The sequence below is a fragment of the Polaribacter pacificus genome (assembly GCF_038024035.1).
Taxonomy (GTDB): Bacteria; Bacteroidota; Bacteroidia; order Flavobacteriales; family Flavobacteriaceae; genus Polaribacter; species Polaribacter pacificus.
In genome coordinates this window covers 1,038,083-1,153,425 of record NZ_CP150664.1, presented here as the reverse complement: position 1 = coordinate 1,153,425, position 115,343 = coordinate 1,038,083, and the positions used below count along the sequence as shown (strand labels likewise).

The window sequence follows — 115,343 nt, the reverse complement described above, 5'->3', positions numbered from 1 at the left end:
CTGTTGGCAAGAAATGAAGAAAAGTTAAAAGCAGTGCTTAAAGAGTTGCCAAACAATGGACAACAGTGTCATGGCTATTTAGTGGCTGATTTTTCTAATCCAACAGCTTTAAAAGAAATGCTCGAAAACTCGAGTTTGGATTTTCATATCTTAGTTAATAATACAGGAGGCCCGGCGGGAGGCCCTATTTTTACAGCTACACTTGATGCTTTTGAAAGTGCTTTTACTCAGCATTTAAAGTGTAATCATGTGTTGGTTCAGGCTCTGGTCCCTTTTATGAAGACTCAGGGTTTTGGTCGGATTGTAAACATTATTTCTACCTCTGTAAAGCAACCTTTAGATGGTTTGGGTGTTTCCAATACCATTCGAGGCGCTGTTGCAAGCTGGTCTAAAACATTGGCTAATGAAGTAGGTGAGTTTGGGATTACAGTAAACAATATATTGCCAGGTGCCACAGGGACTGAGCGATTGAATGAAATTATAAAGAACAAAGCCAACAAGACAGGTAAATCTTTTGATGAGGTTGCAGAAACGATGAAAAATGCAGCACCGGCAAAGCGCTTTGCTAAGCCAGAAGAGGTGGCAAATGCCGTGGTGTTTTTGGCCAGCGAAAAGGCAAGTTTTATCAACGGAATTAATGTGCCTGTAGATGGCGGAAGAACAAAAAGTTTGTAAATTAATTTGAATCTTGCGTTAGGGATAGTAGCGGCATCCTTTTATCGCTGTTTGAGTATTTTTATAAATTGATGTAAATTTATAATAGAACAGCGAAAAAGATACAGCGAAAAGCCCGACCTTTAGGGAACGCCAAAAAAATAATACGACTATGAGTACACTAGTACAACCTTTGAATTTTAAAAAATGGATTGATGAACATCGTCATTTGTTAAAACCACCTGTTGGGAATAAATGTGTGTGGGATAACGGCGAGTATATTGTAATGGTTGTTGGAGGCCCTAATGCTAGAAAGGATTACCACTACAATGAAACTCCTGAATTCTTTTATCAGGTAGAAGGCGATATGATCTTAAAAATCATTGTTGATGGCAAATCACAAGATGTCGAAATTAATGAGGGTGATATTTACCTGTTGCCAGCTAAGGTGCCGCATTCACCTCAAAGAAAGGCAGATACTGTAGGATTGGTTATAGAATATCCAAGAGCCGAAGGCATGTTAGATGCATTAGAGTGGTATTGTGAAAATTGTTCAAACCAATTGTATAGAGAAGAGTTTGCCTTAGACAATATAGAGACAGATATGCCTATTATTTTTGATGCTTACTATTCTGATAAGGAGAAATGTACCTGTTCTAATTGCGGAACAGTAATGGATGCACCAAAGAAGATTAAATAACTTCCTTAAAGACAACAAGTTTTATGCGTTTTACGAATAAGAAAAGAAAATGTTTAAAATTGGTGTTTGCTGTATCCTTTGTTGGGATTTTTGTTTTGATGAATTCTTGTTTAACAATGAGAACTAGTACTAAGTCAATTGTCAAAGACTTTGAGAAAAATGGAATGACTCCAATTGTTAAAACGATTGCATTTGAAGGAAATACTTTGCGGTATTTGATAAGTGATGTATTTGATGAAGAAAAACCTACAATTCTTTTTGTTCATGGAGCACCAGGTTCATTAAGTGATTTTAATAGTTATTTACAAGACACGGTGTTAAGAGAACAAGCCAATTTAATAGCTATTGACAGGTTGGGTTATGGGTTTTCTAGTTTTGGAAAAGCAGAGGTGCTTGTTTCTAAACAAGCAAAGAGTATAGAAAAACTAACAGATTTGTTTGATAAGAAAACAACAATTTTAGTAGGATGGTCTTTTGGAGGAACTATTGTGGGTGAAATTGGAATCAGAAATAAGTATTATCACACTATCATGGTTGCTCCTGCGGTTTCACCAGAAGCTGAAAAGCATTTTTGGTTAGGGAACTTTGCTCACTGGAGACTAACAAAATGGATGGTGCCTAAAGCATTTGTAGTTGCAGAAGCCGAAAAAAGGATGCATGTCGAAGAATTGCAACGACTTGATCCATTATGGCAACAAACAAAAACGCCAATAACCTATTATCACGGAACAGATGATTGGATTGTTCCTTTTGAGAATCAGGCATATTTAAAATCAAAAATGCCAAAAAAGATGTTAGAAACAGTAACGATTGAAGGTGGAAGTCATTTTATATTGTTTAAAAACTTTACGATGGTGCAAGAAAAATTACTGTCTTTAATAGCTTTAATAAACGCAGAAAAAAACGAACTTTAGCAAAAAATAACTCATGAAAAAAAGAAAACTACGTATTAACGGACATTCGCATTTATTGCCGTATCCAGAAGAGATTCCACAGTTTATGAAAGACAAGGAAATCTTTTGGGTGGATGAAGATCGAAAATTTATGCTTCAAAAAGATTGGAGTAGACCCGTAACAGACTCTAGCTTTTTTTTAGATGAAAAACTAGAGTGGATGGAGCGTTTTAAAATTGATCACGCTGTGGTATTAAACCTGTCTCAGTTGTATGGTAATGGACTTCGTGTTGAAGAAATGAAACAGGCATTGCGTTTTCAGAATGATTTTAATGCGCGGATTCAACATGAGAATCCTTCTAAGTTTACCTGTGGATTTGTTGTGCATCCTGGTTTTGTAAGAGGAGCTTGCTGGGAAATTGAACGCTGTGTAGAAGAGTTAGGAATGCGCTTGCTGTGTTTACCAACACACTATATGGATACAATCGGAACTTGGCGTTGTATTTTTGATGAAGAAAATGAACCTATTTTTGAGCTGGCAAGCAAGTATAATTTGGCGGTAGAAATTCATCCTTATGATGGAGAAAAATTTATAAAATTAGAAAATACCTCATGGCGTTTTCACTTGATTTGGATGTTGGCGCAATGTGCTGATGCCTATCATTTTTTAACCTTAAATGGTTATCAAGATAAGTTTCCTGGAATGCGAGTTTGTTTTGCGCATGGTGGACAACTTGCTCAAATTAACTTAGGTAGAAGAATTCAAGGTTTTGACGGAAGACCAGATCTCTTTGAAGGAAAAACCCACCCTAGAAAAGCAGTAGGACATAAAAACATCTTTTTTGATACGTTGGTACACGATACAGGATCATTGGGTTTATTACTTGATAATCAGGGGTCAAAGCAGGTCTTAATGGGCTTGGATGATCCATATCCTTTAGGAGAAATGGAGAGTGAAATTCAATCTTCGTATCCTGGTAAGATTTTAGATTTGGCTAAAGAACGCGGTCTGTTAAATCAAGATGAGTGTGATGCTATCTGGGAAGACAATGTATTGCAATGGTTGTATGGGGATGATGAAAAAGGCAAACAAGAGTTGATTTCAAAAATACTTTCATAAAAAAAAAGCTTCACGTCAGTGAAGCTTTTTTTTATCCTTTAATTGTCATTTAAAATGAAGAGCTAATATTAATGGCTACTTCTGACCAAGTTTTAGTGATTCCATCACTTCCTTTATGTAGTTCTTTACAAGCTTCGTTAATAGCTTCTATGGCCTTTTGAGCATTCCATTTGTTAAGATCCATAATTGCATCTAACTGAAAAGTTTTACCGCTAATGCTGTAATCAAAGTCCAATCTTTCTGTAGTGCCGTTCATGGTAATCATTGCATGTCCTTTTTTGTCATCGTCTAAATGCAAGGTTCCAGATAAAAGACTGGTATTGTCCATGGCTCCAAAAAAGAATTTTCTAAGTTTAAAATCTCTGTCTGATAAGTTGGTAAAAATACTGCTTACTGGTATCGAAAATTCTGCAGCTTCAATGGCTTCTTTAATTGAGTTTCCGTCTCCATTTTTAGTGATATTTACTTTTTTAAACTCACCTTTTACACCAATTTTTTCAGTGGTCTTATAAGCTGTCCAACCGATGGTGTTTTTAGCAGTTTTTAAAGAAAATGCTGCTGCTTTTTCTTTTGATTGTATTGGTTCTTTTTTTGTTTCTGATTTGCACGATACAAATAGTGTGCTTGCACTAATACACAGTGCAAATAAAATTAATTTTCTCATAATTAAGGGTGTTATAAAGTGTTCACTAATTCTATGTACTCTTTTTTTGCCATAGTGGTTGTCATCCCTCTTAGTTGAATCCAGGCATTTAGTTTAAAACCGCTTCTTACATCGGTTTCATTGTTTTTAAAGGGATTGTCTCCTAAAGTGGCTTGCTTATATAAAGCATATAGTTTTAACATTACGTCTGGCGCTAATTCTTCTTGAGATACGCGAGATGCTTGGATATAGGCTTCTTTAAATTGAATGTCTAAATCATTTCTCATATAAGGATACTATTTGCTAGCGACAATTTGCTCTCCGCCTTTAACAGAATCGCCAATTTTTACGTTAATTTTGGTTCCTAAAGGTAAATATAAATCTACTCTTGAGCCAAATTTTATAAAACCAGCATCAGTTCCTTGGGTAACTTTTTGGCCTACTTCTGCATAATTAACAATTCGTTTGGCCATCGCTCCAGCAATCTGCCTGTATAGAACTTCTCCAAAAACAGTGTTTTCTACTACAATAGTTGTGCGTTCATTCTCTGTTGAAGCTTTTGGGTGCCATGCAACCAAATATTTACCAGGATGGTATTTACTGTACTTAACAAGTCCGCTAAGCGCGTATCTTGTAACGTGTACGTTTAAGGGTGACATAAAAATAGACACCTGTATGCGTTTGTCTTTAAAGTATTCTGGTTCTTCAACTTCTTCAATCACGACAACCTTTCCATCAACGGGAGCAATGATATGCTCATCATTAATCAACGTAGTTCTTTTAGGGTTTCTAAAAAATTGAAGTATTAAGATAAAGAAAACTAAGAATGTAATTTGGATTACTTTCACTAGCCAATCAATATCGACAAATTTATCTGCCCCTAAAATACCAAGAACAACTACGATAGCAGCTATGGTAATAATTTTAAATCCTTCTTTATGAAACATAACTGATTTTCTATTAAATAATATAATGCAAATACAAAAACAAAAATGGAATGGCAAAAATTAAGCTATCCAATCGATCTAAGATACCACCATGCCCAGGCATGATGCTTCCACTGTCTTTGACATTTGCTTGCCTTTTAAACTTAGACTCTACAAGATCACCAATAGTCCCAGTAACCGATGTGATTAAAGCGACAATAATCCAATCTAAAGTGTCAAAAAAGTTTGTATTGTATGAGATGATGATTCCTGCTACTACAGCAAAAAACAAACCACCTAAGAATCCTTCTATGGTTTTTTTAGGCGATACACTTTCGAATAATTTGTGTTTTCCAATGTTTTTACCAACTAAAAATGCAAAGCTGTCATTCACCCAAATTAACAATAAAATATTGATTAAAATATAAGGGTTGTAAACGCCATTCTCATAAGGGAGTAGCATTAAAAAACAAAAAGAAAAAACGATATATCGTATAGAAATATCTAGTTTTTCTAAATACTCAGATGATTGCAATTGAGTTTTTGAATACAGGCGATATATAAGTTGTATTGAGGCAACTAAAGTAAGTGCTAATACAGGTACAACGATGTTGTTATTTGGCATGTATAAAGAAAAACCAACCAAGGCTAAGTATAGCAAATAAGGGATGATGCTTTTAAACAAAATTAATTTGTTAAACTCATAGATTGCTAAAATACCAAAGAAAATAATTAAGCTTATAAATGTGATTTCTGAAAATAATAGTGCTCCTAAAAAAAGAGCGACATAGACTAATCCAGAAAGAATTCGAGTGGTTAGGGTGCTCATTTTATAAATCTTCATACAAGAGCAAATATAAGTCTTTTGAGCTATTGTTGCCGTAATTTAAGAAATTATCCTCGTTTTTATTCAGAGTGTAATTTTTTACAGAACTAATGTTCGTAGGAATGTTCTTTTTGCAGTTTGTCTTGATACCTGTTAGTCCTTCTCCTGTGTTTTTAACCAATTGACTGGTGGTTGCATAGACAATGAAATGGTCAGAAAGGCTTGCTATTCTCTCACTTTGTAGCTGATTTGACGAGAATAAGATGTCGCCATTGTCTGCAATTAGATGCTCACAAGTTGTGAAAAATGGAGCATCTTGTTTTAAGTTTCCGTTGGTCTTAATAGCTACAGATTTTGATAAAGCAATCAACTCTGGGTTGGTGCAGATCAATTCATCCCACTGGTTTTCAGAAATGATGTTTTTTAAGTGTATAAGGATCTCTTCCTTTTTTGTGCAGTATAAAAACTTTCCTCCTTTTTCAAGAAAATTGTGCACAAAAGCATCATCCAAAGACAAGTGGACTTCTTGCTTTTTAGCCTCTTTCTCTTGAGGTTTTTCTGAAGATAGGTTAAATACTTTTTTAAAAAAACTCATATTGCTAAAATAAGATTAATCTTCTTTTTTTTCTGAATCTTCAGTAGCAATTTTTATTTCTTTCTTAACGGGAGCTTCTTCGATAAAAGGTCTTTTACCAAAAATCTTCTCCAAATCATCTTTAAAAATAACTTCTTTTTCGAGTAATAACTCTGCTAATGTCGTTAATTTTTCTTTATTATTCTCTAGTAATTCGATGGCTCTAATGTATTGAGCTTCGATCATTTTTGAGATTTCTTTATCTATTTTACTAGCCGTTTCTTCACTATAAGGTTTTACAAAAGCATCGTTTCCAGATGAATCGTAATAGGTAATATTACCAACTTCCTCATTTAGACCATACACGGTAACCATAGCTCTTGCTTGTTTGGTTACTTTTTCTAGATCACTCAAAGCTCCAGTTGAAATTTTATTGAAAATGATTTTCTCAGCAGCTCTTCCTCCTAAAGTAGCACACATTTCATCCAACATTTGCTCAGTCTGGACGATCATTCGCTCTGCAGGCAAATACCAAGCAGCACCTAAAGATTGTCCTCTCGGTACGATGGTTACTTTTACTAAAGGAGCAGCGTGTTCTAACATCCAGCTAACAGTTGCATGACCAGCCTCGTGATAGGCGATGGTTTTTTTCTCCTTTGGAGTAATTACCTTGTTTTTCTTTTCTAGTCCTCCTACGATTCTATCAACTGCATCTAAGAAGTCTTGATGCTCTATTGATTTTTTATTCTTTCTAGCAGCAATTAAAGCAGCTTCATTACACATGTTTGCAATATCTGCTCCAGAAAAACCAGGAGTTTGTTGAGCTAAAAATTCTATATTAACATCATCTCCTAACTTTAACGATTTGATGTGTACTTCAAATATTGCTTGACGCTCATTAATGTCTGGAAGATCTACAAAGATTTGTCTATCAAAACGACCAGCTCTCATCAATGCTTTGTCTAAAACATCAGCTCTGTTGGTTGCAGCCAATACGATTACGTTGGTGTCTGTTCCAAAACCGTCCATCTCTGTTAGAAGTTGGTTAAGGGTGTTTTCACGCTCGTCGTTTCCTCCAGTCATACTGTTTTTACCACGGGCTCTACCAATTGCATCAATCTCATCAATAAAAATAATTGATGGAGATTTTTGTGCAGCTTGTTTAAACAAATCTCTTACACGTGAAGCTCCTACACCAACAAACATCTCTACAAAATCAGATCCTGATAAAGAGAAAAATGGCACACCTGCTTCACCAGCAACAGCTTTTGCTAATAAGGTTTTACCAGTTCCTGGAGAACCAACCAATAATGCTCCTTTTGGGATTTTACCTCCTAAAGAAGTATATTTTTCTGGGCTTTTTAAGAAGTCTACAATTTCTTGCACCTCTTCCTTTGCGCCTTCTAATCCAGCAACATCTTTAAAAGTAGTTTTTACTTTTGTGTCATTGTCAAATAATTTTGCTTTTGATTTACCAATATTAAATATTTGACCTCCGCCACCAGCTCCAGCACCACCGCCAGACATTCTTCGCATAAAGAACAACCAGATAGCGATTAGTAAAATAAAAGGTAAAAAGGCAAAAAACTGATCCAGCAAGCTGGTTTGTTCTATGTTTTTAATATCAAAAGTTAAATCTGAGGCTAGTTTCGCTTCTGCTAACTGCTTTTCAAAATTTTGAAGATCTCCAAAATTATATTCGTAAGCAGGTGAGTTTTTGTTAAAAAAGGCAGACTTTGTTAAGTCTTTGTAACTGTCTTTTTTATAGGCGTCGTCATTTAAGTAAACTTGAGCAACTCCTTTGTTTACGATAACTATTTTTGAAACATCATTGGTGTTTAAGACTTCAAAAAACTTATTTTTTGTAATCTCTTTAGATGTTAAGTTGCTAGAGTTAAAAAACTGAAACCCTATCAGTAACAAAAAAATGGCACCGTACACCCAATAAAAGTTAAACTTAAACTTAGGCATGTTTGTTTTATTATTTTTCTTTGAATCGTTCATATATAAAAATGAAATAAATTGTTTTAATTGTTAGCGCTTATCGAAGTAATGGTAGCATCGCCCCAAAGACTTTCGATGTCATAAAACTCTCTAACTTGTTTTTGGAAAATATGGACAACAACATTTACATAGTCCATTAATACCCACTCAGCATTGATCTCTCCTTCAATATGCCAAGGTTTATCTTTTAAGCTTTTGCTAACAATTTTTTGAACAGAACCAGATATGGCTTTAACCTGTGTATTAGAGCTACCAGAACAAATTATAAAATAATCACATACAGTGTTTTCTATTTCTCTTAAATCTAGTAGTTGAATATCTTCTCCTTTGACATCTTCAATTCCTCTTATAATTTCGGCAATTAATTCGTCTGTGTTTACCTTTTTTGTGGTCATTAAAAATCTTTATATTTAGCGCAAAGTTATTATTTTTTTATGAGTATTTTGTACTATATTCGACATGTTTGCAGAATATTTACCAAATGAACTTAATCAAACTTGATGCCATCGATTCTACCAATTCTTTTTTGAAAGAATTGGCACAAAAAAGCAACTTAACAAATTACACTGTTGTTGTTGCAAATTACCAAAAAAAAGGAAAAGGACAGATGGGGTCTCAATGGGATTCTAAGCCCGGTGAGAACCTCTTATGTAGTGTCTATGTTGAGTTTAATGACTTTTTAGCAACTGAACAGGTTTTGTTAAACTATGCAGTTTCTATAGCGGTGTACAATGTTTTAATAGACTATGAGGTTCCTAAATTAAGTATAAAATGGCCAAACGACATTTTGTCATTAAATCATAAGATTTCGGGAATATTAATAGAGCCTGTCATGCAGCAAGGTAGAATAATTTCTGCGGTAATAGGCATTGGCATCAACGTAAATCAAATGGATTTTTCTACATCCAAAAAGCAAATTACCTCTTTAAAATTTCTAAAAGGGATTGATTTTAATCTAGATGAGCTTCTCCAGAGTTTAATTGAAGAGTTGAAAATTCAGATAGCGTATATCACCAACACCAAATCAAATGTCTTAAAGAAAAGATACTTAGATGTTCTTTATAAGCATAATGTTCCTTCTATGTTTATGGACCAACAGCTCCAAACCCGATTTATGGGTAAAATTGTTGGCGTTGCATCAACGGGCAAGATTCAAATTCAGTTAGAAGATGAAACTATTAAAGAATTTGGAGTCAAAGAAGTTGCTTTCGTTTAGATTTTAGCAATATTACTTGACAATGTTTCAATAAATTTTGTCAATGGTTTTTTAACCATCATAGCCATCATCGGGTTAAAATCACCGTCAAAAAGTAATTGTACATCACTGTTAGCTTCATCTTTCTCTGAGATTTTAGCAGTAAGAGTAAAGGGTAGCTTACTACTAGCTGCACCTAGAACAATTGATGAAAATTCAGTTTTTTCTTTTAATACCAAACGGATTTCAGGCATGCCTTTTAAACCGAAAAGAAATGAGTCACCATCAACTTCAAACTTTTGAGTATTTTCTGGCATCAGTTGTTCGAAATTTTTAAGATCTGATAAAAATTTAAAAACTTCTTGGGTTGATTTTTGAGTTGTAACACTCGGGCTTTCTATAGTCATAGTATAGTTTTTATTGATTCCACTCGCTTGGATTTTTTCTCCAATCTTGTAAGGTTTCTAATTCTTTTACTGAGATGTATTGGTTTTCTAGGGCTTGTTCTAGTAAAAATTCATAACTACTAAGGGTCGTCAGTTCTATATTGCTGTTTGTGAAATTTGTTTTTGCTAGATCAAATCCATAGGTAAATATAGCAATCATTCCTTTTACATTTACATCAGCTTCTTTTAAAGCTTCTACGGCTTGTAAGCTGCTTTTACCTGTGCTAATCAAGTCTTCGATAACGACCACATTTTGACCTTTTTCTATATAGCCTTCAATTTGGTTTTTACGACCGTGCTTTTTTGCTTCAGGCCTTACATATACAAATGGCACTCCCAATTCTTGGGCAACCAAAACACCAATTGCTATAGCACCAGTGGCAACTCCCGCTATCACATCAGGCTTACCGTGTTTCTCTTCGACAATTTTAGCAATCTCTGTTTTAAGAAAATTGCGAACTGGAGGAAAAGACAAGGTAATCCTATTGTCACAGTAGATAGGAGATTTCCAACCTGAGGCCCATGTAAATGGGTCTGAAGGGCTTAGTTTTATTGCTTTTATTTGCAATAAAAGCTCAGCTGTTTTTTTTGCTGTATCTTTGTTTAAAATCATGTCGCAAATGTATAAAGTTTTTGTAAATGATAGACCAATAATTTTAACAGATTCTTTAAAAGTTAACAATAATTATCCCGTTTATATTTTTAAAGAAATAGTCGTAGATGAAATTATTCACAAATTGCAAACTAGCAAGGAAGATGGAATAAATGTATTTACAGAAGCACTTGAAAAAGATTGGATTCGGTTTCAAGATTCATTCAAGGTTGTTAAAGCAGCAGGAGGGTTGGTCTTAAATGAGTTAAACGAGTTCTTATTTATCTACCGAGGTCAACGCTGGGATTTACCCAAAGGAGGTATCGAAAAAGGAGAGTCTATAGAGCAAACAGCCGTTCGAGAAGTCGAGGAAGAATGCGGTATCCATGGTTTGCATATTGAAAGACCACTTCTTACAACCTACCATGTTTTTTTTCAAAATGATCTTCAGTTGTTAAAAGTAACCGATTGGTTTTTGATGCAAACACAGTATAAAGGAGAACTTCAGCCGCAACTCGAAGAAGGAATAACCATCGTTCAATTTGTTTCAGAGTCCCAACTTGCTACAATAACTAAGAACACCTATGCTAATATTCTATTAGTGCTAGAGGCCTATCAGAAGAACGATTAAGGACTCATAATAATTCAAAATAAAGTCTATCTTTGCCGACTTTAAAAAGCAGCTAAACATGACCGAATTTATTAGAAAACGAGTAAAGAATGTTAAAAATGACGTGTTCTCCGGAATCACAGTTGCTTTAGCTTTAGTTCCAGAAGCAGTTGCTTTTGCTTTTGTTGCTGGTGTTGATCCATTAGTTGGGTTGTATGCCGCTTTTATGGTTGGTTTGGTCACCTCTATCTTTGGAGGAAGACCCGGAATGATTTCTGGTGCTACAGGAGCTTTGGCTGTTGTAATGGTGAGTTTGGTTTCTAAAGGAAACGCCATGGGTAACCCAGATGAAAACTTAGGTTTGTATTACTTGTTTACAACCGTAATTTTAATGGGTTTTATCCAGATTTGTGCAGGTGTATTTAAGTTGGGGAAATTTGTAAGACTCATCCCACATCCAGTAATGATGGGCTTCGTAAATGGTTTGGCCATCGTTATCTTTTTATCCCAATTAGGGATGTTTAAAACAACCGTAGCTGGAGAAAAAGTTTGGTTGTCAGGAAATAGTTTATGGTATATGATTGGGCTTGTTTTATTAACTATGCTCATTATGTGGGGATTGCCAAAAATAAAAGCAACCAAGAAATTACCAGAAGCTCTAATCGGAATTTTAGTAGTTACAGGAATCGTTATTTTTTCTAATTTGGATGTGGCAACAGTTGGTTCGTTTATTAAAGACGGAGGAGGAGATGGTTTAAAAGGTGGCTTGCCTAGCCTTCACTTAGAAACTTTTTCTAAGATACCTATGAACTTAGAAACCCTAAAATTTATTTTTCCTTATGCATTAATCTTGGCAGCTATCGGATTGATTGAGTCACTAATGACTTTAAATTTGATTGATGATCTAACTGAGACAAGAGGAAACTCTAATAAGGAGTGTGTTGCTCAAGGAAGTGCAAATATTCTTACCGGATTGTTTGGAGGAATGGGAGGTTGTGCCATGATTGGACAATCAATTATTAATATAAAAGGAGGAGGAAGAGGAAGACTTTCTGGAATTACAGCAGCAGTTATGTTGCTAATTTTCATCGTTTTTGCTTCGTCGTATATAGAGCAGGTTCCTATCGCAGCATTGGTTGGAGTTATGTTTATGGTGGTTATCGGAACCTTTGCTTGGTCTAGTTTTAGAATCTTAAATAAAATACCAAGAACTGATGTTTTTGTTTTGATCTTGGTTTCTGGGTTAACCGTCATCTTTGATTTAGCGATTGCTGTTTTAGCAGGAGTTGTGGTGAGTGCCTTGGTTTTTTCTTGGGAAAACGCAAAGAGAATTAGAGCAAGAAAGCGTTTTAAAGCTGATGGTACTAAAATTTATGAAATCTGGGGCCCTTTATTCTTTGGAAGCATCTCTGCTTTTAATGAAAAATTTGATATAAAAAATGATCCACAACAAGTTGAGATAGATTTTGTTGAAGCGCGTATTAGTGATCACTCAGCAATCGAAGCTATTTTTGCATTGGTAGAAAAATATCAGGCAGAAGGAAAATCAATTGTACTTAAGCATCTTAGTGAAGATTGTAAAGTGCTGTTGTACAAATCAAGTCCAATATTTTCTAAGGTAATAGAAGAATCAATTGAGGATCCTCGATATCATTTGGCTGCAAATCCAGAAGATTTTCCAAAGCCCTTATCAGAGTATAAGTTTTAAGAATTTAGGTAATTTTGCCAATCTTTAGGACTGTTTAAATTTTTTAAAATAGATGCATCGTTAATTTCTACATAGGAAATTTCTGATGCATTTCTTTTTTTGATTTGTACGTCCAATCTGGCCTCAGGGTCTTTTACGTCAATATTTAAAAGCGAACACCAAAACTCAGGAGCTAATTTAACAGGGTGTCCATTTTTGCCTTTGTATTTTGGGATTACAAGCAGGTTGTCTTTTTCAAAAATTTTTTTTTGGTTTTTTGTGTTTGGTAAAGGAACATCTATGGGTGTTATCAAGACAGTTTTGTCTGCTCTCTGCATTTGATGATCTATTAATATAGTTTGCAAGGTAGAGAATAATCCAAACTGAGGTGTTTTATTGATGACAACCCTTACTTTTTTTTGTTGATGCAATTGAGGTTTCTCTACCGCTTGTTGTAGCCACGGAATTGCATCAAAATAACGTTGATGATCATAGCCTAAGCCGATGTAGATAGTCTCACCAATAAACCCCTCTACTTGAGAAAGAATCCAAAAGCTATCCTTGTGTTTTAGCAATCCTTTTGGCAATCCCATCCGTGAAGATTTTCCTCCGGCTAGAATAATGAGTGTCGTGTCTCTTTCCATGATTGCCTTTTAGCTGTTCTTTTTTAGCCTTAGCAATCGCTTAGACCAAACCATGGTCAGAAAGTGGTAGTGTTCTGTATCGTTTTCCTGTGGCGTTAAAAATGGCATTGGTAATTGCAGGAGCGACGGGTGGTACACCAGGTTCTCCAACTCCAGTAGGTGCTTCATCACTTTCGATTAGCGTAATGTCAATCGGAGGAGCGTCGTTCATTCTCGTCATTTTATAGTCATGAAAATTACTTTGTTCTATGGCGCCATCTTTGGCAGTAATCTTCCCGTGTAGAGCAATAGACATTCCAAAAATAGCAGCGCCTTCCATCTGATTTAATACATTGTCTTTGTTAACGACCATTCCACAATCTAGGACAGACCAAATATTGTGAACTTTTACTTTGTCGTTAATAACAGAGACTTCAACCACTGTGGCTACATAACTAAAAAAGCTATAATAAAAAGCGATTCCAAGTCCGTGACCTTCTGGTAATTTTTTACCCCAACCTGCTTTTTTTGCCGCGATGTTCATCACGTTTTTTAAGCGTTTGGTGTTTAAAGGATGTGGAACGTTTTCTTTGCCAATTCTATCTGATCCAATCAAGTCTAATTTAAAAGCCAGAGGGTCTTTTTGTGCTTTGTCTGCTAACTCATCAATAAACGAATTGATTCCAAAACTGTGAAAAATAGCACAGACAGATCGCAGCCATCCAATTCTAACAAAAGGCTCTGCTTTGGCATTTTCATACCGTACATTTTCTATTTCAAAAGGAATGTTGTTCATTCCTTGCCCGATCTCCCAATCTGCTGCATAGTTTGTCCCTGGTGCAAAAGTTGAATTAATAGAAGGAAAAGCAGTTCTGTGTAGCCAACCAGTCACTTTGCCATTTGCATCTAAAGAGGCTTTTAGGTATTGTGCATTGGTGGTGTGATAATAGCTGTGTTGTATATCATCTTCACGAGTCCATACCACTTGGACAGGCGCTTTTATTTTTTGAGAAACAGCGATGGCTTCTATAACAAAGTCAGGCTTTGATTTTCTACCAAAACCACCTCCTAAAAAAGTGACATTGATTGTGACTTTTTCTAGCTCGATGCCTAAGTAGGCAGCCGCTTCTGCTCTGGCAGTTTGTGGGTCTTGTAAGGGAGCCCAAACTTCACAGATACCATCATGTACCCATGCCAATGCATTTGGTACCTCCATCGGAGCATGTGCCAAGTGAGGCAGCTGATAAGTTGCTTCTACGGTTTGATGAGCCTTGGAAAAAGCGTTGGTTGTATTTCCGACAGTAGGTGCAATTAGTTTCGCCTTATTATGCACCCTGTTGGTAAGTGTTTGCATGTATTTTTTACTGTCATAATTGCCGTTGGTACCTTTATTCCAGAGAACGTCTAACTGTTTTCTTCCTTGAATTGCAGCCCAGGTGTTGGTTGCAATTACAGCAACACCTCCGAGCATTCCAAAAGGTCTTTTAACACGGTCTAAGGCGATGACATCAGTAACCCCAGATACTTCAAGAGCTTTTTTACTTTCAAAAGATTTTAAGGTTCCAAAGGTAGACGGACACCTTGCGATAGTTGCAAATTTCATTCCTGGCAATCGAGCATCTAATCCGTAAATGGCAGATCCGTGAGTAAAATCTTTAATGTCTATACTTTTTAAACTTTTTCCAATATAGGTAAAGTCTTTTTTGTCTTTTAAAACAACCTCTTTGGGAGCCTCTATCTGCATGGCAGCTTCTACCAAATCACCAAAGAACAATTTGTCATTGGATTTCTTATTAATAACATAATGCATTGCTGCGGTACAGTCTGCTTCTGAAACTTCCCATTTTTTTGCTGCAGCACTAATTAACATTGCTTTTGCTGTAGCGCCTAATCTACGCATAGGTTCTAAAATGGTTCTTACACTTCTTGAGCCGTCGGTGTTTTGATTACCAAATTTACGGTCACCAGTTGCCTGCTCTACGCTTACAAAACTCCAATCCGCATCCATTTCATCAGCAATGGCAGAAGTTAACGAAGTTCTGATCCCTTGGCCCATTTCTGATCGAGAGCTCAAAAGGATTAGTTTACCATCTTTTTTTAATTGAATAAATAAATTTGGAGCAAAGGTAGTTCCGTCATCAATGCGGACAATTTCATTATTTGAAAACTGACAACCAATGATCAATCCTCCAGATGCTAGGCCGAAAACTTTCACAAAATTTCTACGGCTCATGTTTTGTATTCCTTCCATAGCTATTTGTTTTTAAGTTTAACGGCTGCATGAATAGCCTTTCTGATTCTTGGGTAGGTGCCACATCTGCAAATATTGCCACTCATAGCCATGTCTATATCCTCATCGCTTGGGTTTGGATTGTTGTCTAGTAATGCGCTTGCAGCGATTAATTGACCAGATTGGCAATAACCACATTGAGGGACATTAATTTCTGTCCAAGCTTCTCTCAAGATTGTTAAGTTTTCACTTTGACCTTCTATGGTAGTGATTTTTTTACCGACCCCGTAACTTACAGGAAGACTGCATGAGCGTACTAGGTCTTCATCAATAATAATAGAGCAAGCTCCACATTGACTAACTCCGCAACCGTATTTGGTGCCGGTTAATCCCGCGAGATCTCTTATGGCCCATAATAAAGGCATATCGTCTTGAGCATCAATGCTGTACTCTTTTCCGTTGATGTTTAGTGTTTTCAAATGAAAGATTTTTAGTGCTTACTAAGTTACTGTTTTTTTAAAATAAATAAAGTGTTTGATAAAATTTAACTTTTTTATAAATAACGATCTGTTGGTTTTTGAAAATAAGAAAAAATTAGATTCTTTTGGCTTAATTTAAGCTTATTTCGCCTTGTTTTTTGCTTAAAAGCAGCAAAAATGGTATATTAGCGATAATCGGTAAAAATATCCTTTTTTACTTTTTTTATTTAACGCGCAAAAGAGTTACCAATTTTGAATTCTACAAAAATACCTCAAGACCCAGTACAAACTTTATCAGAATTGATCTCAGTTCTCGACGAAGAGGAGAGGGCAAATTACACTACTATTTTAAAATCACTGAATTTACCAATTACTGAGTTTGAAAAATATGCAACTTGGTCCAATACTTGTTACACCCGTAATTGTATTGTGGAAAATGAAAACTTCGAATTAATTCTAATCTGCTGGGAAAATGAACAATCCACACCTGTTCACGATCATGGAGGAGAAGAATGTTGGGTTCGTTTTCTTAAAGGTGAGTTTAAAGAGAATATCTACAAAGAAAATGATGAAGGGCAGTTAGATATTGTCAAAACGACAAGAACACAATCAGGTGATATTTCATATATGGTTGATTTTATGGGCTACCACAATTTAGAAAATCTTTCAAACAAAAGAAGTATGTCTTTACACTTGTATGCAAAACCTATTAAGGATTGCAATGTATACGACGTAAAAAGAAATAAATTTGTTAGAAAGGAATTATCGTATGATACCCTAGAAGGTATTCAACAAACAAAAACAAAAAAAACAAAAAAAAGTATATGTCTGAATTAAGTAATGATTTAATCCTGTTTAATGAACTGGTAGCGGTTTTATTAAAAGAAGAAGAAAATCATCCAGTTGCAAAACGCATAGATTCAAATGTTCTGTATGATACCATCGATTTATCGCTTCAAAAAGCAGCTATTGTTGATGATGTTTTTAAAAAAACACTGAAAGATGTTCTTATTTCGACACCCAAAACAGCTACTAATTTGTTTTTTAACCAATTGTTTGGAGGAAGACAAAGCAAAGCGATTTTAGGCGATCTATTGGCTGTTTTATTAAATAACAGCATGTATACTTATAAGGTGGCAGGTCCTCAAGTGGGGATTGAGCAAGAAATTATAAGACAGTCTTGTAAGTTGGTTGGCTATGGAGCTCAAAGTAATGGAACTTTCCCTACGGGTGGTTCTATGAGTAACTATATGGCCTTGATTATGGCTAGAGATGCTAAGGATCCTAGTTGTAGAACTAAAGGAATGACTAAGCCTTTGGTTATGTATACCTCTAAAGAATCACATTATTCAAATGCTAAAAACGCTAGTTTTGCAGGGATGGGGAGAGGTCAGGTTCGATATATAGAATCAGATGATAGAGGGCGAATGCTGCCAGGGAAATTAGAAGAACAAATAAAGAGAGATCTTGAAAATGGTTTGGTCCCAGCTTATGTAAACGCAACCGCAGGAACCACCGTGTTAGGTGCTTTTGATCCAATAGATAAAATTGCCAACCTAACAGAAAAGTATAATATTTGGTTGCATGTTGATGGAGCCTATTGCGGTTCTGTTATTTTTAGTGATGAAAAAAGACATTTGTTAAAAGGAGTAGAGCGCTCTGATTCTTTTAGTTATAATGCACATAAAATGCTTGGTACACCATTAACCTGTTCTATTATTTTAGTAAATGATAAGAAGCACTTGCACGATTCTTTTAGCAATGATGCTGAATATTTATATCAAACTGATGGAGATGATTTTAACCTAGGTAAAACATCTTTTCAATGTGGACGAAGAAATGATGCCTTAAAATTTTGGACTTTATGGAAGTCGATGGGGACAGATGGTCTTGAGAATATTGTTGATCAGCAATTCTATTTGGCTGACATTGCAAGAAATTATGTAGCAAACAATCCAGATTACACCTTGTATAGTTTTGAGGATTCTATATCTGTGTGTTTTAACTACAAAAATATTGATCCAAAAACACTGTGTACTTTGCTGTATGAACATCAAATTACTGTGGTAGGGTTTGGAGATTTTAAGGGAGAGTCATTTATCCGTTTTGTGACGATTAATGCCACAAATACCGAAGCTGACATTTTAAATTTCTTTAAAGTATTAGAGGCTTTTGTAAAAGAAAATGAATCTGCTTTATTACTTGCTCCTGAAAAGGTTAAATAGCTTTTAGAGGCTAAAAAAAACATTTATTTTTTACTGAGGAAATCAGAAACCGCTTCTGGGAGCAAACCAGAGGCGTCTCCTTTGTTTTTAACGACATCTCTAACGATAGAAGAAGAAATATAACTTTTTCCAGAAGAGGTGAGTAAAAAAACTGTTTCTATTTCTGATAGTTTACGATTGGTGTGCGCAATGGCTTTTTCAAATTCAAAATCGCCAGGATTTCTAAGGCCTCTTAAAATAAACTCGGCATTCACTTCATTACAGAAGTTTACTGTGAGTCCTTCATAAGTCATTACTTTGATTTTAGGCTCGTTTTTGTACGTCTCTTCAATAAACTGCTTGCGTTCTTCTAAAGAAAACATATAATTCTTATCGGCATTAACTCCAATGGCTATAATCAGTTCATCAAAAAGAGTAAGTCCTCTATTAATAATGTCTACATGTCCTAAGGTAATTGGGTCAAATGATCCTGGGAATACTGCTCTTTTCATGACTTGTTTAGGTGTTAAGTGAACTGGGTTTGGCCAAGGCCATTTCTATGGCATTGTCAAACAATTGAAACAAACTAATGCCTGCTGCTGAAGCTTGCTGAGGTAAAATACTTTCTTCTGTTAAGCCCGGAACCGTATTGATTTCTAAAAAATGAGGTTCTCCATTTACCAGAATATATTCTGCTCTGGTAAAACCGCTCATATTTAAAATAGCATAGACTCTTTTTGCTGTGTCTTTAACTTTAATTTCTTCTTTTTCGCTAATCCTAGCAGGAGTTATTTCTTGTGATTTTCCTTCGTACTTTGCTTCGTAGTCAAAGAAATCATTTTCTGAAACGATTTCTGTGATTGGCAATACTTTGAGTGCACCATGGTATTGAATAACACCCACAGAAACTTCTGTACCCGATAAAAAACTTTCAATCAGGATTTCTGTATCTTCTAGGTAGGCTTTCTCAATTGCAGGAATCAAGGCTTCTCTGGTGTAGACTTTAGAAATCCCATAACTAGACCCAGCATTGTTAGGCTTTACAAAACAAGGAAGCCCTACTTTGTCAAGAATCAGGTCAGGGGCAATTTTTTCGCCTTTGTTTAGATAGACAGATTTTGCAACAGAAATGCCATAGGTTTTTATAACACTTAACGTATCTCTTTTGTTAAAAGTCAAGGCCATTTGGTAAAAAGGAGCAGAGGTGTGTTTGATTCCCAGCATTTCGAAATAAGCTAAGATGATTCCATTTTCTCCTGGGTTGCCGTGTATGGCATTAAAAACGCAATCAAAAGTGATATGATTTGCATTGATATTGATAGAGAAATCATTTTTGTTTACAGGAAACTCATTATTCTCTTCATCAATATATACCCATTTGTCTTTTAAAATATGAATTTTATAAGGTTGGTATTTTTCTCCGATTAAATGTTTGTACACAACGGTACCACTCTTGATAGATATTGCAGCTTCTGAGGAAAATCCTCCCATTATAATTGCAATGTTTTTTTTCATCCGAAATAAAGCTTAAAAAGGTATAAACAAATTTATCAAAATATAAATAGAAAGACTAACGTTTGGTTTTATATCTTTGCTCTTATTAAAAATAATAACCATGAGTTTAATTCAATTTCTAAAAAGTAAGGCTTTTTTTAAGCAAATAGGCATTGCAGTTGTATCTGTTTTGGCCTTTGTCTTTATCTTGAAATGGTGGTTTGGTTTTACAACCAATCACGATCAAAAGATTCAAGTACCCCAACTAGAAAGAATGGAACTCTCTGAGGTTGTAGAAACGCTTAAAGAACTTGATTTGGATTATATAGTGATTGATTCAGCAAGTTACAACCCAAGCTATCCAAGCAAATCGGTTATAGAACAGAATCCAGAAGGAGGCGCTTTTGTAAAGGAAAATAGAAAAATCTATTTGACTTTAAATCCATCAAAATATAGAAGTCAAGAAGTACCAGATTTAAATGGGAAAACAAAAAGACAAGCCATCACTCATTTACTCTCTATCGGGTTTAAAGTTGGAACATTTAGCTATGTACCTGATATCGGGAAAGATGTTGTTAGAGGGATGAAGCACGAAGGGAAAACAATTAGAACTGGAGATAAACTTCTTAAAAATTCTGTTATAGACCTAGTTTTAGGTGACGGAAAACAATAAACACACAAGCAGTACATAAGACCATGCAGGAAGAATCTTTAGATATAGAAAACGAAGAATTATACGAACATTTTCGCTTTACAGCTAGTAGTGGGCAAGAGCCTTTACGCGTTGATAAGTTTTTGATGAATTTTGTAGAAAACGCTACGCGAAACAAAGTGCAATTAGCTGCAAAAGCTGGCAATGTTTTGGTCAATGATGTTCCTGTAAAATCAAATCACAAAGTAAAACCTCATGATGTAGTTCGCGTGGTTTTAGCACATCCACCTCATGAAAATTTATTGGTTGCAGAAGATCTGCCTTTAGATATCGTTTATGAAGACGATACCGTAATTGTAGTGAACAAAGCCGCAGGAATGGTGGTGCATCCAGGTCATGGAAATTATTCTGGTACTTTGGTCAATGGACTCATCCATCATATAGAAAACCTACCGACCAACAGCAATGAAAGGCCAGGTTTGGTTCATAGAATAGACAAAGACACTAGTGGTTTATTGGTTGTAGCTAAGACGGAGTTTGCAATGGCAAATTTATCAAAACAGTTCTTTGATAGAACCACAGAACGTCTGTATTATGCATTAGTTTGGGGAAACATGGAAGAAGATGAAGGAACCATTGAAGGAAACATCGGAAGGAGTTTAAAAAACCGTTTGCAAATGGATGTTTTTCCTGAGGGAGATTTTGGTAAACACGCAGTTACTCACTATAAGGTGTTAGAGCGTTTAACCTATGTTACCTTGGTTCAATGTAAATTAGAAACAGGGAGAACTCACCAAATTAGAGCGCACTTTAAACATATTGGTCATACCTTATTTAACGATGAGCGTTATGGTGGTAACGAAGTTTTAAAAGGAACCACTTTTACCAAATACAAGCAATTTGTACAAAACTGTTTTAAAACTTTGCCAAGACAGGCATTGCATGCTAAAACACTTGGTTTTACTCATCCGACAACCGGAGAGTTTATGCGTTTTGATTCAGAAATCCCACAAGATATTGCAGATTGTTTAGAAAAGTGGAGAACGTATACCATTAACTCAAAAGATGAGGTCTAGGATTCTTTAGGGTACTGTACTTTTTTACTTCTTCTTTCTAAGAGGATATTGTCATGCCAAACTCCATTGCGCTGTGCTACTTTTTCTTTAAAGCCAACAATTCTAAAACCACAACTTCTGTGGATAGAAATGCTGGCTTCATTAGCTCTAAAAATGCTTGACTGTAAAGTCCAAATACCATTTTCTTCACTCAAGACAATTAATTTATTGAGAAGAATTTTGCCTAAACCACTACCTCTTGCTTCTTTAGCAATATAGATGCTAACCTCTGCCAAACCTTTGTATACTTCTCTGCTAGAAACAGGAGACAAACTAGCCCAGCCAAGAATAGTACCTTCTTTTTTAAGAGCGATTCTTCCAAAAGCTAAATGTTTTGCATTCCAAAGCTCAAAGTTGGGCACTTTAGTCTCAAATGACGCTATTTCAGAGTCAAGCCCTTCTTTGTAGATAGCAGCAGTACTGTTGTAATTGTCTTTATTTATTGCGATAAAACGCATTAGCAACAACCAGATTTTGGATCACAACAGCTTGTTTGGGCTGTTAACTCAGAGAGTGATTTCTTTTCTTTTTTCTCAGGGATACCACAAGCGTCCTTCGCTAGACAGTTGGTTAGTTTTGTAGTCAGTAAAAAATGCTTGCCATCAAAATCCAACCCGTATTTTCCAATGGTATCACCTTGGTATTCTACTTCTATTTCAAGATCTTCAAGATTTAAAACTTTTTCAGACAACTCAATAATATTGATCAGCTTTTCTGGGTGTAACCTATGATCGTAATCTTGTTCTTCCCAAAGTTGAAAATTAATAACCTCTTCTTTTCTGATGGTTCCACCACAGTCAATAAAATTTTTGGTTATTTTTCCAACCTCGGTTACATGAAAATGTCTAGGAACTAATGTGCCATCTGGCAATTCAAATGCAATCGTTTCTAAGCTGCTTAAAAGCTGTTTTATTTTTGATAGTTTCATGGATATTATTTTTTGTTAATTTATATATTGCAATATTACGATTAATATTCGATAGGCATTCTTTTTTTACTAATTTTTTTAATAAGAGTGTAAATATGTTTGGAGTATAACTCGCTATCAAAACTCTAAATAGTGCTATTGATAATTAAGATTCTTAAATATTGATTATTCTTATTTTCGGTTGTATTTTTACTTCTATCAAAAGCAGTTAGTCATGAAAATTATTATATCTCCTGCAAAATCTTTAGATTTTGAAACTCCGGTAGCAACAAGTTTATATACGCAGCCTCAATTTTTAGAAGCTTCTGAGAAGTTGGTACGTAAAATGAAAACGCTTTCACGAAAAAAGCTCGAAGATTTGATGTCTATTTCTAAAGATTTAGCGGCCTTAAATCACGATCGATTTCAAGAATGGCATCTGCCGTTTACGCCAGAGAATTCTAAACAAGCTGTTTATGCTTTTACTGGAGAGGTGTATCGTGGGATTGATATGGCGTCGCTAGCTGAAAATAAATTGCCAGTTTTGCAAGAGCGATTACGAATTTTATCTGGCTTGTATGGCTTGTTAAAGCCTTTAGATTTAATCCAAGCCTATCGTTTAGAAATGGGTACAAAAATTAAGGTAGGGCGCACAGATAATCTCTATAAATTTTGGGGAACCACTTTAGCGATTGCTTTAAATGAGGAATTAGATGATGATGGATTGCTGGTTAATTTGGCAAGTTCAGAGTACTTTAAAGCTGTGGACAAAAAGGTTTTAAAAGTGCCGATGATTACTCCTGTGTTTAAAGAGTTTAGAAATGGTCAGTACAAAATTGTAATGACCTTTGCAAAAAAAGCAAGAGGGCTTATGGTTCGATACCTTATAGATCACAACATCCAATCTATTGATGGGATTAAAAGCTTTGATGTTGATGGTTATGCTTTCTCAGAAGAATTATCTTCTGAACACGAGTTGGTTTTTACGCGTTAGGTTCAAAGAGACAAAGGTTCAGAGGTACAAAGGTACAAAGGTTTAGAGGTACAAAGGTTCAAAGGTACAAAGGTTCAAAGGTTCAAACCTGCCTGCCGCAGGCAGGGGTACAAAGGTTTAGAGTTGATTCTTTTTTAACAAATATCTGCGATACTAGTTGTCTAACAATCCGCTAATCGAACCGTAACAGCCAAGCCTCCTTCTGAGGTTTCTTTATAGTTTCTATTCATGTCTTTAGCTGTTTCCCACATGGTGGCAATCACAGAATCTAAAGGTACTTTGGTGTCTTTTGGATCACATTCTAATGCCAGTTCTGCAGCATTTATGGCTTTGATAGCTCCCATGGCATTTCTCTCGATACATGGTATTTGTACCAAACCTCCAATAGGGTCGCAGGTAAGTCCTAAGTGGTGTTCCATTGCAATTTCTGCTGCTACTAAACTCTGAGCCGGCGTACCTCCTAAAACTTCGGTAAGTGCTGCTGCAGCCATAGCCGATGAAACTCCTATTTCTGCTTGGCATCCACCCATTGCAGCAGAGATGGTTGCGTTTTTTTTGAAAATACTGCCAATTTCTCCAGCGGTTAGTAAAAACTTTTTAATGTCTTTAAAATCTGCCTCGTGATTCTCTATCACCAAGTAGTACATTAAAACAGCAGGGATTACACCAGCACTTCCATTGGTTGGCGCTGTAACAACTCTTCCTAAAGAAGCGTTTACTTCGTTGACCGAAAGTGCAAAACAGCTAACCCATTTTAAAATTTCACGGAATTTTACCTCGGTGCTTCTTATAGCCGGAATCCAATCGTGTTCATCTGTATAGCAAGCGTCTTTGATTAGTTTTTGATGCATGGTTAAAGCTCTTCGCTTAACTTGCAAACCTCCGGGTAAAATCCCATCGGTATGACAGCCAATGTACATACACTCTAACATGGTTTCCCACACGCGACGAAGTTCAAAATCAATTTCATCTTCAGATTTTAATTCCATTTCATTTTGCAAAACAATATCAGAAATTAACTTTTGTTCTTTTTCGCAGTAGGCTTCTAGTTGCGCTGCTAAATTTATAGGAAATGGGAAGTTTTGTTTGGAGATCTCTATCTCTTCTGAGAGTGAATCTTCTTCTTGGACGATAAATCCACCACCAATAGAGTAGTAGGTCTCAGAAGAGATCACTTTATCATTTTTGTATGCGGTAAAGGTGATTCCATTAGAGTGGAAGGGCAAAAAGTCTTTGTTAAAGCGAATGCTCTTTTCTGTAAACGGAACCTCCTTTAAGCTGTTTAATTTTAAAACTTGCGTCTCTTTAATTTCATTTATAATATGATCAATAGATACAATAGGTACATATTCAGGATCAGTTCCAGTTAGGCCTAACATCACGGCTAAATCGGTAGCATGTCCTTTACCTGTTAAGGAGAGTGATCCGTACAAATCTACCTGAATGCTGGTGACAGCATCGGTGATTATATCAAAATTTATTTTTTTAATCCATTGTTGAGCAGCACGCCAAGGCCCCAGTGTGTGTGAGCTTGAAGGCCCAACACCGATCTTTAGCATATCAAAAACGCTTATAAATTGAGACATAATTAAATTTTTGGCTAATGTATAAAATTACTTGTTCTGTTAAAGTTTTATTTGAAGTCTTTTGTGTAGACAATTTTTGAGTTTTTTTTTAAAAAAGATGCCAATGTGTCATTTATTTTAAAGGAAATCACAAGGAAACTGACATTTTATTTAGATTCAAGTGATGGCACACAAATTGACTATTAGAAATTGTAAAATTGAAATATACATTAATTATATAAATAACTATTATGAGTAAAATTATAGGAATTGACTTAGGAACAACCAACTCTTGTGTTTCTGTTATGGAAGGAAACGAACCCGTGGTAATTCCTAATGCAGAAGGAAAAAGAACAACCCCTTCAATTGTTGGGTTTGTAGAAGGAGGAGAGCGTAAAGTAGGGGATCCAGCAAAAAGACAAGCTGTAACCAACCCAGAAAAAACGATCTATTCTATTAAACGTTTTATGGGGAATAAATTCTCTGAATCTTCAAAAGAAGCAGCAAGAGTACCTTATAAAGTTGTAAAAGGAGATAACGATACCCCAAGAGTAGATATTGATGGTCGTTTGTATACGCCACAAGAAATCTCTGCAATGGTATTGCAAAAAATGAAAAAAACGGCCGAAGATTATTTAGGTCAAGATGTAACGGAAGCTGTAATTACAGTACCGGCATACTTTAATGATGCCCAAAGACAAGCTACTAAAGAAGCTGGTGAGATTGCAGGGTTGCAAGTTCGTAGAATTATCAACGAACCAACTGCAGCAGCATTGGCGTATGGAATGGATAAAAAAGGAACTGATCAAAAAATCGTAGTATTTGATTTTGGTGGAGGAACACATGATGTTTCTGTGTTAGAATTAGGTGATGGTGTTTTTGAGGTATTGTCTACTGATGGTGATACTCACCTAGGAGGAGATGATGTTGATGAAAAAATCATTAACTGGTTAGCAGAAGAGTTTAAAGCTGATGAAAACATGGACTTGCGTAAAGATCCAATGGCTTTACAACGTTTAAAAGAAGCTGCAGAAAAAGCAAAAATAGAATTATCTAGCTCTGCTTCAACAGAAATTAATTTACCTTATGTTACCGCTACTGCATCAGGACCTAAACACTTGGTAAGAACTTTAACGAAGGCAAAATTTGAGCAATTAATTGATGATTTAGTAAAAAGAACCATCGCTCCTTGTGAGTCTGCATTAAAATCTGCAGGATTAACGATCAATGATATTGATGAGGTGATTTTAGTAGGAGGATCTACACGTATCCCTGCTGTGCAAGAAGCTGTTCAGAAATTCTTTGGTAAAGCACCAAGCAAAGGAGTAAACCCTGATGAAGTTGTTGCTTTAGGAGCTGCAATTCAAGGTGGAGTTTTATCTGGAGATGTAAAAGATGTATTGTTATTAGACGTTACACCTTTATCTTTAGGAATCGAAACTATGGGGAATGTATTTACCAAGTTGATTGAAGCAAATACAACCATTCCAACCAAAAAATCACAAGTATTTTCTACAGCTGTTGATAATCAACCATCTGTTGAGATTCATGTGTTGCAAGGAGAAAGAGCAATGGCAGCGGATAACAACACCATTGGACGTTTTCACTTGGATGGTATTCCACCAGCAGGAAGAGGGATTCCTCAAATTGAAGTAACTTTTGATATCGATGCAAACGGAATCATTAAAGTTTCAGCTTTAGATAAAGGAACCAATAAGTCGCATGAGATTAGAATTGAGGCATCTTCTGGTTTATCTGAAGAGGATATCCAAAAAATGAGACAAGAAGCAGAAGCCAATGCAGACGCTGATAAAGCCGCCAAAGAAATGGCTGAAAAAATCAACGGTGCAGACGGTATGATTTTCCAAACAGAAAAGCAATTGAAAGAGTTTGGAGATAAGTTATCTGATGATAAAAAAGCTCCAATAGAAGCTGCTTTAGAAGAATTGAAAAAAGCCTACGAAGCTAAAGATATTGCACAAATTGATGCTGCAATGGAAAAAATCAATGAAGCTTGGAAAGCTGCATCAGAAGAGATGTACAAAGCAGAACAAGAAGCACAAGCTGGAGCTGGAGCACAACAAGGTGAGCCAGAAGCTAAGCAAGAAGGAGATAACGTAGAAGACGTAGACTTTGAGGAGGTAAAATAAGCAGGATATTGAGTTTACACAGTAAATTCTTATGAAACGCTTATCCCAAAAACTAGCTTTGGGGTCTCAAAACACAGATTTCTGAACTCGTTTCAGAAGCATATTAAAACAAAACGCAATCATTAAGTTGGTTGCGTTTTTTATTTTGGAAATAATATAACTACATTCGGAAATTAAATTAAACATGTCGGCATTTAAAAAATGAAATTTGAATTTGAAACTAAAAACCATTAATGTTTAAAAAAATAGCAAACCTAGCCAATGTTGGGATATATCCAACAACAGTAAAATCAGAAATCAAAAGAATAAAAGTTGTTAATTACTGTATCATAGTCGGACTAGCAAATCTATTCTTCTTCTTTCTTGTAGAAACAGTATTACAACAAATTACCTTCCAGTCTTTTTTGTCTTTTGTATCTCAGTCGGTGATGATTGTTTCTGCTCTTTATTTGCAGAAAAAGGAACGATATACATCTGCAAGGTTGCTTTTGTTGTTTTTTAGTTTTTCCATACTTTTTTACAATGCAAATTTTGCTTACACAGGCTTCTATGGAGAGTATATGTATATTTTGATACCCTTAGTTTCTTTGTTTTTCTTTGAAAGTAAACTGATTTATTTTTCTGCTCTAGTAATTTGTATTCTTTCTTTTTATGTTCCAAATAGTTACTTAAACATCTATCCTGATCTTTATTTTGGTTATCTAAATGCAGTCTTCCTATTTATCGGTTCATTTGCAATTGTGTATTATTTTAAAAAACAAAATAAAAAAAATGAAGATTATTTAGAAAAAGCATATTCTGAATTAGAAAAAAGACAAAAAGGTGAGTTGGCTCATTTGCAATTAAAATCATTAAAAGCACAAATGAATCCGCATTTTATGTTTAATGCTATGAATTCTATACAGAGCTTAGTGTTAAAGGGCGATAAATATGAAGCGTATAATTACCTCACAAAATTTGCTTCTCTTATTCGAGAAAACTTAAATATGAGCGAAAAAAGTTTTGTAGGCTTTGATGAAGAATTGTCGCTCCTAAAAAAATATTTGGAACTAGAGAAACTGCGCTTCCGTGATGATTTCGAGTATGAAATTGTCGATGAGCATGAAATAGAAGACATTAAAATTCCATCTATGATTATTCAGCCTTTTATAGAAAATGCGATTAAACATGGATTGTTGCATAAAATAAATGGAGTTAAAAAAGTGAAGATTCAATTTTATTTCGATGATGTTTTTACCTGCGTTATTACTGATAATGGAATAGGTCTTGAGGCTTCAAAAGCAATCAATGATAAAAACCTAAACAAAGAAACCTCTTTTTCTACAAAAGCAATTCAAGAAAGATTGGCCTTGTTAAAAAAGTACTACAATTCAGATATCGGTTTTACCTATCAAGATATTGAAGAAGGTACGCAGGTGGTTTTAAAAATCCCGTATACCAGATAATTATGAATACATTAAATGCAATTATCATTGATGATGAAATAAATGCACGTGAAAACCTAGTGTATTTGTTATCTAAATTTTGTCCAAATGTTACGGTAGTTTCTCAGGCACAAAATGTTGATGAGGCTGTCGTTGAAATAAAAAAACACCAACCACAACTAGTTTTTTTAGACATAGAAATGCCTCAAAAAAACGGATTCCAACTTTTAAATGAATTTTCAACTATTGATTTTCAAATAATATTTGTTACTGCATATGATAAATATGCTGTAAAAGCTTTTGAGGTTGCCGCATTGGATTATTTATTAAAACCGATAGCTATAGAGAAATTAGTAAAAGCGGTTAAAAAAGCAACCGTATTGATTGATAAAAGTGAACGGAATCTTAGGTTGGCTCTTCTTAACGAAAATAAAAATAAAATTAAAAAAATAGCCATTCCATATAAGAGTGATTATGTAATGCTTAACCTCGTTGATATCTTATATATAGAAGCCGATCGGATGTATTCTATTATTCATGTGAAGGAAAATAAAAAATATATCGCTTCAAAAAAATTGAGTTATTATGAAAACTTGCTTTCATTTGAAGAAGAATTTATAAGAGTGCATCGATCTTGGATTGTAAATACAAGCACTATAGATTTCTATTCTAAAAAAGATAAAAACATCCAATTAAAAAATCAATTTAAAATTCCTATTAGTAAAAGTTACAAAGAAGAGTTTGAAACTATTTTTTGTAGTTGATCTGTTAAGATAGCCCTGGAAACTAAACGAGTTCATTGGGAATAAATTTAAGCCTTTTGATAGGTAAATTCACTTTTTTTGCTTCATAATTAATTAAAATATACATTATGAAGATAAGATTACTTTTACTATTACTTTTTGTCAGTATTGGTTCTTTTGCGCAATATTCTACCAATGGATTAATCGCTCAATACGGCTTTGATTCTGGTACGGTTTTTATTGATGGAGCTAATGGGCAAAGTTTCACTCAAAATGGAACAGCTATGACGCAAATTTCAGATAGAATGGGCACTGCGTCTAAAGCTATTCGTTTAAATGGGGATTATTTAACAAGAGCCAACCTTACAGCTGGTAGTGATATAACCTATGCATTCTGGGTAAAGACAAGTACGGTTTCTAATGATTTAAAAACGATTATAGACGATAGCCAAAAAAATATTACGACTAATAGTTTTACAGGGTTCCAAACAGGGTATTCTATAATGCTTCAGCAGGGTAAAATAGTAGCAAATGTTCGAATGAATTATGAACATCGATTTACCGGAGGAAATACCGTAGCAACTAAAACATTAACTAGTGGGCTTATTGCTGATGGTAATTGGCATCATGTTGTTGTTCGTTTTAATTCAAGTTCAAGGTCTGGTAGTTATTCCTTTTTGGGTGAACTTTATATTGATGGTAGTTTATATCAAACAGAATCTTCTGGAATAACCGCGAGAACGTTGCCTGTATTTGATACTGCTGGAGATGTAGCGATTGGGAATAATAGAAACAACACTTTAGGTGCTAATTTTAGATATAACGATGCTATTGATGATATTTTAGTCTATAATAGAGCATTAACAGCTACTGAAATTTCATCAATTGCCAATTATAATTTTTGTACAGTTATCGAAAATGACAAATTAACGGCGTCTAATGTAACAGCCACTAATATTGATGTAAATGTAGCGGGTACACAGGCTGTAGATATTGCTTATCATGATATTTCTCAACCATTATCATCTGCAATTATTGTAACAAACGTAGCTGGAGGAAGTAGCACATCTATTTCTGGAACAACTGCCAAAGCCTATAAGGTTTATGTAAGAAAAAATTGTGGAAGTGGAAGCTTTTCTGCTTGGTCTCCTGCTGTTATTTTTAAGAACACTGGGATTCCGACCTATGTAAAATCAGATGCTACAGGGAACAATGACGGTAGTTCTTGGGCAAATGCATTTACAGATATAACGACTGCTATTAATGAGTCTTATGCTGGTGGAGTCATTTGGATCGCTTCAGGAACCTATAAGCCCCATGCATCTTCTAGAGATGTATATTATACAATTTCTAAAGAGAATTTAAAAATTTACGGTGGCTTTGCAGGAACAGAAACAGCCTTAAATGACCGTGTATTTGGTGCAAATGAAACTATTTTGTCTGGAGATTTAAACAATGACGATGTCAATGTATCTAGTTTTGTAGCTAGTTATGCCAATACGACTAGAAACGCTGATAATAGTTATCACATTATTCAGATTACAGCAACTGGAAATAATTTACTGTTAGACGGCTTAACAATTAGTGATGCACACAATAATGTAAGCGCTACAGAAAGAGGGGGAGCAATTGTAAAAGATAAAGCTGTTGCTAAATTAACCCTTAAAAATTGTATTATTAAAGACAATTTAAGTAGAAATGACAATGCAGGGCTACTTGCAGAGTTTGAGTTAAATAACACAACAGGAACAAGAGGCGCTTTGCTTGTAGAAAATTCTAAATTCATCAATAATATGTCGCGTTGGGGATCAGGTATTTACAGCTTTGTAAGAGCTAATTCAAATGTGGATATTACTGTAGCAAACACTTTGTTTGATGGCAATATAACTGCAGATTTATCTGCTTCTCTAAAAGGATTGGGTGGTAGTGCTTCTTGGTTTAGAGTTATTTCAAATGGCTCTGATTTAAACCTAACTTTAGTAAATAATACGTACGTAAATCATTCAGATATTGGTACGGGAGAAGGCTTAAATAATTTCACAAAAGCAGTTGTCGCAATTTCTAAAGGAGCTGGAATCACAAGTACCTTTAATGCAAGGGTTTCTAATTCTATTTTCTGGGACAACATAGCTGCTACGAATGGCTCTAAGAGTAGGTCGATAACAGATTTGTATAAATCTCCAATAAACTCTTTAACGGTTACGAATTCTTTAGATGAATTGAGTTTTAATGATGATAGTATTTCATCCAAAACAGGGAACATAAATTCAGATCCTTCTTTTAATGCTGATTATAGTTTAAAAGGTAACTCACCAGCCATAAATGTTGGGATTAATTCGGCTGTTATCGGGGCAACAGATTTATTAAACAACAAGCGTATTTTTGATACAACGGTGGATATGGGGGCTTTTGAGTTTGGCTCATCAGCAATTGTATATAGAAGTTTATCAACAGTAGCTAATAACGGTACGGTTGCTATAAACCCTAACTCAACAAGTGGAATTTATGCTGATGGAGCTTCTGTTGTACTTACCGCAACGCCAAGTGCAGGGTATGAGTTTGATGGTTTTGTCATCGCTTCAGGTAGTGGTTCGTTTGGACTCTTGTCTTCTAGCAATCCGCTTACTATTACTATGGATGCTGATAAAACGGTGACAGCAAAATTTAAATTAATTAGACATCAATTAACAATCACTGCGGCAAACGGAACCGTTACAACCAATCCAAATCCAGTTAACGGAACGTATGCAGATGGTGCATCTGTAACCTTAACGGCAACACCAGATGCAGGTTATGGATTTGTAAATTGGAGTGGAGATGCCTCTGGAACTACAAACTCAATAACAGTGACAATGAATGCAGATACAAATATTGTCGCTAATTTTAGTGCTACTGCAAGTATAAGTGATCTTGATAAATTAAGCTTTACGTCTTATCCAAACCCAACAAAAGGGGCTATCAAAATTATCACGGCAGAAAACATAAAAAGCATCATAATTTATAACCTAATCGGGAAAGAAGTAAAAGCTTTTAAGACAAAGGATATCGATATCAGTACATTGCCTTTAGGGGTTTATATACTGAAAGTAGAAACAGAAAACGGGAAAATTGGAATAAGAAAAATTATTAAAAAATAAAAGTTTGTTACGCTTTTGTATTAAAAACGCAATCATTAAGTTGGTTGCGTTTTTTTTATAGCCTACTTTTTATGAATTTAGAGTTGGCTTCATTACTTTCGCAATGACAAAAAACTATGAATTTGAAAGCTTATAACCCAGGCAATTTTTTTAAGCATACCTTTTGTGCTTTTCAGAAGCAAGAGCTTAATGATCTGGCAAGCTTAGAGGTTCATTTTAAAAGCAAAACAGGGAGTCAGTATGTGTATAACGCTCAAGGGGTATATCGCTACTCAAATCACTGGGGACGTGTGGCCAATTGTCGATGGAAGTTGCTCTCTAAAGAAAAGCTAAAGAGCCAAGATTATTACGTAGGTTATGCCAGATGGACTGATTTTTATCCCTTAAATGAAGCAGAAAAACAGTTTTATATTTCAGTTGATTTTAAACAAAAAACTACCGATTTTCATCATAAAGCAACCAATGATAGAGCTTTTTTGTTCTTTGCAGAAGCTGCGCAAAAAAAGGTTACTCAAATTAGAAAGCTGTTTTTAGATGACAAATGGGCAAACTATTTTGAAGAAGATGTAGATGTGCTCCGAGAAAAAATCATTACTGCATATATCAATTCTAATAAAACCTTACAGCAATTAAAATTAGAGCTTCAAGAATAATTTAACCTGTTTTTTTAGGCTTTTATTTGTTGATAATTTCGTAAATTTATAAGATCAAATTTTACGAGATTTAATCGTACTTTTTTACAATATAGTATATGAACATACCACAAACTAGTTTGCCAAGAGTTGTTATTGTTGGTGGAGGTTTTGCTGGATTAGCACTTGCAAAAGGATTAGAAAAAAAAGAAGTTCAAGTCGTTTTGTTAGACAAGCATAACTACCACACATTTCAACCTTTATTATATCAGGTAGCAACTGGTGGTTTAGAACCCGATTCTATTGCATTTCCTATCAGAAAATTATTCAATAATTTAAAATACTATCACTTTAGATTGGCAGAGGTATTAAAAATCCATTCAGAAAAGAATGAAATAGAAACCTCTATCGGCAATTTAGAGTATGATTATTTGGTTTTAGCAACCGGTTCCAAAACTAATTTTTTCGGTAATAAAAACATCGAAAAGCACGCCATGGAAATGAAGAGCATTCCACAGTCTTTAAATATTAGGAGCCTGGTCTTAGAAAACTTTGAAGAGGCTTTGCTAACTTCTGATTTTGAAGAAAGAAAAGCGCTGATGAACTTTATTATTGTGGGCGGTGGACCAACAGGAGTTGAGCTGGCTGGTGCTTTGGCAGAAATGAAAAAAGGAATTTTGCCCAAAGATTATCCAGATCTAGATATTAGAGAAATGCAAATCAATTTGGTTCAAGGTTCAAATCGGTTAATTGATGCTATGAGTGCGAAAGCTTCAGAAAAAGCTGAAGATTTTTTAGCTGATTTAGGGGTGAATATTTGGAAGAATTTACGAGTTACCAATTACGATGGCGATAGGGTGACAACCAATACAGACGAAACCTTTAAAGCGGCGACAGTTATTTGGGCTGCAGGAGTTCAAGGAGAAACGGTTGATGGTTTAGAAGCCCAGTGTATTGTAGAGAGAGCAAATAGACTAAAAGTAGATGCTTTTAATAAAATTATAGGTTATAAAAATATTTTTGCCATCGGAGATGTTGCCTCAATGACATCTGAGAACAATCCATACGGACATCCAATGATGGCGCAACCAGCCTTGCAGCAAGGGAAATTGCTAGCCAAGAACATTTTAGCAGAATTAAAGTCAAAACCCTTAGAACCTTTTGTGTATAATGACAAAGGATCTATGGCGACCATCGGTAGAAACAAAGCTGTTGTAGATTTGCCAAAATGGAAGTTTCAAGGAGTTTTTGCCTGGTTTGTATGGATGTTTGTACACCTGTTTTCTTTAATAGGATTTAGAAACAGAGTCATCGTGTTTTTAAATTGGGTGTATAATTATATCCGTTTTGATAGAGAATCAAGGTTAATAATAAGACCCTTTAAAATTAAAAATAACCAATCTTTTAAATAGCATCATTTGTCTACAACTTCACACATAAAATGTCCTAACTGTGGTGTGTTTAATACAAACAAAACGCATTGTGAATCTTGTGGTTTTTTAATTTCGCATCAAGAAAAAGAAACGGCAAGAGCTAAGACCGTTCAAGAAGAAGAATTGGTCAGCGCAGTAGAAAAAATAGAAAAAGTAAATTTTATAAAGAAACTTAAAAGGCATCCCTTTTTTTTAGTTCGATTTTTTGGATGGATTTTAAATTCAGTATGGATAGTCCTTAACATCATTGGAGCCTTTATTGCATGGTTTGTTGCCATGGTCGCTGCTGGATGAAAAATAGATTACTCATATACATTGGTAGCAGCTTCTTTTTAGGGAGTGCTATTTTTATCTGTGATAGGTTAGGTGTTTTATTGCCCAGATGGGTTCGGTTTTATGTTAATGACTTTTTAATCATCCCAATCGTACTTTTTGTGGGGCTAAAAGTTGTGCAATGGACAAGGAATGATTTGCAATTTAAATTAAACCTCTTTCATATTTTATGGATTTGCGCTCTGTATAGTTTGTTGTTTGAAGTTGTTTTACCGCCGATGCTGTTAAGATACACCTCTGATTGGGTGGATGTAATTTTATACTTTGCAAGTGGTCTGGTTTTTTACGGTCTCCAACAGACAGATAAAAAAAAGGAATTATAAGCGCTTAAAAAACGGCATTTACAGAGAGTACAAAATTTCTGCCTGCAGCAGACACTCCTGAGCTATAAGAGCGATATCGCTGATCTGTTAGGTTTTCTATCCCAAGGTTTGCCGTTAGGTTTTTTGTGAGTGTTAGGGAGCTCTTTAGGTTAAGAGTATACCAAGAAGGAGAATAATTATTGCCCTTACTGTCTTTTGCATAAATTTCATCCTTGCCTTGCTCATCTTTGGCTAAATCTTCAAAATCACGTCTGCCTTGATAATCTGAGTATAACTGTATTTCTAATCGATCTGTGTGGTAGCTAAATCTAGTTGAGCCAAAGAAAGGGGCTGCGTGCCTAGAAGCGCTAGAAGTTCCATCATCGAGCTCTTCTGAGCCAACCTGATAGTTAAAATCAGAACTTAGGTTAAAATTAGAATTTAGGGTAAGTTTAAAGCCAGTCTGAAAACCATAGACATTAGCTTCTGCTGCATTTTGTATGGCTTGAACTTTGCTTAGTTCACCATCATAAAGTATGGTACTTTGTCCGTTTAATAGAAAATCACGTCTGACCAAGGCATTTTTTAATTGGGTATAATAAATGGTCGCATCAATTTTAAGAAATTGATCAAAAACTTTAGCAGCACCAAAGTCTATGCTGTATGCGTATTCTGCTTTCAAATTAGGATTAGGAACTGTAAGAGCTCCAGGTTCTGAATCAAATATTTTTCCTATATCATCTACGTTTGGAGCTCTAAAGGCCGTTGCAAAATTAGTTCTAAACACCCAAGATTCAGATGGTCTATATACACCTCCAATGCTTCCTGTGATTGCACCATTTTGTAATTCTGCATCCTGAAAAGGTAGCGGAAAAAAAGCAGCATTGTTTTTAAAATCAGCATCCAACATAAAATAATTGTAGCGAAGCCCTATTTGACTAGTAAAGGTCTTAGAAAAAGTGTGTTCATTATTTACGTACATACCCATAGACTTCCACGTTGATTCTGGATACCGAGAAGGACCTACAGTAGTGGTATTGTTAGAAATATCTCTGATTTCACCGGTAGATGCTACTTTGTTGCTAACGTATTCTGCTCCGTAAAATAGGGTGTTTTTACTGTTGATTTCTTTAAGGAAATCTAGGTTTATAGAAAAGGCATTTACTTTTTCTACAGCTGTACTTCTGTCAGTTTTATGTAATGAGCGATCGATTCTACTTTCTTCAAACCATTGTTGAGCCAAACGAAGTTGGACTTCTTTATAGGCCCAGGTTTCGTTTGTGTATGTCGTATTTAATGAGCTCATCACCCATTTCTGTGGTCCATAATTCCATTCTGCATATCGTGCCGTGCCGTTTCTTGTTCTATTATGTCTATCATAACGACCGTAGTTAGACGTTTTTGAATAATGGAAACCATACTGAAGATCCCATTTTTCAGAAGGCTTAAATCGAACTTTCTGCATAAAATTAAATTGTGCATAGGCCGTAGGAATTTGTAACAACGGATTGCTTTGGTTAACAACCACATCCAAGCCGTTTTGGGTTTCTACATAATAAGGTTTAATATAATCATTAGGTCCGTTACTTCCTTGTCTTAAGTGATCAAAATCCCATGAAGTAATACTGCTGACCAGTGCCCACTTTTCCCAGCCTAGATTAATATCTAAATGAGCTGTTTTTTCATTGTTTGCAGAAGCTATTCTCGCTGTTGATTTGCCAGAAACAAGCAGCTTGTTGTTTTTAGATAACTGCGGGGTAAGCGTTGTAAAACTCATAACACCTCCAATGGCATCACTACCATAAATGACAGATCCAGGTCCAAAGAACACTTCAGTTTTTTCAATGGCAAAAGGGTCTAGATTAATCACATTTTGTATGTTTCCGCCTCTAAAGATGGCAGTGTTCATTCGAATACCATCTACGGTATAGAGCAATCTGTTAGTTGCAAAGCCTCTAATCATTGGGCTTCCGCCTCCTTGTTGACTTTTTTGAACGAAAACTTTACCAGAAATGGCTAACAAATCTGCTGCTGTTTGTGGATTTTGTAAAACAATATCTTTGGTAAGTATGCTGCTAATTTTAGAAGGAATGTTGTTAGAGCGTTGTTTCCAGCGAGTCCCAGAAACCACCACTTCATCTAGAAACAGTTCCGTATGCTCAAGTGAGATGATAAAGTTAAGCGCTTCTAATTGCTTGTAGCTTTTTATACGAGTTTTATATCCAACAAGTTGAATTTCTATTCGAGTAGCATTTTTTAGTTTTGAGATGTCTAACTGACCTTTGGTGTCGGTTGTTAAAAAAATATTTAAATTTTTGCTAATAACAGAAGCGTAAATTAAAGGTTCTTGCGTGGTCTTGTCTTTTACAGTCAAGATCTGAGAAGTTGCTATTTGACTAAGTAGCATAAAAAAAGTAAGGCAACCAAGTATCTGATTGGATTTTTTCTTTAACAATGGGTTTAGCTGTAGAAAAACAAAAGACTCCATAAAGCGGAGTTTATTTGCTTTTAAAAAAGAGAAAAAGAATGTGCTTTTTTGTTTCACAGAAAGTGTTTTTTGCTATCAAAATATAAAGATATCACATTTTTTATCACTAATTCAATTTTACGACAATTCATCTTTGTTTTTTAACGATTGGGTAAGACTCTTTCTGTGTAGCGAAAGTCTGTTTGCATCTTTGTACTATTAAAAATTAGAACAAACAGATGAAACGTATCGTATTATTAGCTATTATTTTATTTCAATTTAGCCTTACCGCACAAACCTTAATCACAGGGGTGGTAAAAGATTCTCAGGGTCAACCAATTTATGGAGCCAATGTGTATTTAAAAGGAGCTTATGACGGGACTTCTACCGATGAAAAAGGAGCCTTTAGTTTTTCAAGCACAGAAAAAGGAATTCAAACTTTAGTAGTTTCTTTTTTGTCTTTTGAAGAATATCAAAAAGTGGGAGATGTTTCAACTTTTACAAAGTTAAAAATCACCCTAAGAGAAGATGTCAATACCCTGGATGCCGTAACTATTAATGCTGGGACTTTTAAATCAGGTGATCAAGCAAAGGTAACCGCTTTAAAACCCTTAGATGTGGTCACTACTGCAGGAGCCATGGGTGATTTTGTCGGAGCCTTGCAAACCTTGCCAGGAACCTCAAATGTTTCTGAGGACGGTCGATTATTTGTGCGTGGAGGTGAAGCAGGAGAAACTCAGATGTTTATTGATGGAATTCGCGTTTTTACACCCTATGCGCCATCGGCTAGAAATATCCCTACTCGAGGTCGATTTTCACCATTCTTATTTAAAGGGATTAGTTTTTCTACCGGTGGATATTCTGCCGAGTATGGACAAGCACTTTCTAGTGTTTTGTTGCTAAACTCTATTGATGAACCTGAGCAAGAAAAAACGGATATATCTTTAATGACTGTTGGATTGGGCTTGGGACATACTAAAAAATGGAAAAAGAGTTCTTTTAGTGTTAATAGTTCTTATTTTAATCTAGCTCCTTATCAATCGGCATTTCCTGATAATAATGAGTGGACAAAACCGGTTCAATCTTTAAGTGGAGAGTTTATTTTTAGACATCGTTTTAAAGATGAAGCCTTATTAAAAATTTATGGAGCCTATAGCGGTACTCAATTTGATTTGATTCAAGAAGATATTAACGTATCAAATGGGTTTCGATTTGGATTGAAAAACAGAAACCTGTACTTTAATACTTCTTATAAAAATGCCTTAGCCAATGATTGGTCTATCTTAACAGGGGTGAGTTTTAACAGCGATCATTCTGATATTGATATTCAAAATGACTTTGTAACTAGTGCAGAAAATTCAATACATGCAAAATTAAAGCTTAAAAAAAGGTACAGCAATCGCTTTAAAGTTAGTTATGGTGCCGAGTATTTTTTAACCGATTTTGATGAAAAGTTTAAAGACAGTCAGGCATTTGAGTACAACAGTGGTTTTGTAAGTCATAGTGGAGCAATTTTTACAGAGTCTGAGGTGTTTTTTTCTAAGAAACTAGCTGCTACGGTTGGGCTAAGAGCAGATTATTCTAAACTCTCTGATGAGTTGGTTGTTTCGCCTAGAGTTTCTTTGGCTTATAAATCGGGTGCAAACTCGCAGTTTTCATTGGCTTATGGACAGTTTTACCAACAAGCTCAAAAGGAGTATTTAAAATACAATAGTCAACTAAAATCAGAAAACACCAATCATTTGATTGCCAATTTTCAATATGTAAAGAACAATCAAATTCTAAGAGTAGAAGCTTTTTATAAAGGCTATCAAGATTTGGTAAAATACAATACAGAATTTGCTTTGCCTACGTCTAACTTTATAAATAATGGAGATGGTTATGCCAAAGGAGTAGATGTTTTTTGGAGGGATAACAAATCAATAAACAATGTTGATTATTGGATCTCTTATTCTTATCTAGACACGCAAAGAGCCTATAAAAACTACCCTACAACTTCAACACCAAGCTTTGCATCTACTCATAATATGTCTGCGGTTGCTAAATACTGGGTAGGAAGCTTAAAGAGTCAATTAGGGTTAAGCTATAATTTTTCATCAGGTAGAACCTACACCAATCCAAATGAACAAGGTTTTTTAAATGCGGTTACTAAAAATTATCATGCAGTAAATGCCAATTGGGCCTATTTGATCAGTCAACAAAAAATCCTGTATTTTTCTGTGAGTAATGTTTTGGGTACTCAAAATGTCAATGGGTATCAATATGCAAATCAGCAAAATAATCAAGGAGTCTATGAAAGAAGAGCACTTGTTCCATCTGCAGATCGGTTCTTTTTTGTCGGTTTTTTCTGGACCTTAAGTGCCGATAAAAAACTAAATCAATTGGATAATTTATAAAAAATGACAGTTGGGCTATAAAAAACAACAATTCGGTTAGTTACCTTTAGCACTTTAAAAAAATCATTGGATATTTGACCTAACATTAAACAATGCATCATGAATAAAATTTACATCTATATTTTTTTAGCCTTTGTAAGTCTAAGTAATTTACAGGCTCAAAACAGCACAGCAAATATTACTGTAACTGTTTCGGGGATGAAATCTGATACTGGTAAGGTGTATATAGCACTCTATGATAAGGAAGCTAACTTTCTTAAAAAAGAAATGAAAGGCACCATCGTTAAAATTGAAGATGGAAAGGCTTCAGCAGTTTTTAAAGATATTAATTATGGGGTTTATGCCGTCTCTGTCTTTCACGATGCCAATGACAATAAAAAACTAGATACTAATTTTTTAGGCATCCCCAAAGAGCCAATTGGATGTTCTAATAAAGCAACAGGTTTTATGGGGCCGCCGAGGTTTAAAAAAGCAAAATTTGTTGTTGATAAAGACATCAAAATTCCTGTAATCGTTCAATAAAAACCCCAAACGCTAAAGTTAATTATAAGCAAGTCTTTTTACAAGGCCTGCACACCAAACACGCTTAAACATAATCCGTATATCACAAAAAATCTATTTAAAATAAAACCAATCATCATGAAAAAAATACTACTTATTTGCCTGTTATTTATCACTGCAAACAATTTTGGTCAATCAGCTTATGAAAAAGGGATGGGTAAAGCCTTTGAGCTTTGGCAAACACAGAAAACAACTGAGGCGGCTCAATTATTTGAACGTATTGCCACTGCCGAAAAAGACAATTGGCTGCCTCCGTATTATGCAGCTACCATACTTATTATTGAAGGATTTTCAATTAAAGATGAAACCTTGTTAACTGCAAAATTAACCAAGGCGCAAGAGTTTTTAGACGCGGCAACAATGATCTCAGAAAACAACCCAGAGTTGTTGATTACTCAAGCCATGCTCAATACAGCATATATTGCTTTTGATGGTCAGAAATATGGGATGACCTTGTCTGGAGAAAATGCACAGTTGTACGCAAGAGCGCTGAGCATTGCACCAAATAACCCAAGAGTTGTTTTAGCGAAAGCAGAATGGGATATGGGAGCAGCTCAATTTTTTGGTCAGTCTTTAGAGCCTTACTGTAAGGATGTTAAAAGAGCTGTAGAGTTGTTTAAAAAAGAAAAACCAGCTGGTAAATTTCATCCGCAAGGAGGTATAGAAAGAGCTTTAGAAGTATTAAAACAATGTGGAGAGTAAGCTACAAATTAGCATTCTTAATTTGAATAATCTGTGCCGCAATACTCACCGCTATTTCTTCTGGAGTTTGACTTTTAATAGCGATTCCAATTGGGGCGCTAACTTTAGCTAGTTCGGTTTTTGTAAAGCCTTCGTTTTGTAAAACTTCCCACATGGTTTTTAACTTTGCGACACTGCCAAGTACACCGATGAATTTAAATTGTTTTCTGAGTAATTTACTAAGGACCAATTTATCATCGGTGTATTTGTTGGTCATGATGACCACATAGCGATCATTTCCTTCTTTTAGATACTCAGAAACGCTTGCATAATCAATCACTTCTTTGTGCTGGGCATATCTGTTTTGCTCTAAGGTGTTTAGTTGGTCTCGATTGTCAAAAACGACTATATGGAAATTTAATTTTTGAAATAGTTCAGAGACGGCTAGTCCCACGTGACCACCGCCAATTATATATAAGGTGTTCTGAAAACCTATTTGCTCTTTAAATTGCCAATTTGTGTCATCTTGCCACTGACTAGAATACTGTGATGGTATTTCAGTCTCCGAAAAGCCAATATGTGTAGGGCTTAGTAAGATGGTTTTAGGTTTGTTCTTCTTAAGGCTGTCTAGGATCGTCTGCACCCAACTTAGATGGCTTTTGTCTAAAGGGTGTGCAATGACTGTCTGCTCGCCAGAGCAGATCATTCCAGAGCCAAAAGTGCCTCGACCTTGATGTATGAGTCTTCTGCTAAAGATACTTGTGGTGGTTTGTTGTAAGTGCTCTTTTAGCTCTTCTACCAGTTCATATTCCATAACGCCACCTCCAATAGAGCCGTAGATGTAACCACTGCTGCTAATGAGCATTTTAAAGCCTTTTCTCCCGGGAGAACTTCCTTGGTTTTGGATAACGGTTAGTAGGTAAACACGGTCATTTGTTTGCAGCTGCACTAAGAGTTCTTCCCAAAATTTCATCCTTTGAATTTGTTTGAGACCAAGATACAAAAATGCATAGATAGAAATGAGTCTGTTGTTAATTTTCCTATCTTTGAGTATCAAGTTGTTTAATAGATGAATCCAATTGTAGAAGAGAAAAAAGCCCTTCGGGCGGCCATGTATAAAGCACGGGCAAGAAACAAATCTAGCTTTAAAAAAAAATATGATTTAGAAATTTGCAAGCAATTAGAGGCAATTATCAAGGCTAAAAATGCTGGGGTTATTCATGCTTATTTGCCTATGGGTAAAGAGATTGATATTAGGCCGCTTTTACAAAATTTACTAGCTGCAAATGTTAAAGTGATTACGCCTAAAACCCTACCAAAGAGACAGTTATTAAACTTGGTTTTGCACTCGTTAGACGAGGTAGAACAGGGGGTGTTTGGAACCAGTCATCCAGCAAATTCATCAGAATATACAGGAACTTATGATTTGATTATTGTCCCGGGTTTGGCCTTTGATGAAAACAACTATCGCTTAGGTTATGGTGGTGGTTATTACGATACTTTCTTGGAACAACATCCAAATGCATTTAAAGTAGGAATTTTTTATCCTTTTCAAAAAGTCGCTAAAGTGCCAATTGAGCCGCATGATGTTTCTTTGGATCAAATTTTGTTTTTAGAATCCTAGTCTTTGTTTTTTAAAATATACTTAGTGTATTTAACAATAAATGAATAGGAGAAGCGTCCCTTTTTACCTATCTTTATACTTGTAAAAGTATAGCACAAAAACATGGGATTAGCGTTAAAAAAACCAATCGTATTTTTCGATTTAGAGACAACAGGAGTCAATATAGCAACCGATAAAATTGTTGAAATTTCAATTTTAAAAGTGTTTCCAAACGGAAACAAAGAAAGCAAAACTTGGTTGGTCAATCCAGAAATAGAGATTCCAAAGGAAGCTTCTGATATCCATGGAATTACCAATGAAAGAGTGGTTACTGAACCCACTTTTAAAGAGTTGGCAGCACAGATAAAAGAGCTTATTGGAGATGCAGATTTAGCGGGTTTTAACTCCAACCGTTTTGATATTCCATTGTTGGCAGAAGAGTTAATGCGTGCCGGTATTGACTTTGATATGGATAATAGAAAAGCCGTTGATGTGCAAGTTATTTATCACAAAAAAGAACAGCGAACTCTTAGTGCAGGATACCAATTTTATTGCGGAAAAGAATTAGAAGGAGCTCATGGTGCAGAAGCAGACACCAATGCAACTTATGAAATCTTACTTGCTCAAATTGAGAAATACGACGATATAGAAAATACTGTAGAAGCCTTAAGTGAGTTTTCAACCCATGGTCAAAGAGCTGATTTCGCAGGTTTTATATTATTTAACGAGCAAAAACAAGAGATATTTTCTTTTGGAAAATACAAAGGTAGAACCGTAGAAGAGGTATTCCTTGAGAATCCTGGTTATCACGCTTGGATTCAGAATGCAGATTTTCCGCTGTATACCAAAAAAGTATTAAAAGGGATCAAAGAGCGCATGACAAAAGGCAAAAAAGTCTTGACAGATGTTGAAAAACTTCAAGCCCTTCAACAAAAATTTAATTTAAGATAATTCTTATATTAGTATTATAAAAAGAGCATTATGTTTACAGAATACCGAAATTTACCACCCAATTCTAGAGTTTGGATGTATCAATCTGAACGACCATTTACAGCGCAAGAAGTAGCGTTGATTTCTAACGGTGCAAAAGATTTTATAGAGCAGTGGACACGTCACGGAGATAATTTAAAAGGTTCTTTTACTATAAAGTACAATCAGTTTTTAATCTTGGCTGTAGATGAGGGGTTTAACAATGTTTCTGGTTGTTCTATAGACGCCTCTGTGCGGTTTGTAAAACAGTTAGAAAATGAACTACAGGTAGATTTAATGAATAAGCTCAATATTTCTTTTAAAGAAGGTGAAGCAATTTCGGTATTGAAATTGAGTGAATTTCAACAACAGATTAAAGCAGGTAAAATTACTGCCGATACCATTGTTTTTAACAATATGGTGCAAACCAAAGAAGAAGTAGAAACAGGCTGGGAAGTTCCCGCGAATTTAAGTTGGCATCAACGATTTTTAGTGTAAAAAAATATGAAAAAATTTATCGCATTCTGTGTTGTTTTGTGTTCATTGTCAATGCAGTCACAAAACAACAATCCATTAAAAACCATAGATAGTCTCGCGCAAACTGTCTGGGTAGACAGCATCCTAAAAAACATGAGTGTCCAAGAGAAAATAGGGCAATTGTTTATGGTGCAAGCTTATTCAAATAAAGACGAAGCACATCAGAAGACTATCGAAGAAATGATTAACACCTACCATGTAGGGAATTTAATTTTCATGCAAGGAACTCCAGAAAAACAAGCTGTGCTGACCAATCGATATCAGTCGATATCAAAAGTACCTTTGTTAATTGGCTTTGATGGTGAATGGGGTTTGGACATGCGTTTAAAAAATGCCTTTCGCTATCCTTGGAACATGACACTGGGAGCCGTTCAAGACAATGAATTGTTGGAGCGATTTGGAGAGCAGATAGGAAAGCATTGCAAACGCTTGGGGATCCATATTAATTTTGCGCCCGTAGTCGATATAAATACCAATCCAGCGAATCCAATTATAGGTAATCGCTCTTTTGGTGAAAGTAAATTTAATGTTACTCAAAAGTCTTTGGCTTTTGTAAAAGGAATGCAAGCTCAAGGTGTTTTGGCCAATGCCAAACATTTTCCTGGACATGGTGATACAGCTACAGACTCACATCATACCTTGCCAGTAATCAATTTTGATATGGCTCGATTGGATAGTTTAGAGTTGTATCCATATAAAAAATTAATCAGCGCTGGTTTGGCCAGTGTGATGACTGCGCATTTGAGTATTCCAAAATTAGAATCGAATGAAAAATTGCCTTCATCGCTTTCTAAGAAAATTGTCAATGATTTATTAATTGAGCAAATGGGCTTTGAAGGACTTATCATTACTGATGGTTTAAATATGAAAGCTGCTGCTGATTATTCAAGTTCTTCTGAGATTGATTTGGCTGCTATCTTGGCGGGTAATGATATGCTTTTGATACCGCAAGATGTTCCGGCAACCATGGCTTTGTTTTTAAAAGCTATAGAAAATAAGACTATTAGCATAGAGCGCATAGAACGTTCTGTTCGCAAAATTTTACAAGCTAAATATTGGGCAGGTTTGGCACAGTGGAAGCCAATTTCGTTAGAAGGTTTGCATGAGGATTTAAATTCTAAGACAGATTTGGTTCTGCACAGAAAACTCGTTGAAGCATCGACCACTGTCCTTAAAAACGAGGGAGGAATTGTGCCTATTCAGCGTTTAGAGAAACAAAAAATTGCCTATGTAAAAATAGGAACAGAAGATGAAACTCCTTTTGTAACAACTTTAAAAAAGTATACCAAAGTAGACGTGATTAATGAAGCTAATTTGGCAAAGTTAATCCAGAAATTAGAGCCCTATACTTTGGTGATTATCGGTTATCATAGTTCTAATGAAAACCCTTGGAAGTCTTATAAAATGAAGAATCAAGACTTGGTAAAATTGCAAGAGATTGCGAGAAACAAAAAAGTGATTTTTACAGTTTTTGCCAATCCATATAGTTTGCTAGATTTAAAATCGTTTACAAATATTGAAGGTTTGGTTGTTGGCTATCAAAATAGTGCTATTGCACAAGAAATCACGGCTCAACAATTGTTTGGAGCAAAAGCAATCAAAGGGAAATTGCCTGTAAGTATCCATAAGATCTTTAAGGAGGGGTATGGAATCCAAACCAATAGTTTAAGCAGGCTTTCTTATGGGATTCCAGAAGAAGTAAAAATGTCAAGTAGTAAATTAGAAAAAATTGATTCCATCGCCAACGAGGTTTTGACAAAAAAGATGGCTCCGGGCATGCAAATTCTTGTTGCTAGAGCAGGTAAGGTTATTTACCAAAAGAGTTTTGGTTATCACACTGCAGATACCTTGCAGAAAGTTGTAGATTCTGATGTGTATGATATTGCTTCTTTAACAAAAATAGTAGCTACGCTTCCTTTGGTAATGCGTGCTGTAGAGGAAGGAGAAATGTCTTTAGATACCGATCTTAAACATTTAAATGCAGCCTTTGATAGTACTAATAAAGATACAGTTACTTTAAAGCAGATGCTTTCGCATACGGGCCGATTAAAAGCTTGGATTCCGTTTTATAAATATACCCAAGACAGTATTTCTGGTAAAAATTTAACGGATTATTATCAGCCTGCTAAGACTAGGAGTTATGGGATACAAGTTGCAAAGAACTTGTACTTAAGAAATACCTATAAAGATTCTATAATTCAGTATATAAAAAATGCTGAACAACGAGAAAAACCAGGATACAAATACAGTGATTTGGGCTATTATATTTTAAAAGAAACTTTAGAGGATGTTTATAAAACTCCTTTAAATGTCTTAGTACAAGATAATTTATACAGCTCTCTTGGAGCAGATAGAACCTCGTATTTGCCCTTAGAAAAGTATCCAGATTCTGATATAATTCCAACGGAGAATGATACCTATTATAGACATCAATTGTTGCATGGATATGTGCATGATATGGGTGCGGCCATGGAGGGTGGTGTAGGAGGTCATGCAGGAGTTTTTGCCAATGCTAATGATATTGCTAAGATTATGCAAATGTATTTGCAAAAAGGCTTCTATGGAGGTAAACGCTATCTTAAAACCAGCACCATTGACATCTTTAATAAACGGTATTTTGCCGATCAAAAAGTTAGAAGAGGCTTGGGTTTTGACAAGCCGCAATTAGATCCTGAAGTTGAGGCTACCTGTGGTTGTGTTTCTGATCAAAGTTTTGGGCATAGTGGTTTTACCGGTACCTTTACTTGGGCTGATCCCGAAAGTCAAATAGTCTATGTTTTTTTATCAAACAGAGTGTATCCAAATGCTGATAATAGAGGTCTTATCGTTAATGATATCCGAACTAAAATTCAGCAATTGATTCAAGATGCTATTCTGCTGGAGTAGGAGCTGTTTTGGTATAGATTAAACCGAGAACAAGGCTAATAAGCAAATAATAAATGGCTATTTCAGCGCTCCAAAACACCCAAACTAGAGATGTTTGTAGTAAATAGAATATCGGGAATATCGTCATCATTAGTGCAAACCGAAAGGTGTCAATAAACTCAATTTCATCAATTTTTTTTCGAATGATTCTCCACACTAGTAAAGGGAGTATGCTATTTGCTGCCAATAAATAATACAAAGGAAGTAGAAGGTTTTTTTCTTTTTTTAAAGCTGTAAATGTATTTTTTTCTAAAGCTTTGTTAAGCAGTTGAACCTGTGTAAAATCTACATGATGCTTATGTGCGGTTTGTAACGTTTTTTCGTAATTTTCATCTGCAGAAATATGTACGCTCAGTTTTTTAAGTTGTCCTCTCACCGCTTTTTTCAATAAATCGATTTGTTTAAGATCAAGTGGTGTTTTTTGATTAAAATAGTCGTTGGCGAGAATCGGTTTCCCAAAATGCAAGGCTATTTTACTTGGGTAGTCACCTGCTTTTTGATAGGTGAGGCCTACAGGTACTATCTGAATTTTAAGAGTTGGGTATTTTTCCAAAGCGCCAAAAACAATTCTTGTAAACCCTTTGCTGATGGGTCTAATAGTTCTTCTTTTGTCATGACTTCCTTCTGGGAAAATCATCAGAGCCTGTTTGTTTTTTAAAATTTCAAAACACTCATTAAAAACTGCCGTATTTTTAGAAAGCTCATTGCGTCCATCTCGAATTCTATAAATGGGCATTAAGTTTAATGTGGCTAGGAATTTTTTAACAAGAGGTTTTTTAAAAACAGCAGCCCGCACTAGAAAATGTGAGATTCTTGGAGAATGTGTTGCCACAACTAGTGGGTCAAGCAACCCGTTAGGATGGTTTACAGCAAATAGGACAGCTCCTTTTTTAGGTACGTTTTCACTCCCATGCACTCGAGTTTTTTTTGAATAAAAAAACAAGCCAAGTTTAATGTATGCTTTGACCAACAAGTACCAAATTGTTTTCACAAGAAACGTAAATTAAAAGCCTTTGGCTATTTTATTTAGCCCTGAAGCAGAAATAATATTGATCTTTTTTCCTTCAATGGCAATTAATCCAGCTTTTTTAAACTCTGACAAAAGTCTAATGGCAGATTCTGTTGCTGTACCAATTATATTGGCCATGTCTTCTCTAGAGAGTTGGATGTCAAGAAAACCGTCAGTATCTTTTCCGAATTTTTCATCAAGATGTACCAGCATTTCTGCTAAGCGCTGCTTAACTGTTTTTTGGCCCATATCTACAATGGTGTTGTCAGCGTTCTTTAACATCGACGCAAGATTTTTAAGAATTTCTTGAGTAAAATCTGGATTTTCTTGAAAATCTCTAACAATTTCTTCTCTAGGGATATAGCAAACGGACATGTCGCTGATGGCGGTAGCTTTTAAATTGGCAACTTCATCGCTAATTAAGCTTCGCTCTCCTAATATATCTCCTTTGTTAACCAAATGAATAATTTGTTCTCGTCCATTGGAGCTCATTTTTGAAACTTTACAAACGCCTTCTTTAATGCAGAAAACTCCATTGAGGTGTTCACCTTCTTTAAAAATGACTTCTCCTTTTTTAATGACTTTGGTAGTCTTGCATTCTGAAATACGGATTAACTCACTTTTGGTAAGGGTTTTAAAAGAATTTAATTGCCTGACAATACATTGGTCACATTTGCTCATAGTGATCGGTAGGTTGATTCTTTCAAATATAGTTAAAAACTGATAAATATCATATTTTAAAGCTAATTTTAAAGGGAACTTTGTGCTAGGCAATTTGAGTAAATAAGTATGGAAGATTTGTTGTGTTACCACTGTGGAAATCATTGTGATAATCAATCAATTACGATTGATGATAAGTATTTTTGTTGTAATGGTTGTAAAACAGTCTATGAAATCTTTTCGGAGAATGAACTTACTTGTTATTATGATCTAGAGCAGCGTCCTGGAGCAATCCCGCAAGAAATCCAAGGGAAGTATGATTATTTGGACAATGCAAAAATTCTAGAAAAACTTCTTGAATTTGATGCAGAGAACAAGCAAGTAGTCAATTTATACATACCACATATTCACTGTAGCTCTTGTATCTGGGTTTTAGAAAATTTAAACAAGCTTCAGAAAGATATTATTGCCTCTCAGGTAAACTTTCCTAAAAAGACTATCCGAATTACCTATGATTCTAAAGGTACTAGTCTTAAAGAGGTGGTGCTTTTGTTGAGTGCTATTGGCTATGAGCCTTATATTAGTTTAGAGGATTATGAATTGGGTAAAAACAAGGTGGATAGAACCTTGCTGTATCAGTTAGCGATTGCAGGTTTTGCATTTGGTAACGTTATGTTTTTGTCTTTTCCAGAATATTTTGAAGTCAATGAATTTTGGTTAGAGCAATACAAGTACATCTTTCGTTGGCTCATGTTTTCCTTTTCACTACCGGTGGTTTTTTATGCGGCTAAGGATTATTTTATTTCTGCCTATAAAGGACTCCGTTCTAAAATTTTAAATATTGACGTACCTATTGCTTTAGGTATAATGGTCTTGTTTTTAAGAAGTAGTGTAGAAATTATCTTTGATTTAGGAACAGGCTTTTTTGACAGCCTAACCGGTTTGGTCTTTTTCTTATTGATTGGTAAATTTTTCCAACAAAAAACCTATAACTTCTTGTCTTTTGAACGTGATTTTAAATCGTATTTTCCGATTGCTGTCACCAAAATATTGCCGGATGAGTCTGAGGAGATTGTCCAGATATACGAACTTGAAAAAGGAGATCGATTGATTATCAGAAACCAAGAACTCATACCTGTTGATGGAGTGTTGATAGAAGGTTCTGCAAAAATAGATTACAGTTTTGTTACTGGCGAGTCCATCGCTGTAAAAAAACAATCAGGAGACAAACTGTTTGCAGGAGGAAGGCAGCTCAATGGCTTTTTTATCATGGAGGTTTTAAATTCAGTTTCACAAAGCTATTTAACGCAGCTCTGGAGTAATGATGTTTTTGCAAAAGATAAAGATTCAAAATTTACAAGTCTTACCAATACCATTAGTAAGCAGTTTACCATTTTTGTGTTAAGTATCGCAAGTATTTCTACACTTATTTGGTTGTTTATAGATCCTAGCAAAGCGATGAATGTATTTACTGCGGTGTTGATTATTGCTTGTCCCTGTGCTATTGCACTTGCCGCTCCATTTACTTTAGGAAACTTATTGAGGATACTCGGTAAGAAGAAGTGCTATTTAAAAAATGCGGCTGTCATAGAAAAAATGGCTCAGATTGATACAGTAGTTTTTGATAAAACAGGAACGCTTACATCAACTAAAGAAAATAAGATTAGTTATGAAGGGATACCGCTTAGCAAAACTGAAAAAGTAGTACTTTCTAATGCCGTTCGTGTCTCTAACCACCCTCTAAGTAGAATGCTGTTTCTTTGGTTAGAAACTAATAAAAAACAAGCTGTTGACTCGTTTGAGGAGCAATTAGGTAAGGGTATTATTGCAAAATCTGGAGCGATAGAACTTAGAATAGGTTCTTTAGCTTTAGTAGATGCAGAAAATAAAACAAATCGCATTGAAACGGCTATTCACATAGCTGTTAATGATGAGTATAAGGGCAGGTTTATCTTTAAAAACGCTTACAGACCTCAAATGAAAATGTTGTTTTCTAAGCTAGCAACTCAATTTAATTTATCGGTGGTTTCTGGAGATAATGAAGGGGAGCAAGTCTACTTAGAATCTGTATTGCCTGAAAAAGTTCAGTATTTGTTTCATCAACAGCCAGAAGACAAGCTAAATTTTGTAAAATCCTTACAAGATAAAGGGCAAAAAGTTCTGATGATTGGGGATGGATTGAATGATGCTGGAGCTTTGGCTCAGAGTGATGTGGGGATCTCGCTATCAGAAAATATCAATGTTTTTTCTCCAGCCTGTGATGCAATCCTAGCTGCAGAAAATTTTAAAGATATTGAGACTTATTTACAGATTTCAAAAAAGGCAATTCGTATTATAAAATACAGTTTTATGTTGTCTTTATGTTATAATGTTATCGGCTTGTACTTTGCGGTTACCGGGCAATTACAGCCAGTGATTGCTGCAATTTTAATGCCTTTAAGTTCTATTAGCATCGTTGTGTTTACAACGGTTATGACCAATCAATTAGGAAAAAAGATTTAAGATGAGTTCACTGATTCAAAAATACAATGTACCAGGACCTAGATATACAAGCTATCCAACGGTTCCGTTTTGGGATGCCAATGGAATTTCTAAAGAAAACTGGATTGCGAGTTTTCAGAAATCATTTATAGAAAGCAATCAAACAGAAGGTATAAGCTTGTACATACATTTGCCTTTTTGTGAAAGTTTGTGCACCTTTTGTGCCTGTCATAAACATATTACAAAGAGACATGAAGTAGAGGAGGATTATATTGATACCGTTCTAAAAGAATGGAAATTATATGTTGATTTGGTTGATGAAAAACCACAGCTAAAAGAGATTCATTTAGGAGGCGGAACACCAACTTTCTTTTCTAGTTTTCAGCTTAAAAAATTGATAGATGGACTGTTTGTTTATGCTGATAGGCATCCTGATTATGAATTTAGTCTTGAAGGTCATCCAAACAATACCACCAAAGGCCAGTTGCAAACCTTATATGATTTAGGTTTTACTAGAATCAGTTTTGGGGTGCAGGATTACGACCCGAAAGTGCAAAAAGCCATCCATAGAGTTCAATCGTTTGAACAGGTTGCAAAAGTAACAGCTTGGTCAAGAGAAATTGGCTATACCTCTGTAAGTCATGATTTGATTTTTGGCTTGCCATTTCAGACCGTAGCATCGATTACAGAAAGCATCGAAAAGACAAAAAGCTTGGCGCCAGATCGAATTTCTTTTTATAGCTATGCGCATGTGCCATGGATAAAAGGAGTGGGTCAAAGAGGATTTAATGAAAAAGATCTGCCAAAGGATGATGAAAAAAGAGAGCTCTATGAAGTAGGGAAAGAATTGTTTGCTAATTTGGGATATGTTGAAATAGGCATGGATCATTTTGCCTTAAAAACAGATTCACTTTACAAAGCAACAGAAGAGAAAACCTTGCACAGAAATTTTATGGGATACACTGCAAGTAAAACTCAATTAATGATTGGTTTGGGAATGTCAGCAATTTCTGATTCTTGGTATTCATTTGCGCAAAATGTAAAAACCGTTAAAGAATATCAAGAACTAGTCAATTTAGGAGAGCTTCCTATTTTTAGAGGGCATCAATTAACCGAAGAAGATTTAGTGATTAGAAAGCATATTTTAAATTTAATGTGTCAATTAAAAACTTCTTGGAAAGCACCAGAGATGCAATTTGATAATCTAGAAGAAAGTTTGGCACTTTTGCGAGAGTTAATTGCTGATAATTTGGTTGTGAAAAATGAATTTTCTATTGAGATCCCAGAAAAAGCTAGGCCTTTTTTAAGAAATATCTGCATGGCTTTTGACATGTATTTACAGCGGAATACATTGAAAACACAGTTGTTTTCTAAGACAATTTAGAAAATTTTAAGAAAATTTTAAGAACATGATATTTGTCATGTTAATTATAAAAAGCGAAACGTAATTTTGAACTATAATCAGGCAGAACATGAGCGTAATATATTTACTACTTGCACTAAGTATCTTAGTTGCTATCATTTTTTTCGTAGCATTTATTTATTCGGTAAAAAGAGGTCAGTACGATGATTCGTATACGCCCTCTGTTCGTATGCTCTTTGATGATGAGTTGGTTAAACCCAACACCACTAGCAATAAAACTAACTAGATATTAAATACAATTAGATTATGGAAATTCAACAGTTTTATTACGATAATAAGATCGTAAAAAAATTCCTTTACGCCACATTATTATGGGGGATTGTAGGGTTCTCTGTAGGGCTTTTGTTGGCCTTTATGTTTTTGTTCCCAAACCTAACCGATGACATTTCGTGGTTGAGTTTTGGGCGATTAAGACCTTTACATACCAATGCTGTAATTTTTGCCTTTGTAGGAAATGCAATATTTGCTGGGGTGTATTATTCATTACAGCGATTGTTAAAGGCGAGAATGGCCAGTAACTTTTTAAGTAATTTTAATTTTTGGGGTTGGCAAGCAATCATTGTCGCAGCAGCAATAACACTCCCTTTAGGATACTCTACATCTAAAGAATATGCAGAACTTGAATGGCCAATAGATATTGCTATTGCCTTAGTTTGGGTTGCATTTGGAGCTAATATGATCTGGACTATCTTACAAAGAAGACAACGTCATTTGTATGTAGCCATTTGGTTTTATTTAGCAACTTTTGTTACTGTTGCAGTCTTGCATATCTTTAATAGTTTAGCAATCCCAGTAACTGCTTTTAAAAGTTATTCTGTTTATGCAGGTGTACAAGATGCTTTAGTTCAATGGTGGTATGGTCATAATGCGGTAGCATTCTTTTTGACCACTCCGTTTCTTGGATTGATGTATTACTTTGTGCCTAAAGCAGCCAATAGACCAGTGTACTCATATAAGTTGTCTATTGTACACTTTTGGTCGCTGATTTTTATTTATATCTGGGCAGGACCTCACCATCTATTGTATACATCATTGCCAAACTGGGCTCAAAACCTAGGGGTTGCTTTTTCTGTAATGCTATTAGCACCTTCTTGGGGAGGGATGATCAATGGATTATTAACCTTGAGGGGCGCTTGGGATAAAGTGCGTACAGATCCTGTTTTAAAATTTATGGTAGTAGCAATTACCGGTTATGGTATGGCTACTTTTGAAGGACCGATGTTGTCTTTAAAGAATGTAAATGCAATTGCCCACTTTAGTGATTGGATTATTGCTCACGTGCATGTTGGAGCTTTGGCTTGGAATGGATTTTTAGCCTTCGGTATGATTTACTGGATGGTGCCAAGGTTGTTTAAATCAGAATTGTATTCTAAGGCTTTAGCAAATGTGCATTTCTGGATCGGGACCTTAGGGATTATTCTATATGCCTTGCCAATGTATGTAGCAGGTTTTGTTCAAGCTTCTATGTGGAAACAATTTAACCCAGACGGAACTCTTACTTATGGTAACTTTTTAGAAACCGTTAAAGAAATTATCCCAATGTACTGGATGCGTGCAATTGGAGGAAGTTTATTTATTTTGGGAGCTCTAGTGATGCTTTATAATATTATTCAAACCATTAGAAAAGGAAGTGCGGTTGTTGATGAGTTGGCAGAAGCACCTGCCTTAGAAAAAGTATCTAAACACAGAACTAGTGGAGAAGGATGGCACACTTGGTTAGAGCGTAAGCCTGTTAAATTAACCATCTATGCTACTATTGCAATTTTAATAGGAGGTATCGTTCAGATTGTACCAACCTTGTTGGTAAAATCAAACATTCCTACGATTAGCAGTGTTAAGCCATATACGCCTTTAGAATTAGAAGGTAGAGATTTATACATCCGTGAAGGATGTGTGGGGTGTCACTCACAAATGGTACGACCTTTTAGAAGTGAGGTGGAGCGCTACGGTGAATACTCAAAAGCAGGTGAGTTTGTTTATGATCATCCATTTTTATGGGGTTCTAAACGTACTGGTCCTGATTTGCATAGAGTTGGAGGGAAATACTCTGATAACTGGCACTTAAACCATATGTATGATCCTCAAAGTACATCATCAGGTTCTATTATGCCAGGCTATAAATGGTTAATCCGTAATAAGCTTGATAAAAGTGATACTGAAGCTAAAATGAAAACCATGGTTACTCTAGGAGTACCTTATACAGAAGAAGATATCGCTAATGCGCAAGCAAATATGACAGAACAAGGAACTCAAATAGAGCAAAACCTTTATTCTGATCCAGATTTTGTTAAGAGTTACGAGTCTGATAAAAAATATGCTCAAGACAACGGCTTGCCTTTTGTTGAGATGAAAGATCGTGAGATTGTCGCTTTAATTGCTTACCTGCAACGTCTAGGTACAGATATTAAAGTAAAAGATTTAGAAGCGCTATTAATTAATAAAAAATAAGAAATCATGTTGAAATTTGTAAAAAACCACATGGAAAGTATTACAGGAATAGAGATCTATCCTTTAATTTCTCTACTGATTTTTTTTACTTTTTTTGTTGTCCTATTTTGGTGGGTCTTTAGTGCAAAAAAAGAATATATTAATGAGGTTAGTAAGATACCCTTAGATCAATAAAAAATAGAATAAGATGAAAAAATATAGTTTAGCAATTGTATTGGTACTCTTTGTCTTTTGTGTTCCTTTAGTCTTTACAGAGATAGCGAATAGTTACAAAGAACCATTTAATATTTTAGATAATCCATTACCGTCATTAGTACTTACTGTTTTTAGTTTGGTACTAATTACCTTAGCTTGGGTGTTGGTGATGGCTCTTAAAAAAGTAGAGCTACTCCAAAATGAAAAGGATGGAGTTACTCCAGAGGTCGCTAGTTCTAGTTTTATGACTTGGTGGAGACAGTTGATGCAGAAATGGACCAAATCAAAATCTATGGAACAAGAGTCTGAGATTGTTCTAGATCACAATTATGACGGTATTAGGGAGTTGGACAACACCTTACCGCCATGGTGGGTATATATGTTTTATGCAAGTATTCTTTTTGCGATTGTGTATCTAGTTAGATTTGAAGTTTTTGATGGAGATACTCCAGAAATGGAATACAAAAAAGCGGTTGCAGAAGCCCGCGCTTCCTTAGAAAAATATAAAGAAACTGCTACAGATCTTATTGATGCATCTACAGTTACCTTATTAACAGATGAAAAAGATTTGAAAAGAGGAAAAGCTGTTTTTAATTTAAACTGTGCAGCCTGTCACCTTGCCGATGGAGGTGGTTCAATCGGACCAAACCTTACAGATGAATATTGGATCCTTGGGGGAGGAATCAAAAACGTGTATACCACAATTTCTGAAGGAGGAAGAGATGGTAAAGGGATGATCTCTTGGAAAAACACATTAAAACCACAAGACATGGCTAAAGTTGCTAGTTATGTATTGTCTTTACAAGGTACAACGCCTGCTACTGCTAAAAAAGCAGAAGGTGATTTGTGGAAAGAAGAATAAGTATTAGTTTTTAATAGTTGAAAATGGAAACGCCTGATAATGAAACATTTAGAGATAGTATTGGTACTATAAATAAGGAGGGTAAACGTTCTTGGGTGTATCCTAAAAAACCAAGTGGGCGGTATTATAAATACCGAAGCTGGGTGAGTTATATCCTACTGATTTTTTTAGTTACAGCACCCTTTATAAAGATTAATGGTAACCAGTTTTTGCTTTTTAATGTTATAGAACGCAAGTTCAATATTTTTGGTTTCCCATTTTGGCCGCAAGATTTTTATTTGTTTGTAGTCTCAATGATTATTGGTGTTGTTTTTGTTATTCTTTTTACTGTAGTTTTTGGGCGTATTTTTTGTGGGTGGATTTGCCCGCAAACCATTTTTTTAGAAATGGTATTCCGAAAAATTGAGTATTGGATAGAAGGAGATAGAGGTAAACAAATACGCTTGCAAAAACAAGAATGGAATGCAGAAAAAATAAGAAAGCGACTTTTAAAATGGTTCTTGTTTTTTGTCATATCCTTTTTAATAGCCAATGTGTTTTTAGCCTATTTGATAGGTGGTGATGAAGTTATTAATTATGTAACCGGCGATCCTTTTGAAAACATTAGTACTCTTATTTCACTATTGATTTTTACCAGTGTTTTCTATTTTATTTTTGCTTGGTTTAGAGAGCAGGTTTGTATAATCGCCTGTCCTTATGGGCGTTTGCAAGGAGTACTATTAGATAATAAAACGATCAATGTTGCTTACGATTATGTTCGTGGAGAAAAAGAAGCAGGGAGAGCAAAATTTAAAAAGAACGAGGATAGAGAAGCTAGCGGAAAAGGAGACTGTATAGATTGTATGCAATGTGTACATGTCTGTCCAACGGGAATCGATATTAGAAACGGGACTCAGTTAGAATGTGTAAACTGTACTGCTTGTATTGACGAGTGTGATGATATGATGGAGAAGGTTGGTCTTCCAAAAGGCTTGATTCGATATGCGAGTGAAGAAAATATTGCTAAAAAAGCACCGTTTACCTTTACAGCTAGAATGAAAGGTTATACAGCAGTTTTAGCTATTTTAATTGGTTTTTTAATAGGGATGCTTTTCCTTAGAAATGATGTGGAAGCTACCATACTTAGATTGCCAGGTCAATTGTATCAGCATAAAGAAGGCAATATAATAAGCAATGTGTATACCTATAAAGTTATTAATAAGACTACAAGAAATATAGAGCACGTAACTTATAAATTGCTCTCACATAAAGGAACAATTAACGTTGTAACAAATTTAGATTTTACGGTGCCTAAGCAAGGCCTAGCAGAAGGAACCTTGTTTATAGAGATAAATGGGGCGCTCTTAGATACTGATAAAACTAAGCTCAAGATTGGAGTTTATAGTAATGGCGAGCTAATTGAAACAGCTACCACAAATTTTTTAGGACCACGAAGTTATAAATAAAAGAGGATATGAAAATTAAAATGAATTGGGGATTTGGAGTTGTTGCTGCCTTTGTGTTGTTTATTGGTTTTATTCTCTATTTTGTAATTAGTATGGGGACTAGTAAGAATCTTGAATATGATTTGGTTTCTAAAGACTATTATAAAGATGAGTTAAAGTTTCAAGATCAAATTAATGCCAATAAGAATTCGAAAAATCTAAAACAGGATTTAACTATTCTAAAAACCAAAGAAGGATTAAAGATTATGTTTCCAAAAGAGATGGAAACTAAAAAAATAGAAGGTAAAGTGTTCCTATACAGACCATCTAATAAACAATTGGATTTTGAAACACCTATAGTTGTTTCTGATTCATCTTATTTGCTCATGCCTGACAAACGTTTATTGGGTGGTCGTTGGAACATTACTGTTTCTTGGTCCTACAAAGATCAAAAATATTTATTTAAGAAAGAACTTTTTTATTAAATGCTTTTTTCAGCCATCATATTTGGGTTATTAGGAAGTTTTCATTGTATTGGAATGTGTGGGCCTATTGCTTTTATGCTTCCTGTTGATAGAAACAATCCAACCAAACGGTTTTTGCAAATAACCATGTATCACTTTGGAAGATTGCTAACCTATGCGCTTTTAGGCTTGCTTTTTGGTTTGCTAGGGAAAGGGTTTTACTTGTTTGGATTTCAACAGCAACTGTCAATTGTTATTGGAGTACTCATGATACTTATGGTGCTGCTGCCAAAAAAACTACTGAATAAATACAGTATTAGCACTCCTATTTACAAGGCTTTTTCTGGAGTAAAGAACGCTTTAGGAAAAGAGCTTAAGAAGAAGCGAGTTGATACCTTTTTTACCATTGGTTTTTTAAATGGCTTTTTACCATGTGGTTTGGTCTATATGGCCATCTTTGCATCTATTGCCACAGCGAATGCATTGCAAGGAAGTATTTATATGTTTCTTTTTGGTTTAGGGACCATTCCGCTGATGACTGCTTTTGTTTATTTAGGAAATTTTACCAGCGGTATGTTTCGAAAACGCATTCAGCAATTTATTCCGTTTGCGGTTTGTGTCATTGCGGTTCTTTTTATTTTAAGAGGCCTAGGTCTGGGTATTCCTTACGTTTCTCCGAAACCCGTTGTTGATTTGGTAGAAAATAACTTAGTCTGTCTCCTTTAAGCTTCTCATTGATTCTATAAATATTTTCTATCTTTCCTTTTTGAGTTTTGCTTCTTTAGGTTCCTGTTCTGGATTTGTGTTTTTTATTTCAATAAGTGTTTTATTTACACTTATTATTTTATAACTTGCAGAAGTAAACGATTAAAGCCAAAAAAGTATTTGTGTTAAGTATACGATTGCTTTTTGTCTTAATTTAAAAGAGATTCAAGATGACACGTACACACAAGTTTTTAATTTCCCTATTGCTTTGTTGCTTTGTATTTAGTTTTTCTAGAGCACAGACTCAAAATGGTGATCAAATTTTAGATGGGATTGGGGAAACTGGTTTGATTGCTCGATATTTATTTGATGGCAATGCTAAAGATTGGTCACGGAACAATTTACATGGTACCTTGCAAGGATCTAATATGAGTTTTGTTACCGATGCAAAATTTGGTCAAGTACTTTCTTTATCTGGAGCAGCTAAAGATTATGTGTTACTTCCAAGTGAAGCTATCGCTGCCGAAGAATCTCTTACGATAGTTGGTTGGGTTTATATGAGTTCAACGCAACCAGATCAGTATCTATTTGATGTTGGAAAAAATACAAAGTCGCATTTTTCTGTAGTACCTATTGGTACAAAGAAGAAAATAGGTTTTCAATCAAGGATTACAGCTAATGCTAATGAAGTATATAGTACACATTCAGCAAGTTTATTGCCTAATCAATGGAGTCATATTGCAGTGGTTTTAAACATTCCTACAAGTACAATGTCTACTTATATAAATGGGGTGCTTGTCGCAGAAAATAGAGAAGTTAGTTTAGATCTAAAACAAGTATTTTACAACAACAATAATAAAAACAAATTTTATATAGGCAAATCATTGATAGGAAAGGCTCCAAACCTAAAGGCAAAACTACACGATTTAAGAATCTATAGAATCCCACTAAATAGCAAGCAAATATTTAGAATTCATCGCAATGGATTAAATAGCGATGCTACTGTTGTAAATGAAAAAAAAGGCCCAGTTGATGATCTTCCAGTTTTTTCTGTTAACACGCCTCAACTTTACAATCAATATTTAATTGATATTCCAAATATTCATGTTGAGACTGAAGTTGGTTTCCTTCCAAGATTGCCCAGATATGTCGATGCTGTTTATGGAAATGGGATCAGAGATGTTCCTGCCAGAGTTATTTGGCCAGCACCAAAAGACAATCACGATGTGTTAAAAGCAGGTGATTATACTATTATTGGTTTTGTGCCAGGAACTAATCTAAGACCTAAAGCATTTGTAAAGGTCAAAGCAGTCAAAGCAGCTAAGACACCAAATCGCAGTTTGGAAGTTTTTAGTTTAGACGCAGTTTCATTAAATACAGATGTCTATGGACGTGAAACAAAATTTATAGAAAACCGAACCAAATTTATCACAACGCTATCTAAGACAAATCCTGATGATTTCTTGTACATGTTTAGAAATGCATTTGGTCAAGAGCAACCAAAAGGAGCAGTAGCCTTAGGTGTTTGGGATACACAAGAAACAAAGTTACGCGGTCATGCTACAGGGCATTATTTGACTGCCATCGCCCAGGCTTACGCAAGTACAGCCTATGACATTTCTTTACAGAATAATTTTGCAAAGAAAATGAACTATATGATCAACGTACTTTTTAAGCTTTCAAAATTATCTGGTCAACCGGTTAAAAAGGGAGGAACGTTTGTTGCTGACCCCAATGCTGTTCCGCCAGGATCAGGAAAATCTGATTTTGATTCTGATTTAAGTATTGAAGGGATCCGAACCGATTATTGGAATTGGGGTAAAGGGTTTATAAGTGCTTATCCACCAGATCAATTTATCATGCTAGAAAAGGGAGCTATCTACGGAACTCAAAAAACAAAAATATGGGCACCTTACTATACCCTACACAAAATTCTAGCTGGATTGCTAGATGTTTATGAAGTTAATGGTAACCCAAAAGCACTTGAGGTAGCAAAAGGTATGGGAGATTGGGTAGCTGCTCGTCTTGCCCAATTGCCAACTGAAACACTCATTAAGATGTGGAATACCTACATTGCAGGAGAGTTTGGTGGAATGAATGAAGTAATGGCTAGATTGTATAGAGTTACCAATGAGCAACGTTATCTAGATGGTGCAAAATTATTTGACAATATTAAAGTGTTTTACGGAGATGCTACACATTCGCATGGGCTTGCTAAAAATGTAGATACCTTTAGAGGTTTACATGCCAATCAACACATTCCTCAGATTCTAGGCGCTTTAGAGATGTATCGTGATTCTGGTGCTTCGGCATATTTTAGAATTGCAGATAATTTTTGGAACAAAGCCACCAATGATTATATGTACAGTATAGGAGGTGTTGCCGGTGCTAGAAACCCTGCAAATGCAGAATGCTTTATCAGTCAACCAGCAACGCTTTATGAAAACGGTTTGTCTTCAGGAGGGCAGAATGAAACCTGTGCAACCTACAACATGCTTAAATTAACAAAAAACCTTTTTCTATTTGATCAGCGAACGGAGTTAATGGATTATTATGAGCGTGGTTTGTACAATCACATTCTTGCCTCAGTAGCAGAAGATAGTCCGGCAAACACCTATCATGTGCCCTTAAGACCTGGGTCTGTTAAGCATTTTGGAAATCCAGAGATGAAAGGCTTTACCTGTTGTAATGGAACTGCACTAGAAAGTAGTACTAAGCTACAGAATTCTATTTATTTTAAAAGTATAGACAACAATGCTTTATATGTAAACCTATTCGTTCCTTCATCATTAACATGGAAAGCTAAAAACATAATTATTCATCAAACCACAGCCTTCCCAAAAGAAGATCACAGCAAGTTAACCATTGAAGGAAATGGTAAGTTTGATCTTAAGATACGGGTCCCGCAATGGGCAACCAAAGGCTTCTTTGTGACGATTAATGGAAAAAAACAGGAAACAAAAACAAGTCCAGGGAGCTATTTGTCTTTAAATCGCAGTTGGAAAAGCGGAGATACTGTTGAGTTGCGTATGCCTTTTGATTTTCATTTATCTCCTGTTATGGATCAACAAAATATTGCCAGCTTATTCTATGGACCTATTTTACTTGTAGCACAAGAACCAGCTCCTAGAACTACTTGGCGTAAAGTGAGTTTAGACGCCAACAATCTTGGTAAATCTATTAAGCCACAAGCAGAGAAATTAAATTTTAGTATTAATGGTGTGCTGTATAAACCTTTTTACGATACCTATGGACGTCATTCTGTATATCTTGATGTGCGTTTAAAATAAGGAGTTAAAAGTTTTAAGAGTGGAGTTTTAAGCAAGAATTAAGCAGGTTTTGTAGCTGCTTTTTTTGCTTTATAGCCCCAGTAAGTGGCCAAAACCATACCTGAGAACACATCCCAAACACCCCAAAAGGCGGCTAATAAAGCCATGCCTCCTAAGCCTTCGAAAAATCCAAAGATCAATAACAGGCCGAGTCCTCCGTTCTGGATCCCGGTTTCCATAGAGATTGTTTTTCTATCTCTAATGTTTAAACCAAATATCTTGGCTGTATAATAGCCAATTATAAAGGCGAAAATATTATGAAAAATCACTAAAAACAACACCAAGTGTATGTGGTTTGCAAAAACATCTAAATTTTGAGAAAACGCAATAAAAATAAGCGCTACAAAGACCAACATTGATAGTGGTTTTAGTATTTTTTCTATTTTCTTAGCCATTTCTGAATGGTAGTGTTTTACCAGCATTCCGCAGATTAATGGAATCCCTAGAATTAAAGAAACAAGTTTAAACAGGTCGTACGGATTGAGTTTTATGGTTTTTAAAATGGTGGCAGTTGGCTCATACATGCTTCCCCAGAATTCTAAATTTAAAGGAGTCATCACTATGCAAATTAAGGTAGCAAAGGCAGTTAAACTTACCGATAAGGCAGCATTCCCTCCAGCCATTTTACTGTAAAAATTTGACACGTTTCCACCAGGACAAGCTGCGATCATCATCATTCCTAAAGCAAAACTTGGATGAGGTTGGATAAGAATAATTACTAAAAAAGTAGCAGCAGGAAGTAGGATAAATTGAGATAATATTCCAACAAAAACAATTTTAGGGTTTTTAAAAAGTCGTTTAAAATCATCTATAGATATGCCCAGGGCAACACCAAACATGATAATGCCAATGGCAATGTTTAAAACCCATAGTTGACTAGAGTCAAAGTTTATTTTTATCTCATCAATATTGTTGGTGATCTCATTAATTTCTAAAAGCATAAAGAATTAGATTTGCTCCCATTTTTAGTGCCTTTTCTCTCACTTTTTTTGGGTTGTTATGTACAGTTTCATTTTCCCATCCATCACTTAGGTCAGATTCGTAGTCATAAAAACAAATGAGTCTTCCTTTGTAAAACAACCCGAATCCTTGAGCTATTTTCCCGTCGTGTTCATGAATTTTAGGCAATCCATTCGGGAATGAAAAGTTTTGATTGTAGATAGGGTGATTGTTAGGAATCTCTTGTAATGTTAATTCTGGGAATACTTTTTTTAGTTCTCTTCTAATGTACTGGTCCAATCCGTAATTGTCTGAAATATGTAAAAATCCTCCAGAAATTAAATAATCTCTTAAGTTTTTTGCTTCCTCATCAGAAAACAGCACATTGCCGTGTCCTGTCATAAAAACCATAGGATAATTAAAGAGATCTTCACTGTTTACAGAGACTGATTTTGTATTTTTGTCAATTTTTGTATTGCAGTTGCTGTTGGTAAAATCAATCAAATTTGGCAATGCGGTAGGATTTGCATACCAATCACCACCACCACTGTATTTTAACACAGCAAGCTCTTGAGCTTCTAGGTTAAAAAAAAGAAAACACAATAAGAAAAAAAATATGGATTTCATTAATGGCTAATATCGATTTGATAGCAAGATACTAAAAATTACGATGCTAGTTCATTTAGTAAGGCAACTGTTTGTGCTGCAACAACTCCAGCAGTTTCTGTACGCAATCGACTTTCTCCTAAGCTTACAGGGACAAAACCTTTGGCTAGAGCTAGTTCTATTTCTAAAGGATTAAAATCGCCTTCAGGGCCAATCATAATTAGAACTTTCTGATTGGGTTTTAGCTCTTTTGCTAATGATTTTTTTTTAGTCTCTTCACAATGAGCAATATAGAGGTCTTCTTTAAAATCTTGTTTAATAAAGTCTGTGAACTTTATAGGCTTATGAAGTTTAGGAATTACAAATTTTAATGATTGCTTTAGTGCAGACTGAATGATTTTTTCTTGCCTTTCTGTTTTTAAAATAGTTCGCTCAGAATTGGCACAGATAATCGGTGTAATTTCGTCGATGCCAATTTCTGTAGCTTTTTCTAAAAACCATTCTAATCGATCATTGTTTTTTGTTGGAGCAATAGCAATATGTAGATGATATTGCCAATGCTTTGGCTTTTTATGAGTTTCTACAAGTGAAACTAGACATTTTTTATCACTAGCCACCATAATTTTTACCTCAAATAAAAAGCCTTTACCATTGGTGATAAACAGCAAATCACCTTCTTTTTTTCGAAGGACTTTTACGATATGTCTACTCTCTGTTTTATCAAAGTTAAACGTAGTTGTTTCTTCTGTAATGTCTGGATTGTAAAATAATTGCATTAAAGTTGTTTTCTATAGGTTCTACGTCTCTTATGAGTAATTGGGTCAAAGTTTTTCCAAATCTGATGAATGGCTGTGTTTTCTTCTAGTTCTGGTGTTCGTATACAATTTTCTATCCCTTTTGTTTGAAAGGTTTTTGTGTATTGATCAAAAATGATGGCAGTTAAACCTTTGTTTTGATATTTTGGATGGACTCCAATTAAGTAAAAGGTAACATCTTTTGCGTGTTTTCTGGCTTGTATTAAATGGTATATACCAAAAGGAAATAATGAACCTCTCGCTTTTTGCAATGCTTTTGAAAAAGAGGGCATTACAATTCCGAAAGCAACCATTTTACCTTCTTCATCAAGAACAAATTTAATATATTCAGGATTGATAAAACTTAGGTATTTTTTCTTAAAATAGGCTTGTTGTTCTTTTGAAATGGGCACAAAGGTAGAGAGACTGCTATATGCTTCGTTAAACAACTCAAACATATTGTCTACATAAGGCATAAGCTCTTTGGTCTTGGTAAAATCAAGCGCTGTAAGTTTGTAGCGCCTTTTGATTAGCTTGCTCAATTTTCCATAATACGCACCATCGACCTTGGCAAAGGCAAACTTGTTCTCTAAGTATTCTTTTTCTTTGACAAAGCCAAGGCTTTCTAAATGTGTTTTATAATACGGGTGATTGTACCAAGTAATCATGGTTCCAATATGATCAAAACCTTCAGTAAGAACACCTGTTTTGTCTAAGTTGTTAAACCCGATCGGGCCTTCCATATACTCTAATTGATGTTGCTTCCCAATTTCTCCTACACGGTCTAGCAGTGCTTTAGAAACTTGTAGGTTATCAATAAAATCAAACCAACCAAAACGCATTTTTTTTATATGCTGCTTGTTTACTTCAGTCCAATTTACAATGGCGCAAACTCTACCAACAATTTTATTGTTTTGGATGGCAACAAAAAAATGGGCGTCCGCTTCTTTAAATACAGGGTTTTGGCTTTTGTCAAAGGTAGCCACCTCATCTTTAATAATCGGTGGTACCCAGTACGGATTTTCTTTGTATAACGAGAAAGGAAATTTCACAAACTGTGTCAACTCCTTTTTTGTATGCATTTCTTTTATGGTAATCATTTAACAAATGTAGCATATTTGAGAATTTATTGTATTTCAATGAAGAAAACTTTTTTTTGTGAAATCTTAGTGGTTTAGTTGGTTTCAAATTCTTATTTTTGAAGGAATTTTTTGAGAGAACTTATGCAAGAAGCAGGACCGATAAACGTTTTGAGAACCCTTTTAATCCTTGTGATTATTTATTATGTATTAAAATTACTTGCAAAGTATGTTGCACCTTTGTTGCTAAAGAGATACTTGCAAAAAATGCAAGATAGATCACAGCAATTTCAAGGAGGTCAGCAAGCTGAGCCTACTGTTAAAGAAGGCGAAACTGTTATCGATAAAAAACCACAGAAAACCAATCAGGGAAACAAGAATGTCGGTGAGTATGTTGATTACGAAGAAATAGACTAATATGAATTTTAAAAAAATCATCCCATATTTAATTGCCGTAGCAATTTTTATTACAGCGTCAATCGTATATTTTAATCCGGTCTTAAAAGGGCAGCAAATTAAACAGAGTGATATTACTCAGTTTAAAGGTCTATCAAAAGAGATTGCTGATTATAGAATGCAAAAAGGTGAAGAGCCTTATTGGACAGGGGCTGCATTTAGTGGGATGCCAGCCTATCAATTAAGTGCGTATTATCCAAATGATTTTATCAAAGAAGTTGACAGCTTATTGCGTTTTTTACCTAGACCAGCTGATTATTTGTTTTTGTATTTTTTAGGCTTTTTTATTTTATTACTCGCTTTAAAAGTAAAATGGAAACTCGCAATTGTTGGGGCGCTCTCGTTTGGGTTCTCTACTTACTTAATTATCATTTTCGGAGCTGGTCACAATGCCAAGGCGCATGCAATTGGGTATATGCCTCTGGTTCTGGCAGGAGTGGTGTTGGTTTTTCAGAAAAAATATTTATTTGGTTTCGTATTGTCAGCTTTGGCAATGGCTTTAGAAATTAATAGCAATCATCCACAAATGACTTACTATTTATTGTTTGTTATTCTAATTTTAGGGATTGTATGGCTGATGGAAGCCATTAAGGAGAAAGAGCTCAAAAACTTTGTCAAACAAGCTAGTTTGATTATCGTAGCCTTTGTGTTAGCTGTCGGTGTAAATGCAACGCGTTTAATGGCAATGAAAGAGTATGCAGATCAAAGCACCCGGAGTGCCACAGAGCTTACTTTAAATCCGGATGGTTCTAAAAAAATGGCTACGACAGGTTTGTCTAGAGAGTATATTACAGAATACAGCTATGGAATTGCAGAAACTTTTAATCTGTTTATTCCTCGTTTTATGGGAGGAGGAACCACAGAGAATTTAGGAACCGATTCTAATTTTTATGAAACCTTATCAACTCTAGATGGAATCGGACCTACTCGAGCAGCACAAATTTCTTCAGAGGCACTGAGTTATTGGGGAGAGCAGACTATTATAGAAGCACCAGCATATATAGGTGCGGTGGTCTTCTTCTTATTTTTTCTAGGGATCTTTTTAATCAAAGGAAAACTAAAACAGTGGTTGGTAGCAGCTACTATTTTTTCGATACTACTTAGCTGGGGTAAAAACTTTGATATTATTACCAATTTCTTTATTGATTATGTGCCTTTATACAACAAGTTTAGAGCGGTATCTTCTATACAGGTCATTGCAGAAATTTGCGTTCCTTTATTGGGTGTTTTAGCTTTAAAAGCTGTTTTTTCAGAGACTATTTCTGTAGAAGATAAAAAACAATCTCTTAAAAAAGCATTGTATGTGTTAGGAGGGGTCTGTTTGTTTTTTGCGCTTTTTGGGGGTAGTTTATTCGCTTTTGAAGGATTTAGAGATTCTAATTATGCAGAAATTCCAGGCTTAAAAGATGCGCTAATTCAAGATAGAAAGACTATGCTTGTTCAAGACAGTCTTCGATCATTAGTGTTGGTTGTTTTGTCTTTTGGATTGCTGTGGTTTTTTATAAAAAACAAAGTAAATCAAAGCAAGGTTTTAATTGTTTTTGCTGTATTAATCTTGTTTGATCAGGTGTCTGTTAATCTTGAGTATGTTAATAAAGATTCCTTTACCACCGCTAGAAATGTCGACCAGCCTTTTCAGCTTCAAGATTATGACAAAGAAATTTTAAAAGACCAAGGACACTACCGAGTTGGGAATTTTGCAGACAACCCAATGCAAGATGGTAGAACCTCATATTTTCACCAATCAATAGGTGGATATCACGCAGCAAAATTACGTCGTTATCAAGAGCTATTTGACTATCAGATAGCCTCGAAAGGGAATCGACAAACAATCAACATGTTAAATACAAAGTATTTTATTGTTCCAGATCAGAATGGAGCTAGAATAGCACAACAAAATCCTGATGCTAACGGAAATGTTTGGTTTGTTGATCAGCTTAAGGTTGTTAATTCTGCTCAAGAAGAAATGAATGCGCTGGATAGTTTAAATACCAAACATGCAGCAGTTATTAGAGCAGAAGATTTTAAAGAATTTTCGGCTCAATTTAAACAGGATACAGAAATAGATTCACTAGCTAGCATCCAATTAACAAACTATGATGTTACCAGTTTGACATATAAAAGCGTTGCAAGCAAAGCTCGTTTTGCTGTCTTTTCTGAGGTTTATTACAAGGCAGGATGGAATGCGTATATAGATGGTGAAAAAGTACCTCATTATCAGGTAAATTATGTCTTAAGAGGGTTGCTTGTTCCGGCTGGAGCCCATCAAATAGTGTTTAAATTTGAGCCAACTATAATACAGCAAGGAAACACCATCACTTTGAGTTCTTACTTTTTAATTTTAATGATTCCTTTAGGATGGTATTTTTACGATCGTAAAAAGAAAAAATAACGACTACTTATGAATATTGGAATGCTCTTAAACGGAAGTTACCCTTCTGATATTCGGGTTCGAAAAGAGGCAGAAACTCTTGCAACCAAACATTCTGTGTTTGTTTTGTGTACAAAAAAGCCTTCAGAAAAAGCCCTTGAAATAGTTAATGGTGTAACAGTAGTTAGAAGTATTTCTTATAAAAGTTTAGCTCATGAGGGGATTGTAGATGTTATTGCATCCATTAATTTTGTGCATCCATTTTTTAAAAAAGAATTACCGAAGTTTATCCAGAAGCATACTATTGAAGTTTTGCATGTACACGATTTGCCTTTGGCCAAAACGGCACTTATTGCGGCTAAAAAGTATCAGCTTAAAACCGTCATCGATTTACATGAAAACTATCCAGCGGCCTTATTAACTTGGTTTTCATGGCGTAAGAATCCAATTATCCGACTTAAAAACAAGCTCTTTTTTGGCTACCAACGATGGCGTGCTTATGAGGCAAAGGTTGTGCAGCAATTTGATTATGTTATTGCTGTCGTCGATGAAATGAAAGAACGCTTGATAGAGCAACACCAGTTGCCTGCCAATAAAATTGTGATTGTTTCAAACGCTGAGAAAAAAGAATTTGCCAAAAACTTTGAACAAGAGTCTGCCGATTATTTTTCGGACTATTCAAATAGATTTATCATTTCATACGTGGGAGGCTTTGGGCCTCATAGAGGTTTGCATATCGCCATAGAGGGAATGCGTATGATTGCAAAAGAGCAGCCGAGAGCGCTCTTGGTTTTAGTTGGGCCTGCAAACAATGATGTGAGAGCACATTTGCAACAATTAATAGCAAAATACCAATTAGAAAATTCAGTGCTTATTAAAGGATCGGAACCTTTTAAAAATGTGATCAATATTATGAAAAGCTCTGATCTTAATATTATTCCGCACACTTCAAATGAGCATACAGAAAGTGCAGTGCCTCATAAGTTTTTTCAGATTTTACTTTCTGGAAAACCCCTATTGGTTTCTGATTGTAAGCCGATGAAGCGCTTTGTTTTAGAACATCAGATTGGGAATTTTTTCGAAGCAGATAAGCCAGAGAGTTTTGCAAAAGAGGTATTACAGATTTACAATTCTTACGACGCTGCTCTAGAGAAAGCCAACCGAGGATTAGAACAATCCTTAGAAGGTAATTTAAATTGGGAGTATTTATCGAGTAATTTGGTGCATCTTTACGATAATCTTAAAAAGTGAAAGTACTAATCATTACATATTATTGGCCGCCCGCAGGAGGCCCCGGAGTTCAACGATGGCTAAAATTTGTGAAATATTTACAGCAGTTTGGGTTAGAGCCTGTTGTTTACACCGTTGAGAATCCTAGATATCCAATTACAGATTCATCATTAGAGAATGAAATCCCAAAAGGAGTTGAGGTTTTGCGCTTGCCCATTAGAGAGCCCAACAACTTATTTGTTTTTTTTACTAAAAAGAAAAGCAGTCAGAGTGCTGGTTTTTTAAACCCCAATCCAGGTTTGTTTGGACGTTTTACTCAATATATTAGAGCTAATTTTTTTATACCTGATGCACGTAAATTTTGGATTAAACCCTCTGTTAGGTATCTAAAGAAGTATTTAGAAAGTCATCCAGTAGATATGATTATCACTACTGGACCGCCACACAGTGTGCATCTTATCGGTCTTGCCTTAAAAGAAGACCTAGGAGTTCCTTGGATATCAGATTTTAGAGACCCATGGACTGCGATAGATTATTTTGATCAATTGCCTTTGACTAAAAAATCACTAGCAAAGCACCACACACTAGAAAAAAAGGTGCTGAAAAAATCAGATGCTGTTTTGGTCGTAGGTGAGACCATGAAGAAGAATTTCGACCCCTATGCTAAACAAGTGTATGTGTTGACCAATGGCTATGATACATCGCAAGATGAAAAAAAAGGAGCTCAATTTTTAGATTCCCGTTTTTCAATTACGCATGTCGGTGCTATGAATGCTGATAGAAATCCAATTATTTTATGGGAGGTGTTGGCTGCTATTTGTAAAGAAAATTCAGATTTTAAATCTGATCTTGAGATAAAATTAATAGGGCATATTGCACCTCAGGTACTAAATAGTATAACAGGTAGTGGGCTTGAAAATGTTGAGAGATTGGGTTACTTAAAGCATGCCGAGATTAAATCCTATCAAGAGCAATCACAGGTATTGCTTTTGGCTGTTAATCAAGTGGCAAGTGCCAAAGGTATCGTTACCGGCAAAATCTTTGAATACTTACAAGCAAAGAGACCTATTTTGGCAATTGGCCCCACAGATGGTGATTTGGCAACAATTTTACAAGAAACAAGCTCTGGTGAAATAGTTGATTTTAATGATGCGGTTAAATTAAAAGAAGTAGTCTTAGATTTATATCGTAATTTTAAGGAAGGAAACACAGTTTTTACTGTTCAAAATATTGAGCAGTTCCATAGAAAAAACTTGACAGAAGAACTGTCTAAAATTATTAAGAACACCCTTGAGAACCATTCTTTATGAAGAAAATAGTGACCATTTTAGGAGCCAGACCACAGTTTGTAAAAGCAGCTGTTTTAAGTAGGGTAATTAAAGAACACAAACAGATTGAAGAAGTAATTGTGCATACGGGTCAACATTTTGACAACAATATGAGTGCTGTTTTCTTTACCGAAATGAACATTCCAGAGCCCGCATATAATTTAAAGATTCACAGTCTAACTCACGGAGCAATGACGGGTCAGATGTTAGAGAAAATTGAAGAGGTTTTACTAAAAGAAAAGCCCGAAGCTGTGGTGGTTTATGGAGATACCAACTCTACATTAGCGGGTGCTTTAGCAGCTAAAAAGCTTCATATAAAAATAGTTCATATAGAGGCTGGCTTGCGATCTTTTAACATGAGTATGCCAGAAGAAGTGAATCGGATTTTAACAGACCGTATGGCTAATTTACTATGCTGTCCTACAGAGAATGCCATGCAAAACCTTAAAGACGAAGGCTATGATACATTGCCGATACAGTTGGTGAATTGCGGAGATATTATGAAGGATGCTGTGGCTTATTACAGTAAGTTTTCTGCAAAAAAATCGACACTAATATCTAAGCTTAGGTTGCAGGATAAAAAATTTATAGTAGCTACGCTTCACAGGCAAGAAAATACAGATGATGTACAAAAATTACAACAAATAATAAGTGGTTTGGAGGCTTTGCATACAACTCATGAAGTGATTTTGCCTTTGCACCCAAGAACCAAAAAGATTTTAGAAAAGCATCAAATTGTACCTAAGCTTACCTGTATAGAGCCCCTTGGGTATTTTGATATGTTAGAGCTGCTAAAGCATTGTCTTTTGGTGGTTACTGATAGTGGTGGTTTGCAAAAAGAAGCTTTTTTTAATCAAAAAAACTGTATTATTATTAGAGAAGAAACAGAATGGTTAGAGCTGGTTAACAATGGCTTTGCTACTATTGTAGGAGCAGATTCAAAAAAGATGCAAACAGCGTATCAGGAATTTCAAACAAAAAAATCTGATTTTTCAGTTCCTCTTTATGGAGATCAAGTAGGGGAGAAGATTCATCAATCTATCATTAATTTAATGAACAACTAAGTTGGGAATTGTACTAAAACAATCTTTTAAAAATACGGTAATCACCTTTGCAGCTTTTGGTATTGGTGGTATAAACGCCTTGTTTTTATATACTAACTTTTTGGAGGAAACCTATTATGGTTTGGTCACTTATCTTTTGTCTACTGCAAATCTTTTAATGCCTTTAACTGCCTTTGGGGTTCAGTATGCCATCGTAAAGTTTTACTCATCGTATTCTGTTAAAGAAGAAAAGGATAAGTTTCTTAGCTTTTCATTGATTTTACCCTTGTTTATAGCCTTGCCTTTTGGGTTTATTGGGGCTTATTTTTATGAGCTAATTGGTACTTATTTATCTAAAGAAAACTCAATTATTAAAGAATATACTTTTGTTATTTATTTGGTGGCTATTGCGACCGCTTATTTTGAAATATTTTACGCTTGGTCACGGGTACAACTACAATCTGTTTTTGGCAATTTGATGCGTGAGATGTTTACTAGAATCATCGTAATGATTTTGTTAGTTCTTGTTGCACTCAAATTAATTGATCAAGAGGGGTTTATTTATTTCTTAACGGTTGCCTATTTTTTGAGAACGCTAATCATGATGATTTATGCATTTGTCTTGTACCTACCTAAGTTTAGTTTTGGTTTACCAGCCAATTATAAGGAAGTGTTAAAATACAGTTTTTATATTATTTTGGCAGGCTCTGCTGGTGCTATTTTACTAGACATTGATAAGTTTATGATTCCTCAAAAAGAGGAGATTCAGTTGGCGGCATTTTATGCTGTAGGAGTCTATATCGCTTCTGTAATTGAGGCTCCAGGGAGAGCGATGTCTCAAATTGTTCAGCCCTTAACTTCAAAAGCACTTAATGAGCACGATTATCCAGCTGTTTCTAAATTGTACAAGAGCACTTCTATTAATTTGTTGCTTATCTGTGGCCTGTTTTTTTTGTTGATTAACTTAAATTTAGGCCAACTATATTTGTTGATAAAGCCCGAGTACTCTAAAGGAGTTTATGTGGTGCTATTGATTTCTTTTGCCAAATTGTACACCATGTCTCTTGGTAATAACGGTGCTATTATATCTAACTCTAAACATTATAAAATTTTACTGCCTTATTCAGTAGGGATGGCTTTAAGTGTGGTCTTGTTAAATTATTGGTTAATAGATTTACTGGGCATGAACGGAGCGGCCTTGTCTACATTATGTGTTATTGTGTTTTTTAATAGCCTAAAGCTATGGTATGTTAAACACAAGTTTCAGATGAGTCCTTTTAGCTTAAAAACATTGTACTTGGTGTTAATAATTGGCGCAACTTACGGGCTGTTCTTTTTTTGGGATTTTACATTTCATCCAATTATTAATATCGTATTAAAAAGTACTCTAATCGCATTTGTCTATTTGCTAATTGTTAAAAAAGGAAATATCTCTGCAGATATCAACGGTCTTTTTAGTAAGTATTTATAGCAAACAATCTATGCTGTCTGCAAGTATATGCAATAGTAGTCCCAAAGCAATAATTCTCGTCTTTTTAAAGAATAAACCGGCTATGTATATTCCGATGGCTATATATGAGTGGAGTGGATGAAAATTTATACTACACCTGTTTTCTTGGAAAATAGGTGTAGCCAATAAATGATCAAGATCTATAAGCATTGTAGCTAAGAAGATTAGGTATACTTTTTTCCAATCTTTTTTAAATAAAAGTAGGGCAACGATTGCAGGAAATACAAAATGAAAACCGTAGTGAAGACAAAACTTTAGGGTCATAGTTACTTAAACTAAAATTAAAAAAGACCAACAAATGTCGGTCTTTTAAGTTTTATGTAAATATATAAAATTGAATGTATATTGGGGGACTAATACTCCAAATTTAAAGATTTCAATTTACAATTACCTTAACATAGGTTAATATAAATTACTTAGAATAGAGTTCTTTTCTAATTCTACTCAGCTGAACAGGTGTTATGTTTAAGAAAGAAGCAATATGATATTGTTGGATGAGATTGTCTATGTTAGGAATATCTTCTTTTAGTTGAATGTATCTTTGAGTTGCATTTAGTACGGAGAGCTCATAAATTCTTTTGTCTGCTCTAAGGTAGATGTTTTGTAGTAAACGATAATATAGTATCGCCAAATCATGATGCTCTTCTGTTAGTTTTATAAAAGCGTTAAAATCGCCAACGATCAAATCACAGTCGGTTATACAGTCGTAAATTTCACCAGAAGGATTTTTTGTGATTAAAGACCTTAAAGAGCCTGTTGTGGTGTAATGAAAATAGAGAGTTCTAATGTGATCTTTGCCTTTTTCATCTCGGGTAAAACTCCTAACCACCCCCGAAGTTAAAATATAGAACTTGGTCTGTGCTTCACCTAATCCAACCAATACGTCCCCTTTTTTTAATTGTTCTTTATATAATAGATTTTTAAATAATATTTTCGATTTTTCCGAAATTTCCGGGTTTAATTGATCGATAAATGTTAAAATTAAATCCATTTAAGTAATTTTGGTTTTACTCAAATTTACTCTTTTTTTTCTAAATAGCTACTAGCGTTTGGGCCTTCCATAAAAAGTAAATCTAAAATAGAAAGGTCTGGGATAAAACCGTGCTTATCATCAAACATCTGTATATAGGGTTCAAAAGGAGAGGACTCTGTTTGTTTGGCATTTGCCAATGCTCTATAGTCAGTTTCTGATTCAAGTTGATATTCTGTTGTTTTGCTATACAGAGTAGGGAGTTGCAAGGCTTCCATAATAGCTGTGTAGCTGTCGATGTTTACATCTAGGAGGAAGTGGTATTTTTTTGTGAAAATTGGTAAGAGATCATCGATGTAAAATTCAAAAAAAGGTGAATTTCTATAGGCAACCTGCAATGATTTTAAATGTTGGCTTTGCCATTGACTGCTATTTTCAACTAGACAGTCCTTGGTTTTTTTTCGATCAGTACTTGCTGGATGATTAACCGGGATGTTTAATAATTGTTTGCCGTTAGCTCCATAAATATAACAACGGTTTCTGTAGGTTTGCTTTTGGAAATTGTCTTCTATTTCAAAAACAACCTGCTCAGAATTTACCATTGCTTTGTATTGAGAAATGGGTGAGAAATAAGTAGGCAAAAATAAAGACATGAAAAACGTTTATGAGTCTGATTTTTTTCGCTTACTTCTATAGTAACTAAACCCAAAATAACCAAGCAGTGCAATTAGAAAATAATTAAAATATGATACTGGTTCTCCACTTCCACCAACAGTGGTAAACATTCTGTCCCAACGAATTGATTTTAATTTAGACATAAAATCAGGGGCATTTGGATCCCAACTTAGCCAAATAAAAACAGGCTTTCCTACCACATGATCAAAAGGGACATATCCCCAGAAACGAGCATCTAAAGAGTTTTGTCTGTTGTCTCCCATCATCCAGTAATAATCCTGTTTAAAGGTGTAGCTATTGGCTTTTTTACCATTGATAAAATAGTTGTCCCCAACAATAGATAAATTATTGTGTTCATAACGCTCAATTATGTCTTTGTAAAAAGGCATGGATTTGGCATTTAAATCAACCGTTACTTCTTTTTTAGGGATATATATTGGTCCAAAATTGTCTTGGTTCCATTTGTATTGTGGATTGTGAGGGAAAACTTCTTCATTGTAGATGCCGTTAGGCTCTATCATTTTTGTGACGCTCTTAACAATTGGATTTTTTGCAATCAAAGCGGCCTCTTCATCGGTTAAATTTAATAGATATTTTCCATTAATAATTTTACCTTCTCTAATGTTGTATCTTTTTAAAGCACCTGCACTAAACGATTTACCTTCGGTTTCTACAGTAAAATAGTATTGGGTTTTTGCACGATCTGGTAAGACTGTTTTCTTTCCGTTAATATAGACATAACCATCTCTAATTTCTAGGGAGTCTCCTGGGATGGCCACAGTACGTTTTACATAATTGGTTCTTTTGTCTATAGGTTTGTAAGTGAACTTTTTTGACCGGTCATTGTACATAGTGCTGGTGGTGTCATTTGGCCAACTAAAAACCACAATATCATTTCTCTTTATTTTTTGAATGCCTGGGACACGCATATAAGGCAAGGTTAGCTTGTTTAACCAGGACTCTTTGTCTTTAGAATTAGAAAGGTATGATTTGCCTAAAATTGGTAAGGTGTCATGTACCATCGGTGCCGATACTACGCTCATGGGTACCCGTGCACCATAATGAAACTTGCTTACAAATAGAAAGTCTCCTACGTACAAGGTTTTTTCTAAAGAAGAAGTTGGAATGGTATAAGGCTGCATAAAATAGGTATGTACCAAGGTTGCTGCAATAATAGCAAAGGCGATAGAACTTACCCACTCTCCAAGAGACGTTTTAGGCTGTAGGCTTCTGTTTTCTATATAGTTTAGGTCTGTTGCATAATTTAAATAAAACAGGTAAAACCCTAAAGAAATAACTGCTAGATACGTATCATGGCTTTTATTATGTCCAAAACTTCTACAGGTCTCTATCCAAATTATTGGGAACATTAGTAGGTTTACAACAGGGATAAACAATAAAATAACCCACCATTTTGGTCGGTTGATAATTTGCATTAAAACAATGGCATTATAAACAGGTACAGCCGCTTCCCAAGCTTTTCTTCCTGCCTTAATATAGATTTTCCAAGTGGCCAAAAAATGGACCAGTTGGATCACTAAAAAAACGATTAACCATTCTGTAAAAGTCATATTTGTATGTTTTGTATTCTTTGCTGTAAAGAATGTTATTGTCTTTGTATAAGTAATGCTTTTTGTAAAGCGTTACAGTTATTAACCTAAGTTTAACACGTCTTTCATGGTGTAAACTCCTGTTTTTCCAACCAGCCATTCTGCGGCCACAACTGCACCAAGTGCAAAGCCTTTGCGGTTATGGGCGGTGTGTTTTATTTCTATTTGATCCACATCAGATTCATAGCATATGGTATGTGTACCAGGTACTTCTGGGATTCTTTTGGCGCTAATCGGAATGATTTCATCAGAATTTGATGCATCAAGTTCCCATTTCTTTTTAGCAGAATTGGCTATAATGCCTTCTGCTAAACTAATGGCTGTTCCGCTAGGAGCATCTAGTTTTTGAGTGTGGTGAATTTCTTCTATGCTCAAAGAGTAATCCTCTATGGTATTCATCATTTTTGCCAATTGTTTGTTTAGCTCAAAAAAGATGTTAACACCCAAACTAAAATTGGATGCATAAATAAATGCTCCTTTCTTTTGATTGCAAAGCGAAACTACTTGATCGTATTGTTCTAACCAGCCTGTAGTGCCGGAGATTACCGGTACTTGATGGTTAATACAGTTGCTAATATTAGAAACTGCTGCTGATGGTACACTAAAATCAATAGCCACATCTGCATTGCTAATATCGTAACCCTCTTGATCAGAGGTTTTAATCACAATTTGATGGCCTCTTTTAAGCGCAATTTGTTCAATCTCCTTGCCCATTCTTCCGTAGCCTAATAGTGCGATTTTCATGATTAAAAGGAATATTTAAATGACAAACCAAATTTTGGAGCATCAAAATTCATTGGATGCTGTTGAATCATTGGTTGAAATGTTAGGTTGTCGTTGGTGTTAAATTGTAATAGGTGTGCATTAACGCTGGCCTCTATAATTTGTAAGACATAAAAGACAGCCGTGGTCAATAAAGACAAGTCTCTATTTTGTCTTAGCGTTTTTTGTGCATTGATAAGTCCGTTTCTAGAGATCAATACACTGCCATCATCATTGGTAAATTCATCTTTAAGGCCTGCTTCCCTCAATTTGAAAGCTGTTCTGTAGCGATCAAACTCTTTGTTGTTGTCTATATACAAATAGATACTGGTTGACATGGCAGCCCAGACTACTGGAGCCTTCCAATACTTTTTGTTGTAAATTTGACCTAAACCAGGTAGTACTGCCGAGTAGAACGCTGCTTTTGCAGGTGCTAAGGGCTTGTATTCTTCTACAATGATTATTTTCTCGTTGGTTTTAGAGGCTTGAGTTTGGACAGTATCCTTCTGTGCAAAACTACAAAACGAAGTAAAGACACAGATACATATTGTTATTTTATAGCGAAAGCTCACTAGCTTAATAAGTCTTTTATTCTTTTAAAATCTTCTTCAGAATGAAAAGGAATACTCAGTTTTCCTTTTCCTTTTGAATTTACTGTAATGTCAATTTTGTGTCCAAAAAAAGCACTTAGTTGGTCTACACTTTCTTTAATGTAGCTAGGAGTCTTTTTTTGTTTTTTAGGTTTAGCCTTGCTGTCTTTTAAATTTTTAACAAGCTCTTCTGTTTGACGAACTGATAATTTATTTTTGACAATCTTACTGTAAATGTCTAGTTGGCTATCTGTGTTTTCAACGTTGATTAAAGCTCTTCCGTGTCCCATCGAAATAAAACCATCACGCATTCCAGTTTGAATAATCGGGTCTAGTTTTAATAAGCGAACATAATTTGTTACAGTTGATCTTTTTTTACCTACTCGAACACTTAGTTCTTCTTGAGTTAGTTGAATTTCATCTAACAAGCGCTGATAAGATAAGGCAACTTCAATAGGGTCAAGGTTTTTACGTTGGATGTTTTCTACCAAAGCCATCTCAAGCATTTCTTGATCATTGGCCAATCTTATGTACGCAGGAATGGTTTCATTGCCAATTAATTTAGAAGCTCTAAATCTTCGCTCTCCAGAAACCAATTGAAAAGTGTTCCCTGTTCCTTTTCTAACGGTAATGGGTTGGATTACACCAAGTTCTTTAATAGAGTTAGCCAATTCTTGTAAGGCGTCTTCATCAAAATAGGTTCTTGGCTGAAATGGATTTACTTCGATTTTACTTAGGTCAATCTCGAGGATGTTTCCTACCAACTGATCGGCGTTTTTATCTGTAGCAGAAGTAATATCTGCAGCGTTTTCTTTTAATAAAGCAGACAATCCTCTACCCAACGCTTGTTTTTTTGTTGCTTTTGCCATTACGCGTTTTTCTTTAAAATTTCATTAGCCAAGTTTAAGTAGTTTACGGCCCCTTTGCTTGTGGCATCGTAGGCAATAATACTTTCACCGTAACTAGGTGCTTCTCCTAAGCGGGTATTTCTTCTGATAATGGTGTCAAAAACCATTGAGCTAAAATGCTTTCTTACTTCTTCTACTACCTGATTAGAAAGTCTTAATCTAGAATCAAACATAGTTAGCAATAGACCTTCTATATCTAGATCTGGGTTGTGGATTTTTTGAATACTCTTAATGGTATTTAATAATTTACCCAAACCTTCTAGGGCAAAATACTCACACTGTATTGGAATGATTACTGAATCTGCAGCAACCAATGAGTTTAATGTGATTAGACCCAATGAAGGTGCGCAATCAATTAAGATATAATCATATTCATTTTTAAGATCAACTAAGGCTTTTTGAAGCATGTACTCACGTTGTTCTTTATCTACCAATTCAATTTCAATGGCTACCAGATCTATATGAGCAGGCATAATATCTACATTGGGTGAACTGGTTTTTTGGATAGCCTCCCTAGCATTTGCAGTATGTTCTAATACTTGATAGGTACCAATTTCTACCTGATCTACATCAATACCTAACCCCGAAGAGGCGTTGGCTTGAGGGTCAGCGTCAATTAGTAAGACTTTTTTCTCCAAAACACCTAAAGAAGCTGCTAAGTTTACAGACGTAGTTGTTTTACCAACACCTCCTTTTTGATTTGCAATTGCGATGATTTTACCCATTAAAAATGATCCTAGTTATAAAAAGTAAAAATACGATTATTTGTTGTTTTTAAAAACCAAAGATGTTAACAAAATGATAAAAATGTAAATATCTTTAAATCAGTTACTTGCGCTTAAAAATAAGCCCGTAGTAAACAATTAAAAATGATTTTATTTTTGAGTTTATCAACTGTTTTTTTAATGTTATTTTATGCTTTTACAGGGATGTTTTTTAAAATTTCTACTAAAAAATCCCAAAATTTTTGAGTCGATTTAATCTCTGCTCTTTCATCTGGTGAATGTGCTCCTCTAATTGTAGGTCCAAAAGAAACCATGTCTATGTTGGGGTAATTTTGCCCTAAAATACCACATTCTAAACCTGCATGACAGGCAGCAATATGAGCTTTTTTACCTTGCTGCTTTTGGTAGATGCTATCTAAAAGAGTGAGAATTTCAGAGTTTATATTGGGTTGCCACCCTGGATAGTCTCCTGAGAAGCGAACCTCAAAGCCTGATAATTCAAAGGCGGCTCTTATGGAAGTCGCCAAATCGTATTTGTTGGTTTCAGAAGATGAACGTGTAAGGCAGCCAACATAGATTTGTCCTGCTTCTACTTTAATACGTGCGATATTGTTAGAGGTTTCTACAAGGCCGTCTATGTCTGGACTCATTCTGTAAACACCGTTAAGCGCTGCATATACTGATTTTATAAATCCTTCTTGAACGCCCAAATCCATTACTTTTTTAGGGAGTTCTGTAGTTTCTATGTGGATAGAAAGATTTGGCTCTAGACTTGCGAACTCTTCTTTAATCGTTTTAATATGATCTTCGGTTTCAAATAAGAAAGGCTCTTTAGCAACCTGGTCAATAACGACAGTTGCATGACTTTCTCTAGGAATTGCATTTCGCAAACTACCTCCGTTGATGGTGGCGATTCTCAAACCAAAATTTTCAAAACCATCAAAAAGCAAACGATTCATCAATTTATTGGCATTTGCTAGGCCTTTGTGGATGTCCATTCCAGAATGCCCTCCATTGAGTCCGGATACGGTAATTTTATAAGCCAAACATAAGTCTGGAGTTTCCATTTCTGTATACGATCGGGTAGCGGTAATGTCTACACCACCTGCACAACCCATGCCTATTTCATCATCTTCTTCGGTGTCTAAGTTTAGAAGTATTTCACCATCTAGCAATCCTGCTTCTAATCCCATGGCGCCAGTCATACCCGTTTCTTCATCAATAGTAAATAGCGCTTCTATGGCAGGGTGGGCAAGGTCTGTTGCTGCTAAAACACTCATGATTGCTGCAACACCAAGTCCATTGTCTGCTCCAAGTGTAGTTCCTTTTGCTTTTACCCAACCGTCTTCAACATGCATTTCAATCCCTTGAGTATCAAAATCAAAATCAGTATCTGTGTTTTTTTGGTGAACCATGTCTAAATGACTTTGTAGCACTACCGTTTTTCTGTTCTCCATACCAGTAGATGCGGGTTTTTTGATAATGACATTACCAACAGTATCTACAAGGGTTTCTAAACCTAAGTCTTTGCCAAACTGAACCATAAACGCAATGACTCTTTCTTCTTTTTTTGAAGCGCGAGGTACAGCGTTTAAATCTGCAAAGTGATTCCAAATGTTTTGGGGGCTTAAATTTCTTATTTCTGAATTCATGGATAGTGCTTTTATTTTGTCAATCAAAGGTACAATTTCTCTTTGTTTTTTTATCTAATATTGATAACTAGTCTGGCTTGTAAGAAAATTAAATCAAAATCAAAAGAGAGTTGCTTACGACTAATGATTCTTTGTTAAATTAAATTATAGAAACTAAAAAACCCGCTACTTATTTAGGGTAACGGGTTGTAAGGTTGATTGTTTTTTACCTGTACTAGTCTGCTTTTAAAATAGTATCTATTCTGGCAATACAGTCATTGTAGTGGTATTTTGTAATGGTGTTGGCGCTGTTTTTTGCACTATTAAGTTGAGTTCTTAACAAGCTTAACTCACCTCTAATAATTGAGTTAATGTCAGAGTTTTTAACAGCGGCTGTTTTTTGACCAATTAAAAAACCTAAGCGCTCAATGTATGCTTTTTGCAAGTTTCTTCTATGCACACTTACGTTCTTTTTGGTTGCTGCTTCTGCAAAGATTCCATTTCTTAAATCACTAATTAGGTTTAAGCTGGTGTATTGTCTGCTAGATAAAGCTTCAGCATCCAAAAGTCTTTCTAAGCGGCCGTTACTCAATAAGCTATTTAATTGTCTGGTTTGAATTCCTAAGATTTTAGCAGCGTGTCCAGAGGCATCAATATTATTTAAAATACGTGTGTCTAAAAGCCAATCTTGAGTTTCAAATACATTTGCTAGCAACCAGTTGATTGATTTCTTTTGAGTATTTAAATCAACATAAGAATAAACGTTTCCGCGTTGTTCAGGCTTTTTGTTGTTTTCGACAATTCCTCCGATATTGTTTGTTACATGACCAATATATCTGCCCCAAACACCTAAAAGTTCTCCGTAAAGTTCTTTTAAATCATCGTAGTTGTTTGTTTTGTCTGAGGTCCATTTTGATAGGTTTTTAGCGACGTATTTTAGGTTTTTAACTCCATAAGTACTGGCTAAAACAGGGTCATCTCCAATGCCTTCAGTCTGTGCTGTTGGGTCAAAGCCTTTGTCTCCAAAACGGTAGATTGGGTTGTTGCTTTTGTCTGCGATCCACTTGTCAAGTGTTTTAACTTCGTCTTGTGGTGTTTTTGCATTCGGAATCACACGGTATCCCCAGTTAATTGAGTACTCATCATAAGGTCCTAATTGTCTGATAAAACGAATATTTTTATCTCCAGGTTGCGCTATATAGTTGTAACGAGCATAGTCCATAATACTCGGAGCGATTCCGTATTTTTGAGTAAAAGCACCGTCTCTTAAAGAGGCTACAGGATAGGCAGAACTTGCAGCCATATTGTGAGGCAATCCTAAAGCGTGTCCAACTTCATGGGCAATAACCATGGTCATCATTTCTCCAATCTCTTCATCAGGTGTGTCTAAGGTTCTAGCTGATGGATTTGCAGCGCCAGTTTCTAAAAGGTATCTATTTCTGTAAGAACGCAAATGGTTGTGGTACCAAATAATATCACTCTCGATAATTTCACCAGTTCTTGGGTCAGAAACACTAGGTCCCATAGCATTTCTGGTGGTGCTTGCTACATATCTAATTACAGAATAGCGAATGTCTTCTGGGCTAAACTCTGGATCTTCCTCTTTGGTGGGAGGGTATTTGGCATAAATTGCATTTTTAAAGCCTGCTTTTTCAAATACTTTTTGCCAAGAATCTACACCTTCTTTGATGTATTTTCTAAGTTTTTCTGGAGTTGCAGGGTCTAAATAATATACAATTGGTTTAATTGGCTCAACCAGCTCACCTCTTGCATACGCAGCAGGGTCTTTTGGCTCTAATCTCCATCTTTTGATAAATCGTTTGCTTTCAGATTTTAATTTGTCAGAGCTGTAATCTACTGTTCCTACAGAAAAATAACCAACACGCTTGTCGTAAACTCTAGGTGTCATTGGATTTTCTGGCAAAAGAATCATTGATTGATTAATTTGCATGCTAAGTGTATTGCTTGATGTGTTGCTTGGTGGAGCATCGGCTTCAAAAGTGAAATTTTGAACTACCTCAATGTTTTTTGGATAACTATGGATGCTGTTAATAAAACTTCTTTTGCTGTCTAGTCGTCTTACTTTGTAAGTGGTTCTCATTCTGCTAGCCAATCCGCTAATCGCTTTTACATCACTGTTAAAAAACGATGTAACATCAACTAAATTGCTGTTGTTCTGTTTGTTGCTTGCTTTGATATCAAATGCATAAATAACAGGTTCTAAATTGTTTGATTTTACCGATTTAGAAATAGGTAAGGCATCATCTGCGATAGCGCTATATGATTTTACCTTTAATAGTATTTTATCTTTGTATAAAGTCCAAACTATAACTTGTTCATTAACTTTTGATCCTGCATTTACATAGCCGCCTCCAAAATTACTAGGTAATTCTTTAATACGGGTTACCAATAGCATTTCTTTGTCTAGTAATGCATTTGGGATTTCAAAATAAAATTTACCATCGGTTTCATGGGTTGTAAATAGACCTGCATCAGAAATACTCTCACTGGTGATAAAATCAGCATATGAAGGTTCTTTCTTATCAGTCTTTGTGGTTTGTTTTTTTTGTGCAAAGCTATTTGTTGGTACGCCTAGTGCGATTACAAACAAATACATGAGTACTTTTTTCATTGTGAATAAGTTGTGAGTAGTTAATTAAACTAGCTAAAATATTAATTACCGCAGCAATTGTTCTTATTTTTTTGTTAAAAAAAACTCAATCACAGTGGATTGAGTTTTTAATTAAGCTTCTATTATTAGCTAGTACAAGCTTTTAAATTCTTGTGGTTTTGCCTCGTTCATAATGCTATAAACCATTTCAAATACATCTTCTGCAGATGGTTTAGAGAAATAATCTCCATCTGTTCCGTAAGCAGGTCTGTGTGCTTTGGCAGTAAGTGTTTTTGGTTGACTGTCTAAATATTGATAGCCTTTTTGGTTTTCTAAAATTTCTTGCAATAAGTAAGCAGAAGCTCCTCCAGGCACATCTTCGTCAACGATTAGCAAGCGATTGGTTTTTGCCAAGCTCTTAACAGTTTGATGGTCTAAATCAAAAGGCAATAAACTTTGTGCGTCAATAATTTCTATATGGATGCCAACTTGAGCTAGATCTTTTGCTGCTTCATCAACAATTCTTAGGGTAGATCCATAAGATACAACTGTAATGTCTGAACCTTCTTTTAAGGTTTCTACTGCTCCGATTGGAGTTCTGTACTCACCTAAATTAGTAGGCAGTTGTTCTTTTAAGCGATAGCCATTTAAACATTCTATTACCAAAGCAGGATCATCACCAGCCAATAAAGTATTGTAAAAACCAGCTGCTTGTGTCATGTTTCTAGGAACCAAAACATGGATTCCTCTAAGGTTGTTAATGATTCCACCCATTGGAGATCCTGAATGCCAAATTCCCTCTAAACGATGTCCTCTGGTTCTAATAATTAAAGGTGCTTTTTGTTTTCCAAAAGTACGGTAACGAAGTGTTGCCAAATCATCACTCATTATTTGCAAGGCATATAATAAATAGTCTAAATATTGAATTTCTGCAATGGGTCTTAAGCCACGCATTGCCATCCCTATTCCTTGTCCAATAATGGTTGCTTCTCTAATTCCTGTGTCAGAAACTCTAAACTCGCCGTATTTTTCTTGCAAGCCTTCAAGACCTTGATTTACATCACCAATAAAACCAGCATCCTCACCAAAAATTAATACCTCTGGATGTTTCTTTAAAAGTGCGTCAAAGTTGTCACGCATAATAATTCTTGCATCTACCATATTGGCTTCAGTAGCATAGCTAGGTGCAATAGGTGTTGTATTTAGTGGGTTTTCTTTAGTTTCGCTTAACAAGTGAGAAGAGTATAGATCTGCCCCTTGATCAATTGCGTTTTTTACAAAGTTTTGTAAACTTGTTTTTTCTGCAAAGTTTTCGTCTTTTAAGAAGCGCAGTACTTTTCTTGCAGCAACAAGAATGTCTTTTCTGATTGGTTCTTTGATGCTGTCTAAGTCATTTTTTATCTTTAAAATAAAAGAGCCATTGCTACTTTTTTCTGCAACAGTCGCTAATAGTTGAGAAGCTGTTTGAAGCTCATCTTGAATTTTAGAAAGATAATTAGACCAAGCGTTTCTTTTGGCAGTACTTACAGCTTTTTTTGCTTCTTTTTCTATAGCAACAAGACTGTCTTCGTTATCAACAAATTTAAGCGTTTCTCCATTTTCATTTTCCAACTCAAAATCTAAAATCCAATTTCTCATTTGTGCAAGACAGTCAAAATCTTGCTCCCATTGCAAACGCTCAGCGTTTTTGTATCGCTCATGAGACCCAGAAGTAGAGTGTCCTTGAGGTTGGGTTAATTCTTTAACATGGATTAAAACAGGTACGTGTTCTTCTCTTGCTATTTTAGCAGCGCGTTGGTATACGTCTATTAGTTGAACATAATCCCAACCGTTAACTACAAAAATTTCATAGCCGTTATTTTTATTGTCTCTTTGAAACCCTTTTAAAATTTCAGAAATATTTTCTTTGGTGGTTTGATGTCTTGCATGTACCGAGATACCGTATTCATCATCCCAAACGCTCATCACCATAGGTACTTGTAATACTCCAGCAGCATTGATGGTTTCAAAAAACAACCCTTCACTGGTACTAGCGTTTCCGATGGTTCCCCAAGCTACTTCACTTCCTTTTGAAGAGAAATTAGTTGCTTTGTCTAGTTCTGCAACATTGCGGTAAATTTTTGATGCTTGAGCCAATCCTAAAAGTCTAGGCATTTGCCCAGCAGTAGGAGAGATGTCTGCACTTGAGTTTTTCTGAGCTGTTAGATTTTTCCAGTCTCCATTTTCATCCAAACTATGGGTTGCAAAGTGGCCGCCCATCTGACGTCCTGCTGACATAGGTTCAGCTTCTATGCTTGGGTTGGCGTAGAGGCCAGAAAAAAACTGTTCTGCTGTAAGCTCACCAATAGCCATCATAAAGGTTTGGTCTCGGTAATAACCAGATCTAAAATCACCGTTTTTAAAAGCCTTAGCCATTGCTAATTGCGGCACTTCTTTACCATCGCCAAAAATTCCAAATTTGGCCTTCCCTGTAAGTACTTCTCGACGTCCTAACAAGCTACATTCTCTACTAATACGTGCAATTTTATAGTCGTTTAAAACTTCATCGCGAAAATCGTTAAATGAAATTTCTTTCGTAGTCGGTTTTGTAGCTGTTTTTGTCATATTGGTACAAGGTTTTTGATGTTTTGCAAAGATAGTGATTTTAGTTGATATTTAAAAATATTTTGATTTGTTGATAATATCATAATTTCACAGCTATTTACTCGCTTTTTGTTGATTATAATGCAATAGCTTAATTGGTTTTTTTACAGGAGCTTGTTTGCACTGTTTTGAGATTCTCGTTAAGGAGTATTTAATAATGCCAAAAAAAGGTATTTACTTTATATTCTTAAGCAGTTCATCTATAGTTTCATTACTTTCTCTATTTAGCTTTTTTCGAATGCGGTGTTTAGTAACCCTAATAGTGTTAGAAGATACACCCAAAACCAAACTCATTTCATTATTGGAAAGCTTTAATTTTTCTAAACACAAACAGCGTATTTCTGCCTGGCTTAAGTTTGGGTGTTGTTTTGTTATTGAGGGAATTAAATTTGGATAAGCTTTGTTAAATTGATCTTGAAATTGTTTCCAGTCATTTTGGGTTAAAATGTTTTTAGACTTTAATTTAGAAAGTTTTTCTGAACTGTCATTGTTAGCTTTTTCTTTTTTTAATTTGCTAATGAGGTTGCTATCTTGACGAACCTTAGTGGCTAGCTTTTTTAATTGATTCTTAGAATCGTTTAGAGCTCTTTGGGTGTTTTGAAGTTCTAATTCTTTAATCTGTTGTTTTTTTAGTAGAAACTGGTTTCGAAACCAAAAAGAGAATACGCTCACTATTAATAAGATTGCAATAATAAAAATGATAAAATTACGCTGAGTGATTTTTAATTGGTTTTCTGTTTTTAGTTTCCCAACCTGTAATTCTCGCTCTTTTGCTTCAACTCTTTGATTAGCTCGTAGCAATTTAATGCTACTGTATTTTTCATTGTAGGCATTTATAGCAGACATGGTTGAATCTAAATAGAGAGTACTCAGCTCTAACTGCTTGTTTGCAGCATACCATTTGCTCATTACAGGATATAAATGTCGAAGCCTATCAGTTTGTTTAGACTGTTTAATATACTGTCTGCTATTTTGTATAAGTTGTTTTGCTTCTGATAGTTTATTTTGTTTAATATAGATATCAGCTAGGGGAGTGCTTGACCCAGAAGCAAGTCCAAAATCGTTGTTTGATAATGCGGTTTCAATGTCTTTTTTAAACAATGGGATGGCCTTTTCAAAATTGCCTTCTAAATAGTAGTTGTACCCCAAATTTCCGCTTGCAATTGCTTTCCATGTGCTACTTTGTAATTCTGAGTCGTCTTCTATTACCTTTAAAAAGTAAGTTTTTGCCAATTCAAACTTTTCTAACTTTTGATAACATAAACCCACTGTGTTTTGAGCAGCAAGAACATGTAAGGCATTAAAACTCGTTCTTTTAAGATTACTAGATTTTTTATAATAGATTAGTGCATTGTTATAATCTTTGAAATAGTAATAATATTGCCCTATATAATTTAAATGATCTGCCATATTTGGAAAATCTTCTGGAGCTATTCTGTCTAGGGTTTTAATTGATAATAAAACCCACTCAAAGGCTTTTTCAAAATTATTGAGGCTCCAATAATGACTAATAATAACCTTTATTGCACGTTGTTCTATGTGTAGAATTTTATCTTTTTCTCCTAAATTGGCAATGTCAATTAGGTTTTGTGTTAATTGAGGTCTTAAATGTCCTACGAGAAACCAACTTGCATAGGCTCTTAGTAATCTTGCTTCTAATGCGAGTTCTTTATCGTTGTTGGCTAAGGCCCATTGTTCCATTTCATGTGTGTAAGCATTTATAAATAAAGAATCTTGTCTCCCTTTATTAATGGTGTTTCTGTACAATACATCAATAGCATCCACCTTTTCTTTATAAGGTTTATGTAGCATTTCTTTGTATTGAGCAAATGATGCCATACAACCACATAGAAAAAAGAATCCTATTAATTTTAGTCTCATTATTTTGTAAAATAGAGACCGAATATACTCAATATATTATTGAAACTTAAAGTTATAAAATAGGTTTGTCTATTGGTTTTAGAATGTTTTAAAAATAATTATCTGACTATTAGTTGTTTATCTGTTTTTTTGTTTGTTTAAAAATAATGAAATTAAAAAAGAGCATATTTTAATTGTTTTTAGAAGGTAAAAAGACTGCCCAAAGGGCAGTCTTTATTATATGTATTTTCTTGAAAATATATTTAGAAACCAACTTCAGAACAAAGGTTAGCAGGGATTTCAAAATCTGTGATTTTAAAATTCTCGGTATCAAAAGTCCATTTATGATAATACGCCTTTCCTTTGTACACTGTTTTAAAGTTGTACTCCTTGCCTAATTCAAAACCTTTTAAGGTCATTTTACCTTCTTTTATGGTGCCCTCATAACTAAATATGCCATTCTCTCTTTCTATATATAGTGGAAAGCCATCCGGTTTAATGATGTTTTCTCCACAACTTGCCGCGACATCAATAGCAATGTTTTTTAGTGTACCAATTTTAAAGTAATCTGTACCATCTTGGGTTAGATTAATATTAAATTCACAATTGGCAATTGTTGCAATGTTTGATAGATTGGTACGGTAAGTAACACCTTGAGACTTAACATAGAGTTGGTATTCCGTTGTGGTTGTCCATTTATCACTGCCCATAAAACCGCCAGTTAAATAAGTATCAGTATAAACATCATTTCCAGAAGCAAGAAGTTTTTTGATGCCTTTAACATGTTCCTTATAAAAGGGGCGAGATATATCCACACCAGCATTCATAAACATATTGAAATATTTATTATACTCTTCTGTTCCTTCAGAGTATTCATCCCATATAAGTTTAATCATCCTAGGGGCATGTGAAGATACTACTTTACCATTTTTAATTACGATTTCAAATATGTTAATAAATTTTTCACCGTTTCGAATATCTAAAAAACTATAGTCATTTTCGGTTTTAACACGGAGTTGTATATTAAAAGTTGCGTTGTAGTTTGGTGCTAAATTATTAGCGGTAACGTTATCTGTATAAACTGTACAATCGGTATCTTTAAAGCTCACCACGCTATAATTAGACAGGTGAGTGGTTTCAAAACTGATGTTAAATGTGGCTGCTGTAGCACCTGCAATAACAGTGCCTAATCCGTGATAGGTCCAATCTGTACTATCGTCTTCATTGGTGTACACAGGAAACGTATCTCCTAGCTGTACTGGATTGCCTGTTGTTGGGTTGGTGGCATCACTCGGAATTTCTATGGCAACATCAATGGCATTGTTAAACTTTTTTACAGGAGTACCATTTACATCCATGGTAATTTGGGTATTCCCCGCTAAAAACGTTGCTTCTTTTCCTGTAATAGCAACTCCTTTATCATCTTTAAAGGTAAAAACACTTGTGCTAGGTAAAACATCACTCAGTGCATCAGTATTGGTCACGGCAATCTTTACATCGCTACCTGTTAAAACAGCACCTGCCGCATCCTTAAATTGTGTGCCTGTTTTGATTGTTATTGCACTGGTGCTTAAAGAGCCATTGGTACTTGTTTTTACTGTTGTGGCTGTTGTGGTTGCATTGTTTGTTAAGCCTAGTGTTTTGCTAGCTTCGTTTTGTCCTTTGTAGATTTTGCTCTCATCCACCATGGTCAAGTTTATTTTAGACACCGTGTCTTTTAAGCTTACAGGGAAGGTGCTTGTTTTATAAGAACCTCCGCTAATAGTAACGTCAAAGTTTAATTCTTTTACTCCTGTACTTTTGTTTGGGTTTACACTTAACTGAATAAAACCATCATTTTCTTTGATTTCAAATTCTCCAGCTTCACTCACCAGTTTGTCTGCATCTGCTCCGCTAAAGACTACCGTAAAATCAGTATCAACAATTCCTTGTTGGTTGCCAAAGGCATCTTTTAACTCTAGTACGGCTGTTTGCTCAAAAATGGCATTGGTTACGCCAATATTAAAGTCTTCAATTTTTTCTGTAAATTCTGTACAGCCAATAACTCCAAGGATAGTCGCTGCTGCAATGACGGCTTTTTTATGTATGTATTTTTTCATGATTTCTGTATTATAGTTTGATGGCTAATTTAATTTGTGCTCTTGGAATAAACTTTAAAGTTTCAAAGGCATCTTGTAAGTCTGCTTCTTGGTCTTTGGTAGGTCCTAATAATTTGGTCGCATCTAAGTTTACCTCAGGAGAGCTTGCAAAATAGGTTCCCAACTCAAAGCTCAATCCAATTCTGTTTTTTGGTACCGCTCTACCAAAACCAATTCCTAAAAAAGGGGCTGTTCCAGACCATTTAGAATCAATTAGTATATGACCCACATTGGCAGCAGCTACAGTTACATCTCCATAAGTAATGTCTTCTTGGTAGTTTACCTTAGCGTTAAGGTTAACATTTGATAAGATTCCTAATCCAAAAGTCAATTTAAAAGAAGAGTTGGTAAAAGGAGTGTACTCGGCACCAAAATCCCATGCTTGGGTTTCTAGATTTCCTAAAATGCTTACTTTTTCTGATCCAATGCTAACATCTTTAACTTCATAATCTTTTAAATTAAAGGTATGGTAGGCAACACGGGCAGTTAATTTGCTTCCTAATTTTCTTGCAAACTCAAAGCCAATTCCAGGAGAGCCAAAAGATACTGCAATGGCATTTTTGCGATCAGATTGATCCATTGCAAAATAAGAGCTTGTGTTCTTTGTAGTGGTCTTAAAAACAGAAGGCTTATTGCTAAAGTTGGTTGTGGGTTGCTGTTGGGCAAAACTCTCTACCCCAAAGCAACAGATTAGGGCAAGAAAAAATAATGATCTTTTCATATTATTGTTTTAGATTCAGAAATATTTTACACTAGGTAAAACGGGGTAAATAAACAAATAAAAAATCAGACTAGCAGTATTTGGAGCGTTACAAAAGCGTTACAATTTTGGATGTTGTCTGCTTGTTATCAAGGGAATAGAATGTTGTGTTTAGTCCCAAAAAAAACCAGCAGAGCTGCTGGTTTTTTAATGTTTAGTTTGTTGGTGTATTACAAACCTATTTCATCACAGACACTTTGTGGTATTGCATAATTATCTACTTTAAAATTAGTTGATGTAAAGGTCCATTTATTGACATAGCTTTGACCTTGAAAAACCGTCTTAAACTCATACTCTTTGTTTAGCTCAAAACCTCTTAAAGTCATCTTTCCATTTTTTATGGTACCTGCATATTTATAGCTTCCGTTAACGTTGTAATAAAGAGGAAAACCATCAGGTACTATGGTGTTGCCATTACAGCTACCTGATACATCTATATTAATGTCTTTTAAATTGTCTGGTTTGGTGTAGTTAGCGCTGCTTAAATCTACAAGAATATTACAATCTACAACACTTACTTGGTTGTTATTTGATATTAGACTATGAGAAATAGTGTAGTTGTTGCTTATTTCTCTTGAATAAAGACTAATTTTAGAAGCCAAGGTAGTAAAATCGCCAATAGTCTCTAAGCCATTGTCAATAAGATCTTGTGGGTCTGAAAACTCAGAGAGTACATACTTATAATTGTTGCTAGGCTTGTAGTTTGGGTCAATAATGGTTTTTCGTAGCTTCTTAGAATAATTTCCAGATGAGAGAGAAGGACTAGTAAAGTAAGTGTTTTCCCCATTTAATAGACCACGACTTTTTATTTGTCCAACCCCATTTTTAACATCAATACGATCAAAAACAATAAGTCGCTTTATGTAATAATACTCCACCCCATTTTTATCTGTAAATGTTTTATTCATATATTGTATACCTCTTTCATAATTGTTTCCTTTAGATTGTAAAATGTAGATAAATATATTAGAATTATTGCTTTTTTTAGCGACTATATTTTGTTCTAACATAACCATATAGCTGCCGTCTTCTACATTTAAATTATTAATTGAGTTATAATCCATATTTAAAGTTCTGTTATCACATTCAGGATATATTTGGTTATAACTAACGATTGCAAAGTTTGATAAATGAGTTGTATTAAATTTGATGTTAAAATAACCAGCAGTATTGCTTACTTCTACAATACCTTCTCCTTGATATGTCCAGTCGTTTTCGTTGTCCTCGTTAGTGTAAATAGGTAACTTATCTCCTGCTTTTAGTTTTGCTCCAGTAATTGGATTTAAAGTAGTGTTTGGTAGCTCTATGGCAACTTCAATAGCGTTGTCGAATTTTTTTACAGCAACATTGTCTACGTTCATGTTAATGCTTGTAATATTGCTTAATAAAACTTCTTTGTCTGTAATTTCTATCCCGTTTTCATCTTTGAAAACTTTAATATCGTTAGGGATATCTTCTTGTCCTATTGTAGAAATATCAATTAGCTCGATATTTAATGAGTTACCAGAAATTGGGTTATTGTTTTCATCTTTAAATATTGTATTTGCTTTTATTTCTATACTACTTTTACTTATTGATTTTGATCTTGTTGTCGCAACAATAATAGAATTTGTGTTGGTATTTCCGTTTAGGCTGTTAGTGCTTTCCTTTTTATCAGAATAGTCTGCTATTGGTGTTGGAACATACACTTTTTCTAAGTCTAAAGTAATGTAAGAAACAGTGTCTTTTAAAGTTATAGGATACGTTTGTTTTCTGTAATCTCCGCCACTAATAGTTACGTTAAAGTTTAATTCTTTTACTCCTGTGCTTTTGTTTGGGTTTACACTTAACTGAATAAAACCATCATTTTCTTTGATTTCAAACTCTCCAGCTTCACTCACCAGTTTGTCTGCATCTGCTCCACTAAAGACTACCGTAAAATCAGTATCAATAATGTCTTGCTGATTGCCAAAAACCTCTGTTAACTCAATAACTGCTGTTTGTTCAAAAATAGCATTGGTTACGCCAATATTAAAGTCTTCAATTTTTTCTGTAAATTCTGTACAGCCAATAACTCCAAGGATAGTCACTGCTGCAATGACGGCTTTTTTATGTATGTATTTTTTCATGATTTCTGTATTATAGTTTGATGGCTAATTTAATTTGTGCTCTTGGAATAAACTTTAAAGTTTCAAAGGCATCTTGTAAGTCTGCTTCTTGGTCTTTGGTAGGTCCTAATAATTTGGTCGCATCTAAGTTTACCTCAGGAGAGCTTGCAAAATAGGTTCCAAACTCAAAGCTCAATCCAATTCTGTTTTTTGGTACCGCTCTACCAAAACCAATTCCTAAAAAAGGTGCTGTTCCAGACCATTTAGAATCAATTAGTATATGACCCACATTGGCGGCAGCCACAGTTACATCTCCATAAGTAATGTCTTCTTGGTAGTTTACCTTAGCGTTAAGGTTAACATTTGATAAGATTCCTAGTCCAAAAGTCAATTTAAAAGAAGAGTTGGTAAAAGGAGTGTACTCGGCACCAAAATCCCATGCTTGGGTTTCTAGGTTTCCTAAAATGCTTACTTTTTCTGATCCAATGCTAACATCTTTAACTTCATAATCTTTTAGATTAAAAGTATGGTAGGCAACACGAGCAGTTAATTTGCTTCCTAATTTTCTTGAAAACTCAAAGCCGATTCCTGGAGAGCCAAAAGATACTGCGATGGCATTTTTGCGTTCAGATTGATCCATTGTAAAATAAGAGTTTGTGTTCTTTGTAGTGGTGTTAAAAACAGAAGACTCATTGCTAATGTTGGTTGTGGGTTGCTGTTGGGCAAAACTCTGCAAGACAGAGCCACACACCAAAGCAACAAGAAATAATTTACTTTTCATAAAGGCTGTTTTTTGTTAAAAAAATATTTTACACTAGGTAAAACAGGGTAAATAAACAAATAAAAAATCAGACTAGCAGTATTTGGAGCGTTACAAAAGCGTTACAATTTTGAATGTTGTCTGCTTGTTATCAAGGGAATAGAATGTTTGTGTTTAGTCCAACAAAAAAACCAGCAGAGCTGCTGGTTTTTTAATGTTTAGTTTGATGGAGTTAGTGTGTTAAAATCCTATCTCAGAGCAAAGATTATCAGGAATGCTAAAGTTTTTATCAACATAACTTGTGCTTGTAAATGTCCATTTATGGGTGTAGCTTTTACCTTTGTAAAAAGATTTAAAATTATACTCTTTGTTTAGCTCAAAACCGTGTAGGGTTAATTTTCCGTTTTTGATGGTTCCTTCATAGCTAAATGATCCATCGGCACGCTCTACATAAATAGGAAAGCCATCTGGAACCAATGTATTCCCATCACAATTTGCTGCCACATCAATGTTGATGTTTTTTTCATCTGGATTGTTGGCTGCTAATGTTGACATATTAATAGCAAGCTCACAATTAGCAAGGGTAGCAATTTGTGATGATAGGTCATTATTTTTCCCTTTCCCATAGATCAAAAGCTTATAAAAATTAACTCTTTCGCCAGCAATCAAATTGAGGATATCAGCTTTTGTGAATTTCCCTGAATTTAAAAAATTGGTGGTTCTAGAAATATTACTTAATGAAACTACTTTATTCGCTACTGAAATTGTTGAAAGTCCTTGAGCATATGTGCCATGAGGCCCAATATAACTAAAATGCAAATAAAATGTACCTGAAAAATCTGCAGCTGCATTAGGTGCTGTTATATCAAAACTAAATTCCCCACAATCTGGTTTATCCACAAAACTAACAAGTGTGTAATTAGACAAGTGTGTCGTAGTAAATTGTACCTTATAGGTATTGGCATCTGAACCTGCAGCTACTGTTCCTGTTCCGTGATAAGTCCAGGTTTCACTTCCTTCTTCATTGGTGTAAATAGGATAGGTATCACCAATTTGTACAGTGTTTCCTGTTGCTGGGTTTTTGCTGGAACTTGGAATGGTAATCGCTACGGTAATTGGTTTGTCAAACTGTTTTACTTGTTTTGTGCCTACTTCCATCACAATGTTAGTCCGTCCGTTTAATACAGGTATTTTATTCGTAATTACTGCGCCATTGGCGTCTTTAAATTCCTTGGCGCCACTATATATAGGGTCTAAAGTTTCACCGAGATCATCTACATTGGTTAAGGCTATTTTTACATCACTTCCGCTAATAACTGCTCCTGAAGCATCTTTAAATTGTGTCCCTGTATCAACAGTTACACTACTGGTGTTGGTCGATTTTGCTTTGGTGGTAGTTACCGTCACCGCTGCTGAGGTTGCATTGTTGGTTAAGTTTGCTGTACCACTTGCTTTGTCTGTTCCCACCATATTAGCCTCATTGACCATTTGTACTTGTATAAATGAGGTACTGTCTTTTAAGGTAATTGGAAAAGTCGCTGTTCTATAAGTTCCGCCACTAATAGTTAGGTTAAAATTTAATTCTTTAACTCCTTGGCTTTTATTAGGGTTTACATTTAACTGAATATAACCTTGATTTGCTGTAATATCAAGTTCTCCTGCTTCACTAACTAGTTTGTCTGCATCAGCTCCACTAAGTGTTATGTTAAAATTAGTATTGCTAATATCTGATTGATTGCCATTGTAATCCGTTATTTGAATGATGCCATTTTGGTCAAAAATTGTTGAAGCAATTCCGATTTTGAAGTCATCAATTTTATCTACAAATTCTGTACAGCCTATAATCCCTAGGATTGTCACTGCTACGATGACGGCTTTTTTATGTATGTATTTTTTCATGATTATCTTATATTAAAGTTTGATGGCTAATTTAATTTGTGCTCTTGGAATAAATTTTAAAGATTCAAAAGCGTCTTGTAAGTTGGCTTCTTGATCTTTAGTCGGTGCTAATAATTTGGTAGCGTCTAGCGTTACCTTTGGAGAACTTGCAAAATAAGTTCCAAATTCAAAGCTCAATCCAATTCTGTTTTTTGGGACCGCTCTACCAAAACCAATCCCTAAGAAAGGGGCTGCGCCCGACCATTTAGAATCAATCAGTACATGTCCTACATTTTCTGCAGTCACGGTGACAGCACCATAGGTTACGTCTTCTTGATAGGTTACTTTTGCATTGAGGTTTACATTAGATAAAAGCCCTACACCAAAAGTTAGCTTAAAAGAAGATTTTGTAAAAGGTGTATACTCACCACCAAAATCCCAAACTTGAGTTTCGAGGCTTCCTAAAATGGTTACATCATCTGCTCCAATGTTTACATCTTTAGCTTCATAATCTTTTAGACTAAACATATGGTAGGCAACACGGGCAGTTAATTTGTTTCCTAATTTTCTTGCAAACTCAAAGCCAATCCCTGGTGAACCAAAGGACACTGCGATAGCGTTTTTTCTGTTTGAGAGGTCTTTTGTGAAAACTGAGTTGTAGCTTGTCGTTGTAACAGCTGTATCAGTAAAAGCAGTACTGCCTGGAGCCGTTTGTGCTTGCGTAGTTAGCAGGGTAAAAAACGCCACTAGCATACTAAAGTAATTTTTTTTCATTTGTTGATTTTAAGTTGGTTGTATAAATGTTTCATTATAAGTACGAAAGTAAAAAAAAAGAAACAAAAAAAAATTAGTACCCCTACTAATTTTTTATACTGTTGTTTTAAGACGAGTAGACACTTTTACTTATAACCAAAAAAAACCAGCAGAGCTGCTGGTTTTTTTCAAATAAAAATAAATGAAATCTAGAATCCTAATTTATTACAAACACTTGCGGGGATGTTAAAATTTTCTATTTTAAATGTGGCACTATCAAATGTCCATTTGTTTACATAGCTTTGACCTTGGTACATTATTTTAAAAGTATACTCCTTGTTTAGCTCAAAACCTTTTAACGTTAGTTTTCCGTTTTTAATGGTGCCAACATTCTTAAAAGTCTGGTCATCTTTTTCTACATATAAAACAATGCCATCTGGCACAAGTGTCTTGTCATTACAGTTAGCAGAAACGTCTATTTTAATATCTGGTATGGAAGCAGCTGCGGCATTCACGGCATCGACTCCTGCACAAATATCTTCTTTTTCAACATCTTCAGAAACGGTGCTACTACCAACATGTTTTGTTACTTGTAATTGTACGGCATCCTTAAATTCTGTTATGTTTAAGGTTTGCAAAAACTGGGTTACGCGTTGTAAAAATTGTGTTACTTGTGGATTGATGCCATCGTTTTGTGTTTTTGCCAGCGTAGCTGAAGATACACTTTCACCTGTAAGGGTAAACGTTACCTGTGCACTAGGTGAAAATACACCGCCAAAGGTTACGGTACCATTTCCACCAGGAGCAATTACGGAACTACCACCAAACCCACCGCGTAAAAAAGTTTGATCATCTTTCGTTTGATTTGAAGAAGTACAATCATTGGCCAAGCTTTTGTTTGCTGTCTTAGCGGTCAGTGCACCCGCACCAAAACGCACCATTTCTGTCGTCGTAAACTCAATACGAAGCATGCCATTTGTATTGTCTTTTACTACGGTACCATTTTGATAAAACGTCCAGTTGTTGGTCGTTTGGTCATTTTTGTAAATAGGATAGCTGTCTCCTATTTTAAATGTAGCTCCTGTTTCTAAATTGTAGATATTGTTTTCAACACCTATAGATACCGTAACGGGCGTAGTAGATTTTGTGATTTTTTTTCCATCTAAGGAGATGTCTATCGTTGTATAACCAATTAAGCTTAGTGTTTTGTTAGTTATCTTATTGCTGTTTTGATCAAACACTTCCATGTGCTCAAGGTCTATTTCTGTGTCTAAAACTAGACCAAACGGACCTATGTTTTTAATGTTGGTTGTTAAATTGCTTCCTGTTACAGCTGCTCCATTAGCGTCCATAAACTTGGTGCCCACTGGGATGCTTATTTTTGTTGATGTCAATGACTTTTCTTTTGAAGTTTCCATAGTCACTATAGAGGTGGTTGCATCATTGGTAAGACTTGTGCTATTTGATTTTCTTTCTAGCCCTAAAGTTTTAGCTTCGTTTAACATTGGTAAAGTTACCTTAGAAATAGTGTCTGCAATTTTCACAGCATAGGTAGCTGTTTTATAGCTTCCTCCACTAACAGTTACATCAAAGTTTAATTCTTTTACCCCTACACTCTTGTTTGGGTTTACGCTTAATTGAATAAAACCATCATTTTCTGTGATGGCAAATTCTCCAGCTTCACTCACCAGTTTGTCTGCATCTGCTCCGCTAAAGACTACGGTAAAATCAGTATCTATGATGTCTTGTTGGTTGCCATGAACATCTGTAAGTTCTAAGGTTGCAGTTTGCTCAAAAATAGCATTGGTTACGCCAATATTAAAGTCTTCAATTTTTTCTGTAAATTCTGTACAGCCAATAATCCCAAGGATAGTCACTGCTGCAAAGACGGCTTTTTTATGTATGTATTTTTTCATGATTTCTGTATTATAGTTTGATGGCTAATTTAATTTGTGCTCTTGGAATAAACTTTAAAGTTTCAAAGGCATCTTGTAAGTCTGCTTCTTGGTCTTTGGTAGGTCCTAATAATTTGGTCGCATCTAAGTTTACCTCAGGAGAGCTTGCAAAATAGGTTCCAAACTCAAAGCTCAATCCAATTCTGTTTTTTGGTACCGCTCTACCAAAACCAATTCCTAAAAAAGGTGCTGTTCCAGACCATTTAGAATCAATTAGTATATGACCCACATTGGCAGCAGCCACAGTTACATCTCCATAAGTAATGTCTTCTTGGTAGTTTACCTTAGCATTAAGGTTAACATTTGATAAGATTCCTAGTCCAAAAGTCAATTTAAAAGAAGAGTTGGTAAAAGGAGCGTACTCGGCACCAAAATCCCATGCTTGGGTTTCTAGATTTCCTAAAATGCTTACTTTTTCTGATCCAATGCTAACATCTTTAACTTCATAATCTTTTAGATTAAACGTGTGGTAGGCAACACGAGCAGTTAATTTGCTTCCTAATTTTCTTGCAAACTCAAAGCCGATTCCTGGAGATCCAAAAGAAACTGCAATGGCATTTTTGCGTTCAGATTGATCCAATGCAAAATAAGAGCTTGTGTTCTTTGTAGTGGTCTTAAAAACAGAAGACTCATTGCTAATGTTGGTTGTGGGCTGCTGTTGGGCAAAACTCTGGAGGACAGAGCCACACACCAAAGCAACAAGAAATAATTTACTTTTCATAAAGGCTGTTTTTTGGTTAAAAAATATTTCACACTATGTAAAACAGTGTAAATAGACGATAAAAAAATAAAACAAGCTGTATTTGGAGCGTTACAAAAGCGTTACAAAAGTATTGTTGAGGTTTTACAAAAAACCTCTTCTAAAAAAGTTGTAAATAGTTGTGGGTCTGACGGTTAGGACAAATCTAATTTTGCTAGGATAGGCTTCTTGAGTAACTTCCCAGCCCAAATTTGAGTAAACAGGGAAATACAATTCTAAGATATTATGAATAAAATTAAAACGTATTCCATTTTCATACGCAAAATAGGTATTGCTATTCTTGTTTTTTAAAAAAGCCACATCGTTGTAGTATTCAATCCAGTTCCAAAGTCCAATACTTGAGTTTAATGAAATCATAAACTGATTGGCATATCGGGTTGGTAATATAGATTTGAAACCTCCATCAGAAATAATTACCTGCTGACTAAATATCCCTTTACTTTCTGAGCGGCCAAAGTAAAGTTGTTCAAAAAGGTAATCAGATGGGCGATCCAACCCAAAACTAAAATAATTGGTTTGAGTCTTGTTGTTTAAAAAGAAACCTGCAAATACACGAAAATCTAATTGCCTGTTTGTGGCGGTTAGTTTTCGATAGCGTAAATCACCAGATAATTTTGTGAATTTTGCAGAGAAATCTGCGTTAATTTTATATTGTAATCCTTCAATGATATTAGGTTTCGAATAAAAGTAGTTAAGGTTAAAAACACTGTAAATGTCTTTTTCTTGTTGCGCAGTTCCTGGGGCGACTTCTTTGTGTACGCTCACGAGTTTAGCGGTAAGTGATTTTCCTCCCACATCACGCAAAGAGTTTCTTCTAAAGGCTACAGCTATATAAGGAGCAAAGGTGCTATAAGATAATTCTGGAGCATAATGTGAATTGCTGGTGAAAAGTCCATAAGAGATGTTGTGGATTTTACTGCTTTCAAAATACTGTTTGTACATTAAAGAAAAATACCCTGTAATTGAATTGCTCTTTGTGGCGTAAGTGGGGGCAATTTTAAAGGTAAGGTTTCTCGCTAAAATAGGTTTGTTGTGTAGTTTTAATCCTAGACCCAAACCATCATAGTAATTATAGCTAAGTTCTGGTTGGTAAAACAACTGATGGTAATAAGGGTCTTCTATGTCTTTAATAAATCGCAGTTGGATGGGTTTGTCTAAGAGCGTTTTTTTAACGTTTTTCCAATTGTCTAAAGAGTTGTATTCTGGGTACAATTGCTCATAGTTTAATGAAACCTTATCAAAATCACCTTTTGGAATTCGCACCGTTTTGCTACTGTCAATACCTGTAAACCACTCTTTGAATTTTATTTCTTTGTTTTTTACTCCATATAACGCCACTGGAGCCGTGATGTTTCTTTTGTTTTTTATGGTGATGTCTAAAGAGTCGTTAACCAGTTGTACTTTTTTAATGGTATAATCAATTTTTTTGTTGGTTTGTAAATAATCGCCAAAAAACCAGTTTAGATCTTTGTCTGTTTTGCTAGTGATAATAGCTCTAAAATCTGAACTGTTTGTGTATTGTAGTTTTTTTTGCTGATAGAAATCCTGAAAAGATTCTTTTACAACGCTGTCACCTAAATAACCTTTTAAGTATTGTAGTCCTAGGCCCGCTTTGTATTTTGCAGCAATTTTTCTGTTGAAATTTGATAAAGAATCAGCACGTGTGGTTAGGGCTTGGTCTAAGAATTTACGTGTACTAAATTGGTAGACAAAAGGATATTTGTCATTAAAATTTAATTTTGAAAAATTAAAACCTCGAACACCCCAAATTTTAGAAATCTTACCGAGTAGTTTTACTTCAGGGTAGTAAGTGTTTGCATATTCTATAAGCAAATAGGTTTGCAAACCGTCAGTTAACCAATAGTCGTTTCTTTTGTCTAACAAAAGTGTATTTTCTATATAGGCTTTGGTTAAAGCTTTAAAAATAGTCATATCCCATTCAAATACATCAGAAAAAGGGCTTAAGAAATCAGGAAGTTGATTAAGTCCGTAAATGGGGTTTTTTTCTTGGGTGTTTTTGTCGATAAGCATTTTTTTATGCGGATAATCCCCTAAATAACTTTTTATAAATTCAAGCTCTCGATTTATCAAATCAGTGGCAAGCTTGTTGTTAATGCCTTTGGGAGATAGATCTGTAGCAAGCTCAAAATCTGTGGTGTTAAAAAGGGTGAAATTTGATTGACTGTCTAAATGTAAAACGATATCTGTATAATTTTTACCTGTAAGTCTATAGCCATCATTTTCTTTCTTAGTGCTTAGATTGCTATTTAGGAAAAGTTTTGAGTCTGTCTTTAAAAAGATGTCAAAATTGGTGCTTTCCATGATCAGATCATCGATGTTTAAATTGCTCATCAATTCCCAGCCTTCTTTGTAAATGGCTGGTGACAAATACCAGTATCGTAGATGATAGCCAGTTTTTGTTTTTCCATAGCCTGTAAATCGATCTTGAGGGATCTTTACTTCATAAGTAGTGTTGATCTGAAGACTGTCTCCGGGAGCAAGGGCTTTGCTTAAGCCTATTTTAATAATGTCTGATTGTTCTTTTAGCTCTTGGTAGTTAACGGTTTCAAAGTCAATGGTTAGGTTTAGTATTTTACTATGGCCACGGTCACTACTTTTAGCAAAATACAGGTCCTTTCTATAATCTTCGATTAAGCGTTTGCCTAATGGAGTCTCATTATCTCTGTAACCATTTGCCCAATTGTGAAAATAAATTTCTGTTAAACTGTCATTACTTTTGTTTACAAACCAAGTTTCTTGTTTAATTTTTAATAAGTCCTTTTTGGTATTTAGTAGGACATTCATTTTTATGGTGTTTTGCTGTGCGTTCACAGCAAAACTTACCAGCATTAGAATAGCTGCTATGTATTTTTTACAATTCAACAGTAGTCAATATAAAAACAAACATAAAATAGACTTAGAAATTTGGTTTCAGACTGTATTTTTTATAGAATCTGTTTAGATGATCTATAGCTTCTTCTGCTGTGTCAACAATTCTAAATAAGTTTAAGTCATCTTCGCTAATATTTCCTTCTGCAATCAAGGTTTTTTTAATCCAATCTAACAAACCTCCCCAAAATTCTCTACCGACTAAAACAATTGGAAAACGTCCAATTTTTTTGGTTTGAATAAGCGTAATAGCTTCAAACAGTTCATCCATTGTTCCGAAACCTCCAGGCATTACAATAAAACCTTGTGAATACTTTACAAACATCACTTTTCGGACAAAGAAATAATCAAACTCCAAGTTTTTATCATTGTCTATCCATGGGTTGAAATGCTGTTCAAAAGGCAGTTCTATGTTTAATCCAACAGAAGTTCCTTTTCCGCGATGGGCACCTTTGTTACCTGCTTCCATAATTCCAGGGCCTCCACCAGTAATCACTCCAAAGCCATTTTGAGTAAGTTGATACGCAATTTCTTCTGCTAATTTATAGTATGGGTCTTCTGGTTTGGTTCTTGCTGATCCAAAAATAGATACACAGGGGCCAATTTTACTAAGTTTTTCATAACCTTCAACAAACTCAGACATGATTTTAAAAATAGCCCAAGAGTCGTTAGACTTTATCTCGTTCCATGTTTTTTGACCTAGCTTCTCTCTAATTTTTCTTTCATCATTTAAACTCATAATCGTATTTTTTTGTTTTTACTAGTTGTTGCTTAATTCTTTCTTTAAAAACTTAGCGGTGTAGCTTGTTTTGTGCTTAATCATCTCTTCTGGACTGCCTTCAAAAAGGACTTGACCTCCTTTTTTTCCGCCTTCCATTCCGATGTCTATAATATGATCTGCTAATTTAATCACATCCAAATTGTGTTCTATAATTAAGACGCTGTTTCCTTTGTCGGTTAATTTGTTTAGCACATCCATAAGTACTCGAATATCTTCAAAATGCAAACCTGTAGTTGGTTCATCTAAGATATAAAAAGTATTACCAGTATCTCTTTTAGACAGTTCTGAAGCCAATTTAATACGCTGAGCTTCCCCTCCAGATAAGGTGGTAGATTGCTGTCCTAGGGTGATATAACCCAATCCCACATCTTTTATTGTTTTGATCTTTCGATGGATCTTAGGAATTTTTTCAAAAAAGACCACTGCCTCATTGATGGTCATGTTTAGGATATCTGATATGGATTTTCCTTTGTAACGAATTTCAAGTGTCTCTCGATTAAAACGCTTTCCTTGACAGGTTTCACAAGCAACTTGAACATCGGGTAAGAAGTTCATTTCTATCACGCGAACTCCACCTCCTTGGCAGGTTTCACAGCGGCCTCCTTTTACATTAAAAGAAAAACGACCTGCTTTGTAGCCTCTAATAGCGGCTTCGGGTGTTTTGGTAAACAAGCTTCTAATCTCACTAAAAACACCTGTATAGGTTGCTGGGTTTGATCGAGGAGTTCTTCCTATAGGAGATTGATCAATGTCAATCACCTTATCAATATGTTCTAAGCCATTAATTTTTTTATAAGGCATTGGTTTTTTTACGCCGTTGTATATATGAGCGTTTAAAATAGGGTAGAGGGTTTCATTGATTAGGGTAGATTTTCCACTTCCAGAAACTCCGGTTACACAAATCATCTTTCCCAAGGGAAAATGAATAGTCACATTTTTTAAATTGTTTCCAGTGGCACCAGATAACACAATCTCTTTTCCGTTACCCGTTCTTCGTTTTTTAGGGAGGCTAATTTCTTTTTTACCTGTTAGGTAATCAGCTGTTAAACTACGTTGGGTGCAGAGTTCTTTAAAGGTGCCTGCGCTCACGATTTCACCACCGTGTTTTCCTGCGCCAGGACCAATATCAAAAACATAGTCAGCATGCTCAATCATGTCTTTATCATGCTCAACCACAAGTACAGAGTTTCCGATGTCTCGTAATTTTATGAGTGAGTCAATGAGCTTTTGATTGTCTCTTTGATGCAATCCAATACTAGGTTCGTCTAAAATATAAAGTACACCTACCAATTGAGAGCCTATTTGCGTAGCCAGTCGAATACGTTGCGCTTCACCTCCAGATAATGATTTAGAGCTTCTATCTAAATTTAAATAATCAAGTCCAACATCCAGTAAAAACTGAATTCGTGTTTTAATCTCTTTTAAGATTTCATCTGCGATAGCATGCTGTTTTTCGCTTAGTTCTTTATCAACTTTCTCAAACCAAAGAGCTAGCTCAGTAATGTCCATTTGGGCTAAGTCTGCAATACTTTTGTTGTTTATTTTAAAGTAGAGGGCTTCCTTTTTTAAGCGTCTCCCAGAGCAGCTTTTACAGTGAACTTCGTCCATAAATTCTTTTGCCCAACGCTTTATGGATGCGCTGTCACTAGCCTCGTATTGACTATTGATAAAGGCAATAATACCTTCAAAATCAATTTTGTAATTTCTTGTGACCCCCATGGTTTTTGACTGGATTTCAAACGAATCATTTCCTCCGTTTAAAATAATGTCCATGGCTTCTTTTGGAATGTTTTTAATCGGGTCATTTAGTTTAAAATTATACCGATCAGCGATCAGTTGTAGCTGTTTAAAGATCCAGCTGTTTTTTTGTTCTCCTAAAGGAACAATTCCTCCAGCCTTGATAGAAAGGTTTGGGTCTGGGATGATTTTTTGCAGATTTACTTCATTAACTATACCAAGTCCGTTACAGCTTTGGCAAGCTCCTTTGGGTGAGTTAAATGAAAAAGTATTGGGCTCTGGGCTTGGGTAAGCAATTCCGGTTGTTGGACACATGAGTTCTCTACTAAAATAACGAGGACTATTTGTCTCCAAATCAATGACCATTAAAATATTATCTCCTGTGTATAGGGCAGTCTTTATGGTCTCTTCTAGGCGTTTCTCTGCAGATTCATTGATAATTAACCGATCGATGACCACTTCAATATCATGGGTCTTGTATCGGTCAAGGCGCATGCCTTTTGTTATTTCTTGTATTTCTCCATTTACCCGAACCTTTACAAAACCTTGTTTGGCAATCTGCTCAAACAATTCTCGGTAATGTCCTTTTCTCGATTTAACTAACGGTGCTAAAACAGCAGCTCTTTTGCCGTCAAAATCTGCTAAAATTAATTCCTTAATCTGGTCGTCAGAATAGCTGATCATCTTTTCGTTGGTGTTGTAAGAATAGGCATCCGCAGCTCTTGCAAAAAGCAACCGTAAAAAATCATAAATCTCAGTGATGGTTCCAACCGTAGATCTAGGGCTTCTGTTGGTGGTTTTTTGCTCGATAGAAATTACAGGAGAAAGACCGTCAATCTTGTCTACATCGGGTCTTTCAAGGCCTCCTAAAAACTGTCTCGCATAGGCAGAAAAAGTTTCAATATACCTGCGTTGACCTTCGGCATAAATAGTGTCAAAAGCCAATGATGATTTACCACTCCCGCTTAAACCAGTAATGACAACGAGTTTTTCTCGGGGTATTTTAACATCAATGTTTTTTAAGTTATGTGCTCTTGCACCAAAAACTTCTATATACTCTTGTTCTTTCAATTTAGCTAAATTATGGAGAAAGGCAAAGTTACACAAACCAAATCATTTTTGATAAAAAACTCCAAGACAAATCCCAAGAAAATGCTATCTTGCAATAAAAAGAATTCTCCATGAGTTTTGTGCATTCTGTAAGGCATTTTTTTGAAAAAAACGGTTTTCATGTTTCTTCACGTTTGGCTGATAGGCTGGGGATGAGGGCAATGAATGTTCGCTTGTTTTTTATTTACATATCATTTGTAACAGTTGGATTGTCCTTTGGATTTTACCTAACCTTGGCTTTTTTGTTGCGTTTAAAAGATATGATTTACACCAAACGCAGCTCTGTTTTTGATTTATGAAAAACCTATTTCTTACAAAATTACACAAAGCAGCAATCCTCTTGTTAATTATTTTAGCAATTGGTGTTTCTGGTTATATGATTTTATCTGGCGATAGTTTTATCAACTCCTTATATATGACCATTATCACTATGACTACTGTTGGTTTTAGTGAGGTTCATCCATTGACGAATGAAGAAAAAGTGTTCACTATTTTTCTTATTTTAACCAGCATTACTGTGTTTGGATATGCGGTTTCAGCTTTTACTGAGTACATAGTAAGTGGACAGTTATTTCAACATTTAAAACTTAAAAAAGTGCAAAAGAAAATTGGGAAATTAGAAGGCCATACCATAGTTTGTGGTTATGGAAGAAACGGAAAACAGGCCATTTTAAAGTTGCAAAACTACAATCAAGAAGTGGTCGTTGTAGAAAGAGATAAGGAGCATATCGCTCAGCTGGATGCAGAAGGGATTATTAATGTAGAAGGAGATGCAACCACGGATGAAAGCTTATTAAAAGCAGGAATAGAAAGAGCTAGTAATTTAATCACAGCTCTGCCTTCTGATGCAGATAACTTGTTTGTGGTACTTACAGCGAGTCAGTTAAATAAAAACTGCCGAATAATTAGTAGAGCCTCTAGTGATACATCTTTTGGTAAACTTAAATTTGCAGGTGCAGACAATGTAATTATGCCAGATAAATTAGGAGGTGCACATATGGCTTCTTTGGTTGTTACTCCAGATCTATTAGAATTTGTAGATCGCTTGGCCATAGAGGGAGAGCACATCGCTAATCTAGAAGAAGTAGCCATTAACGATTTGCCTTCAATGTATTTAGGGAAAACCATTTTAGATCTTGATTTAAGGCGTCAGACAGGTTGTACAGTTATCGGCATAAAAACACCCAAAGGAGATTATCTAATCAATCCAGAGTCTACAGAGATAATGAAAAAAGATACCATATTAATAGTATTGGGTAGGCCAGAACAAATTTTGAAATTAAGGAAGCTGTTTTAATGAAAAAGAGTGTAGTGATTACCGGTAGTAATGGGCTTTTAGGGCAGACCCTTTTAAGTCTATTGCTAAAAGATCCCAGTATGTATGAGGTTATAGGCTTTTCTAGAGGTCTAAATAGAAGCAGACGAGATGATTTTAAATATGTAAGCATAGATATTACAAATAAAGAAAGTCTTGAAACTCAGCTCTATGATATTAAACCTGATTTTATAGTTAATACGGCAGCAATGACCAATGTTGATGCCTGTGAAAGTGATAGAGAGGCTTGTAAAGCGCTAAACGTTTCTGCGGTTGCATATTTGGCAGAGATATCAAAAAAAATTGACGCTCATCTGATTCATCTTTCTACAGATTTTATTTTTGATGGAACCCAAGGGAATTATAAAGAGACAGATTTGCCAAATCCTTTGAGTTATTACGGTGAAACCAAATTGCAATCTGAGGATGTTTTAAACAAATCTACTATTGATTTTACTATTCTTAGAACCATTTTAGTTTATGGACTTACTGCCGATATGTCTAGAAACAATATTGTGTTGTGGATTAAAGAATCTTTAGAAAAGCAAAAAGAGATTACTATTGTTAATGATCAATTTAGGGCGCCAACTTATGTCTTAACTTTAGCAGAAGCTTGTAAGCGTTGTATCGATATCAGAGCAATAGGCACCTTTAATATCGCCTCTAATACCTTGTTAAGCATATATGAAATTGCCCTGCAAGTTGCAGAGGTTTTTGGTTTGGATTCACAATATATAAAACCCATAGCAACTGCTACCTTAAACCAACCTGCAAACCGACCTCCAAAAACAGGTTTTGATTTGACAAAAACTAAAAATGAGCTCAATTTTCATCCAAAATCATTTATGGAAGATTTGTTAAAATTTAAACAAGAATTAACTTAATCTTCATTTTTAATGACTAAAAATTGTTAAAAGTTCATTTTTTTTATGATATTGCGGGCACTAATTAAATAAACTAATAGTTCTCATGAAGAAAAAACTTCTTTCGCTGCTTTTATTTGCAGTACCAGTATTTACATTCGCTCAAGAAAAAGGGATAGATGAAAAAATTAACGATGCCTTTATGCCAGTTGCTACTTGGTGGGAAGGTTTTATTTTAACAACTGTTCCAATAGGTGAGTATAACGTGCCTTTTGTGGTGATTCTTTTAGTTCTTGGGGCTACTTTTTTTACTATCTATTTTAGAGTTCCAGCGATCACTCGTTTTAGTACTGCTATTAGTACTGTTAGAGGTAAATATGTTGATATCGAAAAACACGGTGTTGATAAATTATACAATAATGATGAAGCCTTAGCGGTAGAAGATATACAAGATACCATTAGAGATGAGAGTGCTCATGGAGAGGTATCTCACTTTCAAGCTTTGGCAACTGCTGTTTCTGGAACTGTAGGTTTAGGGAATATTGCAGGGGTTGCTGTTGCAATTGCCTTAGGAGGACCTGGAGCAACCTTTTGGATGATTATTTGTGGATTGATTGGTATGTCAACCAAGTTTGTTGAATGTACCTTAGGAGTAAAATATAGAGACGTAGGACCAGATGGGACTATCTACGGAGGACCTATGTATTACTTATCAAAAGGTCTTAAAGAAAGAGGTTTAAGCAATTTAGGAAAAGTTTTAGGAGGTTTATTTGCTGTTTTATGTGTTGGTGCTTCTTTTGGAGGTGGTAATGCTTTTCAGTCAAATCAAGCTACTGTTCAGTTAGTATCTTTGTTTGGGTTAGAAGGAGGTTCTTCAGGATTTATAATCGGAATTATTTTGGCTGTTTTAGTTGGGATTGTAATTATTGGAGGAATTAAGCGTATTGCTAAAATTACCGAAAAGATTGTTCCATTTATGGCAGGTATTTATATTGTTGCGTCATTAATTATTATTTTATCACATGCATCATATATTGATGATGCCTTTACTTTAATTATTGATGGAGCTTTTACACCAATGGCAGGTCTAGGTGGTGTTATAGGGGTAATCATTGTTGGTTTTCAACGTGCTGCCTTTTCTAATGAAGCAGGAGCAGGATCTGCTGCGATTGCACACTCTGCTGTTAGAACAAAATATCCAGCATCTGAGGGTGTTGTTGCTTTGTTGGAGCCTTTTATTGATACTGTGGTAATTTGTACGATGACTGCATTGGTTATTATATTTTTCAATATTGATGGAACCAATATGCAAAGTGTTTTCCAATATGGAGCTGCTGGAGATTCTAGTAGTAGTGTATTGTTAAATTCTGATGGAAGTTCTATTGGAGGGGTAGATTTAACATCTATGGCTTTTGATGCAGTTATTCCAGGGTTCTCATATATATTAACAATCGCTATTGTATTGTTTGCATTCTCTACGATGATCTCTTGGTCTTATTACGGTCTTCAATCTTGGAAATATCTTTTTGGAAGAGGAAAGGCAGCTGATATGTTGTATAAGATTTTATTCTTAATATTTGTGGTTGTTGGAGCTGCTGCAACTTTAGATGCAGTAATTAAATTCTCTGATGCAATGATTCTGGCTTTGGTGTTCCCAAATATGATTGGATTGTTGTTGTTGTTCCCGAAAGTACGCGAGGAAATGAAGCGATATATTAGAGCAATTACTATTAAAAAAGAAGCTTTGGAAGATGGTCATGTAGACGTTACAGAGCATATGTAAAAATAAAATTATGTTTAAACTAAAGCCCCATTTCTGGTATTCAAAAAGCCAACGGAATGGGGTTTTTGTTTTGTTGGTACTAATCCTAACAGGACAATTTCTAATTGGTTTTGTTGATTTTTCTAAAGATCATGATCCAGGTTTGTATGCTAAAGACCTAACAGTTTTGCAAAATCAGGTAATTCAGATGAGGAAACAAGAATTAGCAAGAAGAGTTTATACACCACAACCATTTAATCCCAATTATATTACAGACGCTAAAGGAAAGCAGTTGGGTCTGTCTTTGCTAGAAATAGACCGCCTCTTGGCGTTTCGATCTACGGATAAATTTGTGAACACTGCAAAGGAGTTTCAGCAAGTAACAAAGATCTCTGATAGTTTATTACAAGTCATTTCTCCTTTTTTTAAATTCCCCGACTGGGTGGTTAAAAGAAATATAGAGGCAAAAGAAAGTAAGGGTGCTTTAGAAGCTCAAAAGAAACCAGTTGGCAAACAAATTATAAAACTCAAGGATTTAAATTTAGCAACAGCCGATGATTTTCAGAGCATCTCAGGGATTGGTACTGTCATTTCTAAAAGAATTGTGAATTATAGAAGCAGATTACAAGGCTTTAGCAAGCTAGATCAGTTGTCTGAGGTTTGGAATTTGACGCCAGAGCTTATTGTAAAAATCCAAGAGCGATTTGAGCTTAGGTCATTGCCAAATATTCAAAAAACCAATGTTAATACGGCTACATTTAAAGAAGTCTTATCAAATCCTTATATTGATTACGAACTCTGTAAAAAAATATTCAACTACCGTTCAGAGGTCGCAGAATTACAATCTATTGACGAATTAAAAAATATAGCTGGGTTTCCTATAGAAAAATACGATAGAATAGTTATATATTTGGAAGCTAAATAAACAGACAAACAACTAAAAACGATACGGGATACGATGAACGATATGTACTTTACAGAAGAACACGATGCATTTAGGCAGAGCTTTAAAGATTTTTTACAGAAAGAAGTAAAGCCACACATAGAGAAATGGGAAGAAACAGGGACTATTGATCGATTTATTTGGAAGAAATTTGGTGAGATGGGTTATTTTGGTCTTAATACACCAGAAGCTTATGGTGGATTAAATTTAGATATATTTTACACCATTATATTTTTAGAAGAATTGCAAAAAATTGATTCAGGAGGTTTTGCTGCGGCAATGTGGGCTCATGCATATTTAGCAATGACACATGTGACCAAAGAAGGCGACGAGCGAATCAAATCAGAATATTTAACAGCTAGTGTAGAAGGAGATAAGATTGGTTGTCTGTGTATTTCTGAACCTTTTGGAGGGTCAGACGTTGCAGGAATGAGAACAACTGCGATTAAAAAAGGAGATACTTATGTTATTAATGGTTCTAAGACTTTTATTACCAATGGTATCTACTCTGATTATTTAGTCGTTGCAGCAAAGACCAATTTAGAAGATAAACACAAAGGGATGAGTATTTTTATTGTTGATAGAGATACCCCAGGAATTAGTGCTAGTAAGCTTAATAAATTAGGATGGAGAGCTTCTGATACCGCAGAGATTGCTTTTGACAATGTGGTGATCCCAGCAGAAAACTTGATGGGTGAAGAAGGAAAAGGGTTTCCATATATTATGCAACATTTTGCATTAGAGAGATTGATTATGGCTGTTAATGCACATGCCAGAGCAGAGTATGCTTTGGATTATGCAATACAATATATGAGTGAAAGACAGGCCTTTGGTAAGAACTTAAATGAGTTTCAAGCCTTGCGTCATAAAGTAGCAGAAATGGCTGCTGATGTAGAAATGCATAAAGAATTTAATTACTCTATTGCCAAGCGTTTAGACAAAGGCCAATATGTGGTTAAAGAAGCGAGTATGGCTAAAATGGTCTCGACTAAAATGGCAGACTCTGTAATCTATGATTGCTTGCAAATGCTAGGAGGTTATGGATATATGGAGGATTATCCAATGGCACGTTTGTTTAGAGATAGTCGTTTAGGCCCTATCGGTGGCGGCACCTCTGAAATCTTGAAAGAGATTGTTGCAAAAATGGTGATTGATAAGAAGGACTATAAACCAGCAACTTAATCTAGCCTTTTTTGCAAAAATGGTTTTTTCCATTTGCAAAAATGGTGATTGATAAGAAGGACTATAAACCAGCAACCTAATCTAACCTTTTTTGCAAAAATGGTTTTCCATTTGCAAAAATGGTGATTGATAAGAAGGACTATAAACCAGCAACCTAATCTAACCTTTTTTGCAAAAATGGTTTTTCCCATTTGCAAAAATGGTGATTGATAAGAAGGACTATAAACCAGCAACCTAATCTAGCCTTTTTTGCAAAAATGGTTTTTTCCATTTGCAAAAATGGTGATTGATAAGAAGGACTATAAACCAGCAACTTAATGATGGGTGATGGGTGTTCAGTGGTCAGTGATGGGTGTTCAGTGGTCAGTGATGGGTGTTCAGTTCTAGATTAAATCTCTTTTCTCTTCTCTCTGTTCTCTTTTCTTTTTGATTAGTGATGGGTGATGGGTGTTCAGTGGTCAGTGATGGGTGTTCAGTGGTCAGTGATGGGTGTTCAGTTCTAGATTAAATCTCTTTTCTCTTCTCTCTGTTCTCTTTTCTTTTTGATTAGTGATGGGTGATGGGTGTTCAGTGGTCAGTGATGGGTGTTCAGTTCTAGATTAAATCTCTTTTCTCTTCTCTCTTTTCTCTTCTCTTTTTGATTAGTGATTGGTGATTGGTGATTGGTGATTGGTGATTGGTGGTCAGTGATGGGTGATCAGTGATGGGTGATGGGTGTTCAGTGGTCAGTGATGGGTGTTCAGCTCTAGATTGAATCTCTTTTCTCTTCTCTCTGTTCTCTTTTCTTTTTGATTGGTGATTGGTGATTGGTGTTCAGTGATGGGTGGTCAGTGATTGGTGTTCAGTTCTAGATTAAATCTCTGTTCTCTGTTCTCTGTTCTCTTTTCTCTTTTCTTTTTGATTAGTGATTGGTGATTGGTGTTCAGTGATGGGTGGTCAGTGATTGGTGTTCAGTTCTAGATTAAATCTCTGTTCTCTTCTCTTTTCTCTTCTCTCTTTTCTTTATTGATAAGTGATTCTTTATAAACTGTACCTCTGAACCTCTGAACCTCTGAACCTCTGAGCCTCTGAGCCTCTGAACCTTTGTGCCTTTGTGCCTTTGTGCCTTTGTGCCTTTGTGCCTTTGAACCTTTAAAACGATCTTTTTTACAAAAAAAACACAGTTTTAAGTTTGTATTTAAAAAACCTTCGTATCTTTGCAGTCCATTTAAAAGAACGACATGAAAGGAGGTGCCAACATATGTTAATTATACCAGTTAAAGAAGGAGAAAATATCGATAGAGCTTTAAAGCGTTTCAAGAGAAAATTTGATCGTACCAAGACTATGCGAAACTTGAGAGAGAGAAAGCACTTTACAAAACCATCGGTTGCAAAAAGAGCTCAAAACATTAAAGCCTCTTACGTTCAGAAATTAAGAACACAAGAAGAAGTAGGTTAATTATTAAGCTACTTAACAAATACAGATCCCGCTAATTTATTAGCGGGATTTTTTTGTTTTTATTAACGTAGTCCTATTATTTATATCCGTAACTTTGAGTAAAGCAGTTTAACTAGCCTATAATGATGTTAATTGATTCTTTTTTGGAGTATCTCTTATTTGAAAAAAAATACTCAAAGCATACTGTTATTGCTTATAAAAATGATCTGCGAACTTTTAAAGAGTATTTAGAAATCACTTATGGAGGAGCTGATCTTATCGAGGTGAATTACGCACAGATTAGAAGCTGGATTGTTAGTTTGGTTGATGGAGGAGTTTCTAATAATTCTATTAACAGAAAGATTAGTTCTTTAAAATCATTTTATAAGTTTTTGCAAAAGACCTCTCAACTAACAGTAAGTCCTTTGTTAAAACACAAAGCTTTAAAGGTGGCTAAAAAAGTACAGGTGCCTTTTACCATGAAAGAGATTAATGAGGTGATAGAGGTTCTAAGTGCCGAGGATGATTTTAAAGGTTTGAGAAACCGACTGATCGTAGAGTTGTTTTATTCTACGGGTATTAGAAGAATTGAATTGGTTGATCTTGATCTGCGTTCTGTCGATGTAACTGCTAAGACGATTAAGGTTGTCGGAAAACGAAATAAAGAGCGGGTAGTGCCATTAATTCCTTCAGTCTTAGGTACTATAGATAAATACCTTGCTGAGCGCGCTAAAATTCCAAGCCAAGAGCGGCGGCTCTTTATAGGTGAAAAAGGAAATAAAATAAACGAAACACTTGTTTATAGAGTAATAAATCAGTATTTTAGTAATGTGTCTTCTAAGGTAAAAAAGAGTCCTCACATCCTTAGACATTCGTTTGCGACTCACCTGCTTAATGAAGGCGCTGATTTGAATTCTGTGAAAGAGTTATTAGGACATGCGAGTTTGGCTTCAACCCAAGTGTATACGCATAACAGTTTAGAATCGATAAAAAAAATGTATAACCAGGCTCATCCTAGGAGTCATAAAAATAAATGATATATGAAAGTATTTATTCAATCCGTTAATTTCAATGCAGATGCTGATTTGTTGAAGTTTGTAGAAAAAAAGGTAGAAGGTTTAACAAAGTTTCATGATAAGATTGTTGACGCTGAAGTATTTTTAAAAGTACAGAACACCAGTGATAAAGAAAATAAAATTTCGGAATTAAAAATAAACATTCCCGGTCATGAATTGGTTGTGAAAAAGGAAGCGAAGTCTTTTGAAGAAGGCGTTAGTTTGGGTGTTGATTCACTAAAAAGACAGCTAAGAAAAACAAAAGAGAAATCTAGAGACACCTTAACGCTTTAAAAATAAAAAAAATAGACAAAAAAAGTTTTGGAATAAAAAAAAACTTTATACATTTGCAGTCCGTTAGAAATAGCGGATTGTTTTTTTGTGCAAAAAAGCCGATGTAGCTCAGCTGGCTAGAGCAGCTGATTTGTAAT

General features: G+C 35.2%; 100 protein-coding genes and 1 tRNA gene (2 of these 101 running past the window's edge). 53 read left to right on the top strand and 48 right to left on the bottom strand.

What is annotated here, in order from left to right; genetic code table 11:
- The 4 genes from WHC90_RS05205 to WHC90_RS05190 all read left to right on the top strand — a co-directional run.
- A protein-coding gene (locus tag WHC90_RS05205; protein ID WP_188597432.1) for an SDR family oxidoreductase crosses the window boundary here: on the top strand, positions 1 to 675 show its 3' portion. It extends 105 nt beyond the left edge of the window; only the last 675 of its 780 coding nucleotides appear in the window; its start codon lies off the left edge, out of view; its stop codon occupies positions 673 to 675.
- A gap of 151 nt (positions 676 to 826) precedes the next feature.
- Entirely contained in the window at positions 827 to 1,354 is a 528-nt protein-coding gene (locus tag WHC90_RS05200; protein ID WP_188597431.1) for a 3-hydroxyanthranilate 3,4-dioxygenase, read from the top strand.
- 116 nt (positions 1,355 to 1,470) lie between these two features.
- Positions 1,471 to 2,268, top strand: a complete 798-nt coding sequence (locus tag WHC90_RS05195; RefSeq protein WP_188597430.1) for an alpha/beta fold hydrolase — start codon at positions 1,471 to 1,473, stop codon at positions 2,266 to 2,268.
- Positions 2,269 to 2,281: 13 nt separating this feature from the next.
- Positions 2,282 to 3,367: an amidohydrolase family protein gene (locus WHC90_RS05190; RefSeq protein WP_188597429.1), complete on the top strand. Its 1,086-nt coding sequence runs from the start codon at positions 2,282 to 2,284 to the stop codon at positions 3,365 to 3,367.
- A gap of 49 nt (positions 3,368 to 3,416) precedes the next feature.
- Here the strand turns inward: WHC90_RS05190 and WHC90_RS05185 are convergent, their stop codons facing one another.
- Genes WHC90_RS05185 through rsfS form a run of 7 tightly spaced genes read right to left on the bottom strand, consistent with a single transcriptional unit; the run spans position 3,417 to position 8,735 of the window.
- Entirely contained in the window at positions 3,417 to 4,031 is a 615-nt protein-coding gene (locus WHC90_RS05185; protein ID WP_188597428.1) for a YceI family protein, read from the bottom strand.
- Between the two features lie 11 nt (positions 4,032 to 4,042).
- Positions 4,043 to 4,297 (bottom strand): acyl-CoA-binding protein, encoded by a 255-nt coding sequence (locus WHC90_RS05180; RefSeq protein ID WP_188597427.1) that lies wholly within the window; start codon positions 4,295 to 4,297, stop codon positions 4,043 to 4,045.
- A 9-nt stretch (positions 4,298 to 4,306) separates the two neighbouring features.
- The gene (locus WHC90_RS05175) at positions 4,307 to 4,957 is read right to left on the bottom strand and encodes a phosphatidylserine decarboxylase family protein (RefSeq protein ID WP_188597426.1); all 651 of its coding nucleotides are present in this window, start codon (positions 4,955 to 4,957) and stop codon (positions 4,307 to 4,309) included.
- Positions 4,958 to 4,970: 13 nt separating this feature from the next.
- On the bottom strand, positions 4,971 to 5,780 hold the full coding sequence (locus WHC90_RS05170; RefSeq protein ID WP_229664865.1) for a phosphatidate cytidylyltransferase: 810 nt from the start codon (positions 5,778 to 5,780) through the stop codon (positions 4,971 to 4,973).
- The gene (locus WHC90_RS05165; protein WP_188597424.1) at positions 5,767 to 6,357 is read right to left on the bottom strand and encodes an LUD domain-containing protein; all 591 of its coding nucleotides are present in this window, start codon (positions 6,355 to 6,357) and stop codon (positions 5,767 to 5,769) included. The genes WHC90_RS05170 and WHC90_RS05165 overlap by 14 nt, the downstream gene beginning before the upstream one ends.
- Positions 6,358 to 6,372: 15 nt before the next feature.
- Positions 6,373 to 8,340 carry an ATP-dependent zinc metalloprotease FtsH gene (ftsH, locus tag WHC90_RS05160; protein WP_188597423.1) on the bottom strand — a complete coding sequence of 656 codons (1,968 nt, stop codon included), beginning with the start codon at positions 8,338 to 8,340 and terminating at the stop codon, positions 6,373 to 6,375.
- Positions 8,341 to 8,363: 23 nt separating this feature from the next.
- Positions 8,364 to 8,735, bottom strand: coding sequence for a ribosome silencing factor (rsfS, locus tag WHC90_RS05155; RefSeq protein ID WP_188597422.1), 372 nt, complete (start codon positions 8,733 to 8,735; stop codon positions 8,364 to 8,366).
- Between the two features lie 86 nt (positions 8,736 to 8,821).
- Here rsfS and WHC90_RS05150 point away from each other — a divergent pair, with 86 nt between their 5' ends.
- Complete coding sequence (locus WHC90_RS05150) at positions 8,822 to 9,556, top strand: biotin--[acetyl-CoA-carboxylase] ligase (protein WP_188597421.1); 735 nt, start codon at positions 8,822 to 8,824, stop codon at positions 9,554 to 9,556.
- On the opposite strand, the gene WHC90_RS05145 is transcribed toward WHC90_RS05150, so the two are convergent.
- The gene (locus WHC90_RS05145; RefSeq protein WP_188597420.1) at positions 9,553 to 9,942 is read right to left on the bottom strand and encodes an SRPBCC family protein; all 390 of its coding nucleotides are present in this window, start codon (positions 9,940 to 9,942) and stop codon (positions 9,553 to 9,555) included. The genes WHC90_RS05150 and WHC90_RS05145 overlap by 4 nt on opposite strands.
- 10 nt (positions 9,943 to 9,952) lie before the next feature.
- Positions 9,953 to 10,594, bottom strand: coding sequence for an orotate phosphoribosyltransferase (pyrE, locus tag WHC90_RS05140; RefSeq protein WP_188597419.1), 642 nt, complete (start codon positions 10,592 to 10,594; stop codon positions 9,953 to 9,955).
- A gap of 7 nt (positions 10,595 to 10,601) precedes the next feature.
- Here pyrE and WHC90_RS05135 point away from each other — a divergent pair, with 7 nt between their 5' ends.
- Together WHC90_RS05135 and WHC90_RS05130 are read left to right on the top strand one after the other, a co-directional pair.
- Positions 10,602 to 11,204 (top strand): NUDIX hydrolase, encoded by a 603-nt coding sequence (locus tag WHC90_RS05135; RefSeq protein WP_229664864.1) that lies wholly within the window; start codon positions 10,602 to 10,604, stop codon positions 11,202 to 11,204.
- 58 nt (positions 11,205 to 11,262) lie between these two features.
- Positions 11,263 to 12,891, top strand: coding sequence for a SulP family inorganic anion transporter (locus tag WHC90_RS05130; RefSeq protein ID WP_188597417.1), 1,629 nt, complete (start codon positions 11,263 to 11,265; stop codon positions 12,889 to 12,891).
- Here WHC90_RS05130 and WHC90_RS05125 read toward each other — a convergent pair.
- Genes WHC90_RS05125 through WHC90_RS05115 form a run of 3 tightly spaced genes read right to left on the bottom strand, consistent with a single transcriptional unit; the run spans position 12,888 to position 16,202 of the window.
- Positions 12,888 to 13,514 carry an NTP transferase domain-containing protein gene (locus WHC90_RS05125; protein WP_188597416.1) on the bottom strand — a complete coding sequence of 209 codons (627 nt, stop codon included), beginning with the start codon at positions 13,512 to 13,514 and terminating at the stop codon, positions 12,888 to 12,890. The two genes, WHC90_RS05130 and WHC90_RS05125, sit on opposite strands and share 4 nt — an antisense overlap.
- Positions 13,515 to 13,554: 40 nt before the next feature.
- The gene (locus WHC90_RS05120) at positions 13,555 to 15,744 is read right to left on the bottom strand and encodes a xanthine dehydrogenase family protein molybdopterin-binding subunit (protein WP_188597415.1); all 2,190 of its coding nucleotides are present in this window, start codon (positions 15,742 to 15,744) and stop codon (positions 13,555 to 13,557) included.
- 2 nt (positions 15,745 to 15,746) lie between these two features.
- Complete coding sequence (locus WHC90_RS05115) at positions 15,747 to 16,202, bottom strand: (2Fe-2S)-binding protein (protein ID WP_188597414.1); 456 nt, start codon at positions 16,200 to 16,202, stop codon at positions 15,747 to 15,749.
- Between the two features lie 252 nt (positions 16,203 to 16,454).
- On the opposite strand from WHC90_RS05115, the gene WHC90_RS05110 reads away from it, so the two are divergent.
- Complete coding sequence (locus WHC90_RS05110) at positions 16,455 to 17,039, top strand: cysteine dioxygenase (RefSeq protein WP_188597413.1); 585 nt, start codon at positions 16,455 to 16,457, stop codon at positions 17,037 to 17,039.
- A complete protein-coding gene (locus WHC90_RS05105; RefSeq protein WP_188597412.1) occupies positions 17,027 to 18,427 on the top strand; it encodes a pyridoxal phosphate-dependent decarboxylase family protein in 1,401 nt (466 codons plus the stop codon). Before WHC90_RS05110 ends, WHC90_RS05105 begins: the two co-directional genes overlap by 13 nt.
- 23 nt (positions 18,428 to 18,450) lie before the next feature.
- On the opposite strand, the gene coaD is transcribed toward WHC90_RS05105, so the two are convergent.
- Complete coding sequence (coaD, locus tag WHC90_RS05100) at positions 18,451 to 18,918, bottom strand: pantetheine-phosphate adenylyltransferase (RefSeq protein ID WP_188597411.1); 468 nt, start codon at positions 18,916 to 18,918, stop codon at positions 18,451 to 18,453.
- Between the two features lie 7 nt (positions 18,919 to 18,925).
- The gene (locus WHC90_RS05095; protein ID WP_188597410.1) at positions 18,926 to 19,921 is read right to left on the bottom strand and encodes a D-alanine--D-alanine ligase; all 996 of its coding nucleotides are present in this window, start codon (positions 19,919 to 19,921) and stop codon (positions 18,926 to 18,928) included.
- A gap of 100 nt (positions 19,922 to 20,021) precedes the next feature.
- On the opposite strand from WHC90_RS05095, the gene WHC90_RS05090 reads away from it, so the two are divergent.
- Together WHC90_RS05090 and WHC90_RS05085 are read left to right on the top strand one after the other, a co-directional pair.
- Positions 20,022 to 20,573, top strand: a complete 552-nt coding sequence (locus tag WHC90_RS05090; RefSeq protein WP_188597409.1) for a PASTA domain-containing protein — start codon at positions 20,022 to 20,024, stop codon at positions 20,571 to 20,573.
- Positions 20,574 to 20,596: 23 nt separating this feature from the next.
- Complete coding sequence (locus WHC90_RS05085) at positions 20,597 to 21,628, top strand: RluA family pseudouridine synthase (protein ID WP_188597408.1); 1,032 nt, start codon at positions 20,597 to 20,599, stop codon at positions 21,626 to 21,628.
- Here WHC90_RS05085 and WHC90_RS05080 read toward each other — a convergent pair.
- Both WHC90_RS05080 and WHC90_RS05075 read right to left on the bottom strand, forming a co-directional pair.
- Positions 21,625 to 22,125 carry a GNAT family N-acetyltransferase gene (locus WHC90_RS05080; protein WP_188597407.1) on the bottom strand — a complete coding sequence of 167 codons (501 nt, stop codon included), beginning with the start codon at positions 22,123 to 22,125 and terminating at the stop codon, positions 21,625 to 21,627. The genes WHC90_RS05085 and WHC90_RS05080 overlap by 4 nt on opposite strands.
- Positions 22,125 to 22,595, bottom strand: coding sequence for a DUF6428 family protein (locus WHC90_RS05075; RefSeq protein WP_188597406.1), 471 nt, complete (start codon positions 22,593 to 22,595; stop codon positions 22,125 to 22,127). The genes WHC90_RS05080 and WHC90_RS05075 overlap by 1 nt, the downstream gene beginning before the upstream one ends.
- Positions 22,596 to 22,809: 214 nt before the next feature.
- Here WHC90_RS05075 and yaaA point away from each other — a divergent pair, with 214 nt between their 5' ends.
- Positions 22,810 to 23,568, top strand: a complete 759-nt coding sequence (yaaA, locus tag WHC90_RS05070) for a peroxide stress protein YaaA (protein ID WP_188597405.1) — start codon at positions 22,810 to 22,812, stop codon at positions 23,566 to 23,568.
- Between the two features lie 161 nt (positions 23,569 to 23,729).
- Here the strand turns inward: yaaA and WHC90_RS05065 are convergent, their stop codons facing one another.
- A complete protein-coding gene (locus WHC90_RS05065; protein WP_188597404.1) occupies positions 23,730 to 25,154 on the bottom strand; it encodes an L-serine ammonia-lyase in 1,425 nt (474 codons plus the stop codon).
- 230 nt (positions 25,155 to 25,384) lie between these two features.
- Between WHC90_RS05065 and dnaK the strand changes: the two genes are divergently transcribed.
- The 8 genes from dnaK (at position 25,385) to WHC90_RS05025 (ending at position 35,308) form a co-directional block, all read left to right on the top strand.
- The gene (gene dnaK, locus WHC90_RS05060; RefSeq protein ID WP_340820390.1) at positions 25,385 to 27,283 is read left to right on the top strand and encodes a molecular chaperone DnaK; all 1,899 of its coding nucleotides are present in this window, start codon (positions 25,385 to 25,387) and stop codon (positions 27,281 to 27,283) included.
- Between the two features lie 233 nt (positions 27,284 to 27,516).
- Positions 27,517 to 28,728 carry a sensor histidine kinase gene (locus WHC90_RS05055; protein WP_188597403.1) on the top strand — a complete coding sequence of 404 codons (1,212 nt, stop codon included), beginning with the start codon at positions 27,517 to 27,519 and terminating at the stop codon, positions 28,726 to 28,728.
- A 2-nt stretch (positions 28,729 to 28,730) separates the two neighbouring features.
- The gene (locus WHC90_RS05050; RefSeq protein ID WP_188597402.1) at positions 28,731 to 29,471 is read left to right on the top strand and encodes a LytR/AlgR family response regulator transcription factor; all 741 of its coding nucleotides are present in this window, start codon (positions 28,731 to 28,733) and stop codon (positions 29,469 to 29,471) included.
- A 107-nt stretch (positions 29,472 to 29,578) separates the two neighbouring features.
- Complete coding sequence (locus tag WHC90_RS05045; RefSeq protein ID WP_188597401.1) at positions 29,579 to 32,587, top strand: InlB B-repeat-containing protein; 3,009 nt, start codon at positions 29,579 to 29,581, stop codon at positions 32,585 to 32,587.
- A 116-nt stretch (positions 32,588 to 32,703) separates the two neighbouring features.
- Complete coding sequence (locus WHC90_RS05040; RefSeq protein WP_188597400.1) at positions 32,704 to 33,240, top strand: hypothetical protein; 537 nt, start codon at positions 32,704 to 32,706, stop codon at positions 33,238 to 33,240.
- Between the two features lie 98 nt (positions 33,241 to 33,338).
- Positions 33,339 to 34,631 (top strand): NAD(P)/FAD-dependent oxidoreductase, encoded by a 1,293-nt coding sequence (locus tag WHC90_RS05035; protein WP_188597399.1) that lies wholly within the window; start codon positions 33,339 to 33,341, stop codon positions 34,629 to 34,631.
- A 6-nt stretch (positions 34,632 to 34,637) separates the two neighbouring features.
- A complete protein-coding gene (locus WHC90_RS05030; RefSeq protein WP_188597398.1) occupies positions 34,638 to 34,946 on the top strand; it encodes a hypothetical protein in 309 nt (102 codons plus the stop codon).
- Complete coding sequence (locus WHC90_RS05025) at positions 34,943 to 35,308, top strand: hypothetical protein (protein ID WP_188597397.1); 366 nt, start codon at positions 34,943 to 34,945, stop codon at positions 35,306 to 35,308. The genes WHC90_RS05030 and WHC90_RS05025 overlap by 4 nt, the downstream gene beginning before the upstream one ends.
- Before the next feature lie 4 nt (positions 35,309 to 35,312).
- Here WHC90_RS05025 and WHC90_RS05020 read toward each other — a convergent pair whose 3' ends face one another.
- Positions 35,313 to 37,832, bottom strand: coding sequence for a TonB-dependent receptor (locus WHC90_RS05020; RefSeq protein ID WP_340820385.1), 2,520 nt, complete (start codon positions 37,830 to 37,832; stop codon positions 35,313 to 35,315).
- A 161-nt stretch (positions 37,833 to 37,993) separates the two neighbouring features.
- On the opposite strand from WHC90_RS05020, the gene WHC90_RS05015 reads away from it, so the two are divergent.
- The 3 genes from WHC90_RS05015 to WHC90_RS05005 all read left to right on the top strand — a co-directional run bounded on the left by WHC90_RS05015 (position 37,994) and on the right by WHC90_RS05005 (position 41,413).
- Complete coding sequence (locus tag WHC90_RS05015) at positions 37,994 to 40,150, top strand: TonB-dependent receptor (RefSeq protein ID WP_188597396.1); 2,157 nt, start codon at positions 37,994 to 37,996, stop codon at positions 40,148 to 40,150.
- Positions 40,151 to 40,249: 99 nt separating this feature from the next.
- Positions 40,250 to 40,672: a DUF2141 domain-containing protein gene (locus tag WHC90_RS05010; protein ID WP_188597395.1), complete on the top strand. Its 423-nt coding sequence runs from the start codon at positions 40,250 to 40,252 to the stop codon at positions 40,670 to 40,672.
- 117 nt (positions 40,673 to 40,789) lie between these two features.
- Positions 40,790 to 41,413, top strand: coding sequence for a hypothetical protein (locus tag WHC90_RS05005; RefSeq protein ID WP_188597394.1), 624 nt, complete (start codon positions 40,790 to 40,792; stop codon positions 41,411 to 41,413).
- Between the two features lies 1 nt (position 41,414).
- On the opposite strand, the gene WHC90_RS05000 is transcribed toward WHC90_RS05005, so the two are convergent.
- Entirely contained in the window at positions 41,415 to 42,365 is a 951-nt protein-coding gene (locus WHC90_RS05000) for an XdhC family protein (RefSeq protein ID WP_188597393.1), read from the bottom strand.
- A 96-nt stretch (positions 42,366 to 42,461) separates the two neighbouring features.
- Here WHC90_RS05000 and WHC90_RS04995 point away from each other — a divergent pair, with 96 nt between their 5' ends.
- The 4 genes from WHC90_RS04995 (at position 42,462) to WHC90_RS04980 (ending at position 47,387) form a co-directional block, all read left to right on the top strand.
- Positions 42,462 to 43,016, top strand: coding sequence for a 5-formyltetrahydrofolate cyclo-ligase (locus WHC90_RS04995; protein ID WP_188597392.1), 555 nt, complete (start codon positions 42,462 to 42,464; stop codon positions 43,014 to 43,016).
- Between the two features lie 102 nt (positions 43,017 to 43,118).
- Positions 43,119 to 43,946, top strand: coding sequence for a 3'-5' exonuclease (locus tag WHC90_RS04990; RefSeq protein ID WP_188597391.1), 828 nt, complete (start codon positions 43,119 to 43,121; stop codon positions 43,944 to 43,946).
- A 30-nt stretch (positions 43,947 to 43,976) separates the two neighbouring features.
- Entirely contained in the window at positions 43,977 to 44,462 is a 486-nt protein-coding gene (locus tag WHC90_RS04985) for an ABC transporter ATPase (RefSeq protein WP_188597390.1), read from the top strand.
- A gap of 6 nt (positions 44,463 to 44,468) precedes the next feature.
- The gene (locus WHC90_RS04980; RefSeq protein ID WP_188597389.1) at positions 44,469 to 47,387 is read left to right on the top strand and encodes a glycoside hydrolase family 3 N-terminal domain-containing protein; all 2,919 of its coding nucleotides are present in this window, start codon (positions 44,469 to 44,471) and stop codon (positions 47,385 to 47,387) included.
- Here the strand turns inward: WHC90_RS04980 and WHC90_RS04975 are convergent.
- Together WHC90_RS04975 and WHC90_RS04970 are read right to left on the bottom strand one after the other, a co-directional pair.
- Positions 47,371 to 48,417 (bottom strand): 1-acyl-sn-glycerol-3-phosphate acyltransferase, encoded by a 1,047-nt coding sequence (locus WHC90_RS04975; RefSeq protein WP_229664862.1) that lies wholly within the window; start codon positions 48,415 to 48,417, stop codon positions 47,371 to 47,373. The genes WHC90_RS04980 and WHC90_RS04975 overlap by 17 nt on opposite strands.
- 12 nt (positions 48,418 to 48,429) lie before the next feature.
- Positions 48,430 to 49,116 carry a Crp/Fnr family transcriptional regulator gene (locus WHC90_RS04970; RefSeq protein WP_188597388.1) on the bottom strand — a complete coding sequence of 229 codons (687 nt, stop codon included), beginning with the start codon at positions 49,114 to 49,116 and terminating at the stop codon, positions 48,430 to 48,432.
- Positions 49,117 to 49,224: 108 nt separating this feature from the next.
- Here WHC90_RS04970 and WHC90_RS04965 point away from each other — a divergent pair, with 108 nt between their 5' ends.
- The 10 genes from WHC90_RS04965 (at position 49,225) to WHC90_RS04920 (ending at position 62,387) form a co-directional block, all read left to right on the top strand.
- Complete coding sequence (locus tag WHC90_RS04965) at positions 49,225 to 51,597, top strand: heavy metal translocating P-type ATPase (RefSeq protein WP_188597387.1); 2,373 nt, start codon at positions 49,225 to 49,227, stop codon at positions 51,595 to 51,597.
- A 1-nt stretch (position 51,598) separates the two neighbouring features.
- Positions 51,599 to 52,960, top strand: coding sequence for an oxygen-independent coproporphyrinogen III oxidase (gene hemN, locus WHC90_RS04960; protein ID WP_188597386.1), 1,362 nt, complete (start codon positions 51,599 to 51,601; stop codon positions 52,958 to 52,960).
- 88 nt (positions 52,961 to 53,048) lie between these two features.
- Positions 53,049 to 53,225 (top strand): cbb3-type cytochrome oxidase assembly protein CcoS, encoded by a 177-nt coding sequence (ccoS, locus tag WHC90_RS04955; RefSeq protein ID WP_188597385.1) that lies wholly within the window; start codon positions 53,049 to 53,051, stop codon positions 53,223 to 53,225.
- A gap of 20 nt (positions 53,226 to 53,245) precedes the next feature.
- On the top strand, positions 53,246 to 55,447 hold the full coding sequence (ccoN, locus tag WHC90_RS04950; protein ID WP_188597384.1) for a cytochrome-c oxidase, cbb3-type subunit I: 2,202 nt from the start codon (positions 53,246 to 53,248) through the stop codon (positions 55,445 to 55,447).
- Positions 55,448 to 55,453: 6 nt separating this feature from the next.
- Positions 55,454 to 55,621: a CcoQ/FixQ family Cbb3-type cytochrome c oxidase assembly chaperone gene (locus WHC90_RS04945; RefSeq protein WP_229664861.1), complete on the top strand. Its 168-nt coding sequence runs from the start codon at positions 55,454 to 55,456 to the stop codon at positions 55,619 to 55,621.
- A gap of 13 nt (positions 55,622 to 55,634) precedes the next feature.
- Complete coding sequence (locus tag WHC90_RS04940; protein WP_188597383.1) at positions 55,635 to 56,504, top strand: cbb3-type cytochrome c oxidase N-terminal domain-containing protein; 870 nt, start codon at positions 55,635 to 55,637, stop codon at positions 56,502 to 56,504.
- Positions 56,505 to 56,527: 23 nt separating this feature from the next.
- On the top strand, positions 56,528 to 57,949 hold the full coding sequence (gene ccoG, locus WHC90_RS04935) for a cytochrome c oxidase accessory protein CcoG (RefSeq protein WP_188597382.1): 1,422 nt from the start codon (positions 56,528 to 56,530) through the stop codon (positions 57,947 to 57,949).
- An 8-nt stretch (positions 57,950 to 57,957) separates the two neighbouring features.
- Positions 57,958 to 58,413, top strand: coding sequence for a FixH family protein (locus tag WHC90_RS04930; protein ID WP_308421280.1), 456 nt, complete (start codon positions 57,958 to 57,960; stop codon positions 58,411 to 58,413).
- The gene (locus WHC90_RS04925; protein WP_188597381.1) at positions 58,414 to 59,118 is read left to right on the top strand and encodes a sulfite exporter TauE/SafE family protein; all 705 of its coding nucleotides are present in this window, start codon (positions 58,414 to 58,416) and stop codon (positions 59,116 to 59,118) included.
- 209 nt (positions 59,119 to 59,327) lie between these two features.
- On the top strand, positions 59,328 to 62,387 hold the full coding sequence (locus WHC90_RS04920; RefSeq protein ID WP_188597380.1) for a beta-L-arabinofuranosidase domain-containing protein: 3,060 nt from the start codon (positions 59,328 to 59,330) through the stop codon (positions 62,385 to 62,387).
- Between the two features lie 38 nt (positions 62,388 to 62,425).
- On the opposite strand, the gene WHC90_RS04915 is transcribed toward WHC90_RS04920, so the two are convergent.
- Genes WHC90_RS04915 through WHC90_RS04900 form a run of 4 tightly spaced genes read right to left on the bottom strand, consistent with a single transcriptional unit; the run spans position 62,426 to position 65,865 of the window.
- Positions 62,426 to 63,367, bottom strand: a complete 942-nt coding sequence (locus WHC90_RS04915; RefSeq protein ID WP_188597379.1) for a bile acid:sodium symporter family protein — start codon at positions 63,365 to 63,367, stop codon at positions 62,426 to 62,428.
- Complete coding sequence (locus tag WHC90_RS04910) at positions 63,351 to 63,992, bottom strand: DUF4159 domain-containing protein (RefSeq protein ID WP_188597378.1); 642 nt, start codon at positions 63,990 to 63,992, stop codon at positions 63,351 to 63,353. The genes WHC90_RS04915 and WHC90_RS04910 overlap by 17 nt, the downstream gene beginning before the upstream one ends.
- A 38-nt stretch (positions 63,993 to 64,030) precedes the next feature.
- The gene (locus tag WHC90_RS04905) at positions 64,031 to 64,747 is read right to left on the bottom strand and encodes a 16S rRNA (uracil(1498)-N(3))-methyltransferase (protein ID WP_188597377.1); all 717 of its coding nucleotides are present in this window, start codon (positions 64,745 to 64,747) and stop codon (positions 64,031 to 64,033) included.
- On the bottom strand, positions 64,747 to 65,865 hold the full coding sequence (locus WHC90_RS04900; RefSeq protein ID WP_188597376.1) for a GTP cyclohydrolase: 1,119 nt from the start codon (positions 65,863 to 65,865) through the stop codon (positions 64,747 to 64,749). The genes WHC90_RS04905 and WHC90_RS04900 overlap by 1 nt, the downstream gene beginning before the upstream one ends.
- Before the next feature lie 123 nt (positions 65,866 to 65,988).
- Between WHC90_RS04900 and WHC90_RS04895 the strand changes: the two genes are divergently transcribed.
- The 6 genes from WHC90_RS04895 to WHC90_RS04870 are packed head-to-tail and all read left to right on the top strand — an operon-like array spanning position 65,989 to position 73,743.
- Positions 65,989 to 66,261, top strand: coding sequence for a DUF4834 family protein (locus WHC90_RS04895; protein ID WP_188597375.1), 273 nt, complete (start codon positions 65,989 to 65,991; stop codon positions 66,259 to 66,261).
- A gap of 1 nt (position 66,262) precedes the next feature.
- On the top strand, positions 66,263 to 68,692 hold the full coding sequence (locus tag WHC90_RS04890; RefSeq protein ID WP_188597374.1) for a YfhO family protein: 2,430 nt from the start codon (positions 66,263 to 66,265) through the stop codon (positions 68,690 to 68,692).
- A 9-nt stretch (positions 68,693 to 68,701) separates the two neighbouring features.
- Positions 68,702 to 69,922 carry a glycosyltransferase gene (locus tag WHC90_RS04885; protein ID WP_188597373.1) on the top strand — a complete coding sequence of 407 codons (1,221 nt, stop codon included), beginning with the start codon at positions 68,702 to 68,704 and terminating at the stop codon, positions 69,920 to 69,922.
- Complete coding sequence (locus tag WHC90_RS04880; RefSeq protein ID WP_188597372.1) at positions 69,919 to 71,211, top strand: glycosyltransferase family 4 protein; 1,293 nt, start codon at positions 69,919 to 69,921, stop codon at positions 71,209 to 71,211. Before WHC90_RS04885 ends, WHC90_RS04880 begins: the two co-directional genes overlap by 4 nt.
- The gene (wecB, locus tag WHC90_RS04875; RefSeq protein WP_188597371.1) at positions 71,208 to 72,293 is read left to right on the top strand and encodes a non-hydrolyzing UDP-N-acetylglucosamine 2-epimerase; all 1,086 of its coding nucleotides are present in this window, start codon (positions 71,208 to 71,210) and stop codon (positions 72,291 to 72,293) included. The genes WHC90_RS04880 and wecB overlap by 4 nt, the downstream gene beginning before the upstream one ends.
- A gap of 1 nt (position 72,294) precedes the next feature.
- Positions 72,295 to 73,743 carry a lipopolysaccharide biosynthesis protein gene (locus WHC90_RS04870; RefSeq protein ID WP_188597370.1) on the top strand — a complete coding sequence of 483 codons (1,449 nt, stop codon included), beginning with the start codon at positions 72,295 to 72,297 and terminating at the stop codon, positions 73,741 to 73,743.
- Here WHC90_RS04870 and WHC90_RS04865 read toward each other — a convergent pair.
- From WHC90_RS04865 to uvrA, 23 genes are all read right to left on the bottom strand, one after another.
- Positions 73,738 to 74,046, bottom strand: a complete 309-nt coding sequence (locus WHC90_RS04865) for a DUF6122 family protein (protein ID WP_188597369.1) — start codon at positions 74,044 to 74,046, stop codon at positions 73,738 to 73,740. The two genes, WHC90_RS04870 and WHC90_RS04865, sit on opposite strands and share 6 nt — an antisense overlap.
- Before the next feature lie 148 nt (positions 74,047 to 74,194).
- Positions 74,195 to 74,773 carry a Crp/Fnr family transcriptional regulator gene (locus WHC90_RS04860; protein ID WP_188597368.1) on the bottom strand — a complete coding sequence of 193 codons (579 nt, stop codon included), beginning with the start codon at positions 74,771 to 74,773 and terminating at the stop codon, positions 74,195 to 74,197.
- A gap of 26 nt (positions 74,774 to 74,799) precedes the next feature.
- Positions 74,800 to 75,405, bottom strand: coding sequence for a WbqC family protein (locus WHC90_RS04855; RefSeq protein ID WP_188597367.1), 606 nt, complete (start codon positions 75,403 to 75,405; stop codon positions 74,800 to 74,802).
- Between the two features lie 9 nt (positions 75,406 to 75,414).
- Positions 75,415 to 76,998, bottom strand: coding sequence for a signal peptidase I (lepB, locus tag WHC90_RS04850; RefSeq protein WP_188597366.1), 1,584 nt, complete (start codon positions 76,996 to 76,998; stop codon positions 75,415 to 75,417).
- Between the two features lie 81 nt (positions 76,999 to 77,079).
- Entirely contained in the window at positions 77,080 to 77,781 is a 702-nt protein-coding gene (gene dapB, locus WHC90_RS04845) for a 4-hydroxy-tetrahydrodipicolinate reductase (RefSeq protein WP_188597365.1), read from the bottom strand.
- Between the two features lie 2 nt (positions 77,782 to 77,783).
- On the bottom strand, positions 77,784 to 78,371 hold the full coding sequence (locus WHC90_RS04840; protein ID WP_188597364.1) for a DUF5683 domain-containing protein: 588 nt from the start codon (positions 78,369 to 78,371) through the stop codon (positions 77,784 to 77,786).
- A complete protein-coding gene (locus tag WHC90_RS04835; protein ID WP_188597363.1) occupies positions 78,371 to 79,258 on the bottom strand; it encodes a ParB/RepB/Spo0J family partition protein in 888 nt (295 codons plus the stop codon). The genes WHC90_RS04840 and WHC90_RS04835 overlap by 1 nt, the downstream gene beginning before the upstream one ends.
- The gene (locus tag WHC90_RS04830; RefSeq protein WP_188597362.1) at positions 79,258 to 80,022 is read right to left on the bottom strand and encodes a ParA family protein; all 765 of its coding nucleotides are present in this window, start codon (positions 80,020 to 80,022) and stop codon (positions 79,258 to 79,260) included. The genes WHC90_RS04835 and WHC90_RS04830 overlap by 1 nt, the downstream gene beginning before the upstream one ends.
- 188 nt (positions 80,023 to 80,210) lie before the next feature.
- Positions 80,211 to 81,674 carry an aminoacyl-histidine dipeptidase gene (locus WHC90_RS04825; RefSeq protein WP_188597361.1) on the bottom strand — a complete coding sequence of 488 codons (1,464 nt, stop codon included), beginning with the start codon at positions 81,672 to 81,674 and terminating at the stop codon, positions 80,211 to 80,213.
- Positions 81,675 to 81,888: 214 nt separating this feature from the next.
- On the bottom strand, positions 81,889 to 84,285 hold the full coding sequence (locus tag WHC90_RS04820; RefSeq protein ID WP_188597360.1) for a zinc-dependent metalloprotease: 2,397 nt from the start codon (positions 84,283 to 84,285) through the stop codon (positions 81,889 to 81,891).
- Between the two features lie 129 nt (positions 84,286 to 84,414).
- Positions 84,415 to 86,868: an alpha-ketoacid dehydrogenase subunit alpha/beta gene (locus WHC90_RS04815; protein WP_188597359.1), complete on the bottom strand. Its 2,454-nt coding sequence runs from the start codon at positions 86,866 to 86,868 to the stop codon at positions 84,415 to 84,417.
- Between the two features lie 213 nt (positions 86,869 to 87,081).
- The gene (locus tag WHC90_RS04810) at positions 87,082 to 88,788 is read right to left on the bottom strand and encodes a tetratricopeptide repeat protein (RefSeq protein WP_188597358.1); all 1,707 of its coding nucleotides are present in this window, start codon (positions 88,786 to 88,788) and stop codon (positions 87,082 to 87,084) included.
- Between the two features lie 242 nt (positions 88,789 to 89,030).
- Positions 89,031 to 90,866, bottom strand: coding sequence for a hypothetical protein (locus tag WHC90_RS04805; RefSeq protein WP_188597357.1), 1,836 nt, complete (start codon positions 90,864 to 90,866; stop codon positions 89,031 to 89,033).
- Positions 90,867 to 90,876: 10 nt separating this feature from the next.
- Positions 90,877 to 91,626, bottom strand: coding sequence for a hypothetical protein (locus tag WHC90_RS04800; RefSeq protein ID WP_188597356.1), 750 nt, complete (start codon positions 91,624 to 91,626; stop codon positions 90,877 to 90,879).
- A 209-nt stretch (positions 91,627 to 91,835) separates the two neighbouring features.
- Positions 91,836 to 93,773, bottom strand: coding sequence for a hypothetical protein (locus tag WHC90_RS04795; protein WP_188597355.1), 1,938 nt, complete (start codon positions 93,771 to 93,773; stop codon positions 91,836 to 91,838).
- Positions 93,774 to 93,783: 10 nt separating this feature from the next.
- Complete coding sequence (locus tag WHC90_RS04790; protein WP_188597354.1) at positions 93,784 to 94,533, bottom strand: hypothetical protein; 750 nt, start codon at positions 94,531 to 94,533, stop codon at positions 93,784 to 93,786.
- A gap of 219 nt (positions 94,534 to 94,752) precedes the next feature.
- Positions 94,753 to 96,411, bottom strand: a complete 1,659-nt coding sequence (locus tag WHC90_RS04785) for a hypothetical protein (RefSeq protein ID WP_188597353.1) — start codon at positions 96,409 to 96,411, stop codon at positions 94,753 to 94,755.
- Positions 96,412 to 96,423: 12 nt separating this feature from the next.
- Positions 96,424 to 97,164: a hypothetical protein gene (locus tag WHC90_RS04780; protein WP_188597352.1), complete on the bottom strand. Its 741-nt coding sequence runs from the start codon at positions 97,162 to 97,164 to the stop codon at positions 96,424 to 96,426.
- A 188-nt stretch (positions 97,165 to 97,352) separates the two neighbouring features.
- Positions 97,353 to 99,059 (bottom strand): hypothetical protein, encoded by a 1,707-nt coding sequence (locus WHC90_RS04775; protein WP_188597351.1) that lies wholly within the window; start codon positions 99,057 to 99,059, stop codon positions 97,353 to 97,355.
- A 10-nt stretch (positions 99,060 to 99,069) separates the two neighbouring features.
- Positions 99,070 to 99,819: a hypothetical protein gene (locus WHC90_RS04770; RefSeq protein WP_188597350.1), complete on the bottom strand. Its 750-nt coding sequence runs from the start codon at positions 99,817 to 99,819 to the stop codon at positions 99,070 to 99,072.
- A 123-nt stretch (positions 99,820 to 99,942) separates the two neighbouring features.
- Positions 99,943 to 102,663 carry an aminopeptidase gene (locus WHC90_RS04765; RefSeq protein ID WP_229664860.1) on the bottom strand — a complete coding sequence of 907 codons (2,721 nt, stop codon included), beginning with the start codon at positions 102,661 to 102,663 and terminating at the stop codon, positions 99,943 to 99,945.
- Positions 102,664 to 102,775: 112 nt separating this feature from the next.
- Entirely contained in the window at positions 102,776 to 103,486 is a 711-nt protein-coding gene (locus tag WHC90_RS04760) for a TIGR00730 family Rossman fold protein (protein ID WP_188597348.1), read from the bottom strand.
- A 21-nt stretch (positions 103,487 to 103,507) separates the two neighbouring features.
- On the bottom strand, positions 103,508 to 106,336 hold the full coding sequence (gene uvrA, locus WHC90_RS04755) for an excinuclease ABC subunit UvrA (protein WP_188597347.1): 2,829 nt from the start codon (positions 106,334 to 106,336) through the stop codon (positions 103,508 to 103,510).
- A 110-nt stretch (positions 106,337 to 106,446) separates the two neighbouring features.
- On the opposite strand from uvrA, the gene WHC90_RS04750 reads away from it, so the two are divergent.
- From WHC90_RS04750 to WHC90_RS04705, 10 genes are all read left to right on the top strand, one after another.
- The gene (locus tag WHC90_RS04750) at positions 106,447 to 106,674 is read left to right on the top strand and encodes a PspC domain-containing protein (protein WP_188597346.1); all 228 of its coding nucleotides are present in this window, start codon (positions 106,447 to 106,449) and stop codon (positions 106,672 to 106,674) included.
- On the top strand, positions 106,671 to 107,672 hold the full coding sequence (locus tag WHC90_RS04745; protein ID WP_188597345.1) for a potassium channel family protein: 1,002 nt from the start codon (positions 106,671 to 106,673) through the stop codon (positions 107,670 to 107,672). Before WHC90_RS04750 ends, WHC90_RS04745 begins: the two co-directional genes overlap by 4 nt.
- Positions 107,672 to 108,574 carry an SDR family oxidoreductase gene (locus WHC90_RS04740; RefSeq protein WP_188597344.1) on the top strand — a complete coding sequence of 301 codons (903 nt, stop codon included), beginning with the start codon at positions 107,672 to 107,674 and terminating at the stop codon, positions 108,572 to 108,574. The genes WHC90_RS04745 and WHC90_RS04740 overlap by 1 nt, the downstream gene beginning before the upstream one ends.
- Positions 108,575 to 108,659: 85 nt before the next feature.
- Positions 108,660 to 110,336, top strand: coding sequence for an alanine/glycine:cation symporter family protein (locus WHC90_RS04735; RefSeq protein WP_188597343.1), 1,677 nt, complete (start codon positions 108,660 to 108,662; stop codon positions 110,334 to 110,336).
- Positions 110,337 to 110,346: 10 nt separating this feature from the next.
- Complete coding sequence (locus WHC90_RS04730; protein WP_188597342.1) at positions 110,347 to 111,240, top strand: ComEA family DNA-binding protein; 894 nt, start codon at positions 110,347 to 110,349, stop codon at positions 111,238 to 111,240.
- 33 nt (positions 111,241 to 111,273) lie between these two features.
- Positions 111,274 to 112,440, top strand: a complete 1,167-nt coding sequence (locus tag WHC90_RS04725; protein WP_188597341.1) for an acyl-CoA dehydrogenase family protein — start codon at positions 111,274 to 111,276, stop codon at positions 112,438 to 112,440.
- A 1,240-nt stretch (positions 112,441 to 113,680) separates the two neighbouring features.
- A complete protein-coding gene (rpsU, locus tag WHC90_RS04720; RefSeq protein WP_188597340.1) occupies positions 113,681 to 113,878 on the top strand; it encodes a 30S ribosomal protein S21 in 198 nt (65 codons plus the stop codon).
- Between the two features lie 125 nt (positions 113,879 to 114,003).
- Positions 114,004 to 114,894 (top strand): tyrosine-type recombinase/integrase, encoded by an 891-nt coding sequence (locus tag WHC90_RS04715; protein WP_188598560.1) that lies wholly within the window; start codon positions 114,004 to 114,006, stop codon positions 114,892 to 114,894.
- A gap of 3 nt (positions 114,895 to 114,897) precedes the next feature.
- Positions 114,898 to 115,206 (top strand): ribosome hibernation-promoting factor, HPF/YfiA family, encoded by a 309-nt coding sequence (gene hpf, locus WHC90_RS04710; protein ID WP_188597339.1) that lies wholly within the window; start codon positions 114,898 to 114,900, stop codon positions 115,204 to 115,206.
- A gap of 97 nt (positions 115,207 to 115,303) precedes the next feature.
- Positions 115,304 to 115,343: transfer RNA gene (locus WHC90_RS04705), tRNA-Thr, on the top strand (it continues 34 nt past the right edge of the window).

Excerpts from the sequence above, each read along its gene's own strand:
- WHC90_RS05200 (WP_188597431.1), top strand. The coding sequence starts at position 827 with ATGAGTACACTAGTACAACCTTTGAATTTTAAAAAATGGATTGATGAA.
- WHC90_RS05195 (WP_188597430.1), top strand. The coding sequence starts at position 1,471 with ATGAGAACTAGTACTAAGTCAATTGTCAAAGACTTTGAGAAAAATGGA.
- WHC90_RS05190 (WP_188597429.1), top strand. The coding sequence starts at position 2,282 with ATGAAAAAAAGAAAACTACGTATTAACGGACATTCGCATTTATTGCCG.
- WHC90_RS05185 (WP_188597428.1), bottom strand. The coding sequence starts at position 4,031 with ATGAGAAAATTAATTTTATTTGCACTGTGTATTAGTGCAAGCACACTA.
- WHC90_RS05180 (WP_188597427.1), bottom strand. The coding sequence starts at position 4,297 with ATGAGAAATGATTTAGACATTCAATTTAAAGAAGCCTATATCCAAGCA.
- WHC90_RS05175 (WP_188597426.1), bottom strand. The coding sequence starts at position 4,957 with ATGTTTCATAAAGAAGGATTTAAAATTATTACCATAGCTGCTATCGTA.
- WHC90_RS05170 (WP_229664865.1), bottom strand. The coding sequence starts at position 5,780 with ATGAAGATTTATAAAATGAGCACCCTAACCACTCGAATTCTTTCTGGA.
- WHC90_RS05165 (WP_188597424.1), bottom strand. The coding sequence starts at position 6,357 with ATGAGTTTTTTTAAAAAAGTATTTAACCTATCTTCAGAAAAACCTCAA.
- ftsH (WP_188597423.1), bottom strand. The coding sequence starts at position 8,340 with ATGAACGATTCAAAGAAAAATAATAAAACAAACATGCCTAAGTTTAAG.
- rsfS (WP_188597422.1), bottom strand. The coding sequence starts at position 8,735 with ATGACCACAAAAAAGGTAAACACAGACGAATTAATTGCCGAAATTATA.
- WHC90_RS05150 (WP_188597421.1), top strand. The coding sequence starts at position 8,822 with ATGAACTTAATCAAACTTGATGCCATCGATTCTACCAATTCTTTTTTG.
- WHC90_RS05145 (WP_188597420.1), bottom strand. The coding sequence starts at position 9,942 with ATGACTATAGAAAGCCCGAGTGTTACAACTCAAAAATCAACCCAAGAA.
- pyrE (WP_188597419.1), bottom strand. The coding sequence starts at position 10,594 with ATGATTTTAAACAAAGATACAGCAAAAAAAACAGCTGAGCTTTTATTG.
- WHC90_RS05135 (WP_229664864.1), top strand. The coding sequence starts at position 10,602 with ATGTATAAAGTTTTTGTAAATGATAGACCAATAATTTTAACAGATTCT.
- WHC90_RS05130 (WP_188597417.1), top strand. The coding sequence starts at position 11,263 with ATGACCGAATTTATTAGAAAACGAGTAAAGAATGTTAAAAATGACGTG.
- WHC90_RS05125 (WP_188597416.1), bottom strand. The coding sequence starts at position 13,514 with ATGGAAAGAGACACGACACTCATTATTCTAGCCGGAGGAAAATCTTCA.
- WHC90_RS05120 (WP_188597415.1), bottom strand. The coding sequence starts at position 15,744 with ATGGAAGGAATACAAAACATGAGCCGTAGAAATTTTGTGAAAGTTTTC.
- WHC90_RS05105 (WP_188597412.1), top strand. The coding sequence starts at position 17,027 with ATGTCTGAATTAAGTAATGATTTAATCCTGTTTAATGAACTGGTAGCG.
- coaD (WP_188597411.1), bottom strand. The coding sequence starts at position 18,918 with ATGAAAAGAGCAGTATTCCCAGGATCATTTGACCCAATTACCTTAGGA.
- WHC90_RS05095 (WP_188597410.1), bottom strand. The coding sequence starts at position 19,921 with ATGAAAAAAAACATTGCAATTATAATGGGAGGATTTTCCTCAGAAGCT.
- WHC90_RS05090 (WP_188597409.1), top strand. The coding sequence starts at position 20,022 with ATGAGTTTAATTCAATTTCTAAAAAGTAAGGCTTTTTTTAAGCAAATA.
- WHC90_RS05085 (WP_188597408.1), top strand. The coding sequence starts at position 20,597 with ATGCAGGAAGAATCTTTAGATATAGAAAACGAAGAATTATACGAACAT.
- WHC90_RS05080 (WP_188597407.1), bottom strand. The coding sequence starts at position 22,125 with ATGCGTTTTATCGCAATAAATAAAGACAATTACAACAGTACTGCTGCT.
- WHC90_RS05075 (WP_188597406.1), bottom strand. The coding sequence starts at position 22,595 with ATGAAACTATCAAAAATAAAACAGCTTTTAAGCAGCTTAGAAACGATT.
- yaaA (WP_188597405.1), top strand. The coding sequence starts at position 22,810 with ATGAAAATTATTATATCTCCTGCAAAATCTTTAGATTTTGAAACTCCG.
- WHC90_RS05065 (WP_188597404.1), bottom strand. The coding sequence starts at position 25,154 with ATGTCTCAATTTATAAGCGTTTTTGATATGCTAAAGATCGGTGTTGGG.
- dnaK (WP_340820390.1), top strand. The coding sequence starts at position 25,385 with ATGAGTAAAATTATAGGAATTGACTTAGGAACAACCAACTCTTGTGTT.
- WHC90_RS05055 (WP_188597403.1), top strand. The coding sequence starts at position 27,517 with ATGTTTAAAAAAATAGCAAACCTAGCCAATGTTGGGATATATCCAACA.
- WHC90_RS05050 (WP_188597402.1), top strand. The coding sequence starts at position 28,731 with ATGAATACATTAAATGCAATTATCATTGATGATGAAATAAATGCACGT.
- WHC90_RS05045 (WP_188597401.1), top strand. The coding sequence starts at position 29,579 with ATGAAGATAAGATTACTTTTACTATTACTTTTTGTCAGTATTGGTTCT.
- WHC90_RS05040 (WP_188597400.1), top strand. The coding sequence starts at position 32,704 with ATGAATTTGAAAGCTTATAACCCAGGCAATTTTTTTAAGCATACCTTT.
- WHC90_RS05035 (WP_188597399.1), top strand. The coding sequence starts at position 33,339 with ATGAACATACCACAAACTAGTTTGCCAAGAGTTGTTATTGTTGGTGGA.
- WHC90_RS05025 (WP_188597397.1), top strand. The coding sequence starts at position 34,943 with ATGAAAAATAGATTACTCATATACATTGGTAGCAGCTTCTTTTTAGGG.
- WHC90_RS05015 (WP_188597396.1), top strand. The coding sequence starts at position 37,994 with ATGAAACGTATCGTATTATTAGCTATTATTTTATTTCAATTTAGCCTT.
- WHC90_RS05010 (WP_188597395.1), top strand. The coding sequence starts at position 40,250 with ATGAATAAAATTTACATCTATATTTTTTTAGCCTTTGTAAGTCTAAGT.
- WHC90_RS05005 (WP_188597394.1), top strand. The coding sequence starts at position 40,790 with ATGAAAAAAATACTACTTATTTGCCTGTTATTTATCACTGCAAACAAT.
- WHC90_RS05000 (WP_188597393.1), bottom strand. The coding sequence starts at position 42,365 with ATGAAATTTTGGGAAGAACTCTTAGTGCAGCTGCAAACAAATGACCGT.
- WHC90_RS04995 (WP_188597392.1), top strand. The coding sequence starts at position 42,462 with ATGAATCCAATTGTAGAAGAGAAAAAAGCCCTTCGGGCGGCCATGTAT.
- WHC90_RS04990 (WP_188597391.1), top strand. The coding sequence starts at position 43,119 with ATGGGATTAGCGTTAAAAAAACCAATCGTATTTTTCGATTTAGAGACA.
- WHC90_RS04985 (WP_188597390.1), top strand. The coding sequence starts at position 43,977 with ATGTTTACAGAATACCGAAATTTACCACCCAATTCTAGAGTTTGGATG.
- WHC90_RS04980 (WP_188597389.1), top strand. The coding sequence starts at position 44,469 with ATGAAAAAATTTATCGCATTCTGTGTTGTTTTGTGTTCATTGTCAATG.
- WHC90_RS04970 (WP_188597388.1), bottom strand. The coding sequence starts at position 49,116 with ATGAGCAAATGTGACCAATGTATTGTCAGGCAATTAAATTCTTTTAAA.
- WHC90_RS04965 (WP_188597387.1), top strand. The coding sequence starts at position 49,225 with ATGGAAGATTTGTTGTGTTACCACTGTGGAAATCATTGTGATAATCAA.
- hemN (WP_188597386.1), top strand. The coding sequence starts at position 51,599 with ATGAGTTCACTGATTCAAAAATACAATGTACCAGGACCTAGATATACA.
- ccoS (WP_188597385.1), top strand. The coding sequence starts at position 53,049 with ATGAGCGTAATATATTTACTACTTGCACTAAGTATCTTAGTTGCTATC.
- ccoN (WP_188597384.1), top strand. The coding sequence starts at position 53,246 with ATGGAAATTCAACAGTTTTATTACGATAATAAGATCGTAAAAAAATTC.
- WHC90_RS04945 (WP_229664861.1), top strand. The coding sequence starts at position 55,454 with ATGTTGAAATTTGTAAAAAACCACATGGAAAGTATTACAGGAATAGAG.
- WHC90_RS04940 (WP_188597383.1), top strand. The coding sequence starts at position 55,635 with ATGAAAAAATATAGTTTAGCAATTGTATTGGTACTCTTTGTCTTTTGT.
- ccoG (WP_188597382.1), top strand. The coding sequence starts at position 56,528 with ATGGAAACGCCTGATAATGAAACATTTAGAGATAGTATTGGTACTATA.
- WHC90_RS04930 (WP_308421280.1), top strand. The coding sequence starts at position 57,958 with ATGAAAATTAAAATGAATTGGGGATTTGGAGTTGTTGCTGCCTTTGTG.
- WHC90_RS04925 (WP_188597381.1), top strand. The coding sequence starts at position 58,414 with ATGCTTTTTTCAGCCATCATATTTGGGTTATTAGGAAGTTTTCATTGT.
- WHC90_RS04920 (WP_188597380.1), top strand. The coding sequence starts at position 59,328 with ATGACACGTACACACAAGTTTTTAATTTCCCTATTGCTTTGTTGCTTT.
- WHC90_RS04915 (WP_188597379.1), bottom strand. The coding sequence starts at position 63,367 with ATGCTTTTAGAAATTAATGAGATCACCAACAATATTGATGAGATAAAA.
- WHC90_RS04910 (WP_188597378.1), bottom strand. The coding sequence starts at position 63,992 with ATGAAATCCATATTTTTTTTCTTATTGTGTTTTCTTTTTTTTAACCTA.
- WHC90_RS04905 (WP_188597377.1), bottom strand. The coding sequence starts at position 64,747 with ATGCAATTATTTTACAATCCAGACATTACAGAAGAAACAACTACGTTT.
- WHC90_RS04900 (WP_188597376.1), bottom strand. The coding sequence starts at position 65,865 with ATGATTACCATAAAAGAAATGCATACAAAAAAGGAGTTGACACAGTTT.
- WHC90_RS04895 (WP_188597375.1), top strand. The coding sequence starts at position 65,989 with ATGCAAGAAGCAGGACCGATAAACGTTTTGAGAACCCTTTTAATCCTT.
- WHC90_RS04890 (WP_188597374.1), top strand. The coding sequence starts at position 66,263 with ATGAATTTTAAAAAAATCATCCCATATTTAATTGCCGTAGCAATTTTT.
- WHC90_RS04885 (WP_188597373.1), top strand. The coding sequence starts at position 68,702 with ATGAATATTGGAATGCTCTTAAACGGAAGTTACCCTTCTGATATTCGG.
- wecB (WP_188597371.1), top strand. The coding sequence starts at position 71,208 with ATGAAGAAAATAGTGACCATTTTAGGAGCCAGACCACAGTTTGTAAAA.
- WHC90_RS04865 (WP_188597369.1), bottom strand. The coding sequence starts at position 74,046 with ATGACCCTAAAGTTTTGTCTTCACTACGGTTTTCATTTTGTATTTCCT.
- WHC90_RS04860 (WP_188597368.1), bottom strand. The coding sequence starts at position 74,773 with ATGGATTTAATTTTAACATTTATCGATCAATTAAACCCGGAAATTTCG.
- WHC90_RS04855 (WP_188597367.1), bottom strand. The coding sequence starts at position 75,405 with ATGTCTTTATTTTTGCCTACTTATTTCTCACCCATTTCTCAATACAAA.
- lepB (WP_188597366.1), bottom strand. The coding sequence starts at position 76,998 with ATGACTTTTACAGAATGGTTAATCGTTTTTTTAGTGATCCAACTGGTC.
- dapB (WP_188597365.1), bottom strand. The coding sequence starts at position 77,781 with ATGAAAATCGCACTATTAGGCTACGGAAGAATGGGCAAGGAGATTGAA.
- WHC90_RS04835 (WP_188597363.1), bottom strand. The coding sequence starts at position 79,258 with ATGGCAAAAGCAACAAAAAAACAAGCGTTGGGTAGAGGATTGTCTGCT.
- WHC90_RS04830 (WP_188597362.1), bottom strand. The coding sequence starts at position 80,022 with ATGGGTAAAATCATCGCAATTGCAAATCAAAAAGGAGGTGTTGGTAAA.
- WHC90_RS04825 (WP_188597361.1), bottom strand. The coding sequence starts at position 81,674 with ATGAATTCAGAAATAAGAAATTTAAGCCCCCAAAACATTTGGAATCAC.
- WHC90_RS04820 (WP_188597360.1), bottom strand. The coding sequence starts at position 84,285 with ATGAAAAAAGTACTCATGTATTTGTTTGTAATCGCACTAGGCGTACCA.
- WHC90_RS04815 (WP_188597359.1), bottom strand. The coding sequence starts at position 86,868 with ATGACAAAAACAGCTACAAAACCGACTACGAAAGAAATTTCATTTAAC.
- WHC90_RS04810 (WP_188597358.1), bottom strand. The coding sequence starts at position 88,788 with ATGAGACTAAAATTAATAGGATTCTTTTTTCTATGTGGTTGTATGGCA.
- WHC90_RS04805 (WP_188597357.1), bottom strand. The coding sequence starts at position 90,866 with ATGAAAAAATACATACATAAAAAAGCCGTCATTGCAGCAGCGACTATC.
- WHC90_RS04800 (WP_188597356.1), bottom strand. The coding sequence starts at position 91,626 with ATGAAAAGATCATTATTTTTTCTTGCCCTAATCTGTTGCTTTGGGGTA.
- WHC90_RS04795 (WP_188597355.1), bottom strand. The coding sequence starts at position 93,773 with ATGAAAAAATACATACATAAAAAAGCCGTCATTGCAGCAGTGACTATC.
- WHC90_RS04790 (WP_188597354.1), bottom strand. The coding sequence starts at position 94,533 with ATGAAAAGTAAATTATTTCTTGTTGCTTTGGTGTGTGGCTCTGTCTTG.
- WHC90_RS04785 (WP_188597353.1), bottom strand. The coding sequence starts at position 96,411 with ATGAAAAAATACATACATAAAAAAGCCGTCATCGTAGCAGTGACAATC.
- WHC90_RS04780 (WP_188597352.1), bottom strand. The coding sequence starts at position 97,164 with ATGAAAAAAAATTACTTTAGTATGCTAGTGGCGTTTTTTACCCTGCTA.
- WHC90_RS04775 (WP_188597351.1), bottom strand. The coding sequence starts at position 99,059 with ATGAAAAAATACATACATAAAAAAGCCGTCTTTGCAGCAGTGACTATC.
- WHC90_RS04770 (WP_188597350.1), bottom strand. The coding sequence starts at position 99,819 with ATGAAAAGTAAATTATTTCTTGTTGCTTTGGTGTGTGGCTCTGTCCTC.
- WHC90_RS04765 (WP_229664860.1), bottom strand. The coding sequence starts at position 102,663 with ATGAATGTCCTACTAAATACCAAAAAGGACTTATTAAAAATTAAACAA.
- WHC90_RS04760 (WP_188597348.1), bottom strand. The coding sequence starts at position 103,486 with ATGAGTTTAAATGATGAAAGAAAAATTAGAGAGAAGCTAGGTCAAAAA.
- WHC90_RS04750 (WP_188597346.1), top strand. The coding sequence starts at position 106,447 with ATGAGTTTTGTGCATTCTGTAAGGCATTTTTTTGAAAAAAACGGTTTT.
- WHC90_RS04745 (WP_188597345.1), top strand. The coding sequence starts at position 106,671 with ATGAAAAACCTATTTCTTACAAAATTACACAAAGCAGCAATCCTCTTG.
- WHC90_RS04740 (WP_188597344.1), top strand. The coding sequence starts at position 107,672 with ATGAAAAAGAGTGTAGTGATTACCGGTAGTAATGGGCTTTTAGGGCAG.
- WHC90_RS04735 (WP_188597343.1), top strand. The coding sequence starts at position 108,660 with ATGAAGAAAAAACTTCTTTCGCTGCTTTTATTTGCAGTACCAGTATTT.
- WHC90_RS04730 (WP_188597342.1), top strand. The coding sequence starts at position 110,347 with ATGTTTAAACTAAAGCCCCATTTCTGGTATTCAAAAAGCCAACGGAAT.
- WHC90_RS04725 (WP_188597341.1), top strand. The coding sequence starts at position 111,274 with ATGAACGATATGTACTTTACAGAAGAACACGATGCATTTAGGCAGAGC.
- rpsU (WP_188597340.1), top strand. The coding sequence starts at position 113,681 with ATGTTAATTATACCAGTTAAAGAAGGAGAAAATATCGATAGAGCTTTA.
- WHC90_RS04715 (WP_188598560.1), top strand. The coding sequence starts at position 114,004 with ATGTTAATTGATTCTTTTTTGGAGTATCTCTTATTTGAAAAAAAATAC.
- hpf (WP_188597339.1), top strand. The coding sequence starts at position 114,898 with ATGAAAGTATTTATTCAATCCGTTAATTTCAATGCAGATGCTGATTTG.